Source organism: Pelomonas aquatica, assembly GCF_026712205.1.
Classification (GTDB): domain Bacteria; phylum Pseudomonadota; class Gammaproteobacteria; order Burkholderiales; family Burkholderiaceae_C; genus Pelomonas; species Pelomonas aquatica.
In genome coordinates this window covers 1-111,808 of sequence record NZ_JAPPUW010000004.1, presented here as the reverse complement: position 1 = coordinate 111,808, position 111,808 = coordinate 1, and the positions used below count along the sequence as shown (strand labels likewise).

Annotated in this window: 102 protein-coding genes, 3 tRNA genes, 1 pseudogene and 1 riboswitch (1 of these 107 cut by a window edge); of the genes and pseudogenes, 46 read left to right on the top strand and 60 right to left on the bottom strand. The window is 70.1% G+C overall.

Annotation, left to right across the window (positions count from 1 at the left end; genetic code table 11):
- The 11 genes from NYP07_RS05540 to NYP07_RS05490 all read left to right on the top strand — a co-directional run.
- Positions 1 to 66, top strand: the end of a protein-coding gene (locus tag NYP07_RS05540) for an LD-carboxypeptidase (protein WP_268148273.1). 909 nt of this gene lie to the left of the window's left edge; the window shows 66 of its 975 coding nt (coding positions 910–975); the start codon falls outside the window, past its left edge; the stop codon is at positions 64 to 66.
- A 150-nt stretch (positions 67 to 216) separates the two neighbouring features.
- Positions 217 to 2,418 (top strand): ABC transporter substrate-binding protein, encoded by a 2,202-nt coding sequence (locus tag NYP07_RS05535; RefSeq protein ID WP_268148271.1) that lies wholly within the window; start codon positions 217 to 219, stop codon positions 2,416 to 2,418.
- Positions 2,418 to 3,401, top strand: a complete 984-nt coding sequence (locus NYP07_RS05530; RefSeq protein ID WP_268148269.1) for an ABC transporter permease — start codon at positions 2,418 to 2,420, stop codon at positions 3,399 to 3,401. The genes NYP07_RS05535 and NYP07_RS05530 overlap by 1 nt, the downstream gene beginning before the upstream one ends.
- The gene (locus NYP07_RS05525; RefSeq protein WP_268148267.1) at positions 3,398 to 4,840 is read left to right on the top strand and encodes an ABC transporter permease; all 1,443 of its coding nucleotides are present in this window, start codon (positions 3,398 to 3,400) and stop codon (positions 4,838 to 4,840) included. Before NYP07_RS05530 ends, NYP07_RS05525 begins: the two co-directional genes overlap by 4 nt.
- Positions 4,833 to 6,665: an ABC transporter ATP-binding protein gene (locus NYP07_RS05520; RefSeq protein WP_268148265.1), complete on the top strand. Its 1,833-nt coding sequence runs from the start codon at positions 4,833 to 4,835 to the stop codon at positions 6,663 to 6,665. The genes NYP07_RS05525 and NYP07_RS05520 overlap by 8 nt, the downstream gene beginning before the upstream one ends.
- Positions 6,666 to 6,915: 250 nt before the next feature.
- Positions 6,916 to 9,750 carry a TonB-dependent receptor plug domain-containing protein gene (locus tag NYP07_RS05515; protein ID WP_268148263.1) on the top strand — a complete coding sequence of 945 codons (2,835 nt, stop codon included), beginning with the start codon at positions 6,916 to 6,918 and terminating at the stop codon, positions 9,748 to 9,750.
- A 436-nt stretch (positions 9,751 to 10,186) separates the two neighbouring features.
- Positions 10,187 to 10,825 (top strand): ABC transporter substrate-binding protein, encoded by a 639-nt coding sequence (locus tag NYP07_RS05510; RefSeq protein ID WP_268148261.1) that lies wholly within the window; start codon positions 10,187 to 10,189, stop codon positions 10,823 to 10,825.
- 81 nt (positions 10,826 to 10,906) lie between these two features.
- Positions 10,907 to 11,734 (top strand): MotA/TolQ/ExbB proton channel family protein, encoded by an 828-nt coding sequence (locus NYP07_RS05505; RefSeq protein WP_268148259.1) that lies wholly within the window; start codon positions 10,907 to 10,909, stop codon positions 11,732 to 11,734.
- Between the two features lie 31 nt (positions 11,735 to 11,765).
- The gene (locus NYP07_RS05500) at positions 11,766 to 12,194 is read left to right on the top strand and encodes an ExbD/TolR family protein (protein ID WP_268148258.1); all 429 of its coding nucleotides are present in this window, start codon (positions 11,766 to 11,768) and stop codon (positions 12,192 to 12,194) included.
- Between the two features lie 15 nt (positions 12,195 to 12,209).
- A complete protein-coding gene (locus NYP07_RS05495; RefSeq protein ID WP_268148256.1) occupies positions 12,210 to 12,647 on the top strand; it encodes an ExbD/TolR family protein in 438 nt (145 codons plus the stop codon).
- Between the two features lie 84 nt (positions 12,648 to 12,731).
- The gene (locus NYP07_RS05490) at positions 12,732 to 13,988 is read left to right on the top strand and encodes a hypothetical protein (protein WP_268148254.1); all 1,257 of its coding nucleotides are present in this window, start codon (positions 12,732 to 12,734) and stop codon (positions 13,986 to 13,988) included.
- Positions 13,989 to 14,054: 66 nt separating this feature from the next.
- On the opposite strand, the gene NYP07_RS05485 is transcribed toward NYP07_RS05490, so the two are convergent.
- The 7 genes from NYP07_RS05485 to NYP07_RS05455 form a co-directional block, all read right to left on the bottom strand.
- Entirely contained in the window at positions 14,055 to 14,813 is a 759-nt protein-coding gene (locus tag NYP07_RS05485; RefSeq protein WP_268148252.1) for a 3-hydroxyacyl-CoA dehydrogenase, read from the bottom strand.
- Positions 14,814 to 14,913: 100 nt separating this feature from the next.
- Positions 14,914 to 15,570, bottom strand: coding sequence for an adenylate kinase (gene adk, locus NYP07_RS05480; protein WP_268148250.1), 657 nt, complete (start codon positions 15,568 to 15,570; stop codon positions 14,914 to 14,916).
- 101 nt (positions 15,571 to 15,671) lie between these two features.
- Positions 15,672 to 16,409: a 3-deoxy-manno-octulosonate cytidylyltransferase gene (gene kdsB, locus NYP07_RS05475; protein WP_268148248.1), complete on the bottom strand. Its 738-nt coding sequence runs from the start codon at positions 16,407 to 16,409 to the stop codon at positions 15,672 to 15,674.
- The gene (locus NYP07_RS05470; protein WP_268148246.1) at positions 16,409 to 16,627 is read right to left on the bottom strand and encodes a Trm112 family protein; all 219 of its coding nucleotides are present in this window, start codon (positions 16,625 to 16,627) and stop codon (positions 16,409 to 16,411) included. The genes kdsB and NYP07_RS05470 overlap by 1 nt, the downstream gene beginning before the upstream one ends.
- 257 nt (positions 16,628 to 16,884) lie before the next feature.
- Complete coding sequence (lpxK, locus tag NYP07_RS05465; protein ID WP_268148244.1) at positions 16,885 to 17,880, bottom strand: tetraacyldisaccharide 4'-kinase; 996 nt, start codon at positions 17,878 to 17,880, stop codon at positions 16,885 to 16,887.
- Between the two features lie 19 nt (positions 17,881 to 17,899).
- Complete coding sequence (locus NYP07_RS05460) at positions 17,900 to 18,316, bottom strand: ExbD/TolR family protein (protein WP_268148242.1); 417 nt, start codon at positions 18,314 to 18,316, stop codon at positions 17,900 to 17,902.
- 174 nt (positions 18,317 to 18,490) lie between these two features.
- Complete coding sequence (locus tag NYP07_RS05455) at positions 18,491 to 19,108, bottom strand: MotA/TolQ/ExbB proton channel family protein (protein ID WP_268148240.1); 618 nt, start codon at positions 19,106 to 19,108, stop codon at positions 18,491 to 18,493.
- Positions 19,109 to 19,455: 347 nt separating this feature from the next.
- Here NYP07_RS05455 and xseA point away from each other — a divergent pair, with 347 nt between their 5' ends.
- Together xseA and NYP07_RS05445 are read left to right on the top strand one after the other, a co-directional pair.
- Positions 19,456 to 20,757, top strand: coding sequence for an exodeoxyribonuclease VII large subunit (xseA, locus tag NYP07_RS05450; RefSeq protein WP_268148238.1), 1,302 nt, complete (start codon positions 19,456 to 19,458; stop codon positions 20,755 to 20,757).
- A gap of 56 nt (positions 20,758 to 20,813) precedes the next feature.
- Positions 20,814 to 21,395, top strand: a complete 582-nt coding sequence (locus NYP07_RS05445) for a Fe-Mn family superoxide dismutase (RefSeq protein ID WP_268148236.1) — start codon at positions 20,814 to 20,816, stop codon at positions 21,393 to 21,395.
- Positions 21,396 to 21,456: 61 nt separating this feature from the next.
- Here the strand turns inward: NYP07_RS05445 and metE are convergent, their stop codons facing one another.
- Positions 21,457 to 23,778, bottom strand: a complete 2,322-nt coding sequence (metE, locus tag NYP07_RS05440; protein WP_268148234.1) for a 5-methyltetrahydropteroyltriglutamate--homocysteine S-methyltransferase — start codon at positions 23,776 to 23,778, stop codon at positions 21,457 to 21,459.
- A 96-nt stretch (positions 23,779 to 23,874) separates the two neighbouring features.
- Between metE and NYP07_RS05435 the strand changes: the two genes are divergently transcribed.
- Positions 23,875 to 24,798, top strand: a complete 924-nt coding sequence (locus NYP07_RS05435) for a LysR family transcriptional regulator (RefSeq protein ID WP_268148232.1) — start codon at positions 23,875 to 23,877, stop codon at positions 24,796 to 24,798.
- Here the strand turns inward: NYP07_RS05435 and NYP07_RS05430 are convergent.
- From NYP07_RS05430 to NYP07_RS05400, 7 genes are all read right to left on the bottom strand, one after another.
- Positions 24,793 to 25,365: a TMEM165/GDT1 family protein gene (locus NYP07_RS05430; RefSeq protein ID WP_268148230.1), complete on the bottom strand. Its 573-nt coding sequence runs from the start codon at positions 25,363 to 25,365 to the stop codon at positions 24,793 to 24,795. The two genes, NYP07_RS05435 and NYP07_RS05430, sit on opposite strands and share 6 nt — an antisense overlap.
- A 14-nt stretch (positions 25,366 to 25,379) precedes the next feature.
- A riboswitch (yybP-ykoY riboswitch) is annotated at positions 25,380 to 25,547 on the bottom strand.
- 392 nt (positions 25,548 to 25,939) lie between these two features.
- Entirely contained in the window at positions 25,940 to 26,458 is a 519-nt protein-coding gene (locus NYP07_RS05425; RefSeq protein ID WP_268148229.1) for a hypothetical protein, read from the bottom strand.
- A gap of 113 nt (positions 26,459 to 26,571) precedes the next feature.
- Entirely contained in the window at positions 26,572 to 27,009 is a 438-nt protein-coding gene (locus NYP07_RS05420) for a hypothetical protein (protein WP_268148227.1), read from the bottom strand.
- Between the two features lie 29 nt (positions 27,010 to 27,038).
- Positions 27,039 to 27,704: a hypothetical protein gene (locus tag NYP07_RS05415; protein ID WP_268148225.1), complete on the bottom strand. Its 666-nt coding sequence runs from the start codon at positions 27,702 to 27,704 to the stop codon at positions 27,039 to 27,041.
- 495 nt (positions 27,705 to 28,199) lie between these two features.
- Positions 28,200 to 28,757: a hypothetical protein gene (locus NYP07_RS05410; protein ID WP_268148223.1), complete on the bottom strand. Its 558-nt coding sequence runs from the start codon at positions 28,755 to 28,757 to the stop codon at positions 28,200 to 28,202.
- A 43-nt stretch (positions 28,758 to 28,800) separates the two neighbouring features.
- Entirely contained in the window at positions 28,801 to 29,793 is a 993-nt protein-coding gene (locus NYP07_RS05405; protein WP_268148221.1) for a KilA-N domain-containing protein, read from the bottom strand.
- A 27-nt stretch (positions 29,794 to 29,820) separates the two neighbouring features.
- A complete protein-coding gene (locus NYP07_RS05400) occupies positions 29,821 to 30,237 on the bottom strand; it encodes a Rha family transcriptional regulator (protein ID WP_268148219.1) in 417 nt (138 codons plus the stop codon).
- A 179-nt stretch (positions 30,238 to 30,416) separates the two neighbouring features.
- On the opposite strand from NYP07_RS05400, the gene NYP07_RS05395 reads away from it, so the two are divergent.
- Entirely contained in the window at positions 30,417 to 31,046 is a 630-nt protein-coding gene (locus NYP07_RS05395) for a recombinase family protein (RefSeq protein WP_268148217.1), read from the top strand.
- 160 nt (positions 31,047 to 31,206) lie between these two features.
- Here NYP07_RS05395 and NYP07_RS05390 read toward each other — a convergent pair whose 3' ends face one another.
- The 5 genes from NYP07_RS05390 to NYP07_RS05370 all read right to left on the bottom strand — a co-directional run bounded on the left by NYP07_RS05390 (position 31,207) and on the right by NYP07_RS05370 (position 34,996).
- Entirely contained in the window at positions 31,207 to 31,647 is a 441-nt protein-coding gene (locus NYP07_RS05390; protein ID WP_268148215.1) for a hypothetical protein, read from the bottom strand.
- 119 nt (positions 31,648 to 31,766) lie between these two features.
- The gene (locus NYP07_RS05385) at positions 31,767 to 32,024 is read right to left on the bottom strand and encodes a hypothetical protein (RefSeq protein WP_268148214.1); all 258 of its coding nucleotides are present in this window, start codon (positions 32,022 to 32,024) and stop codon (positions 31,767 to 31,769) included.
- A 334-nt stretch (positions 32,025 to 32,358) separates the two neighbouring features.
- Entirely contained in the window at positions 32,359 to 32,985 is a 627-nt protein-coding gene (locus NYP07_RS05380) for a DUF6680 family protein (protein WP_268148212.1), read from the bottom strand.
- A gap of 101 nt (positions 32,986 to 33,086) precedes the next feature.
- Positions 33,087 to 34,790 (bottom strand): DUF6538 domain-containing protein, encoded by a 1,704-nt coding sequence (locus NYP07_RS24025; RefSeq protein ID WP_268148210.1) that lies wholly within the window; start codon positions 34,788 to 34,790, stop codon positions 33,087 to 33,089.
- A gap of 130 nt (positions 34,791 to 34,920) precedes the next feature.
- Positions 34,921 to 34,996 (bottom strand) — tRNA-Ala (locus NYP07_RS05370).
- Positions 34,997 to 35,244: 248 nt separating this feature from the next.
- On the opposite strand from NYP07_RS05370, the gene NYP07_RS05365 reads away from it, so the two are divergent.
- Genes NYP07_RS05365 through NYP07_RS05355 form a run of 3 tightly spaced genes read left to right on the top strand, consistent with a single transcriptional unit; the run spans position 35,245 to position 37,641 of the window.
- Positions 35,245 to 35,664, top strand: coding sequence for a rubrerythrin family protein (locus NYP07_RS05365; RefSeq protein WP_132569926.1), 420 nt, complete (start codon positions 35,245 to 35,247; stop codon positions 35,662 to 35,664).
- Between the two features lie 40 nt (positions 35,665 to 35,704).
- Positions 35,705 to 37,054, top strand: a complete 1,350-nt coding sequence (locus tag NYP07_RS05360) for a (Fe-S)-binding protein (protein ID WP_268148206.1) — start codon at positions 35,705 to 35,707, stop codon at positions 37,052 to 37,054.
- The gene (locus NYP07_RS05355) at positions 37,051 to 37,641 is read left to right on the top strand and encodes a DUF3501 family protein (RefSeq protein ID WP_268148204.1); all 591 of its coding nucleotides are present in this window, start codon (positions 37,051 to 37,053) and stop codon (positions 37,639 to 37,641) included. Before NYP07_RS05360 ends, NYP07_RS05355 begins: the two co-directional genes overlap by 4 nt.
- Here the strand turns inward: NYP07_RS05355 and NYP07_RS05350 are convergent.
- The 11 genes from NYP07_RS05350 to NYP07_RS05300 form a co-directional block, all read right to left on the bottom strand.
- Entirely contained in the window at positions 37,626 to 38,249 is a 624-nt protein-coding gene (locus tag NYP07_RS05350; protein WP_268148202.1) for a YitT family protein, read from the bottom strand. The two genes, NYP07_RS05355 and NYP07_RS05350, sit on opposite strands and share 16 nt — an antisense overlap.
- Entirely contained in the window at positions 38,246 to 38,464 is a 219-nt protein-coding gene (locus NYP07_RS05345; RefSeq protein WP_268148200.1) for a DUF2788 domain-containing protein, read from the bottom strand. Before NYP07_RS05345 ends, NYP07_RS05350 begins: the two co-directional genes overlap by 4 nt.
- 80 nt (positions 38,465 to 38,544) lie before the next feature.
- A complete protein-coding gene (locus NYP07_RS05340; RefSeq protein WP_268148198.1) occupies positions 38,545 to 39,339 on the bottom strand; it encodes a DUF2189 domain-containing protein in 795 nt (264 codons plus the stop codon).
- 74 nt (positions 39,340 to 39,413) lie between these two features.
- Complete coding sequence (mnmH, locus tag NYP07_RS05335; protein ID WP_268148196.1) at positions 39,414 to 40,469, bottom strand: tRNA 2-selenouridine(34) synthase MnmH; 1,056 nt, start codon at positions 40,467 to 40,469, stop codon at positions 39,414 to 39,416.
- On the bottom strand, positions 40,466 to 43,063 hold the full coding sequence (locus NYP07_RS05330; protein WP_268148194.1) for a [protein-PII] uridylyltransferase: 2,598 nt from the start codon (positions 43,061 to 43,063) through the stop codon (positions 40,466 to 40,468). Before NYP07_RS05330 ends, mnmH begins: the two co-directional genes overlap by 4 nt.
- Positions 43,064 to 43,065: 2 nt before the next feature.
- Positions 43,066 to 43,929, bottom strand: coding sequence for a type I methionyl aminopeptidase (gene map / locus NYP07_RS05325; RefSeq protein ID WP_268148546.1), 864 nt, complete (start codon positions 43,927 to 43,929; stop codon positions 43,066 to 43,068).
- On the bottom strand, positions 43,898 to 45,358 hold the full coding sequence (locus NYP07_RS05320; protein ID WP_268148192.1) for an efflux transporter outer membrane subunit: 1,461 nt from the start codon (positions 45,356 to 45,358) through the stop codon (positions 43,898 to 43,900). Before NYP07_RS05320 ends, map begins: the two co-directional genes overlap by 32 nt.
- Positions 45,355 to 46,395 (bottom strand): HlyD family secretion protein, encoded by a 1,041-nt coding sequence (locus tag NYP07_RS05315; protein WP_268148190.1) that lies wholly within the window; start codon positions 46,393 to 46,395, stop codon positions 45,355 to 45,357. Before NYP07_RS05315 ends, NYP07_RS05320 begins: the two co-directional genes overlap by 4 nt.
- Complete coding sequence (locus tag NYP07_RS05310) at positions 46,392 to 46,601, bottom strand: DUF1656 domain-containing protein (protein WP_268148188.1); 210 nt, start codon at positions 46,599 to 46,601, stop codon at positions 46,392 to 46,394. Before NYP07_RS05310 ends, NYP07_RS05315 begins: the two co-directional genes overlap by 4 nt.
- On the bottom strand, positions 46,591 to 48,687 hold the full coding sequence (locus tag NYP07_RS05305; RefSeq protein WP_268148186.1) for an FUSC family protein: 2,097 nt from the start codon (positions 48,685 to 48,687) through the stop codon (positions 46,591 to 46,593). The genes NYP07_RS05310 and NYP07_RS05305 overlap by 11 nt, the downstream gene beginning before the upstream one ends.
- A 10-nt stretch (positions 48,688 to 48,697) precedes the next feature.
- Positions 48,698 to 49,633 carry a LysR family transcriptional regulator gene (locus NYP07_RS05300; protein WP_268148184.1) on the bottom strand — a complete coding sequence of 312 codons (936 nt, stop codon included), beginning with the start codon at positions 49,631 to 49,633 and terminating at the stop codon, positions 48,698 to 48,700.
- Positions 49,634 to 50,028: 395 nt separating this feature from the next.
- Here NYP07_RS05300 and NYP07_RS05295 point away from each other — a divergent pair, with 395 nt between their 5' ends.
- The gene (locus NYP07_RS05295) at positions 50,029 to 50,373 is read left to right on the top strand and encodes a hypothetical protein (protein WP_268148182.1); all 345 of its coding nucleotides are present in this window, start codon (positions 50,029 to 50,031) and stop codon (positions 50,371 to 50,373) included.
- 102 nt (positions 50,374 to 50,475) lie between these two features.
- Here NYP07_RS05295 and NYP07_RS05290 read toward each other — a convergent pair whose 3' ends face one another.
- Positions 50,476 to 51,300, bottom strand: coding sequence for an undecaprenyl-diphosphate phosphatase (locus NYP07_RS05290; RefSeq protein ID WP_268148544.1), 825 nt, complete (start codon positions 51,298 to 51,300; stop codon positions 50,476 to 50,478).
- Between the two features lie 121 nt (positions 51,301 to 51,421).
- Here NYP07_RS05290 and NYP07_RS05285 point away from each other — a divergent pair, with 121 nt between their 5' ends.
- The 3 genes from NYP07_RS05285 to NYP07_RS05275 all read left to right on the top strand — a co-directional run bounded on the left by NYP07_RS05285 (position 51,422) and on the right by NYP07_RS05275 (position 54,265).
- Entirely contained in the window at positions 51,422 to 52,057 is a 636-nt protein-coding gene (locus NYP07_RS05285; RefSeq protein ID WP_268148180.1) for a TetR/AcrR family transcriptional regulator, read from the top strand.
- Between the two features lie 59 nt (positions 52,058 to 52,116).
- On the top strand, positions 52,117 to 52,770 hold the full coding sequence (locus tag NYP07_RS05280; protein WP_268148178.1) for a protein-L-isoaspartate O-methyltransferase family protein: 654 nt from the start codon (positions 52,117 to 52,119) through the stop codon (positions 52,768 to 52,770).
- 145 nt (positions 52,771 to 52,915) lie between these two features.
- Positions 52,916 to 54,265 carry a TolC family outer membrane protein gene (locus NYP07_RS05275; protein WP_268148176.1) on the top strand — a complete coding sequence of 450 codons (1,350 nt, stop codon included), beginning with the start codon at positions 52,916 to 52,918 and terminating at the stop codon, positions 54,263 to 54,265.
- Positions 54,266 to 54,286: 21 nt separating this feature from the next.
- Here the strand turns inward: NYP07_RS05275 and NYP07_RS05270 are convergent, their stop codons facing one another.
- Positions 54,287 to 54,796, bottom strand: coding sequence for an Lrp/AsnC family transcriptional regulator (locus tag NYP07_RS05270; protein ID WP_268148174.1), 510 nt, complete (start codon positions 54,794 to 54,796; stop codon positions 54,287 to 54,289).
- Between the two features lie 108 nt (positions 54,797 to 54,904).
- Here NYP07_RS05270 and yedA point away from each other — a divergent pair, with 108 nt between their 5' ends.
- Complete coding sequence (yedA, locus tag NYP07_RS05265; RefSeq protein WP_268148173.1) at positions 54,905 to 55,813, top strand: drug/metabolite exporter YedA; 909 nt, start codon at positions 54,905 to 54,907, stop codon at positions 55,811 to 55,813.
- Here the strand turns inward: yedA and NYP07_RS05260 are convergent.
- Entirely contained in the window at positions 55,785 to 56,645 is an 861-nt protein-coding gene (locus NYP07_RS05260; RefSeq protein WP_268148171.1) for an MBL fold metallo-hydrolase, read from the bottom strand. The genes yedA and NYP07_RS05260 overlap by 29 nt on opposite strands.
- A 214-nt stretch (positions 56,646 to 56,859) precedes the next feature.
- On the opposite strand from NYP07_RS05260, the gene yaaA reads away from it, so the two are divergent.
- Together yaaA and NYP07_RS05250 are read left to right on the top strand one after the other, a co-directional pair.
- Positions 56,860 to 57,633, top strand: coding sequence for a peroxide stress protein YaaA (yaaA, locus tag NYP07_RS05255; RefSeq protein ID WP_268148169.1), 774 nt, complete (start codon positions 56,860 to 56,862; stop codon positions 57,631 to 57,633).
- A 270-nt stretch (positions 57,634 to 57,903) separates the two neighbouring features.
- Positions 57,904 to 58,746 carry a 2OG-Fe(II) oxygenase gene (locus NYP07_RS05250; RefSeq protein WP_268148167.1) on the top strand — a complete coding sequence of 281 codons (843 nt, stop codon included), beginning with the start codon at positions 57,904 to 57,906 and terminating at the stop codon, positions 58,744 to 58,746.
- Between the two features lie 13 nt (positions 58,747 to 58,759).
- Here the strand turns inward: NYP07_RS05250 and NYP07_RS05245 are convergent, their stop codons facing one another.
- Together NYP07_RS05245 and NYP07_RS05240 are read right to left on the bottom strand one after the other, a co-directional pair.
- Complete coding sequence (locus NYP07_RS05245; RefSeq protein ID WP_268148165.1) at positions 58,760 to 59,719, bottom strand: DUF3667 domain-containing protein; 960 nt, start codon at positions 59,717 to 59,719, stop codon at positions 58,760 to 58,762.
- Between the two features lie 70 nt (positions 59,720 to 59,789).
- A pseudogene (locus tag NYP07_RS05240) lies at positions 59,790 to 60,344 on the bottom strand (helix-turn-helix transcriptional regulator).
- An 84-nt stretch (positions 60,345 to 60,428) separates the two neighbouring features.
- On the opposite strand from NYP07_RS05240, the gene NYP07_RS05235 reads away from it, so the two are divergent.
- The 4 genes from NYP07_RS05235 to NYP07_RS05220 all read left to right on the top strand — a co-directional run bounded on the left by NYP07_RS05235 (position 60,429) and on the right by NYP07_RS05220 (position 64,957).
- Complete coding sequence (locus NYP07_RS05235) at positions 60,429 to 61,136, top strand: CoA transferase subunit A (RefSeq protein WP_268148163.1); 708 nt, start codon at positions 60,429 to 60,431, stop codon at positions 61,134 to 61,136.
- Between the two features lie 3 nt (positions 61,137 to 61,139).
- Positions 61,140 to 61,778 (top strand): 3-oxoacid CoA-transferase subunit B, encoded by a 639-nt coding sequence (locus NYP07_RS05230; protein ID WP_268148161.1) that lies wholly within the window; start codon positions 61,140 to 61,142, stop codon positions 61,776 to 61,778.
- Between the two features lie 105 nt (positions 61,779 to 61,883).
- A complete protein-coding gene (locus NYP07_RS05225) occupies positions 61,884 to 63,569 on the top strand; it encodes a DUF1800 domain-containing protein (protein WP_268148159.1) in 1,686 nt (561 codons plus the stop codon).
- A gap of 8 nt (positions 63,570 to 63,577) precedes the next feature.
- Positions 63,578 to 64,957, top strand: a complete 1,380-nt coding sequence (locus NYP07_RS05220; RefSeq protein WP_268148157.1) for a DUF1501 domain-containing protein — start codon at positions 63,578 to 63,580, stop codon at positions 64,955 to 64,957.
- Positions 64,958 to 64,973: 16 nt separating this feature from the next.
- On the opposite strand, the gene NYP07_RS05215 is transcribed toward NYP07_RS05220, so the two are convergent.
- On the bottom strand, positions 64,974 to 65,858 hold the full coding sequence (locus tag NYP07_RS05215) for an AEC family transporter (protein WP_268148155.1): 885 nt from the start codon (positions 65,856 to 65,858) through the stop codon (positions 64,974 to 64,976).
- Between the two features lie 99 nt (positions 65,859 to 65,957).
- Between NYP07_RS05215 and NYP07_RS05210 the strand changes: the two genes are divergently transcribed.
- Positions 65,958 to 67,721 carry a gamma-glutamyltransferase family protein gene (locus NYP07_RS05210; RefSeq protein ID WP_268148153.1) on the top strand — a complete coding sequence of 588 codons (1,764 nt, stop codon included), beginning with the start codon at positions 65,958 to 65,960 and terminating at the stop codon, positions 67,719 to 67,721.
- A 15-nt stretch (positions 67,722 to 67,736) separates the two neighbouring features.
- Here NYP07_RS05210 and NYP07_RS05205 read toward each other — a convergent pair whose 3' ends face one another.
- Both NYP07_RS05205 and NYP07_RS05200 read right to left on the bottom strand, forming a co-directional pair.
- Positions 67,737 to 68,228 carry a disulfide bond formation protein B gene (locus NYP07_RS05205; protein WP_268148151.1) on the bottom strand — a complete coding sequence of 164 codons (492 nt, stop codon included), beginning with the start codon at positions 68,226 to 68,228 and terminating at the stop codon, positions 67,737 to 67,739.
- Entirely contained in the window at positions 68,228 to 68,692 is a 465-nt protein-coding gene (locus NYP07_RS05200; protein ID WP_268148149.1) for a RidA family protein, read from the bottom strand. The genes NYP07_RS05205 and NYP07_RS05200 overlap by 1 nt, the downstream gene beginning before the upstream one ends.
- 100 nt (positions 68,693 to 68,792) lie before the next feature.
- Here NYP07_RS05200 and NYP07_RS05195 point away from each other — a divergent pair, with 100 nt between their 5' ends.
- On the top strand, positions 68,793 to 71,189 hold the full coding sequence (locus NYP07_RS05195; RefSeq protein ID WP_268148147.1) for a DNA internalization-related competence protein ComEC/Rec2: 2,397 nt from the start codon (positions 68,793 to 68,795) through the stop codon (positions 71,187 to 71,189).
- A gap of 317 nt (positions 71,190 to 71,506) precedes the next feature.
- Positions 71,507 to 72,082: a type 1 glutamine amidotransferase family protein gene (locus NYP07_RS05190; RefSeq protein ID WP_268148145.1), complete on the top strand. Its 576-nt coding sequence runs from the start codon at positions 71,507 to 71,509 to the stop codon at positions 72,080 to 72,082.
- An 81-nt stretch (positions 72,083 to 72,163) separates the two neighbouring features.
- Here NYP07_RS05190 and mltB read toward each other — a convergent pair whose 3' ends face one another.
- From mltB to NYP07_RS05170, 4 genes are all read right to left on the bottom strand, one after another.
- A complete protein-coding gene (mltB, locus tag NYP07_RS05185) occupies positions 72,164 to 73,258 on the bottom strand; it encodes a lytic murein transglycosylase B (protein WP_268148143.1) in 1,095 nt (364 codons plus the stop codon).
- Positions 73,255 to 75,276, bottom strand: a complete 2,022-nt coding sequence (locus tag NYP07_RS05180) for a transglutaminase TgpA family protein (RefSeq protein WP_268148141.1) — start codon at positions 75,274 to 75,276, stop codon at positions 73,255 to 73,257. The genes mltB and NYP07_RS05180 overlap by 4 nt, the downstream gene beginning before the upstream one ends.
- Positions 75,273 to 76,250: a DUF58 domain-containing protein gene (locus NYP07_RS05175; RefSeq protein WP_268148139.1), complete on the bottom strand. Its 978-nt coding sequence runs from the start codon at positions 76,248 to 76,250 to the stop codon at positions 75,273 to 75,275. Before NYP07_RS05175 ends, NYP07_RS05180 begins: the two co-directional genes overlap by 4 nt.
- A 103-nt stretch (positions 76,251 to 76,353) precedes the next feature.
- On the bottom strand, positions 76,354 to 77,286 hold the full coding sequence (locus NYP07_RS05170; protein ID WP_268148137.1) for an AAA family ATPase: 933 nt from the start codon (positions 77,284 to 77,286) through the stop codon (positions 76,354 to 76,356).
- 31 nt (positions 77,287 to 77,317) lie between these two features.
- Between NYP07_RS05170 and NYP07_RS05165 the strand changes: the two genes are divergently transcribed.
- Both NYP07_RS05165 and NYP07_RS05160 read left to right on the top strand, forming a co-directional pair.
- Positions 77,318 to 78,253 (top strand): histone deacetylase family protein, encoded by a 936-nt coding sequence (locus NYP07_RS05165; protein ID WP_268148135.1) that lies wholly within the window; start codon positions 77,318 to 77,320, stop codon positions 78,251 to 78,253.
- Between the two features lie 62 nt (positions 78,254 to 78,315).
- A complete protein-coding gene (locus NYP07_RS05160; RefSeq protein WP_268148133.1) occupies positions 78,316 to 79,593 on the top strand; it encodes a mechanosensitive ion channel family protein in 1,278 nt (425 codons plus the stop codon).
- A 112-nt stretch (positions 79,594 to 79,705) separates the two neighbouring features.
- Here NYP07_RS05160 and ahr read toward each other — a convergent pair whose 3' ends face one another.
- The 3 genes from ahr to NYP07_RS05145 are packed head-to-tail and all read right to left on the bottom strand — an operon-like array spanning position 79,706 to position 82,767.
- Positions 79,706 to 80,722 (bottom strand): NADPH-dependent aldehyde reductase Ahr, encoded by a 1,017-nt coding sequence (gene ahr / locus NYP07_RS05155; RefSeq protein WP_268148131.1) that lies wholly within the window; start codon positions 80,720 to 80,722, stop codon positions 79,706 to 79,708.
- A 10-nt stretch (positions 80,723 to 80,732) separates the two neighbouring features.
- Positions 80,733 to 81,188, bottom strand: coding sequence for a GNAT family N-acetyltransferase (locus tag NYP07_RS05150; RefSeq protein ID WP_268148129.1), 456 nt, complete (start codon positions 81,186 to 81,188; stop codon positions 80,733 to 80,735).
- Between the two features lie 37 nt (positions 81,189 to 81,225).
- The gene (locus NYP07_RS05145) at positions 81,226 to 82,767 is read right to left on the bottom strand and encodes a fumarate hydratase (RefSeq protein WP_268148127.1); all 1,542 of its coding nucleotides are present in this window, start codon (positions 82,765 to 82,767) and stop codon (positions 81,226 to 81,228) included.
- An 87-nt stretch (positions 82,768 to 82,854) separates the two neighbouring features.
- On the opposite strand from NYP07_RS05145, the gene fumC reads away from it, so the two are divergent.
- Positions 82,855 to 84,240, top strand: coding sequence for a class II fumarate hydratase (gene fumC / locus NYP07_RS05140; RefSeq protein ID WP_268148125.1), 1,386 nt, complete (start codon positions 82,855 to 82,857; stop codon positions 84,238 to 84,240).
- Here fumC and NYP07_RS05135 read toward each other — a convergent pair.
- On the bottom strand, positions 84,237 to 84,830 hold the full coding sequence (locus NYP07_RS05135) for a TIGR00645 family protein (RefSeq protein WP_268148123.1): 594 nt from the start codon (positions 84,828 to 84,830) through the stop codon (positions 84,237 to 84,239). The genes fumC and NYP07_RS05135 overlap by 4 nt on opposite strands.
- A gap of 121 nt (positions 84,831 to 84,951) precedes the next feature.
- Here NYP07_RS05135 and acs point away from each other — a divergent pair, with 121 nt between their 5' ends.
- Positions 84,952 to 86,913: an acetate--CoA ligase gene (gene acs / locus NYP07_RS05130; RefSeq protein ID WP_268148121.1), complete on the top strand. Its 1,962-nt coding sequence runs from the start codon at positions 84,952 to 84,954 to the stop codon at positions 86,911 to 86,913.
- A gap of 135 nt (positions 86,914 to 87,048) precedes the next feature.
- On the opposite strand, the gene NYP07_RS05125 is transcribed toward acs, so the two are convergent.
- Positions 87,049 to 87,345, bottom strand: a complete 297-nt coding sequence (locus NYP07_RS05125) for a c-type cytochrome (protein WP_268148119.1) — start codon at positions 87,343 to 87,345, stop codon at positions 87,049 to 87,051.
- A gap of 60 nt (positions 87,346 to 87,405) precedes the next feature.
- Between NYP07_RS05125 and NYP07_RS05120 the strand changes: the two genes are divergently transcribed.
- From NYP07_RS05120 to NYP07_RS05095, 6 genes are all read left to right on the top strand, one after another.
- Positions 87,406 to 87,666, top strand: coding sequence for a TIGR04438 family Trp-rich protein (locus NYP07_RS05120; RefSeq protein ID WP_268148117.1), 261 nt, complete (start codon positions 87,406 to 87,408; stop codon positions 87,664 to 87,666).
- A gap of 128 nt (positions 87,667 to 87,794) precedes the next feature.
- A complete protein-coding gene (locus NYP07_RS05115) occupies positions 87,795 to 88,772 on the top strand; it encodes a tetratricopeptide repeat protein (RefSeq protein ID WP_268148115.1) in 978 nt (325 codons plus the stop codon).
- A gap of 72 nt (positions 88,773 to 88,844) precedes the next feature.
- Complete coding sequence (lgt, locus tag NYP07_RS05110) at positions 88,845 to 89,651, top strand: prolipoprotein diacylglyceryl transferase (protein ID WP_268148113.1); 807 nt, start codon at positions 88,845 to 88,847, stop codon at positions 89,649 to 89,651.
- Positions 89,648 to 90,376: a DNA polymerase III subunit epsilon gene (gene dnaQ / locus NYP07_RS05105; RefSeq protein ID WP_268148111.1), complete on the top strand. Its 729-nt coding sequence runs from the start codon at positions 89,648 to 89,650 to the stop codon at positions 90,374 to 90,376. Before lgt ends, dnaQ begins: the two co-directional genes overlap by 4 nt.
- 59 nt (positions 90,377 to 90,435) lie before the next feature.
- Positions 90,436 to 90,510: transfer RNA gene (locus tag NYP07_RS05100), tRNA-Val, on the top strand.
- A 40-nt stretch (positions 90,511 to 90,550) separates the two neighbouring features.
- Positions 90,551 to 90,625 (top strand) — tRNA-Val (locus tag NYP07_RS05095).
- Between the two features lie 54 nt (positions 90,626 to 90,679).
- Here the strand turns inward: NYP07_RS05095 and NYP07_RS05090 are convergent.
- The 12 genes from NYP07_RS05090 to mutL all read right to left on the bottom strand — a co-directional run bounded on the left by NYP07_RS05090 (position 90,680) and on the right by mutL (position 105,292).
- Positions 90,680 to 91,258 carry a DUF4337 domain-containing protein gene (locus NYP07_RS05090; protein WP_268148109.1) on the bottom strand — a complete coding sequence of 193 codons (579 nt, stop codon included), beginning with the start codon at positions 91,256 to 91,258 and terminating at the stop codon, positions 90,680 to 90,682.
- Between the two features lie 5 nt (positions 91,259 to 91,263).
- Positions 91,264 to 91,758, bottom strand: a complete 495-nt coding sequence (locus NYP07_RS05085; RefSeq protein WP_268148107.1) for a dihydrofolate reductase — start codon at positions 91,756 to 91,758, stop codon at positions 91,264 to 91,266.
- Positions 91,755 to 92,570: a thymidylate synthase gene (locus tag NYP07_RS05080; RefSeq protein WP_268148105.1), complete on the bottom strand. Its 816-nt coding sequence runs from the start codon at positions 92,568 to 92,570 to the stop codon at positions 91,755 to 91,757. The genes NYP07_RS05085 and NYP07_RS05080 overlap by 4 nt, the downstream gene beginning before the upstream one ends.
- Before the next feature lie 94 nt (positions 92,571 to 92,664).
- Complete coding sequence (locus NYP07_RS05075; protein ID WP_268148103.1) at positions 92,665 to 94,464, bottom strand: ABC transporter transmembrane domain-containing protein; 1,800 nt, start codon at positions 94,462 to 94,464, stop codon at positions 92,665 to 92,667.
- Positions 94,461 to 95,618, bottom strand: a complete 1,158-nt coding sequence (locus NYP07_RS05070; protein ID WP_268148101.1) for a DegT/DnrJ/EryC1/StrS family aminotransferase — start codon at positions 95,616 to 95,618, stop codon at positions 94,461 to 94,463. The genes NYP07_RS05075 and NYP07_RS05070 overlap by 4 nt, the downstream gene beginning before the upstream one ends.
- Before the next feature lie 17 nt (positions 95,619 to 95,635).
- Entirely contained in the window at positions 95,636 to 96,676 is a 1,041-nt protein-coding gene (locus NYP07_RS05065) for a lipocalin-like domain-containing protein (protein ID WP_268148099.1), read from the bottom strand.
- The gene (locus tag NYP07_RS05060; RefSeq protein WP_268148097.1) at positions 96,676 to 99,234 is read right to left on the bottom strand and encodes an ABC transporter permease; all 2,559 of its coding nucleotides are present in this window, start codon (positions 99,232 to 99,234) and stop codon (positions 96,676 to 96,678) included. The genes NYP07_RS05065 and NYP07_RS05060 overlap by 1 nt, the downstream gene beginning before the upstream one ends.
- A 597-nt stretch (positions 99,235 to 99,831) precedes the next feature.
- On the bottom strand, positions 99,832 to 100,485 hold the full coding sequence (locus NYP07_RS05055) for an ABC transporter ATP-binding protein (RefSeq protein WP_268148095.1): 654 nt from the start codon (positions 100,483 to 100,485) through the stop codon (positions 99,832 to 99,834).
- Positions 100,482 to 101,411, bottom strand: coding sequence for a tRNA (adenosine(37)-N6)-dimethylallyltransferase MiaA (gene miaA, locus NYP07_RS05050; protein ID WP_268148093.1), 930 nt, complete (start codon positions 101,409 to 101,411; stop codon positions 100,482 to 100,484). Before miaA ends, NYP07_RS05055 begins: the two co-directional genes overlap by 4 nt.
- On the bottom strand, positions 101,396 to 102,592 hold the full coding sequence (locus NYP07_RS05045) for a pseudouridine synthase (RefSeq protein ID WP_268148091.1): 1,197 nt from the start codon (positions 102,590 to 102,592) through the stop codon (positions 101,396 to 101,398). The genes miaA and NYP07_RS05045 overlap by 16 nt, the downstream gene beginning before the upstream one ends.
- Before the next feature lie 35 nt (positions 102,593 to 102,627).
- Complete coding sequence (locus NYP07_RS05040; protein ID WP_268148089.1) at positions 102,628 to 103,428, bottom strand: substrate-binding periplasmic protein; 801 nt, start codon at positions 103,426 to 103,428, stop codon at positions 102,628 to 102,630.
- 10 nt (positions 103,429 to 103,438) lie between these two features.
- On the bottom strand, positions 103,439 to 105,292 hold the full coding sequence (mutL, locus tag NYP07_RS05035; protein ID WP_268148087.1) for a DNA mismatch repair endonuclease MutL: 1,854 nt from the start codon (positions 105,290 to 105,292) through the stop codon (positions 103,439 to 103,441).
- 58 nt (positions 105,293 to 105,350) lie between these two features.
- Between mutL and NYP07_RS05030 the strand changes: the two genes are divergently transcribed.
- The 4 genes from NYP07_RS05030 to NYP07_RS05015 all read left to right on the top strand — a co-directional run bounded on the left by NYP07_RS05030 (position 105,351) and on the right by NYP07_RS05015 (position 111,674).
- A complete protein-coding gene (locus NYP07_RS05030) occupies positions 105,351 to 105,998 on the top strand; it encodes a DedA family protein (RefSeq protein ID WP_268148085.1) in 648 nt (215 codons plus the stop codon).
- Between the two features lie 94 nt (positions 105,999 to 106,092).
- Positions 106,093 to 109,428: a S41 family peptidase gene (locus NYP07_RS05025; RefSeq protein ID WP_268148083.1), complete on the top strand. Its 3,336-nt coding sequence runs from the start codon at positions 106,093 to 106,095 to the stop codon at positions 109,426 to 109,428.
- Between the two features lie 20 nt (positions 109,429 to 109,448).
- Positions 109,449 to 110,861, top strand: coding sequence for a cache domain-containing protein (locus tag NYP07_RS05020; RefSeq protein WP_378989630.1), 1,413 nt, complete (start codon positions 109,449 to 109,451; stop codon positions 110,859 to 110,861).
- 195 nt (positions 110,862 to 111,056) lie between these two features.
- Positions 111,057 to 111,674: a response regulator gene (locus NYP07_RS05015; RefSeq protein ID WP_268148079.1), complete on the top strand. Its 618-nt coding sequence runs from the start codon at positions 111,057 to 111,059 to the stop codon at positions 111,672 to 111,674.
- Positions 111,675 to 111,808: the final 134 nt, after the last annotated feature.

The following is a 111,808-nucleotide window of genomic DNA, read 5'->3' as shown; positions in this document are numbered from 1 at the left end:
GGCTGGCAGTCCGACCCGCGGCTGGCGCATGGCGAGCATGGCCATCACGATCACCACCATCACTGAGGTCACCCCGGGTTTTCCGTAGCGGAACGCCGTGCTGCGGCGTCTTGTATAGACGGGTTGCCCATCTATGATCCCGCCCATCGCCCCGGCCCGCGCCGGGGCGTCGCATTTTGAGGGCGCGTCGTGGCTGGAAGCTGTGCTTGGATCAGGATGGGCCTGGGCGCGTTGGCGCTCGCGCTGCTCGCCGGCTGCAACAACAGCCCCTTCCCGCATGGCGCCGAGCGCGAGAACGCGCTCTATATGGCTTTTCGGGAGCGTTCGCCGCGCTATCTGGACCCGACCTCGTCCTACTCGGCGCCCGAGAGCAGCTTCGTCTACGAGATCAGCGAGCCTCTCTACGGCTACCACGCGCTGAAGCGACCCTATGCGCTGATCCCGCGTGCCGCGGCCGCCCTCGCCAAGCCCTACTACCTCGACGCCCAGGGCCAGCGCCTGCCCGACGACGCGCCCGATGAGCAGATCGCCGAGGCGGTCTACGACATCCCGCTGCGCCCCGACCTGAAGTGGTCGCCGCACCCGGCCTTCGCCAAGGATGCGGGGGGCAACCACCTCTACCACCACCTCAAACTCGGCGAGCTGGGCGACAAGCGCAGCCCCTTCGAGTTCAAGCAGCTGGCCACCCGCGCGGTCGTCGCCGAGGACTTCGTCTATGCGCTCAAGCGCCACGCCAGCCCGCGCATCGAGGCGCCGCTGGCGGCCGTGTTCTCGGAGCATGTGCTGGGGCTCAAGGACTACATGGCCCTGCTCAAGCGCGAGAGCGACAGGCAGTTGGCCGGCCTGCCCGGGAACCTGGCCGACAAGCCCTTCCTGGACCTGCGCCGCTGGCCGCTGGCCGGCGCCGAGGCCGTCAACGACCATCTGCTGCGCATCCGCCTGAAGGGCCGCTACCCGCAGTGGCAATACTGGCTGGCGACGAACTTCACGGCGGCCATCCCCTGGGAGGTGGACGCCTTCTACGCCCAGCCCGGCATGGCGGCCCACTCGCTGACCTGGAACCAGTGGCCCGTCGGCAGCGGCCCCTTCATGATGACCGAGTACGTGCAGGACCGCCGGCACGTGATGAGCCGCAACCCCAACTACCACGCCGACAGCTTCCCCTGCGATGGCAGCCCGGGCGATGCCGAGGCAGGGCTGCTGGCGGACTGCGGCCAGCGCCTGCCCTTCGTCGACAAGGTCGTGGCCATCAACGTGAAGGAGCAGGTGCCCATCAAGGAGCTCTTCAAGCAGGGCTATCTTGACCTGCCCGAGATGGACCGCGCCGACTGGGGCGTCAACCTCGCGGTGGACCGCGACGACTCGGACGAGGTCAGGCGCTTCTACGAGGAGCGCGGCTTCCGGCTGCCGATGATGGTGGACATCTCCAACTGGTACCTGGGCTTCAACTGGCTGGACCCGGTGGTCGGCCGGGGCGACACGCCGGAGCAGCAGAGGCGCAACCGCGCGCTGCGCCAGGCCATCTCCATTGCCATCGACTGGGAGGAGGGCTATGGCCGCATCTTCCGCGACAAGGGCGGCGACGCGGCCCATGGCCCCATCCCGCCGGGCGTGTTCGGCTCCCGGGAAGGCCAGCCCGGCGAATACAACCCGGTGACGCACCGGCTCGTGAACGGCAGGGTGGTGCGCCGGCCGCTGGAGGATGCCCTCGGGCTGATGGCCGAAGCCGGCTACCCCGGCGGCCGCGATGCGAAGACGGGCCGGCCGCTGGTGCTGAACTACGACTTCCAGCGCGTCGTCACGCCCGAACTGAAGGCCGAGAACGACTGGATGACGCGCCAGTTCGCCAAGCTCGGCATCCAGCTCGACATCCGCGCGACCGACTTCAACCAGTTCCAGGAAAAGATCCTGAAGGGCAAGCACCAGATCTTCTGGTGGGGCTGGTTTGCCGACTACCCCGATGCCGAGAACTTCCTCTTCCTGCTCTACGGCCCCAACAGCAAGAGCCTGCACGAGGGCGAGAACACGGCCAACTACGCCAACCCCGAGTTCGACCGGCTCTTCCGCCGGCTGCAGTCGCTGGAGGACGGCCCCGAGAAGGCCAGCCTCATGGCGCGGATGAACGACATCGTGCGCCAGGACGCGCCCTGGGCCTTCGGCTACTGGAGCTACTCGGCCGTGGCTTTCCAGCACTGGGTGCACAACGGCAAGCCCGGCGTCGTCGTGCGCGACCGGGCGCGCTATCTGCGTGTGGATGTCGATGAGCGTGCGCGCCGCATCGCCGAGTGGAACCGGCCGGTCTGGTGGCCGCTGCTGTTGCTGGCGGCGGGTGGGCTCGTGATCCTGGTCGCCACGCGCCGCGCCTGGCATGCGCGCGAGATGGCGACGGCCGTCGCCACCCGCGGGGAGGGTGCCTGATGCTGGGCTTCGTGCTGCGCCGCCTGGGCTATGGCCTGGCCATCCTGGTCGGCGTCAACCTCTTCACCTTCTTGCTGTTCTTCTCGGTCAACACGCCGGACGACATGGCGCGGCTGAACATCGGCGGCAAGCGCGTCACGCAGGAGCAGATCGAGAAATGGAAGACCGAGCGCGGCTATGACAGGCCGCTCTACTTCGATGCCAGCCGCTCCGGGGCGGAGCGCGTCACGCACACCATCCTGTGGGAACGCTCGGTGAGTCTCTTCGCGCTGGACTTCGGCAAGAGCGACGCCCGCCAGGCCATCAACATCGGCCACGAGGTCAAGGTGCGCATGGGCGTCAGCCTTCAGCTGGCACTACCCCTCTTCATCCTGCAGGTCATCGTCAGCGTGGCCTTCGCGCTGCTGCTGGTGTTCTTCCGGCACAGCCGCATCGACTTCTGGGGCGTCGTGCTCTGCGTGCTGATGCTGTCGATCTCCAGCCTGTTCTACATCATCGTCGGCCAGTTCCTGTTCGCGCGCGTGCTCAGGCTGGTGCCGATGAACGGCTTCGCGCCGGGGCTGGATGCGGCACGCTTCCTGGCCCTGCCCATCCTGCTGTCGCTGCTGAGCCGCCTGGGCGGCGAGGCGCGGCTCTACCGCGCGATGTTCCTGGAGGAACTGGGCAAGGACTATGTCCGCACCGCGCGCGCCAAGGGCCTGGGCGAGGGCAGGGTGCTGGGCCGCCACGTGCTGCGCAATGCGCTGATCCCCATCATCACCAGCGCCGGCAGCTATCTGCCCTATGTCTTCCTCGGCAGCCTCGTCTTCGAGAGCTTCTTCGGCATCCCGGGCCTGGGCGCCTTCGTCATCGAGGCCATCACGGGCCAGGACTTCGCCATCGTGCGCACCATGGTCTTCCTCGGCGCGCTGCTCTACATCGCGAGCAATGCGCTGATCGACATCGCCTACACCTGGGTGGACCCACGAGTACGACTGTCATGAAGTTCGTGCTGCTCTGGACCGACCTCGCGCTGTGGCTGATGGCCGCGGCCGGCCTGGCCTATGCGCTGCGCGTCAGTGCGCAGGCGCATCTGCGCACGACTTGGTGCCGCGTGCTGCGTGACCCGGTCGCGGCGAGCGCCGGCGTCGTCATGGCGCTCTTCCTGCTCGTCACGCTGGTCGACAGCATCCATCTGCGCCGGGCCCTGCCCACCGGTCCGGGCGAGGCCGCCGTCTACGACCCGCGCACGCTGTCGCTGCTGGACCTGCTGCTGGAGCGCCAGATCGACATGCGCGAGGTCAGCTATTCCGTGCCGCTGGGCACGCAGGGCTTCAAGCGGGAAAGCGTCGTCGATGCCCAGGGCGCGGTGCACCGCGACTACCCGCGGCTGCGCTTCGGCGGCGCCCACCTCGCCGATCCGGCCGCGCAATGGGCCGGCGACGTGGCCGCGCGTGCGGGCCTCGGCCTGGCCGTCGGCCTTGCCGTCGCGGCGTTTCTGGTCGCTTTGACCGCCGCCGCATTGGCCCGTCATCACGGGGGCTGGCGCCACGCGCTGGCCGACCTGGCCGCCGACCGCAGCTTCTACCCGCTGCGCGCCATCCTCGCCACGCTGGCCGCCGTGCTGCTGCTGGCAGGGCCCGTCATCGCGCTGATGCCGCACTACCACGTCTTCGGCACGGACCGCACCGGCAACGACGTGCTCGTGCAGGCGCTCAAGAGCGTGCGCACGGCCTTCGTCATCGGCGCGCTGTCCACGCTGGCGACGCTGCCCGTCGCGCTGCTGCTCGGCGTGCTGGCGGGCTACTACAAGGGCTGGGTCGACGAGGCCATCCAGTACGTCTACACGACGCTCAGCTCCGTGCCCAATGTGCTGCTGATCGCGGCCTGCGTGCTGATGGTGCAGGTCTTCTTCGACAAGAACCCCGAGCTCTTCGAGACCGCCGCCGAGCGTTCGGACCTGAAGATGCTGCTGCTCTGCGTCATCCTCGGCCTGACCGGCTGGGCCGGCCTGTGCCGCCTCGTGCGCGCCGAGACCCTGAAGCTGCGCGAGCTGGACTATGTGCAGGCGGCGACGGCCTTCGGCGTCGGTGACCTGCGCATCATGGCCCGGCACATCGTGCCCAATGTGATGCACCTGGTGCTGATCACCGTCGTGCTGAGCTTCTCCGAGCTGATCCTGTACGAGGCGGTGCTGACCTATGTCGGCGTCGGCGTCGACCCGGTCATGAACAGCTTCGGCAGCATGATCAACCTGGCCCGCGCCGAGATGTCGGCCGACCCCATCGTCTGGTGGAGCTTCGCGGCGGCCTTCGGCTTCATGGTCGGCCTGGTGCTGGCGGCCAACCTGTTCGCCGACGGCGTGCGCGACGCCTTCGACCCCAAGTCCCGCTCGGCGCGGCCGCGCGTCTTCCTGCGCTGGACGGAGGCGGGCGATGCTTGAGATCGACGACCTGCAGGTCGAGCTCGACGCCGACGCCGGCCTCGTGCGCGCCATCGCCGGCATGCGCCTCACGCTGACGCGCGGCGAGACCTTCGCACTCGTCGGCGAGAGCGGCTGCGGCAAGAGCATGGCGGCCCTGGCCCTGATGCGCCTGCTGCCCGAGAACGGCCGCATCGCCGCCGGCACCGTGCGCCTGGACGGCGAGGACCTGCTCGCGCTGCCCGAGAGCCGCATGCGCGACGTGCGCGGCGGCCGCGTGGCCATGATCTTCCAGGAGCCCGCGACCAGCCTGAACCCGGTCATGCGCGTGGGCGACCAGATCGTCGAGGCCATCGAGGCGCACACCGGGCTGCGCGGCAAGGCCGCCCGCGCCAGGGCCATCGACTGGCTGGCCCGCGTCGGCATCCCCGAGCCCGAGCGGCGCATCGACGACTATCCCTTCCGCCTGTCCGGCGGCCAGAAGCAGCGCGTGATGATCGCCATCGCGCTCGCCGCCGAGCCCGACTTCCTGGTCGCCGACGAGCCGACGACGGCCCTGGACGTGACCATCCAGGCGCAGATCCTCGACCTGATCCGCGACCTGCAGCGCGAGCGCCAGCTCGGCGTGCTGCTCATCACGCACGACCTCGCCGTCGTCAGCGGCATGGCCCATCACGTCGCGCTGATGTACGCCGGCCAGATCATCGAGGTCGCGCCGGCGGCGGAGTTCTTCGCCCATCCCAGGCACCCCTATGCGCGGCTGCTGCTGCAGGCCCTGCCCGACGCGGCCCGGCGCGGTGAGCCGCTGGCGGCGATTGCCGGCACCGTGCCGCCGCTGTGGCTGGACTTCGCCGGCTGCCGCTTCTGGCCGCGCTGCGACAAGGCCATGGGCCACTGCGCCAGCACGCTGCCGAGGCTCACGGAAGAGGGGCCGAAGCACCAGGTGCGCTGCCTGCTCTACAGCCAGCCGGGCGAGGCCTTGCCACGCGAGCCGGCCACCGCGAAGCGCCTGCCGCCCAGGCCGGCAGAGCAGGGCGCGCCGCTGCTGGACGTGCGCGACCTGCGGGTGCGTTTCGCGCTGAAGGCGCCGTTGTTTCATCGGGGCACACGCCATTTCGACGCGGTCGACGGTGTCAGCTACACGCTGCATGCCGGCCGCACGCTGGCCCTGGTGGGCGAGAGCGGCTGCGGCAAGACGACCTCGGGCAAGGCCATCGTCCAGCTGCTGCGCCGTCAGGCCCAGGTCAGCGGCCAGGCGCTGTTCGACGGCCAGGACCTGTTCCGGCTCCAGGGCCAGGCCCTCGTGCAGGCGCGGCGCCATGTGCAGATCATCTTCCAGGACCCCTTCGCGTCGCTGAACCCGCGCATGCGCGTCGCCGACGTGCTGGAGGAGGGCCTGATCGCGCTACGCCCCGAACTGGATGCCGGCCAGCGGCGCGAACGCCTGCTGACCCTGGTCGACCAGGTCGGCCTGCGCCGCGACGCGCTGCAGCGCTGGCCGCACGAGTTCTCAGGCGGCCAGCGCCAGCGCATCGCCATCGCCCGCGCACTGGCCGTCGAGCCCCGGCTCATCGTCTGCGACGAGCCGACCTCGGCACTGGACGTTTCGGTGCAGGCCCAGATCCTGAACCTGCTGCGCGAACTGCAGCGCGAGCAGGGGCTGGCCTATCTTTTCATCACGCACAACATCGGCGTGGTCGAGTACATCGCCGATGATGTCGTCGTCATGCGGGCGGGGCGGATCGTCGAGCAGGGGAACTGTTCGACGGTGCTCAGACAGCCTCGTGAAGGTTTCACGCAAGCGCTGCTGGCGGCCGTCCCGCGGCTGCTGCCGCCCAGCCCCTGAGCGCGTCGCGCGGGGACAACGCCAAGGGTTTCACTCTAGTGGTGGATGTGTTGAAGAATCCTTTTGAATCAATGACTTGCGTTGCGTGTCGATCGGTCTAGGGGCATTTCCGGGGGGCGGCGGCATGTTGTGCCCGCTCAAACTTTCGGCACTCCAAATCTGAGCCATTCGCTCAGGCCAAGGATTGACCCCATCCGGGTCAGCGCCGTCCCTTGATCGGGACGGCCCCCCAGTCTCATCAGGAGTCTCAATGTTCAAAATCACCACCATCACCAGTGCGATCCTCGCGTTGGCCGCGACGAGCGTGCTGGCCCAGGAAACCCAGAAGCTGGAGCGCATCGAGGTCACCGGCTCGAGCATCAAGCGCGTCTCGGCCGAAACCTCGCTGCCGATCTCGACCGTCACTAAGGAGGACATCGCGCGCAGCGGTGCGACGACGGTGCAGGATCTCGTCCAGAACATCGCGGCCAGCTTCGGCGGCAACGTGGTGGCCAACAACGTCGGCGCCACCGGCGGCGCCTCGACCGCCAACCTGCGCGGCCTCGGCTCCAAGTACACGCTGGTGTTGTTGAACGGCCGCCGCGTGGCCAACTTCGCGTTCGGCAACAGCCCGGTCGACCTGAACTCCATCCCGCTGGCCGCCGTCGAGCGCGTTGAAGTCGTGCGTGACGGCGCCTCATCCACCTATGGCGCCGATGCCGTGGCCGGTGTCATCAACTTCATCCTGAAGAAGGACTACCAGGGCGCCGAGGTGACCTGGACCGAGTACAAGTCCGACAAGACCGGCGGCAACGTCAGCAACATCAACGCGGCGGTGGGTTTCGGCGACCTGGCCAAGGATCGCTTCAACGTGATGATCACCGCGGGCAAGGAGGAAATCCAGGCGCTCAAGGCCAGGGATCGTCCCTTCGCCACGTCGGCCGTCGTGCCCGCCCTGGGCATCAACAAGGCCTCGCCGCGCGATGGCATCCCCAACCTGAACTTCACCGACACGCTGGGCAACAAGTACACCAACGTGAACCCGCTGCGCTACACCGGCTGCAACTCGCCCCAGTTCGCGCTGGTGGTGCTCGACGCCAAGCGCTGCGGCACCGACTATGTCAAGTTCATCGACCTGATCCCCCAGCAGTGGCGCGCCAATTTCTCGGCCCGCGGCGTCTTGCAGCTCGACTCGGACAATCAGCTGATCTTCGAGGCCATGCACAACCGCGACCGCGTGCAGTCCTACTACTCGCCGGCGCCCTATACCGATCCCAAGTTTGCGGTGCGCTACCCGACGAATGGCCGCTTCTATCCCAAGACCATCACTTTGCCCAAGGGCATGACGCTGACCGCGACGCCGGCGAAGCCCTACACCATGCCCGACGGCACGGTGCTGACCCAGGACACGGTGCTGGCCAACGATCTCGTGGTCACGCCCGCCAGCTCGATCGGCGGCAACTGGCGTACCGTCGCCGGCGGCGGCCGCTCCGACATCACCGAGACCCAGACCGACCGCGTCCTCGTTGGCGCCAAGGGCACGCTGGCCGGCTGGGACTACGACACGGCGGTGGTGTTCTCGCAGAACAAGGGCGAGATCTTCTTCGGCCCGGGCAAGTTCAGCTACGCCAAGCTGTTCCCCGCGCTGCAGTCCGGCGCCATCAACATCTTCGGCCCGCAGGATGCCACCAGCCAGGCCGTGCTTGACGGCACGCTGATCAAGGGGCGCCAGCAGGCCGCCAATTCGAAGTCCACCGAGTTCGACTTCAAGGTCTCGCGCGACATCGTCGAGCTGTCCACCGGCCCGGTGGCGATGGCGGTCGGCTTCAATGCGCGCAAGGAGAACCTGGAGCAGATTTCCGACGCGGTGCTGGCCAGCGGCGACGAAGTCGGCGGCGGCGGCTCGGTGCCCGGCGTGACCGGCGGCCGCAAGGTCTACGGTCTGTTCGGCGAGGTCAATGTGCCCATCCTGAAGGAGTTGGAGCTGAACCTGGCGGCCCGCTACGACAGCTACAAGAACGACTTCGGCACCAGCTTCAACAGCTTCAGCCCCAAGGCCAGCCTGCGCTACCAGCCGACGAAGGACCTGGTGCTGCGCGGCTCGATTGCCAAGGGCTATCGCGCGCCGACGCTGTACGAGAACCTGCGTCCGCTGACGACCGACAACAACACGGCGTCCAGCTACAACGATCCGATCCGCTGCCCGGCCGGCAAGGCCCTGCCCGATTCGACCTTCACGGACCCGGCCTACTACGTCGGCGCCCTGCAGGACGAGTGCAATGTGCAGTTCAATGCGGGCACGGCGGGCAACCCGAACCTGCGCCCCGAGAAGTCGCGCCAGTTCTCGCTTGGCATGGCGTTCTCGCCGCTGAAGGAACTGACGCTGGGCCTGGATTACTGGAACGTGTCGATTACGGACCCGATCCAACAGAAGTCCGAACTGCAGGTGATGAACGATCCGAACACCTACAAGGACTTCATCCTGCGCTACGACCCGCTGAACGACCCGAACCAGCTGAAGCCGATCCCGGGCAGCCAGGACAATCGCTTCCCGATCGCCTACGTGTTCCTGCCGTATGACAACACCGGCAAGTTCTACGCCTCCGGCCTGGACTTCAGTGCGCAGGCGCGCACCAAGCTGGCCGGTCTCGGCGCCTTCGGCCTGAGCTTCGACGGGACGATGTTCCTGACGCACGGCTACCAGTACTTTGCCACGCCCAAGGTCAGCGACCTGGGCCGCTTCAAGGATTTCGGTGCCGCGCCGCGCTGGCGCCATTCGCTGACCGGCACCTGGTCCAAGGGCATGTTCGACTTCTCGCTGACGAACAACTTCACGAACAGCTACGAGGACTTCACGGATCCGGATCTGGTGAATGGCACGACCTATCCGGCGTCGCGCCGCGTTGCGTCCTACTCGACCTGGGACACGCAGTTCGGCCTCAAGCCGACCAAGTCCCTGACGCTGAGCGTCGGTGTGAAGAACCTGTTCGACCGCGATCCGCCACTGTCTCGCAACACGCTGGCGTTCCAGACCGGTTACGACTCGACCTACACCAACCCGGTCGGTCGCCAGTTCTACGGTCGCATCAACTACAAGTTCTTCTGAGCCTGAAGTTGCCGAGCCGGAAGGCAGAGCCGCGCCGAGAGGCGCGGCTTTTTTGCTGCGTCATGACCCTGTAATCGGGCTGTTGCGCCTGCTGGGGTTAGCCCCAGGAAGTGGCCCCGGAACGCAGGGCTAAGATGCCCGCATGGCCAGGTTCTGGCCGGTGTGCAGTCGGTCTGCACTTGGTTCGTGGCGATGAAACGTATGCCCGACGGCTCCAGCCACCGGGCGTTTTTTTTTCCTCGAACCGGTGCAAAGAGACTTTACAAACCGGGCGGACTGCGTGTTTTCGACGAGTCGGAATCGAGCTCTCCGCGATCTAGAATCCATGCCCTTCAGGAGCTTGGCGAGCGCAGGAATGCAACGTCCGCCTCGCGTTCAGACGCTGTCCTGAGAAGAAGTCATTGACTGTGATTTGTAGTTGCAAGAAGGAGCGCGCATGAATTTTGCGCAGGAGAAGCAGGGCGCGTCCCGGTTCACGGGCCTCGGCGTCGTGGTCCTGATTCACGTCGTGGCCATTTATGCGCTGGCGAGTGGCCTGGCGCGAGACATCGTCAAGAAGGTCACCGGCCCCATCGAGACCAAGGTGATCGAGGAGAAGGTCAAGCCGCCGCCGCCGCCTGACAAGGTGGTGCCGCCGCCGCCGGATCTCAAGGCCCCGCCGCCGCCTTTCGTGCCGCCACCCGAGTTCCAGGTGACCGCACCGGCACCGCCGGCGCCGGCCATCCAGTCGACGCAGGTCGCGCCGCCCGCGGTCGCCGAAGTGCGCCCCGCACCGGCGGCACCCGTCGCGGCCCCGGCACCCAGGCCCGCCAAGATCACCGCCGGCATGGTCTGCACCAAGATGGGCAAGCCGGAGATGCCGTCAGTCAACTGGAGTGGCGAAGCCTTGTACAAGGCTGTCGCGACCGTCAAGGCCGGTCGCGTCACTGCCGTCGAAATCACGTCGTTGCGTGGCGGCGTGGACCGCAAGGCGCAACGTGCGCTGGTCCAGGCCATCGAGGCCACGCTGCGCGACACCTATGAGTGCCCGGGCGATCATGTGTTCGAGCAGGAGTTCCAGTTCAAGATCGAGTAATTAAGTTCCGCTTCGAATTCGGCGCCCGCCCGGCGCATTCAACCAAACACCAAACCAGAATTTTCCGTAGGAGTTGACTCCATGATCTCTCGCATTACCGGCTTCTTCGCCGCTATCGCTGTGGCCGCGACCCTGGCCGTTTCGCCCGCTCATGCCCAAGACCAGAAGCCGGCCGATGCCGCCTCGGCCGTGGTGGCGGACGCCGCTGCTCCTGCTGCTGCCCCGGCGCCCGCCGCCAAGCCCGAGAACCCCTACAGCCTGGCCAATATCGTTGCCCACGGCAACGTCGTCGACCAGGTCGTGCTGCTGATCCTGGGCATCATGTCCATGGGTTCGTGGTACATCCTGGTCGTGCGTCTGTGGGACACGAGCAAGCTGTCGTCCGAAGCCAAGGACGTCCGCACCAGCTTCTTCAAGAAGGCCAGCCTGAACGACGGCGTCAAGGGCCTGAAGGAAGAAAGCGCCTTCCGCTACATCGCCACCGCTGCCATCGAGGCTTCGGAGCACCATGAAGGCGCGCTGACCGAGAACATCGACCACAGCAGCTGGGTCACGATGAACGTCGACCGCGCCGTTGGCGACGTCAACACCAAGATCTCGTCGGGCCTGGGCTTCCTGGCAACCGTCGGCTCGACCGCTCCCTTCGTCGGCCTGTTCGGCACCGTGTGGGGCATCCTGAACGCGCTGACCGCCATCGGCGTCGCCGGCCAGGCTTCCATCGACAAGGTGGCCGGCCCCGTGGGCGCCGCGCTGATCATGACCGCCATCGGTCTGGTCGTCGCCGTGCCGGCCGTGCTGGGCTACAACTGGCTGGTCAATCGCAACAAGAGCGTGATGGGCCAGGTTCGCGCCTTCGCCGGCGACCTGCATGGCGTGCTGATGGGCAATCGCGCCGTCGCCAAGCGCTGATCCCCGAGCAGCTCGCACAGGAGCCAATGCCATGGGCATGAACGTCGGATCCTCTTCCGGCGATGACGATGTGGTCTCGTCCATCAACACCACGCCCCTCGTGGACGTGATGTTGGTGCTGTTGATCATCTTCCTCATCACCGTGCCGGTGGTGACGCAGTCGGTCGCGGTGAATCTCCCCAAGGAGACCAACATCGTCCGCGTCACCAAGCCGGAAAACATCGAAATCTCGGTCGCCAAGGATGGCGAGGTCTACTGGGCTACCAAGCTGGTTCCTGACATGGAGGAGCTGGTGCAGCGCCTCGGCAAGGAATCGGTCAAGAACCCGCAGCCCGAGGTGCACATCCGCGGCGACGACAAGTCCCGTTATGAATCGGTGGGCCGTGTGGTCTTCGCCTGCCAGCGTGCTGGCATCATGAAGATCAACTTCGTCACCGAGCCGCCCGCTCGCGGCGGTTGATCCCAGGAGTCGAATATGGGAATGAATGTTGGAAGTTCGTCGGGCAGCGGTGAACCCGAAGTCATGATGGACGTCAACACGACGCCGCTGATCGACGTGATGCTGGTGCTGCTGGTGATGCTGATCATCACCATCCCCATCCAGCTGCACACGATCAACCTGGACATGCCGCCGCCGAGCACGAACCCGCCCGACCACGATCCGGTCGTGCATACGGTCATGATCGACTTCGACGGCACGATCTACTGGGACGAGGCCGCGCTGCCGAGCATCGACGCCGTGAACGCCAAGATGCAGGAAGTCGGCGCGATGACCTTGACCGACCAGCCCGAAATCCACATCAAGCCGAACAAGCTGGTGGACTACGGTGCTGTCGCCGCGGTGATGGCCTCGGCCCAGCGCAACGGCGTCAAGAAGATGGGCATGGTCGGCAACGAGCAGTACGTCAAGTGACGTGAACTCGGGACAGCCGACGCCGACACTTTGAATGCGCGCTGCCCGAGAGGGCGGCGCGTTTTTGCTTTGCAGGAGAACAAGTTGAAGACTCTGAAAACCATGGTGGCCGTCGCCGTTGGCGCCCTGGCCCTGTCCCTGAACGGCGCGCCCGGCGCTGAATTCGGCGTCAGCCAGGCGTCGGCCCAGGAAAGCGTGCGCAAGGAGATCGGCACCCAGCTGACCGAAGCCAGCAAGCTGATCAAGGCGGGCAAGTACAAGGAAGCCCTGGGCAAGGTGCGCGACGCCGAGGCCGTCGGCGGCCGCACTCAGGCCGAGAACAACGCGATCGAAGGCATGCGCGTTGCCGCCGCCTCGGGCGCGGGCGATGCGGACTCCATGGTCAGGGGCTTCGAGACCCTGAAGGCCGCCGGCAAGCTCGGCCAGGCCCAGCAACTGCAGATGATGGAATCCATCGCCGGCACCTATCTGCGCAACAAGGACAACGCCAAGGCGCTGACCTGGGCGCAGCGCTACTTCAAGGAAGGCGGCAACAGCCCCGCGATGAAGCAGGTGCAGCAGAACGCGCAGTTCCTGTCGGGCGACATGGCCGGGACGATCAAGGACACGCTGGACGAGATCGCGGCCGACGAGCGCGCCGGCCGCGCGCCCTCGCGCGACAAGCTCAACCTGCTGCTGTTCGCGGCCCAGAAGAAGGGCGATGCGAGCGCCGAAGGCGTCGCGACCGAGAAGCTGCTGAACTACTACCCCGATCCCAGGCTCTGGGCCCAGATCCTGGGCAGCCTGCCGCAGAAGAAGAGCTTCGCGTCGGACCGCTACCAGCTCGACCTGTATCGCCTGCGCCTGGCGACCGGCAATATGCGCGAGGCCAACGACTACATGGAGATGGCGCAGCTCGCCGCCCAGGCCGGCTATCCCGACGAAGGCAAGCAGGTCGTCGACAAGGGCATGGCCGCCGGCGTGCTGGGCCAGGGCGCGGAGGGCGCACGCCACAAGCGCCTGGCCGACCTGATGATCAAGAAGATCGGTGAAGCCAAGGCAGGTGCCGCGGCCAACGAGAAGGCCGCCGAGGAAGCCAAGGACGGCAATGCCTTCGTGGCGCTCGGCCTCGCCAATGCTTTCGGTGGCGACGCCAAGAAGGGCGTGTCGCAGATCGAGCAGGGCATCGCCAAGGGCAATCTGAAGCGCCCCGAGGACGCCAAGCTCTACTTGGGCCTGGCCCATTACCTGGGCGGCGAGGCAGGCAAGGCCCAGGCGGCCTGGAAGACGGTCAAGGGCACGGACGGCGCCGCCGACCTTGCCCGCCTGTGGATCATCCAGTCGCGTTCGGCCAGGCACTGACCCGGCGTTCGCCAAACAAAAAGGGCCTGGTTCGCACCAGGCCCTTTTTTCATGTCGCCGCGGCGCTCACTTCGGCGCCAGGCGGATCGCGCCGTCCAGGCGGATGACCTCGCCGTTGAGCATGTCGTTCGTGATGATCTGGTGCACAAGCTTGGCGTAGTCCTCGGGCTTGCCCAGGCGGCTCGGGAAGGGGACGCTGGCGGCCAGCGCGTCCTGCACCTCCTGCGGCATGCCGAACAGCATCGGCGTGCCGAAGATGCCCGGGGCGATGGTCATGTTGCGGATGCCGTTGCGGGCCAGGTCGCGGGCGATGGGCAGGGTCATGCCGACGACGCCGCCCTTGGAGGCCGAATAGGCCGCCTGGCCGATCTGGCCGTCGTAGGCCGCGACCGAGGCCGTCGAGATCATCACGCCGCGTTCGCCGGTGGACTCGGGCTCGTTCTTCGCCATGGCCTCGGCGGCAAGGCGGATCATGTTGAAGCTGCCGATCAGGTTGACCGTGATGGTCCTCGTGAAGCTGGCCAGCGGATGGGCGCCGTCCTTGCCGACCGTCTTGATGGCCGGCGCGATGCCGGCGCAGTTCACGAGGCCCATCAGCTTGCCCAGGCCGGTGGCCGCGGCCACGACGGCCTGGCCGTCGGCCTCCTGGCTGACATCGCACTTGACGAAGACGCCGCCGAGCTCGGCCGCGATGGCCTGGCCGCGCTCGACCTGCAGGTCGGCGATGACGACCTTGGCGCCGTGGGCGGCCAGCATGCGGGCCGTGCCTTCGCCGAGGCCCGAGGCGCCGCCGGTGACGATGAACACCTTGCCTGCGATTTCCATGATGAGGATCTCCTGGGTTGATTGACGTAAACGTCAATTGTGGCCGACAAAAAAGCCGCTGGGCGCGAGGGCAGCGGCCTTTGTGGGCAGTGCGACGGCTTCAGCTGCTCAGCGCAGCAAGCGCGCGCCGCGTGATGTCGTCCACCGAGCCCATGCCTTCGATGCGGCGGTACCTGGGTGCCTTGGCGTCGCCGGTGGCGGCCCACTGCGAGTAGTAGTCGACCAGCGGGCGGGTTTGCGCGGAGTAGACGTCCAGGCGCTTCTTGACGGTCTCTTCCCTGTCGTCGTCGCGCTGCACCAGCGGCTCGCCGGTTTCGTCGTCCTTGCCTTCGACCTTGGGCGGGTTGAACTTGACGTGGTAGGTGCGGCCTGACGCCGGATGGGAGCGGCGGCCGCTCATGCGCTCGATGATGGCGTCGAAGGGCACGTCGATCTCGAGCACATAGTCCAGCTTGACGCCGGCCGCCTTCATCGCGTCCGCCTGGGGGATGGTGCGCGGGAAACCGTCGAACAGGAAGCCGGCGGCGCAGTCGGGCTGGTCGATGCGTTCCTTGACCAGCGCGATGATGAGGTCGTCGCTGACGAGGCCGCCGGACTTCATCACGGCGTCGGCCTGCTGGCCCAGCGGCGTGCCGGCCTTGACGGCGGCGCGCAGCATGTCGCCGGTGGAGATCTGCGGAATGCCGAATTGCTTGCAGATGAAGGCAGCTTGGGTGCCTTTGCCGGCGCCGGGGGCGCCCAGAAGAATCAGTCGCATGGGTCTCCTCTTTGTGTCAGGACCATGTGGAAGTCCTGCCTCAGCTCAGCGGTCGAGTATCGCATGTGGCCTTTCGAGGGCCTGACGCTCCAAACTGGTGCTTACGCCCGGATCAAGCGGCGAACACGTTCCAGATCCTCGGGCGTGTCGACGCCCGGGCCGGGCCGTTCCGGGCTGACGTGCACCGCGATGCGCTCGCCATGCCAGAGCACGCGCAACTGCTCCAGCGACTCGATCTGCTCCAGCGGGCTGACCGCCAGCGTCGGGAAGCGGCGCAGGAAGCCGGCGCGGTAGGCGTAGAGGCCGACATGGCGCAGCGCCTGCTTGGGCTGGCCGGCGCCGTCGCGCCACCAGGCGATGGGGGCGCGCGAGAAGTACAGCGCCCGCCCGGCCTTGTCGGTGACGAGCTTGACGACGTTCGGATTCGCGAACTCGGAAGCCTCGCTCAGTTCATGCGCGACGGTGGCCATCACGCAGTCGGGCTGGGCGGCCAGCGTCGCGGCGCAGGCGTCGATCATCGCCGGCGCGATCAGCGGCTCGTCGCCCTGCACGTTGACGACTGTCGCGTCGTCCGCCAGTCCGAGCTGCTCGACGGCCTCGGCGAGGCGGTCGCTGCCCGAGGGGTGGTCGGCACGCGTCATCAGCGCGCGCACGCCGTGGCCCGCGCAGGCGGCGGCCACCTCGGGCGCGTCCGTCGCGACGACGACCTGGCTCGCCCCCGACTCGGCCGCACGGCGCGCGACGCGCACGATCATCGGCAGGCCGGCGATGTCGGCCAGCGGCTTGTTCGGCAGGCGGGTCGACGCGAGGCGCGCCGGGATGATGACGGTGAAGCCCATCAATCGGCCGGCGCCAGCGGCACAGGGGCGCTGGCGGCCTCGGGGTCCCAGGGCTTGGCCTCGTTCTCCAGCATCAGCGGGATGCCGTCGCGGATCGGGAAGGCCAGGCGGTCGGCGCGGCAGGCCAGGGCCGGCAAGTCGGGCTCGGCGCCGCGCAGCAGCGTCAGCGGCCCTTTGCACAGCGGGCAGACCAGCATCTCGATCAGTCGTTGATCCATAGGGGACCTGTTAACAGGGTGGTAATGGGTCGCGAAGGCCCGCCGCCACGGGCCAATCTAGGCGCGGCACGCCGCCCGCACTCATGTGCGGGCAAGTGACGCAACGACGAGTGGCCCGTGGCGGCGGGCCTTCCCGAAGGGTTGTGATCAGAAAGGCCTCATTCGGCGTTGCAAATCCTCGCCGGGTACCCGACCCGGCTCCGGTTTGCGCCTTGCCTGAGGCCTTTCTGATCACAACGCGACCCATTACCACCCTGTTAACAGGTCCTACCAGGAAACAGGCGTTGAAGTTGGGTATCCAGCGCGGCCTCGAAGCCGGCGCCAAGGGCAAAGTCTAGCGTCACGACCCAGATCGGCGTGGGGCCAGCGCGCTCGGGCGGCAGCTTGACCGCGTCCTTCTCGGTCAGCAGCACGCCGGCCGCGTCCGCGGGCCAGGGGAGTGTGTGGAAGTCGGCATGGTCGGGCAGGGGCAGGGGCTCGAAGCTCAGGCCCAGGCCGGCCAGCATGTCGAAGAAGCGCTGCGGGCGCGCGAGTCCGGCGCAGGCCCGCAGGCCGGGCAGGGCGCGCAGCGCGAGCAGCGTGGCCATGTCCGCCGGCTCGCCGGCCCACCAGCCGGCCAGCGGCACGGCGCCCGCCAGGCGGCGCTCGGCGACGAAGCCGGGCAACGCGGTGCTGGCGCGGGCCGAGTTGTAGACGACGAGGTCGTCCGCGGCCAGCGGCGTGGGCGGCTGGCGCAGCGGGCCGGCAGGCAGCAGCCGGCCATTGCCGAGGCCCCGCTCGTCGAAGACCAGCAGGCTCAGCTCCCGCGGCAGCCGCCAGTGCTGCAGGCCGTCATCGCTGACCAGCAGGTCCAGGCCGGGATGGGCCACCAGCAGCGCCCTTGCCGCGGCGCCGCGGTCACTGCCGACGGCCACGGGCACGCGGCCGCGTCTGTGGATCAGCAGGGGTTCGTCGCCCAGTTCGCCTGCCGTCGAGGCAGGGCTGGCGACGCGCACGCCGTCACTCTCGCGGCCGTAGCCGCGCGACACCACGCCGGCCTTCAGGCCGCGTGCGCGCAGCAGCTCCAGCAGGGCCAGCGTCGTCGGCGTCTTGCCGGCGCCGCCGACGATCCAGTTGCCGACCACGATGACGGGCACGGGCAGCGCCTCGGTCCGTTTCAGGCCGATGCGGTAGGCCAGGCGGCGCAGTGCCAGCAGCCCGCGGTAGAGCCAGCTCAGCGGCAGCAGCGCGGCGGACAGCGGGCCGCCGCTCAACCACTCGCGCTGGAGCCGATCAGCGAGCGTCGGTCTGCGCGGCGAAGGTGACACGCGTCAGGCCGACGCGGCGCGCGGCGTCCATCACGTTGATGACGGCCTGGTGGGGCGTGGCCGCGTCGGCCGAGATGATCAGCGAAGCGTCCGCGTTGCCGCCCGAGGCCTGGCGCAGCGCGCCGATCAGGATGTCCACCGAGCGGCCTTCCACCGGCTGGCGGTTGATGACGAAGCGGCCGTCTGCCGCGATGCCGACGATGACCTCCTGCGGCCTGTCCTTGAGCTTCTCGGCGTCCGCCGAGGGCAGCGTGATCTGCAGTTCGGTGAACTTGGAATAGGTCGTCGACAGCATCAGGAAGATCAGGATCACCAGCAGCACGTCGATGAAGGGGATCAGGTTGATCTCCGGCGGCTCGCGGTGCGGGGAGCGGAATCTCATGTGTCAGTTCATCCGTTGTGTGCAGCAGGCTGCGGGTCGGTGCCGGGCCGCTCCCAAGCCGGCCCGCAGGCGATGTGCAAGCGGCTCAACGCCGCTTGCATCGCCGTCCCCTCGGGGGACCGGCTGGACGCGCCCGCGTTCAGCGCGGCGAGACCGGACGCGGGGCAGTTCATTTCAGGCCGTGTAGCGGCGCAGCTGGCCCAGCAGGCGGTCGGCGGCGGCTTCGAGTTCGAGCACGTACTCCTCGATCTTGCCGCGGAAGTAGCGGTAGAACATCAGCGACGGGATGGCGATCATCAGACCGAAGGCCGTGTTGTAGAGGGCGATGGAGATGCCGTGCGCCAACTGGGCCGGGTTGCCGCCGCCGGGCGTCTGGCTGCCGAAGATCTCGATCATGCCGACCACGGTGCCCATCAGGCCCAGCAGCGGTGCCGCGGTGGCGATGGTCCCCAGCGTGTTCATGTAGCGCTCGAGCTGGTGCACGGCGCGGCGGCCGGCGAACTCGAACACCAGGCGCAGCTTGCCCTCGGGCATCTGCGGCTCGGACGTGACGGCGCGCAGGCCGGCGGCCAGCACTTCGCCGAGCACGGAGTTCTCGGCCAGGCGGTCGACCATGTCGGGCGCCGGCAGCTGCTGGGCGCTGACGTTCATCACGTCGTCCAGCAGCCGCGCCGGCAGCACGCGGCTGGTGCGCAGGCTGGACAGGCGCTCGATGACCAGGGCCAGGGCCACCACGGAACACAGGAGCAAGGGCCAGATCGGCCAGCCGGCCGCTTGTATGATCGAAAACAAGGTCGTCCCCGTCGGAAGAACGGCCGCAGGGGCCGGATGAGTGCGCGGGATTATGACCCCAGCCCCGGCCCGCGAAGCCAGTCCCTGGCGGCCTGAAAAGCCTGCTCACAATCCACCGTCGCTGTGGATAACTTTGTGGGCAAACGCGGGGCGGAAGGCGGCAGGGGCCGTCAAATCAAGGCCTTGGACAACTTGCCTCAAGTTTGAGCAGCGGATTTCGAATTGAAAAACAAGGCCTTATATGCTCATGACGACGCCATGACGGCGCGCAGGGGCCGAAATCGCCCGCCAGCCCAGTGTTGGCGCGGCTGTGGACTTCCCGGCCCGCGCCGGCATTGGGTTTGCGCGTGATTGAAGGCCGCGAAGCCGCATCGGGCCGTCGTGTCTGGGGCGTGGCCGGCCTGGTCGACGCGATTGCACAGAGCCTGGCCGAGCGCTTCTCCGTCGTCGTGGTCGGCGGCGAGATCGCCGGCTTCACGCGCGCGGCCAGCGGCCACTGCTACTTCACGCTGAAGGACGCCGACGGCCTGGCCGCCAGCCTGCGCTGCGCGATGTTCCGGCGCGCGGCGGCGATGCTGGATTTTTCGCCGGCCGACGGCGCACTGGTCGAACTGCGCGGCCGCGTGGCCGTCTACGAGCCGCGCGGCGAACTGCAGTTCGTCGTCGAGGCCATGCGCCGTGCCGGCGCCGGCTCGCTGTACGAGCAGTTCCTGAAGCTGCGCGCGCGGCTCACGGCCGAGGGCCTCTTCGACGCCGAGGCCAAGCGCGCGCTGCCCAGCCACCCGCGGCGCATCGGCGTCGTCACGTCCACGGCCGGTGCGGCCCTGCACGACGTGCTGACCGCGCTGGCGCGCCGCGCGCCGCAGGTCGAGGTGGTCGTCTATCCCAGCCTCGTGCAGGGCGCCGAAGCGCCGCCGGCCCTGGTCAGCGCGCTGCGCACGGCCAATGCGCGCGCCGAGGTCGACCTGCTGCTGCTGGTGCGCGGCGGCGGCTCGCTGGAAGACCTGTGGGCCTTCAACGACGAGCGCGTCGTGCGCGCGGTTGCGGCGTCGGCCCTGCCCGTCGTCTGCGGTGTCGGCCACGAGACCGACGTGACGCTGTGCGACCTGGCGGCCGACTTGCGCGCGCCCACGCCCACGGCTGCCGCCGAGCTGGCGGCGCCGTCCCGCGAGGCGCTGCTGGCCGAACTCGCCAGCCTGGAGCGCGGCCTGGCGCTGCGCGTGGACCACCGGCTGCAGACCCTGGGCCAGCGTCTGGACCGCCTCGCGCTGCGCCTGGCCCGCCCCAGCGACGCGCTGGCCCGCCAGCGCCGCCTGCTGGAGCTGCTGGCTCAGCGCGCGACGGCGGCGCCGGGGCGGCGCGTCGAGCTGTTGCGCCAGCGCCTCGAGCACATCGCCCAGCGCCATGCGCGCGCGCAGCGCGACGCGCTGGCCCGCCAGGCCGCGCGGCTCGATGCACTGCAGGCCCGGCTGCAGGCCCTGGATCCCCAACATGTGCTGGCACGCGGCTATGCCTGGCTGGACGATGGGCAGGGCGGCGCGATCACGTCCGTGCAGGCGCTGCAGCCCGGTGCCGAGGTGCGCGCGGTGCTCGCCGACGGCAGCGCCGACTTGCAAATTCTCAGAGTACGGGCATCCCCGCAGGGGTGATCTGCCCTCCCTACAATCCGCCGCGTTTCCCTTCCCCCCAACATTCGAGGATCCTCATGGAACACACGCTGCCTCCGCTGCCCTATGCCATCGACGCCCTGGCCCCGCACTACAGCAAGGAAACGCTGGGGTTCCACCACGGCAAGCACCACAACGCCTATGTGGTCAACCTCAACAACCTGCAGAAGGGCACCGAGTTCGAAGCCATGACGCTCGAAGAGATCGTCAAGAAGAGCTCGGGCGGCATCTACAACAACGCCGCGCAGATCTGGAACCACAGCTTCTTCTGGAACTGCATGAAGCCGGCCGGCGGCGGCGAGCCCGGCGGCGCGCTGGCCGCGGCCATCGACGCCAAGTGGGGCAGCTATGCGGCCTTCAAGGAAGCCTTCGTGAAGAGCGCCGTCGGCAACTTCGGTTCCGGCTGGACCTGGCTCGTCAAGAAGGCCGACGGCTCGGTCGACATCGTCAACACCGGCGCCGCCGGCACGCCGCTGACCACCGCCGACAAGGCCCTGCTGACCGTCGACGTGTGGGAGCACGCCTACTACATCGACTACCGCAACCTGCGCCAGAAGTTCGTCGAGACCTTCCTGGGCCACCTCGTGAACTGGCAGTTCGCCGAAGCCAACTTCGCCTGAGGCGCTTCCCGCGCATCAACAGGGCCGGCGCATGCCGGCCTTTTTGCTGGGCGGGCGCCGTTCAGGCCCCCTCGCCGCGGAGTGCCCGGGCCGCGTCGACCATATGGCGCAGCGCCGCCTCGGTCTCGGGCCAGCCGCGCGTCTTCAGCCCGCAGTCGGGGTTGACCCAGAGCTGCCCGGCCGGGATGACCTCGGCGGCCTTGCGCAGCAGGCGCTGCATCTCGGCGGCCTCGGGCACGCGCGGCGAGTGGATGTCGTAGACGCCGGGCCCGATCTCGTTGGGGTAGCGGAAGTCGCCGAAGGCCCTCAGCAGCGCCATGCCGGAGCGGCTGGTCTCGAGGGTGATGACGTCGGCGTCCAGCGCGGCGATGTCCGGCAGGATGTCGTTGAACTCCGCGTAGCACATATGGGTGTGGATCTGCGTGTCGTCGCGCACGGGGCTGGCCGCCACGCGGAAGGCGCGGGTGGCCCAGGCGAGGTAGTCGGCCCGGGCGTCGCGGCGCAGCGGCAGGCCTTCGCGGAGGGCGGGTTCGTCGATCTGGATGACGGCGATGCCGGCGGTCTCCAGCTCGGCCACCTCGTCGCGGATGGCCAGCGCGATCTGCAGCGCGGTGTCGGCGCGCGGCTGGTCGTCGCGCACGAAGGACCACTGGAGGATGGTGATCGGGCCGGTCAGCATGCCCTTCATCGGCCGCGCGGTGAGGCTCTGCGCGAAGACGGTCCAGTCCACCGTCATGGCCTGGGGGCGCGACACGTCGCCGAACAGCACCGGCGGCTTCACGCAGCGCGAGCCATAGCTCTGCACCCAGCCGTTGGCCGTGAAGGCGAAGCCGGCGAGCTGTTCGCCGAAATACTCCACCATGTCGTTGCGCTCGGCCTCGCCATGCACGAGCACGTCCAGGCCGAGCGCCTCCTGCTTGCGCACCGCGAGCTCGATCTCCTGGCGCATGGCCTGCCGGTAGTCGGCCTGCGGCAGCTCGCCGCGCCGGAAGGCGGCGCGCGCGGCGCGGATCGCCGGCGTCTGCGGGAAGGAGCCGATGGTCGTCGTCGGGAAGGCCGGCAGGCGCAGGCGGCGGCGCTGGGCGGCCTGGCGCGCCGGGAACGGCGAATGGCGCCGGTCCGCGTCGGCCGGCAGCGCGGCCACGCGCGCGGCGACGGCGGCTTGGCGCACGCGCAGGCTGGCGGCCCGAGCGGCCCGCGCGGCGCGTGACTCGGCCAGTTCGCGCGCGACGCCCGCCTCGTCGCCCCACAGCGCGCGCCTGAGCACGCGCAGTTCGTCCAGCTTCTCGACGGCGCCGGCCAGCCAGGCCTGCAGCTCGGCGTCCAGCGCCCGATCCTGGCGCAGGCTGAAGGGCAGATGCAGCAGCGAGCAGGAGGCCGCCACCCACAGCCGCCCGCCGCGCAGCTCGCGCACTTCCCGCAGCCGCTGCAGCGCGGCCTCGAGGTCGCTGCGCCAGATGTTGCGGCCGTCGACGATGCCGACGGAGAGCTCGCGCTCCCGCGGCAGGCACCGGGCCACGGCCAGCAGTTCATCCGGGGCGCGCACCGCATCCACATGCAGGCCGGCCACGGGCAGCTCGCAGGCCAGGGCCAGGTTGCCGGCCAGCGGCGAGAAATAGCTGGCCAGCATCGGCAGCGGCAGCTCGGCCCTGGCCAGCCGCGCGTAGGCCTGGCGCAGCGCGGCCTGCCAGGCGGGGGCCAGGTCCAGGCCGAGGACGGGCTCGTCCAGTTGCACCCAGGTCACGCCGCGGGCGGCCAGGCGCGCCAGTAATTGCTCATAGGCCGGCAGCAGGCGCTCCAGCAGCGCGAGGCGGTCGAAGCCGTCCTCCCGGCTCTTGCCGAGGTGCAGGAAGCTGACCGGCCCGAGCAGCGCGACCTTGGGGCTGGCGGGCAGGGCGATGGCCTCGTCCACCTCGGCGAGCAGGCGCTCGGGGTGCAGGCTGAAGGCCGTGCCGGCATCGAACTCGGGCACGAGGTAGTGGTAGTTGGTGTCGAACCACTTGGTCATCTCCAGCGCGGCGGCAGCGTCGCCCGGGGCGGCGCCGCAGCCGCAGGCCTCGCTGTGCGCGTGCGCGGTGCTGCCGCGCGCCATCACGAAATAGCGCTGCAGCGGCGTCTCGCGGCCGCTGAAGCCGAAGCGCGCCGGCTCGCAGCCGAACAGCTGGATCAGGTTGGCGACATGGTCGTAGAGGGCGAAGTCGCCGACGGTGACATGGTCCAGCCCGGCGCGCTGCTGCAGGCGCCAGTGGCGGGCGCGCAGCTCGGCGGCCTGGGCCTCCAGCGCCTCGGCCGCCAGCTCGCCGCGCCAGTGGCGCTCCAGCGCCGTCTTCAGCTCGCGCTGCTCGCCGATGCGCGGAAAGCCGAGAATATGAGTCTTGATCATGTTGAATCGAAAAATACTGAAATCGATTCGTGATGATCGGCAATCCTTGGCTATGATTCAAACGAAACGTTTTCTGATTAATCACAAGTTTCATTCATGCAAACGCCGCTGGAACTACGCCATCTGCGCACCCTCGTCGCGCTGCGCGAGGCCGGCAACCTGTCGCGCGCGGCGCAGCTGCTGAACCTGACGCAGTCGGCCCTGTCCCATCAGCTCAAGGGACTGGAGGCGCATTACGGTGCCGAGCTGTTCGCCCGCAAGAGCCAGCCGCTGGCCTTTGGCGCCGCCGGCCAGCGCCTGCTGAAGCTGGCCGACCTGGTGCTGCCGCTGGCCGATGAGGCCGACCGCGACGTGCGCCGCCTGGCCGACGGTTCGGCCGGCCGGCTGCGCATCGCCGTCGAATGCCACACCTGCTTCGACTGGCTGATGCCGGCCATGGATGCCTTCCGCGAGCGCTGGCCGGAGGTGGAGCTGGACATCGTCTCCGGCTTCCAGGCCGATCCGGTCGGGCTGCTGCACCAGGACCGCGCCGAACTGGCCATCGTGTCGGACGTCGACGCCGAGGAAGCGGGCGTCGTCGTGCATCCTCTGTTCAGCTTCGAGATCGTCGCGCTGCTGCCCAAGGGCCATGCGCTGCTGGCCAAACCCTGGCTCGAGGCGGCGGATTTCGCCGCGCACACGCTCATCACCTATCCGGTCCCCGACGAGATGCTGGACCTCGTGCGCCGCGTGCTCAAGCCGGCAGGCGTGACGCCGCCGCGGCGCACCAGCGAGTTGACGGTGGCCATGCTGCAGCTCGTGGCCAGCGGCCGGGGCCTGGCGGCGCTGCCGCTGTGGGCGGTGGAGGGCTATCTGGCGCGTGGCTATGTCGCCCGCCAGCGCATCGGCGAGCCGGGCCTGACCGGTCGCCTCCATGCCGTCAGCAGCGAGGCGCTGGCGCCCCGGCCCTTCCTGGCCGACTTCGTGCGCATCATGCGCGAGACCTCGCTGCTGAACCTGGCCGGCGTGAGCCTGCTATAGCCAGCGGTCGACCTTCAGCAGCGCCAGCACGCCCATCAGGGCGAACATTGCCGCGGCGACGCCGTGGACGAGCTTCATCGGGATCTTCTTCGCGAAGCGGTCGCCCACGAAGACGGCGGGCACGTCCGCGATCAGCATGCCCAGCGTCGTGCCGGCCACGACCAACAGCGGCTGCGGGTAGTGAGCGGCCATCGCGACGGTCGCGATCTGCGTCTTGTCGCCCATCTCGGCCAGGAAGAAGGTGACCAGCGTCGTGCCGAACACGCCGAGCCGGCCGTTGATGCGGGTGTCCTCGTCGTCGAGCTTGTCGGGGACCAGCATCCAGGCCGCCATGCCGAGGAAGGACAGGCCGAGCGTCCAGCGCAGCACTTCGGGGCTCAGCACCGACGTGATCCAGGCGCCCAGCGCGCCCGCCGCGCCGTGGTTGACGATGGTCGCGGCGAGGATGCCGAGGATGATTGGGGCGGGCCGCTTGAAGCGGGCGGCCAGCACGAAGGCCAGGAGTTGGGTCTTGTCGCCGATCTCGGCCAGGGCCACCACGCCGGTGGACATCAGGAGTGCTTCCATGCTGCTGCGGATTCCTTGGCCGGATGAAGACGATCGACCACGCGCCTCCCCGGCCGAACCGGAGGCGCATGGTCAAAGGTCTTGCCAAGTCGTGCACCGCGCGCGCCATGGCCATGTGGCCAAGTGTGTTGACGCGAGCCACCGGACGACGTCCGGCGCGGCTACTCCCCAATGACGATGGTGGTGGAGAGGAGGAGGAACCTGAGGTTCATCCTTTGAAATTCTCCTAACCGATTGTCGGCGTTGAACTTTTCATCCTTGGCCGGCTTTGCTGAGCGTCCTGTGTGGGAAGCTCTGCGGAGCGCATTGTGGGAAAATCTTCAGCGCTCGTCAAGGCACAAAAGATATAGCTTCCAGGTTTGCCAGTGCCTTCTTGGTCCTGGCGTCGCACCAAGGCGCGGACGCTGTACGAAGCGGACTGTGCGGTCACAGACGTGGAGCCCGAGGCAGGCGTCGCTCAGGACCTGCCGCTGCATGCGCTGCGGCTGGCGACCGTCGCGCTCGTCGAATAGCGGGGCCGAGGGGAGGCGGCGGGTGGCCCAATCGCCTCCTGAGCCCCAGCATCCCGCCCGATTCAGCCCTCTCCAAGACGCCCAATCGCCCTTTGCGACGAACAACCATCTGTCGGCCACTGCTGACGCTGGCTTCCTTCTGGACTGTGCTTTGGACTCCCGTCGCTGCTCGCGGAGGACCTGCAAATGTTGGCCGTCTTCAACTCTGCTACGCGCGCCTTGAGGTAGTAGGCTTTCGCCCTGTCATGATCGCCTGCCGTATGCGCCAATGCCTTGGCATACAACCCCGGGCGGCGGTCCGGCCCGTCGAACTCGCTCACCGCCTGCGCCCACAAGGTCTCATCGGCTGCTGAAGGGGGCGCGAAGGGCGCTACCCGCTCCGCAACGACCGCCACCATGTTGCTGCCCAACTCGTCTACCTTTCCGCCTTTGCGAAACGCTCGGGCGCTGAACGAGGCCAGCATGAAGCACAGCACCAGCCAGCCAGGCCCCCTCGGAAGGACGCGCAGCTCCTCCGACATCCACCCCAGCAGGAAGATGGAAGCACCAAAGGTGAGAACGAACGCAACAACTGAACGCATATCGACACGTTACCAGCGACTGGCAACGGCATCTTGAAGTTTGGCACCGGGGTTTCACTCACTTGTCGCCTGCTCGGCCGCCTGGGTGGGATGGGCGCAGGGAGATGCCTGGATTAGTCCCAGGGCGCTGCGTCGTCCGCCAGGCTGGGGGAGCCTTCCCAGGGCGGTGGTTCCGCCGTGGCGGTGGCTTGCGGTTTGGCGGGTGCGGATGCGAGTCGGGCAGCTCGTGCTGCGGCACGGGCCCGAGCCTTACGCCGTTTCTCTGCCTCCAACTTCGCGGCTTGGCGTTCCTTGGCCTTGGCCTCCTTCTCGGCAGCCTTGGCCGCATCGCGGGCCTCTCGGTTCAGCTCGCGGAGGACCGTTTTGCGGGCGGAGGCCAGCACCTGGGTGCGGACCTTCTCGACCAGGGCTTTGTCCCGCTGCTTCTCGACCTCCTTGCAGCCGCAGCAGGCGCTGGTGTAGACAGTGCGCTGCCTCGACCCGCAGAGGTGGCAGGCCCGTTGCGCCGTGAAGGTCTTGAAGCCGGCCGCACGGGCCTCCTTGCGGGACATCGGCAGGGGGTGAATGGGCGGCTCGCTGGTCATCGCAGCGCGCCCACTGCATTGACCATCATTCGGGACTCCGTGGCCTCCAGCTTCGGCCGCGTCTTCGCGTGGTCCTTCAGCAGCATGCCGGCCTCGCCAAAGACAGCCCCGAGGTAGCCATGCAGGTAGACAACGACGCGGGGCGGGAGGTCGCGGTACACGTTGCGCATCGACCGGCGCTTGTGGTTCCAGGTCTTGCCGATAGCGAGGTGGTCGAGGCCCCGGACCTTGCGCACGAGTTGGAAGCGGAAGGCGTCGTCGCTCCTGAAGCGGTAGGGCTGGTCTGCCGCGTAGACGTACAGGGCCAGCGAGGTGGAGGCGAGGTCTTCGAAGGGGACGTTGCTGTCCAGGCGCAGCAGCTCCTCGGCAGCCCGGACCTCGTGCCGGTTACAGGCGACCCCACGGGCCTGCTCGCCGATGGCGGTCTTTGCATGGTCAAGGCAGCGGCCCCAACGGGCCTTCATGACGACCCACAGCGGGGAGGCATCGTTGGCCCTCCAGAGGCGCCGGATGGCCTCCCGGTAGGGGCCGAACTCGGTGACCTTGATGCCGGTCTGGAGCGGATGCCCGTGGCGGCGAAGGGCCAGGCGGTGGGCGTTGCACTTGTTCGACCGCCCCACAGTGGGCTGGTCGCAGTGGGGGACGGTGCAGAGGCGGTTCATGGTTGTTGGTCAGAAATGGATAGGCCAGCCGGGACACCTTGCGGGGCGGCTGTGGGGTGAAGTGGTGGAGCGGTCAGAAGGGGATGACCGAGCAGCAGGACAAGCTGCAGCGCGAGGACGGGATGCAGACCGCCAGGGGCCGGGCACACAGGCATGGAAATGCTTGGCTGTGCCGGCAGGACAGGCAGCCCACCCCAGGAGGGCCTGAAGGTTCCCTGCTATCGCAGATTGGCTTCAGCGGTCCCTGGGGCTGGGCTGCGGTGGGGAAGTAGCGAGGGTCCGACCTTGATTCCCTGGATCAATGATCCTCGGGGGTCGTCAGCGGCGCCAGCCGCATGATGGTCGGCCAGCAGGCGCGGTCAATGTTGACGGGCCGCTGCTGTGGCACCTCATCAAGAGCATGTCGGCGCCAGTCGATAAGCCGGCTGGGAATCATTGAAGGAAACAACTACGGGGAGACCTTCTTCTAGGTACTGCGTCGTTAAGGAGGGGCGGTCAGTGCGGGATGTCCGCCTCGACGATGTTCGGCGGCAGAGACCCAGAGCGGTCCTCGCCCTCGGTACGCCGGCACTGGGCATTCAGTGCCTCGGCTGGCTCATGTCTCGCAGGCGGACGCCGGTAGCAGTGCATGACCTGCACACGGCCCTGGCCGAGAACAACCTGCTTCCTGAAGGTGATGCTGGCCGCATCCATCTGGCTGAGGATGGTTCGCATGGTCCGCTCGGAGGCGAACTCGGTCCTCGTGTTCATCTCCAGCAGATAGCCGAACTGTTCGGCGTGGGCTTGGTTGCCCAGGACGATGCGCAATGCGCCGATGTAGTTCTGCGAGCAGCGGACGGCGGCGAGGGTGTCTCGGGCAATCTCGCGGAGCAACCCGTCGGAAGCCCTCGTCGTCAGGCCGGGACGGAGGCGGTGGCCCGCGCTGCCTCGGGAGCCCTTGGCGCGGCTGTCGCCTTCCCTCCGGATGAACTGCCAGGGCGGGAGCGCCAACATCGCGGCCTCAAGGTCGAACGTGTCGCGGGCACGCTGCCGTTCAGTGTCCGGCGGCCTCACGGTGCCCCCTGTAGGCGGTGCATCGCACGGAGCATGGCCGTGGTCATTGGCCTGGCTCCTTCCCGGACGTGCGCCGCCCGGCTGCGCGCATGTGCTGGGTCTTCTCCCGGGCGAGTTGCTTCAGGGTCTCCTCGACGCGGGCATCGAAGGCGGCCCAGTACGCGCCGCTATTGGGGCCGTGAAGGACTTCGGGGAAGGCCGGCATGTCGGGGCCGCCCTCCAGGGCCTCAAGGCGGGCGAAGGCTGCCGCCTGGTCGGCCTTGTCGGGGGCCAGGGAGGAGCAGCAGCGCCGCACCGCTCGGGCCTCGTCGGCAGGGTCGATGTCGGGATGGTTCAGGTGATGCATGTAGAGCTGTAGGGAGCGACGAATGACACCGGAGGCCATTGCATCGACTCCCGTTCTCGCGGGGCCGTCCCTGAGCCATCGGCGGGCGTAGGCAATGGAGAGCTTCGACGGGTGGTCGAGCTGTGCTTCGATGCGGGAGACGGTGCCCCTGAGGGCCAAGGTGCGGCGGGCGTACTGCGTTGTAGACATGGGCATGTGGACCCGTGCATCGGGCCGGGTGAGGTTGAAAAAAGGAGGGGTGCCTGGCAGCTGGGCCAGCTCCACGGCGCGGGGCTCCAGGATGTTGTTGAGCGTGCCGTGGCCTTCCACTGCCACCGACTTCAGGACCTCGGGCTCCTTGCGCGCGGCCCGGCCGGTCATGAGGGAGTCGTAGGCGCGGATGACCTGGATGTGGAACTTCGGGCTGATCCACATGGCGTAGGCGTAGACCAGCTCCTTCACCACGTAGGTGCCCGGCGTCTTGCCCCCGTTCTGGACGTTGAAGGGCGGGACCAGCATCAACCCACCTTGCGAATCTGCAATCTGGTGTTGAAGTTCCTCCACCAGGCCGTGGGTCTCCTTGCGGCGCATGAAGAAGGCCGGGAGGTCGTTGGGATTCCCGCCCGCCGCCTTGTGCAGGTCGTTGAGGCAGTAGCGGCCTGCGGCGTCTTGGCGGATGAGGCTGGAGGCGATGGTCAGTGCGGTGGTCATGATGACCACGCTGATTTCTTGGTTTAGCTATGGCCGGTGTTTAGAGCTGGGTGACGCCCCTGCCTGATGCTGAATCCCTGCCAAATCAACGAGTTGGCTAGCGATTTCCCAGAGTTCGGCAGTGGCAGCCTCCAGGCGCTCCTGGGTCTCCGCCGCCAGGCGCAGGGCGGCGGCGAAGGTCCTGGGGATGGCCGGCACGGACGCCTGAGCCTCCAGCTCCATCCAGCGGTCAACGATGCGCGCGCGAAGCTGCACGCTGTAGCCGCTGACCAGGATCAGCGACTCCCGCTTAGGAAGGGCGAACACTTTGGAGGGGCGCCCGCCCGTGGACGGTTCGACCTTTTCCTCAAAACTGAGGGAAAGTGCCTCGGCCATGAGCTTGATGTCCCGGCGGATGTTGTCGTGGTCCTTCCCGGTCAGCTCCGCAATCTCGCGGGAGGACATGGTGAGGGAGGTAGTGGTGGGGAACTGCCTGCCCGTCCGCTCTTTGCGAAGGTCGGGGTTTAGACCCATACCGAAACCTGCCGCCGAAATCGCGCCCTCGGCCCCAGGGAGCAGGTTCCGAATCTTGCGTATTCCAAAACCAGTTGCTTTCCGTATGGGTGACTGGCACGATGCCGACCATGACCAAGACCAAGAAGCCCCGCCGCGTTGCCCTGTACGCCCGCGTCAGCACCGACCAGCAGACCACCGACAACCAACTAGAGGCCCTGAGGGAGGCCGGCCAGCGGCTCGGCTGGGAGGTGGTCGGGGTGTACGTGGACGAAGGCGTCAGCGGCGCCAAGGGCCGCCAGGATCGCCCCCAGTTCGATGCGCTGCTGAAGGCCGTCACGCGGGGGGAATGTGACCTCGTGGCAGCCTGGGCCGTGGACCGCCTGGGGCGCTCATTGACGCACCTCCTGGGGTTCCTCGGGGAACTGCATGCGAAGGGCTGTGACCTCTACCTCCATCAGCAGGGCCTGGACACATCCACGCCGGCCGGGCGGGCCATGTTCCAGATGATGGGCGTCTTCGCCGAGTTCGAGCGCGGGATGATTCAGGAGCGCGTCAGGGCCGGCCTCGCCAGGGCCAAGGTCAACGGCACGAAGTCAGGGAAGGCCATCGGCCGGCCAGCGGTCGCGGCCAGCGTTGAGGCCCGCATCCGCGAGCTGCGGGCGGAAGGGCTCGACGGGAAGCCCATGGGCATGCTCAAGATTGCCAAGGCGGCCGGCTGTGGGGTGTCGGTGGTCCAGCGGGTGCTGGCGGACGCCTGACCCCAGAAAGAAAGAAGCCCCGGGGCCGGGAGGCCGAGGGCTGCAACCACTACGCTGTCTGCGCCGTGGCCTGCTCAGGGAGGAAAAGCAGGGGGCCGAAGCCCGAGGGAACTGTAAGCCCTGCCGCCTTGCTACGGGCTGACCGGCTGCGCTCCAGCTCTCAGGGCCAGGCAGACATGGGCAGGTTGGGTGTGCCGGCGAAGGCGGTCAGTGACACGCTGCGGTCCAGCTGCATCCTGTCCCACTCGTTCACGACCCGGGCCAGTATCTCGGCCTTGCCTCTGTCCATCTTGACGATGCAGTCCGCCCTGTTGACCCACACGCTGCGGAGCAGTGGCACCATCCCGGCCATCCGGTAGCGGGCCAGGAAGGGGCAGTCGCGGGCCTCGTCGCGGTCAGTGGTGTAGGACGGGCCGTCCTCGTTGAAGCCCTGGTAGCAGCCTCGCCAGGATTGAAACCATTCCGGCAGGGCACTCCACGCTCGGGACTCATGGCGCAGCATCATCGGGGCCCAGTCGTCGTAGGTCCGCATCAGCCTGACCAGCTCGCGTTTGTCGCCCTCGGTGGTGGTCCAGAACTCGCCGACCAGTCGGAGCCACATGGGACGCTCCATCTGGCCATGCAGGTTGACCAGCACAGCGGCCCGAGTGAAGGCCGTAGCGCCGAACGCCTGTAGCCTGGCGGCGGCGATGGTGGTCCTTGGGGCCTGGTGGGCGGTCATCATCCCTGAGGCTGCAGCGGGCGGTCCACCTGCAGCTCCACGCGGCCCATGCGGAGCATGAATGCGCCGGGCTCCACCCAGGCGTCCCAGAAGGAGCTGTGGTTCTGCCAGAAGAACAGGCCCGCCGAGCACTCGTGGCGACTTGCGACCACCAGTCCCGGGGCATCGCCGATGGCCTTGACTGCCAGGTCCAGCATCCACACGATGAGGCCCACGAAGTTGTCCCATTGGCCCCAGTCGTCACGCTTCAGTTTCATCATTCACTCCCTGCCGCTGTGCCCCGACAGAGGGCTCATTTCGGCGACAGGCAGGAGCACTTTGGCAAGACCTGGCCCCGCTGGATAGCCCGAGGAATCCGGGGCAGACGGGGTGCCGTATCATTGTCTGCGGCTGCTCCAGAGCGAATCGTCCCGCTTCTGGAACCGTCCCGAAAAGGGAACGATCCGGTCACATGGGCACGCATCCGGGACGACCGGCTCCGCTAGGTCATCGCGTTGGGAAACGAGTGGTGGCACGGGGGGAAGTGCGACCTCGGGCTCGTCCAGAACCCCCGGGAAAAAATTCTTCAAAATGTCCGCGCATGCCTGATGTTCAGGCGTCGTTCTCCGGCCCGCTAGCCCTGATTTTGGCTTGGCGCGCGTCCAATTCACTTTCCAACTTTTCTAAGACTCGGCCCCACCTTGCCGCGACCTCCGGGTCACCGGGAAGTTTCTCAACGACCATTGGGATGGCCTTCTCGCCACGGAAGACAGCCGCCATGCCTTCTCGAATCATGTCTTGTTCAGCCAGCACCTTTCCGTGCGCAATGGGCGTGTAGACGCCGTTCTCCAACTCAACAGGATCAAAGTGGTACCTCAGATGCGCCCCCATTTCCCGAAGTAGCGTAGTCAAAAGCTCGACTCGCTTTTCACCCCAACTTGCCGCCGTGGTGTCCTTCCCAAAATGGTTCATGTAGACCTTCCAGGCCTCCAGCACCTGCTCGGTGGCCCTGTCGGACTTGGGGAATTCCAATGGGACGGCGTTCAGAGCATTTACGTGATCGACATTTAGAGGCGTGCCGCGCGTGCGCATCAATGCATGGAAGAGTGCGCGGCGGCGCGCTCGCTGCTCCCTTCTGGCGTCCAAGAACTTCTGCACCTGAACCGCCAAAATTGGTCCCACCAGCGTCGCAAAAACGATGGCAAGGTCGGTGACCTTGATAGTCCAGTCCCATTGCACTGCCGCCTCCCTCCTCAAGTCGAAGCATTGTGCCAATAGGTTTTGAGTGAGCAACGAGCCCGGCACAGCCAGGGTCCGCGAGGCCGCCCCTTACAGCCCAGCTACTCGCGGCGCTCGGTCATGAGGACTGCAGCCACTGGCGCAGGGGCTGACCAACCCTCTGGCGGGAACACGCGGGGCAGCGCGATGCTGTCATGCTGGATCAGGCCGGCGACCTTCACCAAGTCCTCGGGGAACACCTTCGCGTAGGTCTTGCTGCCTTCGCCGCCGTCGTGCTGGTGGCCCACGTACTTGTCGATGTGCAGCGGGTACGCCTCAGCGCGTCGCAGCAGAGTCTCAACCGTGTGCCGGAAGGAGTGGAAGGTGGTGTCCAGACCCCACCCGCTGCTGGTCTTCAACTTGGAGAACCAGCTTGAGAAGGCACCTCCGGCGTTGTTGACCTCAGACACTGGCAGGACCGGGAACAGGCGTTTGTGTCCGGCCTTCTGCATGACTACGGCGTACTCGGGCAGGCCCAGCCGCACCAGTTCCACATGCAGCGGAATCGTGCGCTCGCTGGGCTTGTTCTTCACGGACTGCCACTCCTCGCTGGCGGCGATGGACAGGAACCACTGCTCACCGTCCTGCTTCAGGTCGGCCACAAGGAGCTGTGCCAGCTCGGTGATGCGGGCACCCGTGTACGCCCCCATGATGGGCAGCCAGTAGGCCGCGTCCTGGCCCGCGTTGCGAGCTCTGGGGAGCTTGTACGCCTGGAATAGCTCATGGCCGAACAGCTTGGTCATCTGCGCGGGGCTCACAGCCTGTCGCTCGATGACGGCCTCGGAGGAGCCCTCGACCTTGATGTTCGTCCACGGGTCGGACTCGATGCGCTGGCCCTCGGCCATCTCGTAACGCAGCAGTGTCGTCACCCAGCCGAGGCGGTCGCGGGCGGTGACTGGGGCCATGCCGGTGGACAGGAAGTGGTCCCGGAGCTGGAGGCCATGCTTGCGGGTCAGCTGCATCAACGGCGGGTCTCCACAGACCTCCTCGAAGATGTCCACCACACGCCCGGCCACGGACACGGACTTGGCTGACGGCTTCTTCGCCTTGTTGCACCAGAGCTGGTAGACATCACGGAGCTTCAGCGCGGACGCTGGCTTCTCGGCGGGCGGCAGTGTGGAACTGTCGGGGCCGGCGAGGGAGGAGGGCAGGCCGACCTCTGGGGGCGTATCGACGGGCTCGCCTTCGTCCCGCAGCTTCTGGCCCTTGCGCGCCTTCGCCATCGACATGGCGAACACGTAGAGCATGCGGCGGCGCGCTGGTGGGTCCTCGGGTAGGACGAGGCCATATGAGCCGAGCCAGCTTTCGGCCTGGATCGCCACGCCATCCATGCTGCGGCCCTTGATGGCATCAGGCAGCGCCACGTCAAGCTCCACCCCTGGCCCGAACTCCGGGCTACTGGAGGGCGCGGGAAGGCCCTCGACGCGCATCTCTTCGTCGGCCTCCAGCATTGACCGCCCGGCCATGGTGGCGAGGGCCTGGACCTCCTCAAGGGTCGCCACGCGGGGCGCAACGGCGGCCACAGCCTGTGGAGGCGGGGCAGGGGGGTGTGGGGCGAACCCGAGGGCGTGGCGCTCGCGCAGGAACCGGGCTTGCCAGTCCGCCCCGAGGCGGGCAGCCTGGACCTCAGCCTGGGCCTTGTTCAGGTCCCCGAGGGCCTCGGTGTGTTCCTTCTTCCCGATGGCCTCGCGCAGCTCATTCGGGACGCGGATTCGGAAGTAGTAACGGCTTCCTTTGGTGACAAGGTAGCTGGTTTTCTTGGGCACTTGGGGCACTTCCGCATTCTCCCACGGGGCCACTTTTCGGCTGGTTGTGGGAAGGATTGTGGGAAGACCAATGGGAAAAAGCCCTTTAACGACAAAGGCCCCAGAGGTTTCCCTCTGAGGCCGGCATCGGTGGTGGAGAGGAGGAGGATCGAACTCCCGACCTCCGCATTGCGAACGCGGCGCTCTCCCAGCTGAGCTACCCCCCCACGCAGAAAGAAAGTATAGCCTGAGCCTGGGGGCGCTATCGTCGGCGCCCCTCGTGGCTGCCGGCGTTCACCCGGCAAATCGGACGCCTCTTCCTGGGCGACCGCCACGGTCGTTCCCGTCGGCTGGCGCGTCAGCTGGCAGGCCGACGTTGGCATAGCGGGCTGCTATAGGGCGGATTGAAAGCTTGTATTGGCGGGGCGGCTCGCGTCGCGCTAGCGTGAGGCCCCACCCCCGACCGGAGACTGCCATGAGCCTGAAAGGAAGCAAGACCGAGCAGAACCTGAAGGACGCCTTCGCGGGCGAGTCGCAGGCCAACCGCCGCTATCTGTATTTCGCGAACAAGGCCGACATCGAGGGCCAGAACGATGTCGCCGCGCTGTTCCGCTCCACGGCCGAGGGCGAGACCGGCCATGCGCACGGCCACCTCGAGTTCCTGGAGGCCGTGGGCGACCCCGCCACCGGCCTGCCCATCGGCCCGACGCGCGACAACCTCAAGGCCGCCGTGGCCGGCGAGACGCACGAGTACACCGACATGTACCCCGGCATGGCCAAGACGGCGCGCGACGAGGGCTTCGACGAGATCGCCGACTGGTTCGAGACGCTGGCCAAGGCGGAGCGCTCGCACGCCAACCGCTACCAGAAGGCGCTGGACGCGCTGGTTGATTGAAAAATCTCCACGGGGCCGCTGAACGCGGCCTCTTTTCATCATGACCCGCGAAGGCAATCTCGAAGCGCCCACGAGGCACGCTCTCGACTGGAAGAACCCGCAGTTCCACGACGAGGAGAAATGCCTCCACGAGATGGAGCGCATCTTCGACATCTGCCACGGCTGCCGGCGCTGCGTGTCGCTGTGCCAGAGCTTCCCGACGCTGTTCGACCTCGTCGACGCGGGCAGGACCGGCGAGCTGGACGGCGTCGACAGGCGGGACTTCTGGAAGGTCGTCGACCAGTGCTATCTGTGCGACCTCTGCTACCTGACCAAATGCCCCTATGTGCCGCCGCATGCGTGGAACCTGGACTTCCCGCACACGATGCTGCGGGCCAAGGCCATCAAGTTCCGCAAGGGCCAGGTCGGCGCGGGCGAGCGCTTCCTCGCGTCGACCGACGTGCATGGCCAGTTCGCCGGCATTCCCGTCGTCGTGCAGGCCGTCAATGCGGTAAACCGCACCAGGCTCGCGCGCCGCGTGCTGGACGGCCAGCTTGGCGTGCACCCCGATGCCTGGCTGCCAGAGCTGGCGGCCAAGCGCTTCCGCTGGAGCGCGCCCAAGTCGCAGTCGCAGGTGGTCACCAACGGCGAGCGCACGCCGGGCAAGGTGGCCATCTTCTCGACCTGCTACGTCAACTACAACGAGCCGGGCATCGGCTTCGACCTGCTGAAGGTGCTGGAGCACAACGCCATCCCCTACGTCATCGTCGAGAAGGAGTCCTGCTGCGGCATGCCCAAGCTGGAGCTGGGCGACCTCGAGACGGTGGAGAAGCACAAGACGGCCAACATCGCCGTGCTGGCGCCCTATGCGCGGGACGGCTTCGCGATCCTGTCGGCCATCCCGAGCTGCACGCTGATGTTCAAGCAGGAGCTGCCGCTGATGTTCCCGGCCGAGGAGGCCGTCAAGCAGGTGCAGGACGCGATGTGGGATCCGTTCGAATACCTCGTCGCCCGCCACAAGGACGGCCTGCTGAGGACCGATTTCAAGCAGGCCCTGGGCAGGGTCAGCTACCACGTGCCCTGCCACGGCCGCGTGCAGAAGATCGGCCGCAAGACGGAGGAGATGTTCAAGCTCATCGGCCAGAGCGTGGAGGTCAGGCTCAACACCGTCGAGCGCTGCTCGGGCCACGCCGGCACCTATGGCGTGAAGACGCCCTACCACCCGGTGGCGATGAAGATCGGCAAGCCGGTGTTCAAGGCCATGGCCAAGGACGAGCCGGACTTCATCTGCAGTGACTGCGCGCTGGCCGGCCACCACATCGCGCAGGGCATGGCGGCAGCAGGCACGCCGGCCAAGGCCCTGGCCCATCCGCTCACGCTGCTGCGCACCGCCTACGGAATCGCGCCATGACGATCACCCGAGACAGCCTGATGACGCTGGAGGCCTATTCGCGTTTCCGCAAGACCGAGAAGGGATCGATAGTCGCCCACCGCCGCCTGCGCAGCGTGCGCCTGGGCGAGCACCTGAACCTGCAGTTCGAGGACGAGCGCACTATTCGGCACCAGATCCAGGAGATGCTGCGCATCGAGAAGATCTTCGAGGACGAGGGCATCCAGGCCGAGATCGACGCCTATGCGCCGCTGGTGCCCGACGGCAGGAACTGGAAGGCGACGCTGCTGATCGAATACCCCGACCCCAACGAGCGCCGCCGCGAGCTGGCGCGGCTGATCGGCGTGGAGGACCGCCTCTTCGTCGAGATCGAGGGCCAGGCGCGCGTCTACGCCATCGCCGACGAAGACCTGGACCGCGAGAACGACGAGAAGACCTCGGCCGTGCACTTCGTGCGCTTCGAGCTGAGCACGGCCATGCGCGAGGCCGTGAAGGCCGGTGCGGCCGTCAAGCTGGGCTGCGACCACACCCACTACCCGGCGCATCTGCAGATCGCGCCGGAGACGATGGCCAGCCTGGCCGGCGATCTGGCTCAGGTCGCCATGTAGCGGCCCGGCCGGTGGTTGATGGCCAGGGCCGCGTTGATGGCCGCCATGCCGAGCAGCGACAGCGCGACGCGCTGCCAGGGCACCCAGGGCAGGCCGGCGAGCAGGATGGCCGCGTCCAGGCCGGCCTGCAGATAGCCGGCGCGCCAGCCGCGCGTCTCCTGCAGCCACAGCACCAGCACGTTCAGCCCGCCGAGCGACGCGCGGTGGCGGAACAGGATCAGCATGCCGGCACCGATCAGCAGGCCGCCGGCCCCGGCCGCGAACAGCGGGTTCAGCGCCTGGATGCCGAGCCAGTGCGGCAGCGCCTCGGACAGCGCCGCCATCAGCGTGACGGCGATGACGGTCTTGACCGTGAAGGCCCGGCCCATGCGCTTCCAGGCCAGGCCGTAGAAGGGCAGGTTGATCGCGAAGAACAGCGCGCCGAAGGGCCAGCCGCTGGCGTAGTGGCCGAGGAAGGCGATGCCGACCGTGCCGCCGCTGAGCATGCCGGCCTGCTTGAACAGGGCCACGCCCAGCGCGGCGAACAGCGTGCCGGTCAGCAGGGCCTGGGCATCCTCCAGCCGGCTGTGGCGGAAGCTGCGGCTGATGCGGGCGGCGGCGTCCTTCATCCGATGTGGCCCGCGAGGAAGAACTTGATGACCCCCTTGGCCGCGAAGCCGACCAGGCCGAAGCCCAGGCCCAGCAGCAGCACGAAGGTGCCGAAGCGCCCCGCCTTGGACTCCCGCGCCAGCTGCAGGATGATGAAGACCATGTAGAGCATGAAGGCCGCGACCCCGAAGCTCAGGCCGAATTGCGCGATCTGCGCTTCCGTGTAGCCCCACATGTCAGCGCCGCCCGGCCGCCCGAAGGCGATGACGCGCCCCCCCGGGGGGCAGTGAACGAAGTGAACGTGGGGGCTTCATGTCAGTCCTGGCGACGCGTCACGAGGTCGCGGTAGGCATGCCAGCTGGCGTGGCCCAGCCAGGGCAGCACGACGACGAGGCCGAGCAGGGCCGAGGCCATGCCGGCGAGGGTCAGCAGCATCAGCAGCGCGGCCCACAGCGCGATGGGCGCCGGATGCTCCAGCACGACGCGCCAGCTCGTCAGCACGGCGCCGAAGACGCCGAGCTTGGTCTGCGGCTGGTCCAGCAGCGCCGGAATGGCGACGACGCTGGACGCGAACACCGGCGCCGCCAGCACGGCGCCCAGCGCGAGCCAGAGTTCGAACAGATGGGAGCTGTCGTTTATCACGATGAGGACGAGGAAGTCATGGGGCGTGCGCACGGGCGTGGGCGCGAAGCCGGCAATGAGGCTGGCCGAGCTCATCACCCAGCCGGTGCCGGCGAAGGCCAGCAGCACGCCGAAGACGACGAGGCGGCCGTCGCGCGGCCGCCAAGCCTCGCGCAGCGTGTGCCAGCCGGGCCGGCCGCCAAGGTCGAGCTCGCGGCTGCAGGCATAGAAGCCGGTGGCCAGCACCGGCGCGACGAGCAGGAAGCCGCTGAAGGCGCCCGACAGCAGCCAGAAGCGGTCGTGCGCGAACCACCACAGCAGCGCGCCGAACGCGGCCATCAGCGCGCCCTGGGAGAGCGAGAGCAGCGGCATCTGCCAGAGGTCCTGCCAGCCGCGCGCCAGCCAGCCCAGCGACCGCAGCAGCGGGATGGGCCGCACGCCGAAGGCCTGCGACTCGCGCAGCGCCTGTTCAGTGAAACGATGGGGCATAGCGCGCCAGTGTCACCGCAGTGCGGCGACGCGGGCTTGACGAGGCTCAAGCTCCCGCGTGGCGGCAGGGGCCATCAGGCCTGCAGCAGGGCCTGGGCGGCGGCTTTCAGCGTCCGGGCGTCGGCGGACGCGACGGGCAGCTGGCGTGCCTGCGCGAGGGCCGGGAAGTGGCCGCGCAGCGAGCGTTCGTAGCCGGGGTCGTAGTGCTCCCGCATCAGCGCGGCGAACACGCCGGCCCAGTCGCTTGCGCGGGCCTGGGCCTGCCAGGCCGCGACGCGGGCGTGGCCGCGCAGTTCGACGAGGCCGTCCAGCGCGCGGCAGAAGGTGTCGGGGTCGGCGCCGAAGTGGCCGTAGTCCTGCAGCAGCAGCTCGACGCGCGCGGCCTCGGGCATCTCGATCCAGATGCAGCCGCTGCGCTCGCCGCGCATGGCCGCCAGCAGCGCCTCGGGCACCGCGATGCGGCCGATCTTGCGGCTCTCGCTTTCGACGTAGACGGGCCGGGCCGGGTCCAGCGCGCGCAGCGCCGCCCACAGGCTGCTGTCGAAGGCCTTCTGGCTGGGCTGGGGTGCATCGGGCAGGGCGCCGAGCACGGAGCCGCGGTGGGCAGCCAGCGCCTCCAGGTCCAGCACCTGGGCGCCCTCGGCGGCCAGCGCGTGCAGCAGCCGCGTCTTGCCGCTGCCGGTGCGGCCGCACAGCACCTGCCAGCCGACGCGCGCGGGCAGCGTGGCCAGATCCTCGCGCACCTGGGCGCGATAGGCCTTGTAGCCGCCGGTGAGCTGGCGCGAGCGGAAGCCGATCTGGCCGAGGAACCAGTGCATGGACCCCGAGCGCTGGCCGCCGCGCCAGCAGTAGACCAGCGGCCGCCAGTTCTTGGGCAGGCCGCTGGTGCTGGTCTCCAGATGGCGGGCGATGTTGCGCGCGACCAGGGCCGCGCCCAGCTTGCGCGCCTCGAAGGGCGAGCTGGCGTAGAGCAGGCCCACGTCGTGGCGCTCGCGGTCGTCCAGCACCGGCCAGTTCAGCGCGCCGGGCATGTGGTCCTCGGCGAACTCGGCCGGCGAGCGCACGTCGATGATGGCGTCGTAGCGGTCCAGTTCGGCAACCGCCTCGGCGATGGTTGTGACGAAGCTCATGCGGGCAGGGAGACGGCGTCCAGCAGTTCGCTCTCGATCTGCAGCTGGGCCTTGTTCTGCTGCAGCGCCGGGCCGTCGAGCAGGAAGGTGTCCTCCACGCGCTCGCCCAGCGTCGAGATCTTGGCCAGCTGCAGGTTGATGCCGTGGCGCGCCAGCACGCGGGCGATGGCGTAGAGCAGGCCGGCGCGGTCGCTGGTGGAGATGGTCAGCAGCCAGGCGGTGGCGCGCTCGTCGGGGCGCAGCGAGATGCGCGGCGAATAGGGGAAGCTCTTGACGCGCCGCGACAGCCGCCCGCGCCTGGGCTCGGGCAGCGGTCCGCCGGCCTGCAGGGCCAGGGCCAGCTTCTGTTCCACCAGCGGCACGAGGTCGCGGTGGTGCACGTCGGCTTCGGGGCGGATGACCTGGAAGGTGTCCAGCGCATAGCCCTTGCGCGTGGTGTGCACCTTGGCGTCGAGGATGCTGAAGCCGGCGCCGTCGAAGTAGCCGCAGATGCGGGCGAACAGGTCCTGCTGGTCGGGCGCGTAGACCAGCACCTGCAGGCCTTCGCCGATGGGCGAGGGGCGGGCGCGCACGACGGGCACCTGGGTCTCGACGTGGCGCCACAGCGAGCGCGCATGCCAGGCCAGCTCGGCGCCGTCGTGGCGCGCGAAATAGCTGACGGCCAGCGTCTTCCACAGCGGCTCCTCGGTGCCGGGCAGCTGCGAGTGCAGGGCCAGGTCCTGGCGCGCCTCGGCCTTGCGGGCCTCGATCTCGGCGTCGAGGTTGATGCGGGCGCCGCCCAGGGCGCGCAGCGTGATGCGGTAGAGGTCTTCCAGCAGCTTGCCCTTCCAGGCGTTCCAGACCTTGGGGCTGGTGCCGCGGATGTCGGCCACGGTCAGCAGATACAGCGCCGCGAGGCGGCGCGCGTCGCCCACCTTGGCGGCGAAGGCGGCGATGACCTCGGGGTCGGCCAGGTCTTCCTTCTGGGCCACGCGCGACATCGTCAGGTGGTGCTCGACGAGGAAGACGCATAGCGCCGTGTCGTCGGCGCCCAGGCCGTGCTGGCGGCAGAAGCGGCGCACCTCGACGGCGCCGAGCTCGGAGTGGTCGCCGCCGCGGCCCTTGGCCACGTCGTGGAAGAGGGCGGCGACGTAGAGCAGCTCGGGCTGGTCGAACTGCGCGGCCACCTGCGAGCAGAACGGGTATTCGTGGGCGTGCTCGGGGATGAAGAAGCGCCGCACATTGCGCAGCACCATCAGGATGTGCTGATCCACGGTGTAGACGTGGAAGAGGTCGTGCTGCATCTGCCCGACGATGGACCTGAAGACCCACAGGTAGCGGCCCAGCACCGAGGTCTGGTTCATCAGCCGGAAGGCATGCGTCTGCCCCTCGTGCTGGCGCAGCATGGCCATGAAGGTTGCGCGGTTGGCCGGGTCGCGCCGCCAGGCGCCGTCCATCAGGCTGCGGGCGTTGTACAGCGCCCGCAGCGTGCGCGCCGACAGGCCCTTGATGCCGGGCGTCTGCTGGTAGACGAGGAAGGTGCGCAGGATCGCGTGCGGGTCGCGCTGGTAGAGGTCGTCACTGGCGACCTCCAGCATGCGGCCGCGGTCCAGGAACTCGGGGTGGCCGTCGAGCGGGTGCAGCAGGTCCTGCTGGGAGCCGTTGATCTGCTCCTCCAGGTTCAGCAGCAGGATCTGGTGCAGCTGCGTGACCGCCTTGGCGGCCCAGTAGTAGCGCCGCATCAGCAGCTCTGACGCGCGCACGGAGTCGGTCGCGGCGAAGCCGAAGCTCTGGGCCACGGCCGTCTGCAGGTCGAAGACGAGGCGGTCCTCGCGGCGCCCCGCGACCGCATGCAGGCGCGCGCGGATCAGCTTGAGCTGGCCCTCGTTGCGCTGCAGCTGGCGGCTCTCGAAGGGCGTGATGAGCCCGCCCTGGGCCAGCGCCTTCCAGGTCTTGCCCAGGCCTGCCGCGCGCGCGATCCAGACCAGCATCTGCAGGTCGCGCAGGCCGCCGGGGCTTTCCTTGCAGTTGGGCTCCAGCGCGTAGGGCGTGTCGTCGTACTTGGTGTGGCGCTGCACCGTCTCCAGCGTCTTGGCGCGGAAGAAGGCCCTGGCGTCCATGGCCTGCATGAAGCGCCTGGCCATCAGGCGGAACAGCTTGGCGTCGCCGGCCAGCGGGCGGGCTTCGAGCAGCGCCGTCTGCACGGTCACGTCGGCCTGCGATTCGCTCAGGCATTCGCCCAGCGTGCGCACCGAGGAGCCGATCTCCAGGCCGACGTCCCAGCAGGACGTGATGAAGCCCTCGATGGCGGCCTTGACCGGGCCGGGCACATGGGCCTCGACGCCGTCGGGCAGCAGCACGAGGACGTCGACGTCGGAATGCGGGAACAGCTCGCCGCGGCCATAGCCGCCGACGGCCGCGAGGCAGGCGCCCGCGGGCATGCCGGCCTGGGCCGACTGCAGCCACAGCGCGCGCAGCGTGTCGTCGACGTGGCGGGCCAGGTGGCGCAGCAGGGCCTGGGCGCCGGCCTGCGTGGGCCGCGCGGCCAGGAAGCCGTCGATCAGCGCCTGCTTGCCCGCCTTGAACTGCTGGCGGAGGTCGGCAAGGGTGGCCACGCTCAGACCGTTGCGGCGGCGCTGGCCTGCGTGATGAAGGCCGGCGGCGGCGGGCTGCCGGCGGACAGCGTCATGACCTCGTAGCCGGTCTCGGTGACGAGCAGCGTGTGCTCCCACTGGGCCGACAGCGAGCGGTCGCGGGTGACGATGGTCCAGCCGTCGCCCATTTCCTTGATCTCGCGGCGGCCGGCGTTGATCATGGGTTCGATCGTGAACATCATGCCGGGCACCAACTCGTCCAGCGTGCCGGGGCGGCCGTAGTGCAGCACCTGCGGCTCCTCGTGGAAGACGCGGCCGATGCCGTGGCCGCAGAACTCGCGCACGACGGAGAAGCCGGCGTTCTCGGCGAAGGTCTGGATGGCGTGGCCGATGTCGCCCAGGCGCGCGCCGGGCCTGACCTTGGCGATGCCCTTCCACATGGCCTCGTAGGTGAAGGCGCACAGCCGCCTGGCCGCGATCGACCCCTCGCCGACGACGAACATGCGGCTGGTGTCGCCGTGCCAGCCGTCTTTGATGACGGTGACGTCGATGTTGACGATGTCGCCGTTCTTCAGCGGCTTGTCGTTCGGGATGCCGTGGCAGACCTGCTGGTTCACGGACGTGCAGATCGACTTGGGATAGGGGATATAGCCCGGCGGGCAGTAGTTCAGCGGCGCGGGAATGCCCTGCTGCACGTTGACGATGTGGTCGTGGGCGAGCTTGTCCAGTTCGTTGGTCGTGACGCCCGGCTTGACGTGGGGCGTGAGCATGTCCAGCACCTCGGACGCCAGGCGCCCGGCGATGCGCATGCCCTCGACATCGGCGGCGGTCTTGATCGTGATGGCCATCGGCCGATTATCGTGGCTGCGCGTCGGGCGCCTGGGCAGTGCCGCTGGATTCCCACCCTCCGCCCAGGGCGAGGAAGACCTGCACCTGGTCCCGGGCGATTTCGGCTGCTTCCGCCGCCAAGGCGATGTCCGCGACGGCCAGCATCTGGCGCGATTCCAGCGCCGTCGCCAGCGGCCGGCGCCCCGCCTCGACGTAATGCTGCTGGTCCTGCGCCAACGCGGCGGCCTTGTCGCGTGCCTGCCGCAGCGCGGACAGCCGTTCCAGGTCGCGCCGGTAGCGGCTGAGCGCGGACTCGACCTCGGCGAGCGCCTGCAGCACCACGCCGTCGAAGCGGGCCAGCGCGGCCTGCTGGTCGGCCTCGGCCATGCGCACGCGTGCCCGCGAGCCGGCGTCCGGGATGCGCCAGCTCAGCAGCGGCCCGAGGCCGAAGGCCTGGGTCGCGGGTTCGCCGAGATGGCCGGCCAGCCCGAGCGCGCCCAGCGACGCACCGAAGCTGATGCTGGGATAGAGCTCGGCCGTGGCCACGCCGATGCGCGCCGTGGCCACGGCCAGCTCGCGCTCCGCCTGGCGCACGTCGGGGCGGCGCTTCAGCAGCGCGGCGCCGTCGCCGGCGGGAATGGCCTGGGCCAGCACGGGAGGCGCGGCGCAGGCGACCTGCTGCGGCGCCAGCTCCTGCGGCGTGTGCCCGAGCAGATAGGCCAGCCGGTACAGGCCCGCCTCGCGCTCCGCATCGAAGCGCGACAGCGCGGCGCGCTGGGTCTCGACGAGGCCCTGGGCCTGCAGCACGTCGGCACGCGCGGCGCGCCCTTCCGCTTCCAGGCGCTCGGCCAGGGCCAGGCTGCGTTCGCGCAGCGCCAGCGCGTCCGTGGCGGCGCTCCGCTGCGCCCGCGCATGGCAGACCTGCAGATAGGCCTGCGCCACCTGCGAGACGACGCTGATGCGCGCCAGGTCCCGGGCCGCCTCGACGGCCTGCAGGTTGGCCTCCGCCGCCTCCTCGCCGCGCCTGAGCTGGCCCCACAAGTCCAGCTGGTAGGAGGCACCGACCACCAGCTCACCCTCGTTCATGACGGGCAGTTGCTCCGGCAGCAGGAAGGCCTCGCCCGATTCCCGGGCGCGTTTGAGGCCGCCCTTGACGCCGCCGTGGGGCAGGTGCTCGGCGTCCACGGCGGCGACGAGGGCGGCGGCCCGGCGCAGGTGGGCCGTGGCCACCCGCAGCGAGGTGTTGGCCGCTAGCGCCTCCTCGACGAGGGCGTCCAGCTCGGCGCTGCGATAGAGCCTCCACCAGCCGTCCGGCAGCGGTGCCGCGTCGGCGGCGGGGGCGATGGCCTGGGCGAAGGCCGTCCCGGCCGCGGGCCGCCGGAGGGCGGCGGTCTCGGGCAGGTGGTAGTCGGGGCCGACCGTGGTGCAGGCGGCCAGCGCCGCGGCGGCGAGCAGCGGCAGGCGGCGCAGGAAGGAACTGCCGATCATGACTGGCCTTGCCGGGCGGCATGGCCCTGGGTAGGCGCGTCGTCGACCACCGACACCGTGGCGGTCCGGCCGATGACGGGGCGCTGGCTGGCGGGCCAGTCGTCGATGGCGATGCGCACCGGCACGCGCTGCGCGAGCCGGACCCAGTTGAAGCTCGGGTTCACGTTGGGCAGCAGGTTGGCGCCGCTGGAGCGGTCGCGGTCCTCGATGCCGGCGGCGATGCTCTCCACGCGGCCGCGCAGCAGCCGGCCCTCGCCCATGAGCTGCAGCGTGACGGCCTGGCCGGGGTGGATCTTCTGCAGCTTGGTCTCCTCGAAATAGCCGTCGGCGTAGACGCCGGCTGCATCGACCATGGACAGCACGTAGCGCCCGGCGCTGACGTAGTCACCGACGTGGGGGGCGTTGTCGTTGAGGTAGCCGTCGACGGGGCTGCGCACGGTCGTGCGTTCCAGGTTCAGCTGCGCCACGCGCACGGCGGCCTCGGCGGCGGCGCGCGAGGCGTCCGCGGCCGCATGCGCCGCCTCGGCCAGCGCGACGGCCGCCTCGGCCTGCTGGACCTTGACGTCGCCCTGTTCCAGCGTTTCCTGCGCCACCAGGCCGGACAGCCGGTGGCTGCGATCCGCCTCGCGGCGGGCCTGGGCGAGCTGGGCGTGCTGGTTGTCCAGCGCGGCCCGGGCCTGGGCCGCGCCGGCGCGCGACTGGGCCAGCGCGGCCCGGGCCTGCTCCAGCGCCAGCGCGAAGCGGGTCGTGTCGACCTGGAACAGCACGTCGCCGCGTGCGACGCGCTGGTTGTCGTGGACGCGCACCTCGGTCAGCGGCCCGGAGACGTCCGGTGCGACCTGCAGCACGGTGGCGCGCAGCCGCGCGTCGCGCGTCCAGGGCGCCTCGGCGTAGCGCTGCCAGACGTCCTTGAGCGCCACCAGCGCGACGAGGGAGATGCCGGCCGTGACGAGCACGGGGGCGGTGCGGCGCGCGAACTGGAGCGCCCGGCTGCGGGCGGCGTTGCGCAGCCGCGTGGCGGGGAGTTTTCTTGTCATTGGAACCATCCGGCCGTCCAGCGGACCGCGACCTGGAGTGCGATCATGAAGACGGAAACGTTGAAGAGGGCGCGGTGCCACACCCAGCGGTAGAAGGGCGTGCGGCTCAGCAGCGCCCGCAGGGCCGTCGAGGCCAGGTAGGCCATGGCCAGTGGCAGCGCCAGGGCCGGCAGGTAGATGCCGTAGAAGCTCAGGTCACCGATCATTCGTCGAGGGTTCCGGCAGGCGCGGTGGAGGGGTGGGAGGGAGCAGGGCCAGCTCGATTTCCATCAGCGCGTGCAGGGCTTCCTGCGGCGCGTCGGCCGCGTCGTGGCTGACGGCGCCGAGGGCGGCGGCCAGGCGGCGCGCCAGCGTCAGGCGCGTGGGCAGTGCGATGGAGACCGGCGTGCGCAGGCGACGGCGGTAGTGGATCTCCAGCGCGTCCAGGAGGCGCTGCACCGCCAGGCGTGCCGGCGCCCGCAGGCGGTGCCGCAGGCGCTGCAGCAGCGCCGCGCTGAGGCCGATCCGCAGCTCGGCCAGCCCTTCGGTCCCCTGCGCGCCGCTGCTGGCGGCCAGGCGCGGCATCATCTGCCCCAGCCGGTCGATCATGTGGGCGCGCAGGCGGTCGTCGTCGCCGCGGTGCCGGCCCGCCGCCGTGCGGGCCAGGTCGTTCCAGGCCGAGCGCAGCAGCCGGTGCGCGCTGAGCCGGGCGCCGAAGGGCCGCGCCAGCTGGGTCCAGACCAGCGCCCAGATGCTGCCGGCAATGCCTGCCACGCAGCCATTGGCCAGCGGCATGAAGTCCGGGTGGTAGGCGTCCGCGACGGCCAGGTTCAGCGTCACGGTGACGCTCAGGCCCAGCGCCAGCGCGGCGAAGGCGGGCCGCGCCAGATAGCTGCCGGCCACCAGGAAGAACGGCGCCAGCACGAGGGCCAGCGTGACGAACTCCTGCGCCGCCGGCAGCGCGCAGAACAGCAGCACCGCGCCGACGACCAGCCCCAGCGCGTTGGCGAGCACGAAGTTCAGCTGCATCGCCAGCGGCTCGTCCTGCAGCGCGAAGAAGCTGGCCGTGACGGCGCACATCACCACGGCGCTCGCGCCGTCGCTCCAACCGCTGAAGATCCAGAACAGGCAGGCCAGGAAGGTGGCGCTGCCGGCCGTGAACGCGGCGTAGGCCTGCAGGCCGCGATCGTGGTGATGGACCTGGTGGTGCCGGCGCCAGCGCGTGAAGGCCGGCTTCCAGCCGTCGGCCCAGCGGCCGTCGGACAGCATCTGCTGCAGCGAGCGGCAGTCCTGCCAGAGCTGCACGAGGCTTTCGAGGCGGCGCAGCACGTGGCGCAGCTGCAGGCCGCGTGGGTCGCCGCGGGCCTCGGCTTGGGCGAAGGCGTGCAGGCGCAGCAGCAGCGTCGCGCTGGCGCCGCCGGCTCCGGCCGGCAGCGGCGCGCGCATCCACGCGCAGACGTCGTCGAGCAGTGCGGCCACGAACGCGGGCTCGCCGGCCGGCGACCGGCGCAGCCCCGCGACCGCGTCGCGCAGCGAGCCGAGGATGGGCAGCAGCGAGGACAGGCGCAGCCGCAGTTCGCGGGCGATCCTGACGGCGTCGCGGTTGTCGCTGTCGTGCCGGAGGTGGTTGATGAGCTGGTCCAGCGCCAGCACGTCGCCGGCCAGGCGATGCACGCTGACGGCGCGCCGGGCGGCGGCCTCGCCCAGCAGCACGCCGGCCGTCCAGTCGGCCGCGTCGTCGAACCAGGCGGAGAACCGCCCTTCCAGGGCCGGCGCGGCCCGCCCCGGCAGCACGAGGGCCGAGACGAGCGCCGCGCAGGCCGTGCCCAGGAAGATTTCCTCGCAGCGCGCGACGGCGATTGCGAACACCTGCTCGGGCGCCTGGACCACGGGCAGCGCGATCATCGGCAGCGAGATGGCCGACAGCATGTAGACGTAGTTGCTGGGCATGCGGTCGCGGAACGACAGCTGCAGCAGCACGCCGACCCAGGTGGCGATGAACAGGCTCAGCAGCATCGGCGTGTCGACCAGCAGCGGCACGACGAGCACGGCGATGAAGGCGGCCAGCAGCGTCCCGATCAGGCGGTAGAGGCCCTTGGACTGCGTGGCCCCCGTCAGCGGGCTGGAGACGACGTAGGCCGTGGCCATGGCCCAGTAGGGGCGGGGCAGGCCGGCGGCCAGGGCCAGGTAGAGCGCCAGCATGGCGGCCGCGAAGGTCTTGGCCGACGTCAGCCACTCGTCCGCGGTGGGCAGCTGCGCCCGGAGGCGGTCGGGCACGAGGCGCCAGTGGTCGAGGAATGAGGCGGCTTCCATGGAAGCAGGCTCACTGCGCATCGGCCAGCGGCGCCCAGGGGTCGGTGGCGCCGCCGGGGAAGACTTCGAACAGATAGTCCAGGAAGGCCCGTGTCTTGGCCGGGACGTACTTGCGGGTGGGCATGGCCGCGTGCAGCGAGATGCGATAGAGCCGCCAGCCCGGCAGCACGCGCACCAGCCGCCCCTCGGCGAGCGGCTGGGCGGCCGCATAGCTGGGCAGCGGCACGATGCACAGGCCGGCCAGCGCGGAGGACAGCACGATGTCCATGCGTCCGGTCGTCAGCGGCGGGTCCTTGGGCGTGAAGCGGAAGCCCGTGGCGGCGGGATCCGACGCGTCGGGGTGAAGCACCATCTCCTCGCCGGGGTGGTTCGTGAGCAGTTCATGCTCCATCAGGTCGGCCGGCCGGGCGACGGGGCCGAAGCGGGCGATGTAGGCGGGCGCGGCGCAAAGGATGACGTCCGAGCAGGCCAGCTGCCGGGCCACGAACTCGCCGTCGCCGGGGGCGCCGCGCGAGGCGATCAGGCTGACGTCGAAGTTCGCGTCCAGCGACTCCACCAGGCCCGGCGACGACAGGCTGACCGTCAGCGCCGGATAGCGCCGCCGGAACTCCACCAGCAGCGGGGCGATCTGGCTGGTGGCGAAGGCCGATGGCGCGACCACCTTCAGCACGCCGTTGACGGCCAGGCTGCTGGAGCGCACGGAGGCGTCGGCCTCCTCCAGCTCCGACAGGATGCGCCGCACGCGCTCCAGGTAGGCCTCGCCCGCCTCGGTCAGCGCCATGCGCCGCGTCGTGCGGTTGATCAGGCGCACGCCGACGTGGGCCTCCAGCTCGTTGATCAGGCGCGTCACGGCCGAGGGGGCGAGCCCCATGTCGCGGGCCGCCGCGGCAAAGCCCTGCAGCTCGACGACGCGACAGAAAGCCTTCAATGAGTGCAGCCGGTTCAAGGTGGATCCTCTTTCTCGCCCGTGGGAGCAAGGCCACCGACGCCCGCCACTCGCACGCCTGGCAACGGTCCAGGACGGCGAGATGACTCTAGGTTCCGGGGCAGGGCAGGGCAATCGGCCGGGGCAGAACGAAGACTTCTGCAAATCGCAACAATCGCCGGCCGCCGGGGCGCCGGGTTGTTGCAGTAGTGACAACTGCGGCGCGGCGAACAATGCGCCGGCAACAGTGCGGACTCCGATATTTCTGCCGCTTGCAATGGTTCATTGCCTCGGGCGGCCTTTTTCGCGGGTGGACCGAAACCTACATTGACCTCGACGACAGCAATTGCCCGGACACGACAAGCGCTAGCGCCATTTCAAAGTCTGTTCAACCCACCACCGATCGAGGACCCATCATGCTCAAGCAAACCATCGCCGCCGCCACCCTGGCCGTCATCGCCACCGTCACGCTGGCCCAGGGTGACGCCCGCTTCACCCGCCAGGCCGCGCCCGAGGTCGCGGCGACCCGTGCGGAGGTCCTGGCGGATCTGGAGATCTACCGCCTGTCCGGCCTGGAGCGCTACGACCGCCTGGAAAGCCCGGATTTCGGTTCGCCCGCTTACCGCGCCGCGCTGAAGCGCTACCAGGATCTGCGCAACTCGCCCAAGTACGCCGAACTGGTCCGCACCAACGCCAGCCGCCTGGGCGAGCGCGTGGAACTGGCCGGGCAGGCCGCGCCGAGCGGCAGCGGCGGCCAGTAAGCCGGCGTCGTCGGCCCTGAAACGGCTGCTTCGGCCAGCCTGCGGTCGCTGAAGCAGCCGGGGTTCACGCCGCCTCCCAGCGGCCAGCCCTGAGGTCGACCTTCAGTCGGCCCAGACGACGGTGCCGGTCGCCCAGGTCGCCAGCACGACGATGCCGAAGGCGATGCGATACCAGGCGAACGGCACGAAGGTGTGGCTGGACACGTAGCGCAGCAGCCAGCGCACGCAGGCCCAGGCGGCCAGGAAGCTGACGACGAAGCCGACCGCGAACATCGGGAAGTCGGCCATCGACAGCGCATGGCGCTCCTTCCACAGGCTGTAGCCGCCGGCCGAGATCAGCGTCGGGATGGCGAGGAAGAAGGAGAAGTCGGTCGCCGCCTTGCGCGACAGGCCGAGCAGCATGCCGCCGATGATGGTGGCGCCCGAGCGGCTGGTGCCGGGGATCATGCCCAGGCACTGCACGAAGCCGACCTTGACCGCGTCCAGCGCCGTCATGTCGTCAACGCTCTGGATGCGGGGCCGCGGCTTGGCGACCTTCTCGACCCACAGGATGATGAAGGCGCCGACGATGAAGGCGCCGGCCACGACGGGGGCGTTGAACAGATGGGCCTTGATGGCCTTGTAGACGGTCAGGCCGACGATGGCTGCCGGCAGGAAGCCGAGAAATATGTTCAGCACGAAGCGGCGCTGCTTGTCGCTGCTCGCCAGGCCGGTCAGCGCCTCGCGGATGCGCGCCCAGTAGACGATGAAGACGGCCAGGATGGCGCCGCTCTGGATCGCGATGTCGAAGACCTTGGACTTGGCGTCGGTCAGCCCCAGCAGGCTGCCGGTCAGGATGAGGTGGCCGGTCGACGAGATCGGCAGGAACTCGGTCAGCCCCTCGACGATGCCCATGACGGCGGCTTTGATCAGCAGGATGACATCCACGTAAAGGCTCCAGGCGAACTCGATAAAGCGGCGCAGTGTAGCGAGCGCGTTTGTCATGGTCTTGCGGCTGGCTGGCGTGGCCGGATACATTACTGACCCTCCGGTCATTAACTCCGCCGCCTTGAGCACCGCCACCCCTCGCCAACGCCGCAAGGACGCCCGCCCGCAGGAGCTGCTGGCCGCGGCGCTGGACCTCTTCGTCGAGAAGGGGTTCGCGGCCACGCGCAGCGAGGAGGTGGCCGCGCGCGCCGGCGTCGCCAAGGGCACGCTCTACCGCTACTACCCGAGCAAGGAAGAGCTGTTCAAGGCCGTCGTGCGCGAGAACCTGGGCGTGCACATCGCCGAGTCGGCCGCGCTGGCCGCGCAGTACGAGGGCTCCATCGCCGAGCTGCTGGCGCAGATGATGCAGGCCTGGTGGGGCAAGGTCGGCGAGGGCAATGCCGGCGGCATCAACAAGATCATGCTGGTCGAGGCCAGGAACTTCCCCGAGCTGGCGCAGTTCTACGTGGACGAGGTCATCGCGCCGTCCAAGGCCCTGCTCGGCGGTCTGGTCGAGCGCGGCATCCGCGCCGGCGAGTTCCGCGACGTGGCCGTCGAGGCCACCGTGCACATGCTGATCGCACCCATGCTGCACCTGATGCTGCACGAGCATTCCTTCGGCGACTACGACGCCTGCGCGCCGTCCATGGGCGCGGCCGAAATGCTGGACGCGCAGATGTCGCTGCTGCTGCACGGCCTGCTCGCGCGGCCGGGCTGAGAGGGCCTGGCCTCTAGAATTTTGGTTTTCAGCCCGCCTACCGCGCCCCGGAGAACAAGATGAACCTCGAACAAGCCCGCTTCAACATGATCGAGCAGCAGATCCGCCCCTGGGACGTGCTCGACCCCGGCGTGCTGGAGCTGCTGCACTTCGTGCACCGCGAGGACTTCGTGCCCGAGGCACACCGGGCCCAGGCCTTCGTCGACACCGAGCTGCCGTTGAGCGCCACGCGCCGCATGCTGGCGCCCAAGGTCGAGGCCCGCCTGCTGCAGGAGCTCAAGCTGCAGCGCCACGAGAAGGTGCTGGAGATCGGCGCCGCCACCGGCCATCTCGCGGCCCTGCTCGGCCGCCAGGCCCAGCGCGTCATCGCGCTGGAGGCCGATGCCGGCCTGGCCACCCAGGCCGCGGCCAACCTCAGGCGTGCCGGCGCGCTGAACGTGACGGTGCTGAACCAGGATGGCGCCGCCGGCCTCGCGGCCGAGGAGCCCTTCGACGCGATCCTGCTGTCCGGCTCGGTCGCCGAGCTGCCACAGGCGCTGCTGAACCAGCTCAAGGTCGGCGGGCGCCTGATCGCCATCGTCGGCACCGGGCCGGTCATGCGTGCCGTGCTCGTCACGCGCACCGGCGCGGGCGAGTTCCGCCGCGTCGAGCTGTTCGACACGGTCGCCGGCCGCCTGCCGGGCTTCGCCGAGGCCCCGGCCTTCAGCTTCTGAGGACCTGCCGGCATGCAGCCCATCGCCCCAAAACGCCGATTGCCGGCCTCGGGGGCGCAGGTCGTCGCATGCCTTCGGTCACCGGAGCGCTTTGCGTCTATAACCCCGGCCGCTGCTTAAATCATTGCTCCAGCCAAGGAATTCCATGCCCTTCGTCCATGCCCGCCGCCCGACCCTGCAACCGCTGGCCATCGCCGCCGGCTTCCTGTTCGCCGGCGCGGCCCAGGCCCAGAGCCTGCAGGAGCTGTACGACGCCGCACGGGGCTATGACGCCACCTACCTGGCCGCCAAGGCCTCGGCCGATGCCGCGGCCGCGCGCTCGGCCCAGGCCGATGCGCTGCTGCGCCCGACGCTGGGCCTGTCGGCCACCGGCACGCAGGCGCGCACCGAGCCGCCCAGCGGCCCCTCGGGCGTCAACAGCACGACGCTGACGGCCGGACTGCAGGGCAAGTATTCGGTCTACAACGCCGCCAACACGCCGAGCATCGACAAGGCCCGGCGCGGCTATGCCGTGGCCCAGGCCGACCTGGAGACGGCCGAGCAGGACCTGATCGTGCGCCTGGCCACGGCCTATTTCGACGTGCTGGCCGCCAAGGACGCGCTGACCACCTCGCAGGCCAACAAGGCCGCGATCGCCGAGCAGCTCGCGTCGGCCAAGCGCAACTTCGAGGTCGGCACCGCCACCATCACCGACACGCGCGAGGCCCAGGCTCGCTACGACCTCGCCGTGGCCCAGGAACTGGCCGCCGACAACGACCTGCGCGTGAAGCGCGTGACGCTGGACCAGTTCGTCGGCCGCGTCGGCGTCCAGCCCAAGGGCCTGGCCACGCCGGTGGCCCTGCCGGCCCTGGCCAGCGACAACGTCGACACCTGGGTCGCCACGGCCGACGACCAGCACCCCGGCATCCGCAAGGCTCGCCTGGGCCTGGAGGTGGCCCAGCTCGACACGCAGATCGCCCGCGCCGCCGAGAAGCCCACGCTGGACGCGAGCGCGACGCTCGGCGGCCAGAACCTGCACAACAGCCTGAACGGCCCCGCCTCGGTCGCCTCGGGCGTCGGCACGACGAAGACGGCCAGCGTCGGCCTGACCTTCACCTACCCGATCTACACCGGTGGCCTGACGCAGAACCGCATCAAGGAGACCCTGGTGCTGGAAGACAAGGCGCGCAACGACCTCGACTTCGCGCGCCGCAGCGTCTCCGAGGCCACGCGCCGCGCCTTCTTCGGCGTGCAGTCGCTGAAGGCCCAGGTCAGCGCCTTCGAGGCGGCCGAATCGTCCACCAAGCTGGCGCTGGAGGCCACGCAGCTGGGCTACAAGGTCGGCGTGCGCGTCAACCTCGACGTGCTGAACGCGCAGACCCAGCTCTACACGACCCAGCGCGACCTGGCCAAGGCGCGCTACGACGTCGTCGTCAACAGCCTGAAGCTGCGCCAGGCCTCGGGCCAGCTGCGCGCCGAGGACGTCGGCGCCGTCAACACGCTGCTCGTGAAGTGAGCCGCCGCGCGGCGGCCGCGATCAGGCCCCGCCGCGGCGAGGTTTTTTCTTGGCGGCTGCGGGTTGAAGGGCCGGTGCCGTCGCTGCCGTGGCCAGCGGCTTCAGCGGCGCCTGCTCGCGCAGCACCCGCAGGATGATGGCCGTGGACGTCGGCGTCTGCCGGCAGAAGCGCGCCAGCAGCGCGCTCAGATGGGCCACGTCGCGCACGGCGATCTCGAGGATCCAGCTGTCCTCGCCGGTGACGCCGTAGGCCGTCAGCACCTCGGGGCTGGACGCCAGCGCGGCCAGCAGCGCCGGCTCGTCGGTGTTGCCGATGCGGATGACGGCACGGATGCCATAGCCCAGCCGGCCCGCGTCGACGACGGCGCGGTAGCCGCGGATGACGCCGCCGTCCTCCAGCTTGCGCACGCGCTCGGTCACGGCCGGCTGGCTCAGGTGCACGCGGCGGCCCAGTTCGGCCATCGTCAGCCGGGCGTCGGCCTGCAATTCGGCAAGGATGCGATGGTCGTGGCTGTCCAGCTCGATGGGCATGAAAATCTCCACAAACTGCCTTGATGTCCAGCAATCCTAAGGCGCTTCGGCATTGCAACCTTGAAGAGCCCATGTCGCGAACGGGCTGCAATTCCTACGATGCCGGCCATGAACACGACGACGCTGCCGCTCAAGACCGCCCCCATGCTCAGCACCCGGCTGCTGTTCTGCCTGGCCGCCACCTGGCTGGTCTGGGGCTCGACCTATCTCGCCATCAAGGTCGCGCTGGTCAGCCTGCCGCCCTTCCTGCAGATGGGCAGCCGCTTCCTCGTCGCCGGCGCGCTGCTGGCCACCTGGATGCGCTGGCGCGGCGCGCCCTGGCCCGGCCGCAGGCAGTGGCTGCATGCCCTCGTCATCGGCGGGCTGATGCTCGGCGGCGGCATGGGCGGCACGGCGACGGCCGAGCAGACCGTCGGTTCGGGCCTGGTCGTGGCCTTCATCGCGGTGATGCCGCTGATGATTGCCGGCCTCAACCTGCTGTGGGGCGAGAAGCCGTCGCGGCTGGAGTCCCTCGGCATCGCCTTCGGGCTGGTGGGCGTGCTGCTGCTGACCCAGGGTCAGGGCTTCGGCGCGTCGCCGACGGGGCTGGTGGCGATCAGCGTGGCCTGCGCCAGCTGGGCCGTGGGCAGCGTGCTGTCGCAGCGGGTCTGGCCGCTGGCGCCGGGCGCGATGGGCTTTGCCAGCGAGATGCTGGCCGGCGGCGTGGTGCTGATGGGCCTGAGCCTGCTGCACGGCGAGGCGTTGCCGGAACGCATCGAGCCGCAGGCGCTGTGGGCCTGGGCCTATCTGGTCGCGTTCGGCTCCCTCGTCGCCTTCAACGCCTATATGGTGCTGCTGGCCGAAGCCTCGGCGGGCCTGGCGTCGAGCTATTCCTTCGTGAATCCGGTCATCGCGATGCTGCTGGGCGTGATGCTGGCCGGCGAGCAGATCAGCGGCCACGAATGGCTGGCCGCCGGCGTCGTGCTCGTCGGCGTCGTGCTGCTGCTCATCAGGCGCGCCCGTTCGGCAGCGCGTTGAGCGGGATGCGCAGATAGGCGACGCCGTTGGCCTCGGCCGGCGGCAATTGGCCGGCGCGGATGTTCACCTGCAGGGCCGGCAGCATCAGTGCCGGCGCGCCCAGCGTCGCGTCGCGGGCGCGGCGCATCGTGACGAACTCGGCCTCGCCGACGCCGTCGCGCATATGGATGTTGGCGGCGCGCTGCGCGGCCACCGTCGTCTGCCAGCGCGCCTCGCGGCCGGCGGGGTAGTCGTGGCAGACGAACAGCCGCGTCTCGGGCGGCAGGGCCAGCAGGCGCTGCATCGAGCGGTAGAGCTGGCCCGCGTCGCCGCCGGGGAAGTCCGCGCGGGCGCTGCCGAGGTCGGGCATGAAGAGGGTGTCGCCGACGAAGACGGCGTCCTCGACCTGGTAGGCCAGGTCGGCCGGCGTGTGGCCGGGCACGAGCAGCGCGGTGGCCTCGATGCCGCCGATGTGGAAGCGCTCGCCGTCGCCCAGCAGGCGGTCGAAGCCGTCGTCGGCCACGGGCCGGTTGAAGAGTCGGCCGAAGGTGGCCTGCACGCCGCGGATGTGCTCGCCGATTGCGATCAGGCCGCCGGCCTGCTGCTTCAGATAGGGCGCGGCGGACAGATGGTCGGCATGGGCGTGCGTCTCCAGCACCCATTGCAGGTTCAGCTCGTGCGCGTGCAGATGCGCCAGCAGCGCGTCGGCCGAGCGTGTGGACGTGCGGCCGGCGGCGGCGTCGTAGTCCAGCACCGGGTCGATGACGGCGGCCCGACGGGTGGCCGGGTCGTGCACGACATAACTCACCGTGCCGGTGGCGGGGTCGTGGAAGGCTTGGATGGCGGCGGGCATGCGGCGGTCCTGAAGGTCGGGTGCTTTCATTATGTTGGCCGGGCCGAAATCGATGCCTTTCGATCCCGACGCGCGGCGCGACGGCAGGAGGATCGGGCGGGTGCGCGGGATCCGTCGCTCGCCCCCGTGATGGCCGCCATGGCGGGCATGGGGCTGTCCGAGTGGCTGGAGCGGCGGGCTGGCCGACACTGAGCCTGGGCCAAAATCCGCGCCCATGCTGTTGCTGCTCTCGCCCGCCAAGTCGCTCGACTACGACACCCCGACGCCGCCCGAACTGGCCGATGCGCTGACCCGGCCGCAGTTTCTCGACGACACCGCCGCGCTGATCGACCTCCTGCGCACGCGCAGCGTCGCCGACGTGCGGGCGCTGATGGACCTGTCCGAGCCGCTGGCCCGGCTCAACGTCGAGCGCTACGCCGCCTGGCGCCCGCGCTTCACCGACAGGAACAGCAAGCCGGCCGTGCTGGCCTTCAACGGCGACGTCTACGACGGCCTGGACGCGAAGACGCTGAGCGGCGACGACATCGCCTGGGCGCAGCGGCATCTGCGCATGCTGTCGGGCCTGTACGGCATCCTGCGCCCGCTGGACCGCATGCAGCCCTATCGCCTGGAGATGGGCACGCGGCTGGCCAACCCGCGCGGCGCCAGCCTCTACGACTACTGGGGCGACCGCCTGGCCCTGCACCTGAACAAGCTCGCCAGGGGCGAGCAGGCGCCGGTCATCGTCAACCTGGCGTCGCAGGAGTATTTCCGCGCCGCGGACCGCAAGGCCCTGAAGCCGAGGGTCGTCGACTGCCAGTTCGAGGACTGGAAGAACGGCGAGTACAAGATCATCAGCTTCTTCGCCAAGCGGGCCCGCGGGCTGATGGCGCGCTACGCGATCCAGCAACGCCTTGAAACGCCCGAAGGGCTCAAGGCCTTCGATCTGGACGGGTATCGTCTGGCCCCCGAGGTCTCCGCCGCCGACCGACTCGTCTTCCGTCGGTAGGAGGCTGTCGGGCTTGGGGTCGGGTGCGCGTTGGGCCTGCCAGGGGGCTGAGGCTAGGCGACGACGACGCTGCGGGCTCGCGCCCGCGAGGAGGAGCAACAACGCCTCAGCCCCCTGGCAGGCCCAACCCGAAGGGCCGAGGCGATTTGCGGGGCAATTCGTCGTTGCCGGCTCGTTGTTGGAGAGAATCCAACGCCTCGCCGGCGCCTGGCCTTGCCCCGCAACTCGCCTCGGCGCGCACCCGACCCCAAGCCCGACAGCCTCCTATCCATGAGCCAGCAAGTCATCACCCCCGAACTCTGTGAGTGGATCACCGAGCAGAGCCGCGTCGGCCATGCGTCCGAGAACATCCTGGCCGCGATGCTGGGCAGCGGCTGGGACGAGACCATCGCCCGTCAGGCGCTGGCGCGCACGCTGGGCCAGTCGGCCACGCTGACCGCGCCGCCGGACGCGACGCCGGGCCTGCCCGAGCCCGACCTGAGCCGCTTCGAGCCCGTCATCGATGCCGGCGACCGCCAGGTCAAGGTCGTCATGGCGCTGCGCCAGCCGCGCGTCATCGTCTTCGGCGACCTGCTGAGCGAGGAGGAATGCGACGGCATCGTCGCCCTCGCCGGCAGGCGCCTGGCGCGCTCCGAGACCGTGGCCACTGGCGCCGAGGGCAGCGAGGTGAACGCCGCGCGCACCAGCGACGGCATGTTCTTCGAGCGTGGCGAGACCGAGCTCATCCAGCGCGTCGAGGCCCGCATCGCGACGCTGCTGCGCTGGCCGCTCGAGAACGGCGAGGGCCTGCAGGTGCTGCGCTACCGCCCCGGGGCCGAATACCAGCCGCACTACGACTACTTCGACCCCGGCCACGTCGGCACGCCGGGCATCCTCAAGCGCGGCGGCCAGCGCGTCGGCACGCTGGTCGTCTACCTGAACACGCCGGTGGCCGGCGGCGCGACGATCTTCCCGGACATCGGCCTGGACGTCGCGCCGGTCAAGGGCAATGCGGTGTTCTTCAGCTACGACCGGCCGCACGCGTCCACGCAGACCCTGCACGGCGGCTCGCCCGTCATCGAGGGCGAGAAGTGGGTGGCGACCAAGTGGCTGCGCCAGGGCGTGTTCACCTGAGTACCGCGGCGGCTCAGGCCGTCATGGCGATGGTGGCCATCAGGCCCAGCGCGACGAGGCCCAGCAGCACGAAGTAGCCGACACTCAGCAGCAGGCCGCGCCAGATCGCGCCGAACCAGCCCAGGCCGTAGACGCGGCGCATCGCGAGCAGGCCATGGCCGAAGACGGCCAGGCTCATCAGGCCTTCGAGGTCGGTCACGGTGGCCACCAGCAGGGCCAGGAACCACAGGCTGTGGCTGTGCAGCGAGAAGACGAAGTGCTCGGCGTAGCGGCGCCCGCTGCCGGCAAACATCGCCAGCAGCAGGGCGGCGAACACCGGCTGCATGGCCAGCATGCCGTAGGGCGCCAAGGCCCGCATCCGCGTCATGAACTGCTCGCGCGTCATCGACTCCAGCCGGCCGATCAGGCGATTGAGCCAGCGTTCGCTGCGGGCGCAGTTTGCGGCCTGCGCCTGCGTGCAGCCTTCGATCCTGGCGCTCAGGGACGGCTTGTCGGCATCGGCCGCGCTGGCGCCGCGCGACAGCGCCTCGGCCATCGCAGCGGCCGAGGCCGGCGACATGTCGGGCCTGACCTTCACCCGCACCGCCTTGTCCGCCGCCGCCGGCTGCTGGACGGCGGCCTTGTCCGGCTCCGGTTCGGGCTCTTCGTGCGACAGCAGATGCGAGCCGACGAAGAACAGGAAGCTCGCACTCAGATAGACCCGCAGCGGCAGCACATAGCGGCGCCGCTGGCCGTGGAAATAGGCGTCCGTCAGCTGGCCGGGCAGGCAGACCAGGGCCCACAGCGTGCGCCACAGCGGGCCGTCGAAGGCGACGTAATGGCCCAGGTACTCGGTGAACATCTCGCGCAACGAGGGCGGATGCAGGTCGGTCTCCTGGCCGCAGTGGCCGCAGTAGACGGGCCGCGGCGTCGCCAGCGTGTAGTGGCAGTTGCGGCAGTAGGGCAGCTCGGGGGCGTGTGCGGCTTGGTTCATTGGTGCACCCTTCGCGCTACGCGCTGTCCCGCCAAGCGGGAATGAGCCGCTTCGGGCGGCCGTGCGTGGCTCATGCGCTCAACAGTTTGTGGATCAGCTCGGGCGTGCTGGCCGCCGCGTATTTCTTCATCAGCCGGCCGCGGTAGATGTCCACCGTGCGCGGGCTCACGCCCAGGCGCCGGCCGATGAGCTTGCTGGTCTGGCCCTCGACGAGCAGGGCGGCGATCTCGCGCTCGCGCGGCGTCAGGTCGGCCGTGATCTGGCGCCGGGCCGATAGGTCCTCGAAGCTCCAGATGCCGCGGGCATGCGGGTCGGCCGGGTCCAGCGCACGGCCGGTGACGTGGCACCAGAACGGCTCGCCGCTGCCGAGCCGCCGCATGACGCGGTCGTCGGCATAGTGGCCCAGGGTGTCCAGGCTGGCGACGATGCGCTCGCCGGTGCGTTCGAACTCGGCCGCGCTCGGGTACATGACGGCGAAGCTCTGGCCCACGAGCTGCTCGCGCGCCGCGCCGAAGATCTGCAGCACGCGCTCGTTGCAGTCGACGATCTGGCGATGCGCCTACAGCACCAGGCCGATCGGCGCCAGCTGGAAGGCGCTGCGGTAGTCGGGGGCGGCGGGTTCCACTTAGGCGATCTTGCGTAATCGACGGCTGAGGGCGGGCGATAGTACCCTTGCGGACGTTGTCAAAACTGCCAGGAGGCCAGTGGCATGAACAAGGTGTACCCGAGCGCCGAGGAGGCGTTGCGCGGCGTCGTGCAGGACGGGCAGATGCTGGCCGTCGGCGGCTTCGGCCTGTGCGGCATTCCCGAGGCGCTGATCGCCGCGCTGCGCGACAGCGGCGTCAAGGACCTGACGGTCATCTCCAACAACGCCGGCGTCGACGGCTTCGGCCTCGGCCAGCTGCTGACCACGCGCCAGATCCGCAAGATGATCTCCAGCTATGTCGGCGAGAACAAGGAGTTCGAGCGCCAATACCTGGCCGGCGAGCTGGAGCTGGAATTCACGCCCCAGGGCACGCTGGCCGAGAAGCTGCGTGCCGGCGGCGCCGGCATCCCGGCCTTCTTCGTGCGCACCGGCGTCGGCACGCTGATCGCCGAGGGCAAGGAGGCGCGCGAGTTCGACGGCCACACCTACATCCTCGAGAAGGCGTTGGTGCCCGACGTGGCGCTGGTCAAGGCCTACAAGGCCGACAAGAGCGGCAACCTCGTGTTCCGCCGCACGGCGCGCAACTTCAACCCGGCCGCGGCGATGGCCGGCAGGCTGACCGTCGTCGAGGTCGAGCAGCTCGTCGAGACCGGCGACATCGACCCGGACGCCGTCCACCTGCCGGGCATCTATGTGCACCGCATCGTCGTCAATGCGCATCCCGAGAAGCGCATCGAGAAAATCACCCTCTCTTCGAAGAAGGAGGCCTGAGCCATGGCCTGGACCCAAGACCAGATGGCCGCGCGCGCGGCCCGGGAGCTGGAGGACGGCTTCTACGTGAACCTCGGCATCGGCATCCCGACGCTGGTGGCCAACCATGTGCCGGCGGACAAGGAGGTCTGGCTGCAGAGCGAGAACGGCATGCTCGGCATCGGCCCCTTCCCGACCGAGGACGAGGTCGACGCCGACCTCATCAACGCCGGCAAGCAGACGGTCACGACGCTGCCCGGTTCCAGCATCTTCGGCAGCCACGACAGCTTCGCGATGATCCGCGCCGGCAAGATCAACCTCAGCATCCTCGGCGCGATGCAGGTCAGCGCCCAGGGCGACCTGGCCAACTGGATGATCCCGGGCAAGATGGTCAAGGGCATGGGTGGCGCGATGGACCTCGTCGCCGGCGTCAAGCGCGTCATCGTGCTGATGGAGCATGTCGCCAGGAAGAAGGACGGCAGCGAGGACCTGAAGATCATCCCCAGCTGCACGCTGCCGCTGACCGGCGTCGGCGTGGTCGACCGCATCATCACGGACCTGGGCGTCTTCGACGTGGTGCCGGAAGGCATCAAGCTCGTCGAGCTGGCCGAGGGCGTCACGCGCGAACAGGCGCAGAGCAAGACCGGCGTTCCTTTGCTCTGAGGTAAAGCTCACGGCTTCCCCCCAATTCTTGGACCTCGACGGGTCGGCGCAAGCCGGCCCGTTTGCGTTAGGCGACGATCACGCCCACAACGAGCGAGGATCCCCATGCGCACACCGCCACCGCCCGAAGTCGAAACCATCGCCGCGGCTCCCGCGGCAGACCCCGGCCTGAGCTCCGGCCCGCTTGCGGCGGCCGCAGCCACCGCGCTGCTGGCGGCCTGCGGCGGCGGCGGGAGCGCCGGCACGCCGACGCCTTCGCCGCCACCGCCGCCCGCCATCGGCGATGCCGATGCGTCGCGTTTCCTCGCCCAGGCCGGCTTCTCGGCCAGCAGCGCCGACATCGCCACCGTCAAGGCCAATGGCTATTCGGCCTGGCTGGACGCGCAGTTCGCGCTGCCGGTCGCCAACGGCCACTTCGACTGGATGGTGGCCAACGGCTATGCCGTCGACACCCACCGCAACGACTTCGGCGGCGCCGACAACACGCTGTGGCGCAAGCTGATGTCGTCGCCCGACCCGCTGCGCCAGCGCGTCGTGCTCGCGCTCAGCGAGATCTTCGTCATCTCGATGGCCGGCCTGCCGGTGTCCTGGCGCGGCTTCGCGGTGGCGGCCTACGTGGACATGCTGGAGCAGCGCGCCTTCGGCAACTACCGCGACCTGCTGGAGGCGGTCTCGCTGTCCTGTGGCATGGGCGTCTACCTGAGCATGCGCGGCAACCAGAAGGGCGACCCCAAGACGGGCCGCCAGCCCGACGAGAACTACGCCCGCGAGGTCATGCAACTGCTCAGCATCGGCCTGTATCAGCTGAATGCCGATGGCAGCCCCAAGCTCGACGCCAACGGCAAGCCGCAGGAAACCTACGGCCAGACCGACATCACCAACCTGGCCCAGATCCTGACGGGCTGGGATTTTGACGGCGCCAGCACGACCGACCCGAGCTTCATGAAGAAGCCCATGGTCAACAACGCGGCGCGCTTCACGCCCGGCCCGAAGAAGGTGCTGAACGTCGACGTGCCGGCCAGCGCCGACGGCCCGGGCGCGCTGAAGATCGTGCTGGACACGCTGGCCGGGCACCCCAACGTCGGGCCCTTCCTGAGCCGCCAGCTCATCCAGCGCCTCGTCGCCAGCAACCCGAGCCCCGCCTATGTGGCCCGCGTCGCCGCGGTCTGGGCCGACAACGGCGCCGGCGTGCGCGGCGACCTGAAGGCCGTCATCCGCGCCATCCTGCTCGACGCCGAGGCGCGCAGCGCCTCCGGCGCGCCCGGAGCCGGCAAGCTGCGCGAGCCGCTGCAGCGCTTCATCCAGTGGGGCCGGACCTTCGGCGTCGCGTCGCCGAGCGGGCAATGGGCCATCGGCGACACGACCAACCCGGCCACCCGCCTCGGCCAGAGCCCGCTGCGCAGCCCCTCGGTCTTCAACTTCTTCCGCCCCGGCTATGTGCCGCCCAACTCGGTGCTCGGCACGAACTCGGTCACGGCGCCCGAGTTCCAGCTCTGCAACGAGAGCACGGTGGCCGGCTACCTGAACTTCCTGCAGACCGCGATCGCCGGCGGCATCGGCGACCTCAAGGCCGCCTACACGGCCGAACTCGCGCTGTCGTCCGACGCGGTCGCTCTGGTCGCCGACCTGGCGCTGCGCCTCGGCGGCGGCGGCATCTCGGCCGCGACGCAGGCGACGATCTCGACCGCCGTCGCGACGATCTCGGCGTCCACGGACGCCGGCAAGCTCAACCGCGTGCAGGCCGCCATCCTGATGCTGATGGCCTGCCCCGAATACCAAGTGCAGAAATGAGGCCGGCGATGAAGCTCAATCGACTCCCCGAACTGCAGCGCCGCGAATTCCTGCGCCGCACCTCGGCCCTCGGCCTGGCCGGCACGGCCGCGCCCTGGGCGCTGTCGCTGGCCGGCATCGGCGAGGCCGCCGCGGCCGCGGCGCCGACCGACTACAAGGCCCTGGTCTGCGTCTTCCTCTACGGCGGCAACGACTACGGCAACACGCTGGTGCCCTACGACCAGCCCAGCTACGACGCCTACGCCGCGATCCGCCAGGCGCTGGCCACGCCGCGCGACCAGCTCGCCGCGACGGCGCTCGGCCTCAGCGTCGGCGCCCGGCAGATGGCGCTCGCGCCCCAGCTCGGCAAGCTCAAGGGCCTGTGGGACGCTGGTCAGCTCGGCGTCCAGCTCAATGTCGGCACGCTGGTCCAGCCGACGACGCTGGCCCAGTACAAGGCCCAGAGCGTGCCGCTGCCGCCCAAGCTGTTCTCGCACAACGACCAGCAGTCCGTCTGGCAGAGCAGCTCGCCCGAGGGCGCGACGACGGGCTGGGGCGGCCGCATGGGCGACCTCTTCCTCGGCAGCAACGGCACGTCCACCTTCACCTGCATCAACGCCTCGGGCAATGCCGTTTTCATGTCCGGCAAGCAGGCGGTGCAGTACCAGGTGTCCACCGCCGGCGCGGTGCCCATCAACGCCGTCACGAAGCCGCTGTACGGCTCGCAGGCCTGCGCCGACGCGCTGCGCGGCCTCATCACGGCCCAGCGCAGCCACTGGATGGAGTCCGAGCTCAACCGCGTCGTGTCCCGCTCGATCGACGCGCAGAGCGTCCTCGGCGCGGCCCTCGCGTCGCTGCCGGCGCTGCAGACCCCGTTCGACGCGGCGAGCAGCCTGTCCAAACAGCTGCAGATAGTGGCCAAGCTCATCGCCGCGCGCCAGGCGCTCGGCGCGACGCGCCAGGTCTTCTTCGTGTCGATCGGCGGCTTCGACCTGCACGACTTCCTCGTCACCCAGCACCCGGGCCTGCTGACGGCCGTCAACGACGCGCTGGCCAGCTTCTACGCGGCCACCGTCGAGCTCGGCGTCGCCAACCAGGTCACGACCTTCACCGCCAGCGACTTCGGCCGCACGCTGGCGAGCAACGGCGACGGCTCCGACCACGGCTGGGGCAGCCACCATTTCGTGCTCGGCGGCGCCGTGAAGGGCGGCAAGTTCTGGGGCACGCTGCCCTCGGTCAGCGTCAACGGCCCCGACGACGTCGGCCAAGGCCGGCTGCTGCCGACGACGGGCGTCGACCAGCTCGGCGCGACGCTCGCGACCTGGATGGGCGTCGGCGCGACCGACCTGCCCGGCGTCTTGCCGCAGATCGTCAACTACACGCAGCGCAACATGGGCTACTTCGGCTGAGACCTTGAACAGGTTCTCAAGCCGGCGCACGCAGCCACAGCAGCGCCGTCGCGAACACCGCGATGGCGGCCAAGCTGAGGCCGGTGCCCGCGGCGATGGCCGACGCCGAGCGGCCGGTGCGCAGGTAGTGCGTTTCCAGCACGACGATGTTGGCCGCGGGCGGCAGCAGCGCCATCAGGTAGAGCGCATCGCGGTTCTGCACCACCAGCGCCAGCTCCTGCAGCCGCGCGAAGGCGACGAAGGCGGTGACGCTCAGGGCCACGGCCGCTGCACGCGTGGCCATGGTGACCAGCGCGTCGCGCAGGTCCCGCGCGCGCAAGGGTGTCTGCGCCAGCCAGATGCCCAGGATGGCCATGCCCAGGAAGCTCATCAGGAACTTGGCCGCCCCATACACCGGCTGCAGCGGCGGCGTCAGCATGGCTGCGAACGGGTGCAGCGCCAGCCCCAGCAGCAGTGCCCACACGGGCGGCGCCTTCAGCATCTGGCGCCATGGCGCGGGGCCGGTGCCGCTCATCAGGCCTGCGCCTATAGAGTTGCCGAACAGTGAGCTGCCGACGTAGGCCGCGACGAACACCGTGGCCGCCCCGTCGCCGAACAGGCTGCTGGCCACCGGCAGGCCGAGCCAGCCGATGTTCAGGTAGCAGAAGCACAGGTTGCGCACCGGGTCGCGCGTGAAGCTTCGCGACAGCGCGAGCAGCGCCGCCATCGTTGCGGCCACCCAGGCGATGACGGCGAACAGGTCGGCCCGCGCGGTGGCGATGTTGTAGACGATGACGAACGGGATCACGACCCTCGCCAGCAGCGCAGATGCGCGGCCCTTGACGTCGATGGGAGAACGGCCCAGTGCCAGGCCGGTGCCCAGGTAGAGAAGCGGTGCGAACAGCGACAAGGACAGGGGCATCGGGGCGTTACTTCGCGGGCAGACGGCGCGCAGTATGGCTGCGTGCCGCGACCGGCTCGCGGCCGGTGCCGCGGCGGTACCGGCTTATAAGATGAAGCGATGCATTCTCGTTTCCCTGCCCTCCCGCTGCTGCTCGCACTGGCCGCGCCCGCGCTTGCCCTGGACCAGCCCGAGGCCGCCACGTCGCGCACCGCCAAGCCGGCGGGGCTGACGCAGCCGGCCCGGCGCTTCGCCGCCACGGCGGCCAACCCGCTGGCCGTGGATGCGGGCGTCGAGATGCTGCGCGCGGGGGGCTCGGCCGTCGACGCCACCATCGCGATGCAGGCCGTGCTCGGCCTCGTCGAGCCTCAGTCCAGCGGCATCGCCGGCGGCGCCTTCCTGATGCACTGGGATGGCCGCCAGGTGCAGGCCTTCGATGGCCGCGAGACCGCGCCCGCGGCGGCCACGCCCGGGATGTTCCTGAAGCCCGACGGCCAGCCGCTGGGCATGCGCGAGGCCATCCAGAGCGGCCTGTCCACCGGCACGCCCGGCGTGCTGGCCATGCTGGCCGAGGCGCAGCGCCAGCACGGCCGGCTGGCCTGGGCGCGGCTGTTCGAGCCGGCCATCCGCCTGGCCGAGCGGGGCTTCGCGATCAGCCCGCGGCTGCACGAGCTGGTCGGCGGCGAGCCCGCGCTGCGCGACGACCCGCAGGCCCGCGCCTATTTCTTCGACGCCGCGGGCCGGCCCAAGGCCGTCGGCGCCGTGCTGAAGAACCCGGCCTATGCCGCCGTGCTGCGCGGCATCGCGCGCCAGGGCACCAAGGCCTTCTACGAGGGCCCCGTGGCCGAGGACATCGTGCGCCGCGTGCAGGGCCATGCCCGGTCCGGCCTGCTGACGACGGCCGACCTGGCCGGCTACAAGCCCGCCTTGCGCCCGCCGCTGTGCGCCGGCTGGCGTAGTTATCGAGTCTGCGGCTTCGGCCCGCCCAGCTCGGGCCAACTGACGCTGATGCAGATCCTCGGCCTGCTCGACACCCAGCCCGCCGCCGTCGCGGCCAAGGGCATCACGGCCGACTGGATGCATGCCTACTCCGAAGCATCCAAGCTCGCCTTCGCCGACCGCGCCCAGTTCATTGGCGACCCGGCCTTCGTCACGGCGCCCGGCGGCGACTGGCAGAGCCTGCTCGCGCCGGCCTATCTGAAGCAGCGCGGCGCGCTGATCGGCGACCAGGCCATGGCCGCGGCCACGGCGGGCCGTCCCGGCGTCGTCACGCAGGCGCTGGCACCGCAGGCCGAACAGCCCGAGCACGGCACCAGCCAGGTCAGCGTCGTCGACGCCCGGGGCCATGCGGTGTCGATGACGACCAGCATCGAGTCCGCCTTCGGCAGCAAGACGATGAGCGACGGCGGCACCGGGCTGGCCGGCGGTTTCATGCTGAACAACCAGCTGACCGACTTCTCGCTGCGGCCGCTCGGCGCCGACGGCAAGCCCGTGGCCAACCGCGTCGAGCCCGGCAAACGCCCGCGCTCCAGCATGGCGCCCACGCTGGTGTTCGACGCGCAGGGCAAGCTGCTGCTGGTGGGCGGCTCGCCGGGCGGGCCGGTCATCATCCATTACGTCGCCAAGCTGCTGACCGGCACGCTGGCCTGGGGCCTGCCGGTGCAGCAGGCGGTGGACCTGCCCAATTTCGGCGACTTCAACTCGGGCCGGCTGTTCGTCGAGCCGGGCGCGCTGACGGCCGGGCAGGCGGCCGAGCTGCGCGCGCGCGGCCACCAGATCGAGGACACCGAGCTGACCAGCGGCCTGCAGGTGCTGATGCGCGTGCCGGGCGGCTGGGTCGGCGGGACCGACCCGCGCCGGGAAGGCGTCGTCAGGGGCGAGTGAGGGCGGCCGTTGCGTTCAGCGCTTGCCCAGCACCAGCAGGCCCAGCCCACCGAGCCCGACGAACAGCAGGCCGCTCCAGATCTCGTAGGGCAGGCCGATGAAGCGGTAGGCCGCGGCCTCGGAGCAGTTGGCCGTGACCATGAAGACCGAGGGCCAGAGGTCCTCGAGGTTCAGCGCCGTGATGATCTTGTCGGCCAGGCCCATCGCGCAGCTGGCGGTCTGGGACGCCACCTCGTGCTGGAAGACCGCCGCCGTCAGGCCCGCGGCGCACAGCATCAGCACGACGACCAGCGCCGCCTGGCGCAGCGAGCGTCGGGCCTGCACCAGCCAGCCCAGCAGCGAGAACGTGCCGATGGCCAGGAAGATGAGCCGTTGCAGCACGCACCAGGGGCAGGGCTTGACGCCGAACTGGTGCTGGGCCACGAGGGCCACGCCGACGGCGGCGAAGCTCGCCACGGCCATGCCCGCCAGCGCGCGGGCCGGCAGCTTGGAAGGCTGGATGAACATCAGTCGACGATTTCGGCGATCAACTCGATCTCGACGCAGGCGCCCAGCGGGATCTGCGCCACGCCGAAGGCGCTGCGGGCATGCTTGCCGGCGTCGCCCAGCACCTCGGCCAGCAGCTCGGAGCAGCCGTTGGTGACGAGGTGCTGCTCGGTGAAGTCGGGCGTGCTGTTCACGAGGCTCATGACCTTGACGATGCGCACCTTGCCGAGGTCGCCGGCGGCGGCCTGCAGCGTGCCCAGCAGGTCGATGGCGACCGCGCGGGCGGCCTGCTGGCCGGTGGCAGTGTCGACGTTCCTGCCGAGCTGGCCGACCCAGGGCTTGCCGTCCTTCTTGGCGATGTGGCCGGACAGGAACAGCAGCTTGCCCGTGCGCGTGAAGGGCAGGTAGGCGGCGGCGGGGATGGCCAGTGGCGGCAGCGTGATGCCGAGTTCGGCGAGCTTGGCTTGGATGGCGGAGGAGCTCATGGGGGAAGCGCGGTGGCGCGAGAAAAAAACGGCGGCATGCTACACCCCGGGCCCCGACGACGCGGGGCGGGGAGGGACATTGGCGGAGCGGCCCTGGGGCATGCGAGAACTGGTGGCGGCGGGGCTGGCCTGGCTGGCCGGCCTGGCGCTGCTGCACCGCTGCGAGCGTTTGCCCACGGCGGCCGAGTACGCGGCGCTGGCCGCGCTGCTGCTGCTGCTGGGGTTGCTGCGCCGCCGCCACTGGCTGCTGCTGTCGGCCTGCGTCGCCGTGCTGGCCTTCACGCAGGGCGCGCTGCGGGCCGACCTGCGCATGCGGCCGGAACTGCATCCGGCCTGGGAGGCGCGCGACCTCGTGCTCAGCGGCCGGGTCGATTCCCTGCCCATCGCGATCACCGGCCAGGGCGGCGTGCCGGGATGGCGTTTCGAGTTCGCCGTCGAGTCCGTCGGCCCCACCGGCGCGGCCCTGCCGCCCGAGGTGCCGCGCCGGCTGATGCTGCTCGCCTATGACGCGCCGCCCATCACCGCCGGCGAGCGCTGGCGCTTCACGACGCGGCTGAAGCGCGCCCATGGCCTGGCCAACCCCGGCGGCTTCGACGCCGAGCTGTGGCTGTTCGAGCTGGGCCTGCGCGCCAGCGGCACGGTGCGGCCCGGCGGCAGCGAGCGGCTGCAGGCGGCGCCGTGGTGGGAGATCGACGCCGCGCGCCAGCGCCTGCGCACGGCCATCCGCGCGCATGTGGCCGACCCCGGCATGGCCGGCGTGCTGGCCGCGCTGAGCCTGGGCGACCAGAACGCCATCACCCATGCCGACTGGGCGCTGTTCCGCGACACCGCCGTGGCCCATTTGCTGAGCGTGTCGGGCACCCACGTGGCGATGTTCGCGTGGCTGGCCGCCGCCGTCATCGGGCCGCTGTGGCGCCGCAGCCGCCGGCTATGCCTGCGCCTGCCGGCGCCGCTGGCCGCGCGCTGGATCGGCGTCGCCGCGGCGCTGGGCTATGCGCTGTTCTCGGGCTGGGGCGTGCCGGCCCAGCGCACGGTCTGGATGCTGGCGGCCGTGGCCGGCCTGCGGACGCTGGGCCTGCGCTGGCCCTGGCCGCTGGTGCTGCTGGGCGCGGCCGTCGTCGTCACGGCCGTGGACCCCTGGGCGCTGATGCAGCCGGGCTTCTGGCTGTCCTTCGGCGCCGTGGGCCTGCTGATGGCGGCGGGCGGCGAGCGGGCGGCCGGCTGGCGCGAGCACCTGCAGGCCGCGCTGCGCACCCAGGCCATCGCCACGGTGGGCCTGGCGCCGCTGAGCCTGATCTGCTTTGCGCAGCTGTCCGTCGTCGGCCTGCTGGCCAACCTCGTCGCCATCCCGCTCATCAGTTTTGTCATCACGCCGCTGGCCCTGCTCGGCGGCCTGTTCGCGCCGCTGTGGGCGCTGGCCGCGCTGGCGATGCAGGGCCTGATGGCCTGGCTGAAGCTGCTGGTCGCCTGGCCGGCGGCCGTCTGGTGGCTGCCGGCGGCGCCGCTGTGGGCGCAGGGGCTGGCGCTGCTGGGCGCCGTCCTCGTCGTCATGCGCCTGCCGTGGCGGCTGCGCGGGGCCGGCCTCGCGATGATGCTGCCGCTGCTGTGGCCCGCCGTGGCCCGGCCGCCGGCCGGCGAGTTCGAGCTGCTGGCGCCCGACATTGGCCAGGGCAATGCGGTGCTCGTCCGCACCGCGGGCCATGCGCTGCTGTTCGACACCGGCCCGGCCTATTCGCCCGGCGCGGATGCCGGCGAGCGCGTGCTGCTGCCGCTGCTGCGTTCCCTGGGCGTGCAGCGGCTGGACCTGCTGATGCTCAGCCATCGCGACGGCGACCATGTCGGCGGCGCGGCGACGCTGATGCAGGCCCTGCCGGTGGCCGAACTGCGCAGCTCACTGGAGCCCGGGCATGCGCTGCGGCATGCCGGCCCGCCCGCGACGCGCTGCGAGGCCGGCCAGGGCTGGAGCTGGGACGGCGTGCGCTTCGACGTGCTGCACCCCGGGCCGGCCCACTATGCCGCGGCGCTCAGGTCCAACGACCTGTCCTGCGTGCTGCGCATCACGGCGGCCTCGGGGCGGCGCGCGCTGCTGGCGGGCGACCTGGAGGCCGGCCAGGAAAGGCTGCTCGCGCAGCGCGAGCCCGACCTGCACGCCGACGTCTTGCTGGTGCCCCACCACGGCAGCAAGACCTCGTCGAGCGCCGAGTTGCTGGCTGCCGTGCGGCCCGTGACGGGCCTGGTGCAGGCCGGCTACCGCAGCCGCTTCGGCCACCCGGCCCCGCCGGTGCTGGCGCGCTACCAGGCCGCCGGCATCGCGGTGGTGGCCAGCCCGTCCTGCGGCGCCTGGCGCTGGCAGAGCGATGCAGCGCCGCTGGACGCGGTCTGCGAGCGCGACCGCGAGAGGCGCTACTGGCGCGATCGCGGCCTTCCCGTCGACGGGCTTGCGGGGCCGCCGGAGCCCGAGGACCGTCCCGTGGTCGAGGGACTGCCGCCGTTCTGAGGCCGTCCTAAACTGCTCCGGCCCGCTTCGCCCATGCTGGTGCTGATGGGCGGCGGCACCGATGTCGACGATGCCTTCAAGGCGATGATCGCCAAGGCCCGCGGCGGCACGGCGTCCACGGTCGACGTCGTCATCCTGCGCACCTCGGGCTCCGACGGCTACAACGCCTGCCTGATGGCGATGAACGGCGTCGACTCGGTCGAATCCATCGTCATCAAGACCCGCGCCGGCGCCAGCGCCCCGGAGGTGCTGGGCCTGGTCAACCGCGCCGACGTGCTCTTCATCGCCGGCGGCGACCAGTCCACCTACATCGCCGAATGGGCCGGCACGCCGCCGTCGCGCGCAACGTGCCCTTTGGCGGCACCAGCGCGGGCCTGGCGGTGCTGGGCCAGTTCGACTACGCGGCGTTCTACGAGTCCGTCACGTCCACCGACGCGATGGCCAATCCCTACGACCGCAACGTCACGCTGGACCGCAGCCTGCTGAACGCGCTGCCCAATATGGCCGGCGTCATCACCGACACCCATCTCGTCACGCGCGACCGCATGGGGCGGCTCGTGACCTTCATGGGCCGCCTCGTGGCCGACGGTTGGGCGTCCAACGCGGCCGTGCGCGGCATCGGCCTGAACGAGCAGACGGCCGTCGTCATCGAAAACGGCGTCGGCACCGTGGTGGGCAACCCGGACGGTGCCGGCGGCCGCACCGGCCAGGCCTATTTCCTGCAGTCGCCCGTGGCTCCCATCGCCGTGAAGAGCAAGACGCCGTTGACCTATCGCGGCCTGCAGGTCGAGAAGCGCGTGGCCGGCGGCAGCTACGACCTCGTTCATTGGCCGACCATTGCGCCCTATTCGATTTCGGTCGAGTCGGGCGTGCTGACGTCCAACCCCTATTGATACGGCTTCGCAATCAAAGCGCTAACTGCGTTGCTTCGCCTTGCCGTGCCAGAGCACTGTCTGCGGCTTCGCGCCTTGTTATCACTTTGATTGCAAACCCGTATGAGGCGCCGACGCGGCCCGTGTGGCAGCGCGGGCGCGGGCAACGGCCTGCCCCAGCTCGATGACGGCCATCGCGTAATAGGCCGACCAGTTGTAGCGCGTGACGACCCAGAAGTTCCCGGTGCCCAGCAGCACCGTGGGCGGCTTCTGCGGGCCGTTCTGCAGCTCGATGACGGCCAGCTTGCCCGCGTACTCGCGGGCCGCCTCCGAGGGCTCGGCGCCGGCCTCGACCAGCTCGGCCGCCGTGAAATGGGGCTTGATGTCGGGCGCCAGCAGCCGGCGGCGCGTGATCGGGTCGGCCGGCAGCCTGACGCTGTAGTGCGTGGTCTCGCCGGGCTTCCAGCCGTACTCGGACAGGTAGTGGGCGACGCTGCCGATGGCGTCCACCGGGCTGTTGATGAGGTCGATGCGGCCGTCGCCGTCGAAATCCACCGCATGCTGGCGCCAGCTGCCGGGCATGAACTGCGGCCAGCCCAGCGCGCCCGCATAGCTGCCGCGCACCTCGCCAGCATCCAGGCCGTTCTCGCGGCAGAGCTTCAGGAATTCGGCCAGCTCGTTGCGGAAGAAGGCCTGGCGCTCGGCCGCGCGCGGGTGCTCGGCGGGGAAGTCGAAGGCCAGCGTGGCCAGCGCGTCCAGCACCTTGAAGCCGCCGGTGATGCGGCCGTAGAAGGTCTCCACGCCGAGGATGCCGACGACGATCTCGGCCGGCACGCCGTACTGGCTCTCGGCGCGCGCCAGCGCCGCCTCGTTGCCGGCCCAGAAGGCCAGGCCGGCGTCCAGCCGCTTCGGCTCGATGAAGCGCTCGCGGTAGGCGGCCCAGTTCTTGGCCGTGCCCACGGCCGCGGGCAGGATCAACTGGCGGACCTTGGGCAGGTCCAGCGCGCCGCCCAGTTGCTCGCGCAGCGCGGCGGCGTCCCAGCCCTGGGCGGCGGCGAGTTCGTCGGCGAAGGCGACGACGGCGGGGCGCAGGCCCAGCGGCCGGGGCGGTGGTTCGGGCCTGGCGTGGCGGGGCTTGGCCTGGACGGCGGTGGCCAGCAGCAGGCCGGCGAGCAGGAGCAGGGAGCGGGACTTCACGCCCGCAGCATACGGGCCGCGGCGACGAAGTCGCGCCAGGCGGGCGCCGCGGCATCGGCCGCATAACGCGAGCGCTCCAGCCTCTCCAGCCATTGCGCGGCGGGCTCGGCCTGCGGGCCGAGCTGCCGGCGCAGCGCGCGCGCCCAGGCGGCCGGGCTCTCGTGGGCGGGCGCGCTGGCGCCGGCGCGGGCCAGCAGCGCGGCGATGCGCGCGCGCTGGCGGCTCCAGGCGTCGTGCGGGCGGCTGCTCCAGCGTATCCAGGCGCCCGAGGCCAGGGCCAGCACGAGGATGACGCCGGCCAGGGCCTGGCCGAGGGCGGCCCAGTCGGGCTGCTCGAAGCCCAGCTTCCTCAGCAGGTCGAACTGGTTGCTGCGCGAGTAGTTCAGCACCAGCTGCTGCCAGCGGTTGTTGACGGCCTCCCAGCCGTTGCGCATCGCGCGCCACAGCGTCGGGTTCAATTGGCCGATGACGCCCGGCTGCGGCTGCAGCGCCAGGCCCTGGATGACGCGGTTGGGCGCGACCGCGGCCGTGGGGTCGCTGCGCAGCCAGCCGCGGCCTTCGGCCCAGAACTCGGCCCAGGCGTGGGCGTTGGCGTTGCGCACGACGAAGTAGCCGTCCTGGGGCTCGGCGTCCCAGCCCTGGAAGCCGGTGACGATGCGCGCCGGCACGCCCATGGCGCGCATGACGACGACGAAGGCCGATGCGAAGTGCTCGCAGAAGCCCAGGCGCCGGTCCAGCCAGAACTCGTCGATGACGTCGGGCGACTGCTCGCCATAGCGGCCGGGCGACAGCGTGTAGAGGTAGTCGTTGCCGCGCACATGGTCGAGCACGGCGGCGGCCAGGGCCTCGGCGCGCGGGCCGGGCGCCAGGCCGGCGAAGCGCGGCTGCGCGGCCAGCTCGTGCGCCCAGGCGAGGGTGCGCGGGTTGCGGCCGGGCGGCAGCTCGGTGTCCAGCGCCAGCTGCAGCCGGTTGCGCTGCAGGCCGGCCTGCCAGCTCGCAAACGCCGTGGCCGGCAGCCGCAGCCTTTCGGTGACGGGGCGGGGCGACTGCCATTGCAGCTCAGGGCCGCGCGTGACGCTCAGGTCCGTCAGCGCCAGCTCGGTGCCGACGGCGCCGGGGCTCATCTCCAGCAGCGGCAGCACGGAAATGCGCAGCGGCTCCAGCGTCATCTCGTAGCGCAGCAGGGGGCCGGTGGCGGCGATGTCGTCGCGGCCGCGCAGCCAGCTCTGGGTGCCGCGCGGGTCGGGCGTGCGCCAGGTCTTGCCGTCGAAGCGGGTCAGCACCGGGCCGCGGAAATAGCGCCGGTCGGGCGGCGGCGGCGCACCGTCGAACTTCAGCCGCATCGCGATGCCGTCGTCGTCGGCGATCTCGTTCATCGCGCCGAACTCCAGCTGGTTGGAAAGGCCGGTGCGGCCGATGGCCTCGGTCGGCACGCCCCACAGCGGCGCGATGCGCGGGAACAGCACGAAGAGCAGCACCATGACCGGCAGGCCCAGGGCCGTCGTGCCGGCCGCGCGCCGGGCGGCGATGGCGATGCTCGGGAGGCCCGAGGGCATCTGCGCCAGCACGACGGCCGCGAGCAGGCCCCACAGCGCGAGCAGCGACCAGGCCGCCGTCAGCAGCGACTGCGAGTACAGGAACTGCGTCAGCACCAGGAAGAAGCCGAGGAAGAACACGACGAAGGCGTCGCGGCGCGCACGCAGCTCCAGCGTCTTCAGCGCCATCAGCACGGTCAGCAGCGTGATGCCGGCCTCGCGGCCGATCAGCGTGCGAAAGCTCAGCCAGGTCAGCGTTGCGCAGGCCGCGACGACGACGAGCAGCCACCAGCGGCTGGGCAGCGGGCGCTGGCGCCAGGCGAGCTGGCCGCGCCACAGCAGCATCAGGCCGGCCAGGGCCGTGGCCCAGGGCGGCAGATGGCCGGCATGCGGCAGCAGCACGGCGGCGATGACGCCGAGCAGGAAGAAGCTGTCGCGCGCGTCGCGCGGCAGGCGGCTCCACCAGGCCGACAGCGCGGTCATCCGCCGAACCCCGCGAGCAGTTCCAGGCAGGACTGCCGGTGGGCCGCGCCCAGCGACGGCGCGAGCTCGCGGCCGGCCAGGCGCAGGCCATAGGGCTGGCCCAGGCGCTCGGCGGCCAGCACCCAGGCGGCCAGGCGCGACAGCCGGGCCTCGACGTCGCGGCCGGCGGTGTCGCGCCAGTCCAGCCACAGCTCGCGCGCCAGCGGCGCCTCGGTCTCGCGCACCCACAGCGGCAGGCCCTGGTCCAGCGCGAGGGCGGACTTGCGCCACAGGATCTGCTTCACGGCATCGCCGCGGCGGTAGCTGCGCACGCCGGAGAAGTCGGTGCCGCTCGGGGTCTGGCGCGTTGATGCGGCCTCGCCGCCGCCGGCCTCGGCCTGGGCGGGGAAGGGCGCCGGCACGTCCTCGGCGCGCGGGTAGACCCAGACCCGGCTCGCCGGCCGCCAGTAGCTCCAGGCGCGGAAGAAGCCGAGCGGGAAGCGCGTCGTGACGATGAGGCGGGGCAGCTCGCGCAGGCCGCGCCGGTTCGCCGGCAGGCGCAGGCCCAGCACCGCATGGCCGAGGGCCGGCACGTCGACCCAGGCCGGCTCGGTGAGGCCATCGTCGAGCTGGGCGCTGACGGCGATGCCGAAGCGCGCGCTGCCCGGGTTGTGCAGGCGCAGCTCCAGCGCGTACTCCTGGCCCAGGTGCACGCCCTCGGGCGCGCGCAGGTCCATCTGCAGGCCGCGCAGGTTGGCATGCGTCGTGTGCATGGAGGCCAGGCCCGCACCGGTCAGCGCGAAGGTCAGCGCATAGCCCAGGCTGAGCTGCTCGTTGATGGAGGCCAGCAGCAGCACGCCCAGCGTGCCGCAGAAGGCCATGCCGGCCAGCGTGGGCACGATGTACACATTGCGCTGCGTCGTGCGGTGGGTGTCGGCCCGCGGCTGGCGGGCCTGCCACCAGGCCTGCCAGCGGGCGCGTATGAAGGAACTCACCGCAGAGGCCAAAGAAATGCAACCACAGAGGCACGGAGGCACAGAGACGCCGCCAACTGAATTTCCTCCGTGTCTCCGTGCCTCTGTGTTTGCATTTTTTCTTTCATGGCAGCGGTATCGCCTCGATCATCGCCCGCACCTGCTCGCGCGCGCCGCGGCCGGCGCCGGCGCGGGGCTGCAGGCGGTGGGCGATGGTCTGCGGCAGGATGGCCTGCAGGTCGTCGGGGGAAACGTAGTCGCGCCCCTGCAGCAGGGCCCGCGCGCGCGACGCCCGCAGCACGGCCAGGCCGGCGCGCGGCGACAGGCCCTCGACGAACCACTGCCCCGAGCGCGTCGCGGCGATCAGGGCCTGCAGATAGTCCAGCAGCGGCGGCGCGGCGTGGATGGCGCGCGCGGCGGCCTGGGCGGCGATCAGCTCGGCCGGCGTCATCAGCGGCTGCAGCGCGCGCAGCAGCTCGCGGCTGTCCTGGCCCATCAGCAGCTCGCGCTCGGCGGCGGCATCGGGGTAGCCCAGCGAGATGCACATCAGGAAGCGGTCCAGCTGCGACTCGGGCAGCGGGAAGGTGCCGAGCTGCTCGCTGGGGTTCTGCGTCGCGATGACGAAGAAGGGCTCGGGCAGCGGGTGGCTGACGCCCTCGATGCTGACCTGGTGCTCCTCCATCGCCTCCAGCAGCGCGCTCTGCGTCTTGGGGCCGGCGCGGTTGATCTCGTCGGCCAGCAGCACCTGCGCGAACACCGGGCCGGGGTGGAAGGCGAAGCCCTGGCGTTCGCGCTCGTAGACGGACACGCCGAGCAGGTCGCTGGGCAGCAGGTCGGCCGTGAACTGCAGGCGCGAGAACTTCAGGCCGAGGGAGATGGCCAGCGCATGGGCCAGCGTGGTCTTGCCGACGCCGGGCAGGTCCTCGATCAGCAGGTGGCCGCCGGCCATCAGGCAGGCCAGGGAATCGGCGATCTGTGCCGGCTTGCCCTTGATGACCGTGCTAATCTGGTTTTGCAGCGCCAGCAGTTGCGTTGTCAGCGTTCGTGGTTGCGTCATGAGGCTGGACCATAGCAAGAGACAACGGCAGATGCCCACCGCGTACTTCAACCCCCCCGCCTGCCGCCGCCACGACATGGGCGATGGCCATCCCGAGTGCCCCGAGCGGCTCGCCGCCATCGACGACTGGCTGATCGCCTCGGGGCTGGGCCAGGCCCTCGAACATTTCGACGCCGGCCCGGTGGACCTGAAGGATGTCGAGCTCGCCCACACCCACGGCTATGTCGCCGAGATCGGCGCGCGGCTGCGCGAATGCGCCGAGACCGGCGGGCGCTGCGCGGTGGACCCGGACACCTCGGCCAATGCCCACACCTGGGCCGCGGCGCTGGCCGCCGCGGGCGCGGCCGTGCGTGCGACCGACGTCGTCATCGACGGCCGCGCCGACAACGCCTTCTGCGCGGTGCGCCCGCCCGGCCACCATGCCACGCGCGACCAGAGCATGGGCTTCTGCTTCTTCAACAACGTGGCCATCGCGGCCCGGCATGCGCTGGACGTGCGCGGCCTCAAGCGCGTCGCCATTGCCGACTTCGACGTCCACCACGGCAACGGCACCGAGGACATCATCGCGGGCGACGACCGCGTGCTGATGGTCAGCCTGTTCCAGGACCCGCTGTACCCCTACTGCGGCGCCGTGCCCAAGGGCACCAACATGGTCAACGTGCCCGTGCCGCCCTACACGCGCGGCGGCGACGTGCGCGAGATCGTCGAGGCCATGTGGCTGCCGGCGCTGGAGCGCTTCCAGCCGCAGATGATCTTCGTCTCCGCCGGCTTCGACGCGCACCGCGACGACGATCTCGGCCAGCTCGGCCTCGTCGAGGCCGACTACGAATGGATCACGCTCAGGCTCAAGGCCGTGGCCGAACGCTATGCGCACGGCCGCATCGTGTCGGTGCTTGAGGGTGGCTATAACCTGCATGCGCTGTCGCGCAGCGTGGCCGTCCACCTGCGCGCCCTTGCCGATTTGTGACCTTTGCGGGACAGACCGCCCGAACGAAGCGAGCAGCTCTGTCCCCAACTGACTAGAACTCCATGCACCAACCTCTGAGCCTGAACGAACTGCAGGCCCTGCTCGGCCGCGCCTTCAGCGTGGCTGCGCTGGGCGAATGGATGCTGCTGCTGGCCAGCCTGCTGCTGGCCGGCCTGGTCAGCGCCGTGCTGTCCCGCGCGAGCGAGCGCCGCCACCTGAGCGTGCTGTTCGGCGCGCGCATCATCGACGGCGCGCTGTTCCCGCTGCTGGCGCTCGCCTTCGCGATGGCCGCGCGCGGGCTGCTGCCGCTGTGGAATCTGCCGCCGGCGCTGTTCCGGCTGGCGCTGCCGCTGCTGGTGTCGCTGGCGGCCATCCGCCTCGTCGCCCGCGTGCTGGCCGCCGCCTGGCCCAGCTCGACCTTCATCAAGGGCGTCGAGAGGCTGGGCTCCTGGCTGGTCTGGATCGGCGCCGTGCTGTGGATCACCGGCCTGTGGCCGGTGATGATGGACGCGCTGGACGACATCGGCTGGAAGGTCGGCAACGTCCACCTGACGCTGCGCAACATGATCGAAGGCGGCCTCACCGCCGCCCTCGTGCTGGTGCTGGCCTTGTGGGCCTCGTCCGCCATCGAGGCCCAGCTGCTGCGGCGCGAGTCGCTGGACCTGTCCATGCGCAAGATCGCGGCCAACGCGATCCGCGCGCTGCTGCTCTTCATCGGCCTGCTGTTCGCGCTGTCGGCGGCGGGCATCGACCTGACGGCCCTGGGCGTGCTGGGCGGCGCGCTCGGCGTGGGCCTGGGCTTCGGCCTGCAGAAGCTGGCGGCCAACTATGTGTCGGGCTTCGTCATCCTGGCCGAGCGCTCGCTGCGCATCGGCGACATGGTCAAGGTGGACGGCTTCGAGGGCCGCGTCACCGACATCAAGACGCGCTACACGGTGATCCGCTCGCTGGGCGGCAAGGAGGCCATCGTCCCCAACGAGAACCTGATCACGCAGCGCGTCGAGAACTCATCTCTGGCCGACCCGCGGGTGCTGCTCTCCACCCTCGTGCAGGTCAGCTACGGCTGCGACGTGGACGCCGTCATCGCCGCGCTGGCAGCTGCCACCAAGGATGTGCCGCGCGTGCTCGCCGACCCGGGGCCGTCCGTGCAGCTCAGCCAGTTCGCCGCCGACGGGCTGGAGCTGACCGTCTACTTCTGGATCTCGGACCCCGAGAACGGCAGCGGCGGCGTGCGCTCGGACGTCAACCTGGCCATCCTGCGCACGCTGAAGGGCCTGGGTGTGGAGATTCCCTACCCGCAGCGGGTCGTGCATCACGCCGGGCCGCCGTCGGCAGCCTGAGCCGGCACATACGGGTTCGCAATCGAAGTGATCACGAGGCGCGAAGCCGCAGACAGTGCTTGAGCACGGCAAGGCGAAGCAACGCAGTGAGCGCTTTGATTGCGAAGCCGTATCAGAAATCCGCGTCCAGCACGACGCGGTAGCGCGCCTTGCCCGAGCGCAGGTGGTCCAGCGCGTCGTTGACGCGGCCCATCGCGAAGCGCTCCACCTGCGGCAGGATCTGGTGGCGGGCCGCGAAGTCCAGCATGGTCCTCAACACCGCAGGTGGCGGCGTGGGCGAGGCGGACAGGCTTTTCTGCCAGCCCAGCAGCCCGCCGCTCTTCAGGCTCAACGCGTCGGTGACGACGCCGACGAGGTGCATGCGGCCCTTGGGCGCCAACGTGGCCAGCAGCGCATCCCAGTTCAGCGTGCTGCCTACGGTGATGAGCAGGAAGTCCAGGCTGGCGGCGGCGGCCTTCAGCTCGGCCTTGTCGACGCTGGACACGGTCCGGTGCGCGCCCAGTGCCAGCGCCTCGTCGCGCTTCGACGGCGAGGACGTGAAGGCCGTGACCTCGCAGCCCCAGGCGCGCGCGAACTTGACGGCCATGTGGCCGAGGCCGCCGATGCCGACGACGCCGACGCGGTCGGTCGGCTTGATGGCATGCAGCACGAAGGGCAGGAAGACCGTGCCGCCGCCGCACATCAGCGGACCGGCCGCGGCCGGGTCGAGGGACTCGGGCAGCGGGATGGCCCAGGACCAATGTGCGCGCAGCCGGTCCGCAAAGCCGCCGTGGCGGCCGATCAGCGTCGCCTGGCGCTTGGCGCAGAGATGCTGCTCGCCGCCGAGGCAGAAGTTGCAGTGCGTGCAGCTGCCGGCATGCCAGCCCACGCCGACGCGCTGGCCGATGCGGCGGCCCTTGGCATGCGGGCCCAGGGCCGTGATGCGGCCGACGACCTCGTGGCCGGGCACGACGGGGTAGCTGGCCGGGAACCACTCGCTGTCGATCATGGCGAGGTCGGAGTGGCAGATGCCGCAGTGCTCGACCGTGATCTCGACATCCTCGTCGCCCAGCGGGCCGGGGTCGTAGTCGAAGCGCTGCAGCGGGCCGCCGGCCGTGTGGGCGGCGTAGGCGCGGATGTTGTTGCTCATGGTCGTTTCCTCAGACGTCGTGGCCGTAGACGATGAAGCCGCGGTGCTCGGCCAGCTTGTCGTAGAGGGCGCGGCCGGCGGCGTTGGTCGTGTGGGTCTGCCAGTAGACCCGCTTCACGTCGGCCTCGCGGGCCGCGGCGTACACGCCCTCGATCAGCGCGCGGCCGACGCCGCGGCCGCGGGCCTCCGGAGCGGTGAACAGGTCCTGCAGATAGCAGGTCGGCTCGATGCGCGTCGTGCTGCGGTGGTAGAGGTAGTGCACGAGGCCGAGCAGCGCGCCGTGTTCATCCACGGCGACCAGGGCGTACACCGGTTCGGCGGCGTCGAAGAAGCGCGCCCAGGTCGTCTCGGTGACGGGGACGGGCAGGGCGGCCTCGCCGGCGCGGCCGTAGAAGGCGTTGTAGCCGTCCCAGAGCGGCTGCCAGGCGGCGCGGTCGGTGGGCTGGATAGCGCGGATGTGGATCATGTCGGGCGGTCGTTGTGGCCGCCCGATTGTGGCGGCGTCAGGCGACGGCGACCGGGATGCCGACGGCCTTGCCCGAGGCGATGCGCTGCTGCCAGTCCGCCGGGCCGGTGACGTGGGCGCTGGTGCCGCTGGCGTCCACGGCCACGGTGACCGGCATATCGGCCACGTCGAACTCGTAGATGGCTTCCATGCCCAGGTCGGCGAAGCCGACGACCTTGGCGCCCTTGATGGCCTTGCTGACGAGGTAGGCCGCGCCGCCCACCGCCATCAGGTAGGCGCTCCTGTGGTTCTTGATCGACTCGATGGCGACCGGGCCGCGCTCGGCCTTGCCGACCATCGCGATGAGGCCGGTCTTGGCCAGCATCATGTCGGTGAACTTGTCCATGCGCGTGGCCGTGGTGGGGCCGGCCGGGCCGACGACCTCGTCGCGCACCGGGTCCACGGGGCCGACGTAGTAGATGACGCGGTTGGTGAAGTCCACCGGCAGCGGTTCGCCCTTGGCCAGCATGTCCTGGATGCGCTTGTGGGCGGCATCGCGGCCGGTCAGCATCTTGCCGTTCAGCAGCAGCGTGTCGCCGGGCTTCCAGCTCGCGACCTCGGCCGGCGTCAGCGCGTTCAGGTCGATGCGCTTGCTCTTGTTGTAGTCGGGCGCCCAGTGCACGTCGGGCCAGAGGTCCAGGCTCGGCGCTTCGAGGAAGCTCGGGCCGCTGCCGTCCAGCACGAAGTGGGCGTGGCGCGTGGCCGCGCAGTTCGGGATCATCGCGATGGGCTTGCTGGCCGCGTGGGTCGGGAAGGTCTTGATCTTCACGTCCAGCACGGTGGTCAGGCCGCCCAGGCCCTGGGCGCCGATGCCGAGCGCATTGACCTTCTCGTAGAGCTCGATGCGCAGCTCTTCCAGCTTGTTCTGCGGGCCGCGCTGCAGCAGCTCGTACATGTCGATGTCTTCCATCAGCGCCTGCTTGGCCAGCAGGGCCGCCTTCTCGGCCGTGCCGCCGACGCCGATGCCCAGCATGCCCGGCGGGCACCAGCCGGCGCCCATGGTCGGCACGGTCTTCAGCACCCAGTCGACGATGTCGTCGCTGGGGTTGAGCATATAGACCTTGCTCTTGTTCTCCGAGCCACCGCCCTTGGCCGCGACGATGACGTCCACCGTGTTGCCGGGCACCACCTCCATCTGCACGACGGCAGGCGTGTTGTCCCTGGTGTTCTTGCGCGCAAAGATGGGGTCGTCCAGCACGCTCGCGCGCAGCTTGTTCTCGGGGTTGAGGTAGCCCTGGCGCACGCCTTCGTTGACGGCGTCCTCGATGCTGCCGGCGAAGCCTTCCCAGCGCACGTCCATGCCGATCTTCAGGAAGACGTTGACGATGCCGGTGTCCTGGCAGATCGGGCGACGGCCCTCGGCGCACATGCGGCTGTTGGTGAGGATCTGCGCGATGGCGTCCTTGGCCGCCGGCGAGGCCTCGCTCTCGTAGGCGCGGGCCAGGTGGGCGATGTAGTCGGCCGGGTGGTAGTACGAGATGTACTGCAGGGCGGCAGCAACGCTGTCGATGAGGTCTTGCTGGCGGATCGTGGCGGTCATGGCGGAGTCGGGTGAGGATGGACTGCGACCGGGATTATCCGGCGCCCTGCCCACAATCCGGCTTACAGCCTGCCAGGAGACCCTCGGATGAACACCCGCATCGAACGCGACACCTTCGGCCCCATCGAGGTGCCGGCCGACCGGCTGTGGGGCGCGCAGACGCAGCGCTCGCTGCAGAACTTCGACATCTCCGGCGAGCGCCAGGCGCCGGAGCTGATCCGGGCACTGGCCCAGGTCAAGCGCGCGTCGGCCGTCGTCAACCAGGCGCTGGGCCTGCAGGATGCGGCCAAGACCGAGGCCATCGTGAAGGCGGCCGACGAGGTCATCGCCGGCCGGCACGCCGGCGAGTTCCCGCTGGTGGTCTGGCAGACGGGCTCGGGCACGCAGACCAATATGAACGTCAACGAGGTGCTGGCCAACCGCGCCAGCGAGCTGCTGGGCGGCGTGCGCGGGGAGGGCCGCCTCGTGCATCCCAACGACGACGTCAACCGCAGCCAGAGCAGCAACGACGTCTTCCCGACCGCCATGCATGTCGCGGCCGTGCAGGCACTGACGCAGCGCCTGCTGCCGCCGCTGCGCGCGCTGCGGGCCACGCTGCAGGCCAAGGCCGAGGCCTTCGACGGCATCGTCAAGATCGGCCGCACCCATCTGCAGGACGCCACGCCGCTGACGCTGGGGCAGGAGGTCTCGGGCTGGGTCGCCCAACTGGCCCACGGCGAGCGCCATCTGCTGGCTGCGCTGCCGCATCTCCACGAACTGGCGCTGGGCGGCACGGCCGTCGGCACGGGGCTGAATGCGCCCCCGGGCTATGCCGAAGCGGTCGCGGCGGAGCTGGCGCGGCTGACGGGCCAGCCCTTCGTCACGGCGCCGAACAAGTTCGAGGCCATGGCCTCCTGCGATGCCCTGGTCCATGCCCACGGCGCGCTGAAGACGCTGGCCGCCAGCCTGAACAAGATTGCCAACGACGTGCGCTGGCTGGCCAGCGGCCCGCGCAGCGGCATCGGCGAGATCCGCATCCCGGAGAACGAGCCGGGCTCGTCCATCATGCCGGGCAAGGTCAACCCGACGCAGAGCGAGGCGGTGACGATGCTGGCCGCCCAGGTCATGGGCAACGACGTGGCCATCAACATCGGCGGCATGTCGGGCAATTTCGAGCTGAACGTGTTCCGGCCCATGGTCATCCACAACTTCCTGCAGAGCGTGCGCCTGCTGGCGGACGGCATGGCCAGCTTCGACAGGCACTGCGCCGTCGGCATCGCGCCCGACGAGGCACGCATCGCCGAACTGGTGGAGCGCTCGCTGATGCTGGTGACGGCGCTCAACACCCATATCGGCTACGACAAGGCGGCCCAGATCGCGAAGAAGGCGCACCAGGACGGCAGCAGCCTGCGCGAGGCCGCGCTGGCGCTGGGGCACGTGACGGCCGAGCAGTTCGACGCCTGGGTCGTGCCGGGGCAGATGGTCGGGCGTTAGTGGTCTGCGCCGTCTTGGTGGACCGGCTTCGGCAGCAGCCGGTCCGTCGCGGCGATGGCCATGGCCGACAGCAGGAAGGCGACGTGGATGATGGTCTGCCACATCAGCTGCTTTTCCTCGTAGGCGCCGGCGTTGATGAAGGTCTTGAGCAGATGGATGGAGCTGATGCCGATGATGGCCGTGGCGAGCTTGACCTTGAGCACCGACGCGTTCACATGGCTCAGCCACTCGGGCTGGTCGGGGTGGCTCTCCAGGTTCATGCGCGACACGAAGGTCTCGTAGCCGCCGACGATGACCATGATGAGCAGGTTGGAGATCATCACGACGTCGATGAGGCCCAGCACGACCAGCATCAGCAGCGTCTCGGTCAGCCGGCCGGGCACCGCGCCGTTCGCGCCGACGCTGCCGGCCAGCAGCTCCAGCGCATGCTCGTTGCCGAAGGCGGCCTCGATCAGGTGCACCAGTTCGGTCCAGAACTGCCACACATAGATGGCCTGGGCCGCGATGAGGCCGACGTAGAGAGGCAGCTGCAGCCAGCGGCTGGCGAAGATCAGGCGGGGCAGGGGGCGCAACTGAGGGGCGGGGCGCATGGTCTTGGGGGCCGGGCAACAATGGCGCGCGATTCTAGGTGGCGTGACGGTTGTCACGTCGTCAGGGCATCGTCAGTCGCCCCACGCACAGTCCGCGCCAGCCACTTCCAGGAGACAGACCATGAGCACGCTGAATACCTATCCTCCCGGTGCCGACTGGGTCGCCAACGCCCACGTCAGGGGCGAGGCCGGCTATGCGGCGCTGGTGGCCGAGGCCGAAAGGGACTACGCCGGCTACTGGGCCCGCCTGGCCCGCGAGCTGCTGAGCTGGCAGACGCCGTTCACGAAGACGCTGGACGAGAGCCATGCGCCCTTCTTCAAGTGGTTCGAGGACGGCCGGCTGAACGTCTCCTACAACTGCCTGGACCGCCACGTCGAGGCCGGCAAGGGCGCCAAGACGGCGCTGATCTTCGAGGCCGACGACGGCAGCGTCACCCACGTGAGCTATGCGGAGCTGCTGGCCAGGACCAGCCAGCTGGCCAATGCACTGAAGGCCCGCGGCATCCAGAAGGGCGACCGCGTCGTCATCTACATGCCGATGTCGGTCGAGGGCGTCGTCGCGATGCAGGCCTGCGCGCGCATCGGCGCGACCCACTCGGTCGTGTTCGGCGGCTTCTCGGCGCAATCGCTGCGCGACCGCATTCAGGACGCCGGCGCGGTGGCGCTGATCTGTGCCGACGAGCAGATGCGCGGCGGCAAGTCCCTGCCGCTGAAGGCCATCGTCGACGAGGCGCTGGAGGGCGGCGCCTGCCCCACGCTGCGCGACGTCATCGTCTACCGGCGCAGCGGCGGCAGGATCGGCTGGGTCGAGGGCCGCGACATGTGGCTGCACGACCTGATGAATGCCGAGTCCACGACCTGCGCGCCCGAGTGGGTCGAGGCCGAGCACCCGCTGTTCCTGCTCTACACCTCGGGCTCCACCGGCAAGCCAAAGGGCGTGCAGCACAGCAGCGGCGGCTATCTGCTGCATGCGGCCCTGACGACGAAGTGGACCTTCGACCTGAAGGACGACGACGTCTTCTGGTGCACGGCCGACATCGGCTGGGTCACCGGCCACAGCTACATCACCTACGGCCCGCTGGCCCTGGGCGGCACCGAGATCGTCTTCGAGGGTGTGCCCACCTTCCCGGACGCCGGCCGCTTCTGGCAGATGATCCAGAAGCACAGGGTCAGCATCTTCTACACGGCGCCCACGGCCATCCGCTCGCTGATCAAGGCGGCCGAGACCAATGAGGCCGTGCACCCGAAGAACTACGACCTGTCGTCGCTGCGCCTGCTGGGCTCGGTGGGCGAGCCCATCAACCCGGCCGCCTGGGAGTGGTACCACGAGCATGTCGGCGGCCGTCGCTGCCCCATCGTCGACACCTTCTGGCAGACCGAGACCGGCGGCCACATGATCACGCCGCTGCCCGGCGTGACGACGCTGGTGCCGGGCTCCTGCACGCTGCCCTTCCCCGGCATCACCGCGGCCATCGTCGACGAGATGGGCAACGACGTGCCCAACGGCCAGGGCGGCATCCTGGTCGTCAAGAAGCCCTGGCCGGCCATGATCCGCACGATCTGGGGCGACCCCGAGCGCTTCAGGAAGAGCTACTACCCGCCCGAGCTCAAGGGCTACTACCTGGCCGGCGACGGCGCGATCCGCGACGAGAAGACCGGCTATTTCACGATCACCGGCCGCATCGACGACGTGCTCAACGTGTCCGGCCACCGCATGGGCACGATGGAGATCGAGTCGGCCCTGGTCAGCTGCACCGAGCTGGTGGCCGAGGCGGCCGTTGTGGGCCGCCCGGACGACACGACCGGCGAGGCCATCTGCGCCTTCGTCGTGCTGAAGCGCCCGCGCCCCAGCGGCGACGAGGCCAAGGCCATCGCCAAGCAGCTGCGCGACCACGTCGCCAAGGAGATCGGCCCGATCGCCAAGCCCAAGGACATCCGCTTCGGCGACAACCTGCCCAAGACCCGCTCCGGCAAGATCATGCGCCGCCTGCTGCGCTCGGTGGCCAAGGGCGAGAGCGTCACGCAGGACACCTCCACGCTGGAAAATCCCGCGATCCTTGAGCAACTGGGTCAGGCTTACTGACCTCCCGCGCTCTCCCGCAAACGCAAAGGCCCGCATTCGCGGGCCTTTGTACTTCCAGCGACTGCCGCGGAACCGGCTTTGGCTTCGCCGAAGCGCCAGCGCTTTGCCGGGCCGCAGGTTCGCTGCGGCAGGGGCTTACTTGATGGTCAAGACCCACTTGGCCAGCGTCTCGGCCTCGGCCGCGCTGACCTGCGGGTTGGCGGGCATGGGCACGGGGCCCCAGACGCCGGAGCCGCCCTTCTGGATCTTCTCGGCCAGCTTCTTGTAGGCATCCTTGTCCTTGGCGTATTTGGCGGCCACGTCCTTGTAGGCGGGGCCGACGAGCTTGGTCTCCAGCGCATGGCAGGCCAGGCAGTTTTTCGCCTTGGCCAGATCCTGGCTGGCGAAGGCGGCGGGAGCGACGAGGGCGAGACTGAGGATCAGGACTTTCACGGGGAACCTTTCCGGACGTTGGACTACAGTGGTTGCAAAGATAACTGAAGGAGATGCCGCATGGCATTCGTGTTGATCGGCGTGCTCTTCATTGTGCTGCGTCTGGGCGGCTGGGTGCAGTTTCACAGCGATGATTTCTGGGCGTGGGTGATCGTACTGTCGCCATTCGCGCTGGCCCTGGCCTGGTGGGCCTGGGCGGATGCGACGGGTTTGACGCAGCGCAAAGCAATGGATTCTTTGAACGCCAGGAAGGCCGCCCGCCGCGAGCAGCAGATGGAGGCCCTCGGGCAGTTCAAGCCGGGCGCGAAGAAGAAGCGCTGAGCGCTCGACGCGGCCCGGCGTCACTGCGCCGAGTGCCGAGGCGCCGTGCCTGAAGTCACATCGAGAAAACCCGGGCATCGCCAGGTCCTGGCCGCGCGTTCAATGTGCGTCACCCAGGAGAGCCGTGCATGACCCTTCGCCTCGTTCCCCTCGCGCTGGCCTTGCTGGCCGGCGTCGCGTCCGCCGATGTCCTCAAGGATCCGCAATGGCAGGCCTGGCTGGATGCCGGCAAGTCCGCCGAGCTGGCCCGCGCGGCCCAGGCCCGCGTCAAGGCCCAGCCCGACGATGACCAGGCCGCCATCGCGCTGGGCCTGGCCGCCGCCGACGACAACGACGCCGAGCGCCTGGAGGCCAGCCTGCCGGCGCTGCAGGCCTGCGCCGACAGGCGTGCGTCCTGCGCCTATGCGCTGGGCCGCGTCTACGGCCAGCAGGCCATGACGGCCAGCGTCTTCAGGATGCCCGGCCTGGCGGCCAAGACCAAGGCCCAGTTCGTCAAGGCCGTGGAGCTGGACCCGCTGCTGTTCGAGGCGCGCAGCGGCCTGACGCAGTTCTATCTGATGGCCCCCGGCTTCGCCGGCGGCAGCACCACCAAGGCCAGGGAACTGGCCGACCAGGCCCAGCCCCGCCAGCCCGAGCATGCCAAGCTGCTGCGCTCGCTGCTGGCGATGAACGACAAGGACTGGACCGGCGCCGAGCGCGAGCTGGCGAGCGTGAAGCCGGGCGACGACCACACCGTGGCGCGCGAGCTGCGCGGCAACTGGTCGCGGCTGGGCTTCGAGTTCATGGAGCAGAAGAACCTGCCCAAGGCGCGCGGCATCTTCGAGGCCTTGCAGCGCGACTACCCCGGCCAGGCCGCCGGCTTCTACGGCCTGGGCCGCGTGCAGACCGCGATGGGCCAGGCCGACGAGGCCGTCAAGTCGCTGGAGCGCGCCCGCGCGCTGGAGGGCGCCGAGCGCCTGCCCATCGACCACCGCCTCGGCGAGGCGCTGCTGGCCAAGGGCGACAAGGCCGGCGCGAAGGCGGCACTGGAGCGCTTCGTGCAGAACAGGCGCGCCAACCCGCGCAACGTCGAGGACGCGAAGAAGCTGCTGGCCGGGCTGGCCTGAGCGGGGCGGCCCAAGGGCGCAGGGCAGGGCGCTGGCTATGATGCCGGCCGCTTCCTGCTTCCCGGATTGAGCATGCTGGTTCACCCCCAGTTCGACCCCATCGCCATCCGCATCGGCCCGCTGGCCGTGCACTGGTACGGCATCACCTACCTCGTCGCCTTCGGCCTCTTCCTGTGGCTGGCCAGCCGCCGTGCGCGCATGCCGCAGCACGCCGCCGTGGGCTGGACCAGGCAGGACGTGGACGACGTGCTCTTCTACGGCGTGCTCGGCGTCGTGCTGGGCGGGCGGCTGGGCTACTGCCTGTTCTACAAGCCCGACTACTACGTCGACCATCTGCTGGAGGTGTTCGCGGTCTGGAAGGGCGGCATGTCCTTCCACGGCGGGCTGCTGGGCGTGCTGATCGGCCTGTGGTGGTTCGGCCGGCGCCGCGGCCGCGGCTTCTTCGAGGTGGCCGACCTGATCGCCCCCTGCGTGCCCACGGGCCTGGCGGCCGGGCGCATGGGCAACTTCATCAACGGCGAGCTGTGGGGCCGGCCCGCGCCGGCCGACCTGCCCTGGGCCATGGTGTTCCCGCAGGCCAACGACGGCATCGCGCGCCACCCGTCGCAGATCTACCAGTTCCTCGGCGAGGGCGTGCTGCTCTTCGTGCTGCTGTGGGCCTATGCGCGCAAGCCGCGCGCGACCGGGCAGATCTCGGGCGTGTTCCTGACGGGCTATGGCGTGCTGCGCTTCGTGGCCGAATACTTCCGCGAGCCCGACGACTTCCTCGGCCTGCGCGCGCTGAACTGGAGCCAGGGCCAGTGGCTGTCGCTGCCGATGATCGTCGCCGGCATCGCCATCTTTGTGTGGGCCACGCGGCGCAACGAGAGGCCGGCATGAGGCAGGTCTTCTTCGACACGGAAACCACCGGCCTGGAGGCCGACAAGGGCGACCGCATCATCGAGATCGGCTGCGTCGAGATGGTCGATCGGCAGCTGACCGGCAACAACCTGCATCTCTACATCAACCCCGAGCGCGCCAGCCACGAGGACGCGCTGCGGGTGCATGGCTTGACCGAGGCCTTCCTGTCGGACAAGCCCAAGTTCGCCGAGATCGTCGACCCGCTGCTGGCCTTCCTGGCCGGTGCCGAGCTCGTCATCCACAACGCGCCCTTCGACATCGGCTTCGTCAACGCCGAGCTGCGCCGCCTCAAGCGTGGCGTGCTGACCGACCATGTCGGCGGCGTGCGCGACACGCTGCTGATGGCGCGCGACCTCTTCCCCGGCAAGGCCAACTCGCTGGACGCGCTGTGCCGCCGCCTCGAGGTCGACAACACCAAGCGTGTGCTGCACGGCGCGCTGCTGGACGCCGAACTGCTGGCCGACGTCTACATCCGCCTGACGCGCGGCCAGGACGCGCTGTTGATGGACGACCACGGCGACGCCGGCGGCGGCGATGGGCATGCGGCCTTCGAGGCCGTGGACCTGAGCCGTTTCGAGCTGCCGGTGCTGCGCGCCGACGCGACCGAGGCCGAGGCCCACGCCAGGCTGCTCGCCGACCTCGACAAGGCCGCCGGCGGCGCCTGCAAGTGGCGCGCGCTGGAGCCTGCTCAACCCGTGGCATAATCGTTGGCTTCCCGGAAGCGCGGGCATCCTGATGCCGGCGCCAAGCCCAGCGGTTTTCAGGGCGGTTAGCTCAGCGGTAGAGCACTGCCTTCACACGGCAGGGGTCGCAGGTTCGAACCCTGCACCGCCCACCACCCCTTCAAGGGTGACCTGAAAACGCGGCGCCAACATTCCGGGCGGTTAGCTCAGCGGTAGAGCACTGCCTTCACACGGCAGGGGTCGCAGGTTCGAACCCTGCACCGCCCACCAAGAAACAACCCCCTCGGCCTTGCGGCGAGGGGGTTTTGTTTTGAGGGCCGCGGGTCAGAGATGGAGCCAGGCCGCCCCGCCCAGCACGACGCCGATGCCGCCGACGACCACGGTGGCGCCTTCCATCCAGCGCTTGCGGGTCAGCAGCGCGATGGCGGCCAGCGCGATCGACACCTGCAGCGCCGTCGTCGCCTGCGCCCAGCGGTGATGCGTGTGCATCTGCGCCTCGCTCTGCTCGTCAAAGTGTCTGGACTGTTCTTCCAGCTTCTCGGCCGCGGCCTTGATGTCGGCCTTTTCCTTCTCGTAGCGGGCCGCCTTGTCGCGGTACTTGGCCTTCTGCTCCTCGCCGGGCGCCAGCTCGGAGGCCAGCTCGGCCAGGGCCTGCTTGCTGCTCTTGGACTGGTAGTAGTTCCACTGGTCGCCGGCCTCGGTCTTCTTGATGGCCGCGTCGTTCTTCAGGATGCCCGCATTGGCCTGCGTGGCGCCGCCCATGTAGGAGAAGAAGGCGCCCACCGTGGCGAGAATGGCGGTGATGACGGCCAGCTGGCCGGCGAAGCCCCTGGGCTCGTGCTGGGCCGCGTGTTCCAGCTCGTGGTCGTGCGGGCCGTGGACGTGAAAGCCATTTTCGGACATGGTGATTACTCCTTGCGTAGATAGTCGACGAAGTCGAAGCGCAGGCCGTTCGCGCTCCGGTGCGCTTCGCGCCGGGCTTCGATGAATTGATCGCGCGGCCAGGCCGGGAAATGCCGGTCCGCATCCGGAAAGTCGACATCCACCTCGGTCAGCGCCAGCTTATCGACATGCGGCAAGGCCAGCGCGTAGATCTCGCTGCCGCCGATGACGCAGGTCTCAGGTTCGGCGGCGCAGGCGGCCAGCGCGGCGTGCAGGCTTGCGAACACCTCGGCACCCGGCAGCGTGTTCACGCTGCGGCTGACGACCAGGTTGCGCCGCCCCGGCAGCGGGCGGAACTTGGCCGGCAGCGAATCCCAGGTGCGCCGTCCCATGACGACGGGCTTGGCCGTGGTCAGCGCCTTGAAGCGAGCCATGTCTTCGGGCAGATGCCAGAGCAGCGCGTTGTCGCGCCCGATGGCGCCGTCGCGGGCGACGATCGCCACCAGTGTGATGCGCGTCATACCGCCACCGGCGCCTTGATCGCCGGATGCGGGTCGTAGCCGCTCAGATCGAAGTCCTCGAACTCGTAGTCGAAGATGCTGGCCGGCCGGTGCTTGATCGTCATCGTCGGGTAGGGCCTCGGCTCGCGTGCGAGCTGGGTCTGCACCTGCTCGACATGGTTGTCGTAGATGTGGCAGTCGCCGCCGGTCCAGATGAAGTCGCCGAGCTGCAGCTCGCATTGCTGGGCCAGCATCATCGTCAGCAGCGCGTAGGAGGCGATGTTGAAGGGCACGCCGAGGAAGATGTCGGCACTGCGCTGGTAGAGCTGGCAGCTTAAGCGGCCGTCGGCCACGTAGAACTGGAAGAAGGCGTGGCAGGGCATCAGCGCCATCTTCGGCAGGTCGGCCACGTTCCAGGCGCTGACGATGATGCGGCGGCTGTCGGGGTTGGCCTTGAGCGTCTTCACGACGTCGGCGATCTGGTCGATGTGGCCGCCGCCGGGCGTGGGCCAGGAGCGCCACTGCACGCCGTAGACGGGGCCGAGGTCGCCGTCCTCGCGCGCCCACTCGTCCCAGATCGTCACGCCGCGCTCCTGCAGCCACTTGACGTTGCCGTCGCCGCGCAGGAACCACAGCAGCTCCAGCACGATGGACTTCAGGTGCACCTTCTTGGTCGTGACCAGCGGGAAGCCGGCGGCCAGGTCGAAGCGCATCTGGTGGCCGAACACGCTGCGCGTGCCGGTGCCGGTGCGGTCGCTCTTGCGCACGCCATGCTCGAACACATGGCGCATGAAGTCTTCGTACTGCTGCGGAGGGCGGGGCGGGCTGCTCATGTGCCCATTGTCTCCGCTACGGCGCGAGCAGCTGCAGCACGCGCCGCATGACGGGCGCAAGCGCCGCCGCCTGCCGTGCCACCCGTGGCTGCGTTCAGCCCTGGTCGAGTGCCTCCAACCCAAACTGCATCGCCGCCAACTTCGCATACAGCCCACCGCGCGCGATCAGCTCGTCGTGGCGGCCGATGTCGACGATGCGCCCCGCGTCCAGCACGACGATGCGGTCGGCCTTCTGGATCGTCGCCAGCCGGTGCGCGATGACCAGCGTCGTGCGGTGCTGCATGGCGGCTTCCAATGCCGCCTGAACAACGCGTTCGCTTTCGGCATCGAGGGCACTCGTCGCCTCATCCAAAAGCAGCAGCGGCGGGTTCTTCAGCATCGCGCGGGCGATGCTGATGCGCTGGCGCTGGCCGCCGGACAGGCGCACGCCGCGCTCGCCCAGGAAGCTCTGGTAGCCCTCGGGCAGCGCGCGGATGAAGTCGTCGGCAAAGGCCGCCTTGGCGGCGGCCATGACCTCTTCGTCGCTGGCGCTGGGCCGGCCGTAGCGGATGTTCTCTATCGCCGTGGTCGAGAAGATGACGCTGTCCTGCGGCACGAGGCCGACGCTGGCGCGCAGGTCGGCCAGGCTGAGCTCGCGCGTCGGCACGCCGTTGAGGCGGATGGTGCCGCCCTGCGGGTCGTAGAAGCGCAGCAGCAGCTGGAAGACCGTCGTCTTGCCGGCGCCGCTGGGGCCGACGAGGGCGACAGTCTCGCCGGGCTGCACGGCCAGCGACAGGCCGTCCAGCGCGGCCGTCTGCGGGCGCGAGGGGTAGTGGAACTGGATCGCGTCGAACTCGACGCGGCTGCCGCCGCTGGCGGGCGTCAGCGGGCGCGGGGCGGGCGGGTCGGCCACGGGGGAGCGGGCCTCAATCAGCTCGACGAGGCGCTCCGTCGCGCCGGCCGCGCGCAGCACGTCGCCCCAGACCTCGGCTAGCACGGCCACCGAGCTGACGAGCAGCGTCACATAGACCACCGTCTGCCCGAGGTGGCCGGCCGTGATGCGGCCGGCGATGACGGCCTGGGTGCCCTGGTAGAGGCCCCAGAGCATCGCGCCGAAGACGGCCGTGATGATGAAGGCCACCATGAAGCTGCGCACCTTGGTGCGCTTGCGCGCGGTGTCGAAGGCGGCCTCGCTGGCGGCGTCGAAGCGCCGGCTCTCGGCGGCCTCCTGCGTGTAGCTCTGCACGACGGTGACCGCGTTCAGCACCTCGGCGGCGATGGCCGAGGTGTCGGCCACGCGGTCCTGGCTGGCGCGCGACAGCTTGCGCACGCGGCGGCCGAAGTACAGCGCCGGCGCGACGATGAGCAGCAGGATGCCCAGCACCTGGCCCATCACATAGGGGTTGGTGACGACCAGCATGAGCAGCGCGCCGATGCCCATGACGGTGTTGCGCAGGCCCATGGAGAGGCTGGAACCGACGACCGTCTGCACGACGGTGGTGTCCGTCGTGATGCGCGACAGCACCTCGCCGGTCTGCGTGGTCTCGAAGAACTCGGGGCTCTGGCGCAGCACATGGCGGTAGACGGCGTTGCGCAGGTCGGCCGTCACGCGCTCGCCCAGCCAGGTGACCATGTAGAAGCGCGAGGCCGAGAACACGCCCAGCGCCGCGCCCACGGCGAACATCGCGAGGAAGTGCTCGCGCAGGGCCATCAGCCGCTCGCCCGGGCTGCTGGCGCCGAAGCCGGCGTCGATGAGGCCGCGCAGCGCGATGGGGAAGGCGAGGGTCGCCAGCGCGGCCAGCACCAGCAGCAGCAGGGCCAGCGCGATGCGGCCGCGGTAGGGGCGCAGGAAGGGCGCGAGGCCGCTGAGCGAGCGGGCCTGCTTGGAGGCGGGGCGTTCGGTGGTGGAACTCATTGAGGAAGTTTGGCGAGGGTGTGTGTCAGCACGTCGCAGGTGCGGGCGAGCATGGCTTCGGTCAAGTCTTGGTGGCAGAGCAGCTGCAGCAGTTGGTGGCGCCAGAGCGCGCCGTGGTCGTCGGGGAAGTGCGGCACGCCGGGCCAGGCGCGGTCCCAGCGGAACACGGCGCAGCCGGCGGCGCGCAGCGCGGCGTAGGCGTGTTCCGCGGTCTCGGGCTCGTCCACCCACAACGGCATCACATAGGGCGCGGCCTGGGCGGGCAGGGGGCCCCACAGCGGCCGGGCGCCGCGCAGCCGCTGCGTCAGCCGGTACAGGGTGTCGTAGTGGGCGCGGCGGCGCTCGACGATGCGTGCGCGCGGCAGGCCGAGCAGGCGGCGCGTCAGCGCGGGGGGCGCGTCCTCGCTGCGGGCGAGGTCGCAGTCGGCCATCATCGCGGCCTCGTCCATGTCTTGCGGCAGGCCGCCGGCGCCGGGCGCGCGCGGCGGGCCGTTCTTCAGGCGGAACAGCGCGCGCAGGCCGGTGTTCAGCCCGGTCAGCCGATCCTGTTCGGCGGCGCGCTCCAGCAGGTCCACCCAGGCCTTGATCTGCGGCTTGGCGCCGGCCGGCCGCAGGGCTTGCGCGGGCAGGGGCGCGGCGCTGCACAGCAGGCCGCCCTCGGCCACCGGGAAGAACTTGGACAGGCTGGCCGTGGCCAGGTCGCCCCAGCGGCCCACGGCGCGTTCGCCGGCCTGGCCGAAGAAGCTGTGCGCGCAGTCCTCCACCAGCGCGATGCCGCGCGCATCGCACCAGGCCCGCACGGCCGCCAGCGAGCGCGGCAGGCCGAAGAGCTGGGCGACGACGATGGCCTTGGTGCCCGGCGCAGGCGTGATGGCGTCCAGAGCCGGCAGGCCGTCCGGCCCCAGCGGGTAGAGCTGGACCCCGGCGCCGGCCAGGCGCAGCGGCGCGACCAGGGTGGGGCAGTGGTAGCTCGGCGCCAGCACCGTGTCGCCGGGCCGCACGCCCAGGGCCTTCATCGCGGCGAACAGGGCCGCGCGCCCGCTGGTCAGCAGCCGCGTATGGGCCAGGTCGTCGACGGCGGGCAGGCCGGCGGCGCGCTCGCCTTGGAGGTTGTCCCAGCCGAAGGTCGGGCGCGTGGGTTGGCGTGGTGTCATCGGGCGCGGATTTTGGGTCAGATGAGAGGCGGACGTCCCGCGTAGCCGGTCAGCTCCAGATAGCCCGCGCCCAACGGTCGTTTTTGCGTGTCGAACAGCCGGGCCGCGCCTTCCCAGTAGACCAGCCCGCTGGTCCGGCGCGCGTCGATCTCCTGGGCGTCGAAGGCGGCGGCCAGCAGCATCTCGCCAGCGGGGCATTTGAGCCGCCACTCGACCGGCCAGCGCGTGCCGGTGGCGGGGCTGGTCCAGTGCCGCGTGGGCCGCATGTCGACCTCGTCGGGGCCGAAGCTGCGGTCGGCCTGGCCCGGCGTGCGCAGGCTGCCGCCGGTCCAGTCCCGGCTGCCGTCCTTGCGGCGCAGCTGGAACAGCGTCAGCGCGCGGCCGTCGTCGAGGTTGATGCCCAGCCAGTCCCAGCCCTGCGATTCGCCGAGCACGCTGTCGCTCCACTCATGGTCCAGCCAGGCGCGGCCGGCCAGCGGCAGGCGGCGGCCGTCCAGCACCAGCGTGGCGCGGGTGTCGAGCTGGGGGCGGGAGTAGTAATGGCTGAACTGGGCGGGGTCGGCGCCCTTGCGCGAGAGGCCGCCATCGCCCTGCAGCAGCGGCGGCTCGGCCGTCGACAGCTGCAGTTCGAGCGCGAAGCCCGGCCCGTTGAAGCTGGCCTGGTAGCCGTTGCCGCTGCGCTTCAGTGTCCAGTCGCGCAGCCTGACGTCGCAGTCGCCGACCCTGCTGTAGGCCGCGCCCGGCAGCGCGCGCAGCAGGCGCTGGGCATGCCGCTGCTGCTGCGCGCCCAGGTCGGACAGGGCCACATGGCCGAGCAGCAGCTGCCGGGCCGCGAGGGCGCTGGGGTGGTCGGCCGGCGCGGGGCCGGGCAGGCGGAAGAAGGTCAGCTGGTAGCCGAAGCGCGGCGGCGCGCCGGCAGCGTCGCCCAGCAGGCCGGTGAGGTACCACCACTCGATGCCCTGGCGTGGATGCGCGCCGAAGTCGGCCGGGAAATTCATCGCGGCCGCGTGTGCCGGCCAGGGCAGTGCGGCCAGCAGCAGGGTGCGGCGCGTCGTCATCAGGCGTCCTCTCTCACGGCGCGCACGGCGTCCTGGCCCAGCGCCCGCCGGCCGGCCAGCAGCGAGGCGCCCACGGCTGCCGCAAAGGCCAGGCCGACGAGGGCAGCAAGCCTGCCCAGTGGCAGGTGCATCTCCATGCTCCAGTGAAAGCTCTGCGGGTTGACGACGTAGACCAGCACGGCGCTCAGCCCCAGGCCCAGGGCCAGCCCGGCCAGCGCGCCGGCGCCGCCGGTCAGGCCCGCCTCGATCAGCAGCAGCCGCATCAGCGCGCGGCGCGACAGGCCCAGGTGGCGCAGCAGGCCGAACTCGCGGCGGCGCGCCAGCGCCTGGGCCGACTGGCTGGCGACGACGCCGAACAGCCCCACGGCGAGCGCCACGGCCTGCAGCCAGACGGTGATGGCGAAGCTGCGGTCGAAGATGCGCAGCGACATCGCGCGCAGCTCGCCGGCCGCGGCCAGCTCGGCGTCGTCGCCGGCCAGCCGGCGCACGGCGGCGCGGGCGGCGTCCAGCGGCTGGCCGGCCGGCAGCCACAGCGCGAGCTCGGTCGTGCCCGGGTCGTCGCTGGCGCGGCGGTAGTCGGCCAGGCGCATCCACAGCGCCGTGCTCTGGCGCGAGTAGTCGCGCCAGACGCCGGCCACTTGCAGCGGCAGCCGCCGGCCACTGTCCACCAGCTCGGCCGTGAAGACGCGGCCGGGCCGCAGCTCGTCGCGGTCGCGCGCGGCTTCGTTGACCCAGACGGCGATGGCGCCCGGCGCCGGCGCGCCCGTCCAGCGCTCGACGAGGGGCAGGCTGCCGGTGTCGATGTCGCGCGCCGTCAGCGCGACCGGGTCGGCGCCCGGCGCCAGGCGCAGCCGCGTGCTGCGCTGTGGCGCGGCCTGCGCGATCTCGGGCAGCCGGCCCAGGCCCTCGACCAGCGCGGGCGGCAGCGGCGCGGGCAGGCCGTCGGTGCCGCGCAGCGCGGAGCGGACGTAGAGGTCGGCCGGCAGCGCGTGGTCGAGCCAGCGCAGCAGCGACTCGCGGAAGCTGCCGATCATCACCGTCATCGCGACGGCCAGCGCCAGCGCGACGAGCACGCCGGCCAGCGAGCGGCGTGCCTCGGTGGCCTGGTCACGGCTGCGCTCGCGGGCGAGCAGCAGCAGCAGGCCCGCCGGCAGCCGGGCCAGCGCGGCCGTCATGCCGCGCACCAGCGCCGGCACCAGGGCCAGGCCGCCCAGCAGCAGGCAGAGCATGGCCAGATAGGCCGCCACCGGCGTGTCGCCCCCGTTTTGAAGTTTCAGCGGCGGCAGCCAGGCCAGGGCCGCGCCGGCGGCCAGCAGGGCCAGACCCACCGGCGCCGGCAGCGCCCGCCCGGCCGGCAGGCCCAGGCCCTTGAGCACCAGGGCCGGCGCGATGCGGCGCACGGTCAGGGCCGGCGCCAGCGCCGCCAGCAGGGCCGCGGCCAGGCCGAGGGCGCCATAGGCGAGGGCGGGCAGGGCCAGCGGCTGGTTGAACAGCAGGCCGGCCGACGAGCCGTTGGCGCCGTGCAGGCCGAGGTCGCTGCCCAGCAGCTTGAGCGCACCCGCCGCGAGGCCCAGGCCGAGGGCCAGGCCCAGCGCCGTGCCGGCGCTGCCGATGACCAGGCCCTCCATCAGGATCAGCCGCCAGCGCATGCGCGCCGACACGCCGAGCACGCCCACCAGCGCCCATTGCGGCAGGCGCTGGGCCGTGGCCAGCGACAGCACGGCATAGACGAGGAAGCTGCCGGTGAACAGCGCCATCAGCGCGAGCAGGCCGAGGTTGATGCGGTAGGCGCGGGTCAGGTCGGCCAGCCGCGCGCCTTCGTCCTCGGGCGGGCTGGCCTGCCAGCGCCGCGGCAGCGAGGCGGCGAAGGCCGTGGCATCCACGCCGGGCGCGAGCTGCAGGTCGATGCGGTCCAGCGCGCCCAGGCGGCCGAACAGGGCCTGGGCGTCGGCGATGTCCAGCACGCCCAGCGGCGTGTTGCCGGCCGCCACGCGCCCGCCGATGTCGAGCTCGATGTCGCGTGGCGTGCTGGCGCCGGGGATGGGCAGGCGCAGCTTCAGCGTCGTCGCGCCGGCGGGCAGGCGGGCGCGCGCGGCGGCGTTCAGGTGCACGGTGTGGGCGGCCAGCAGTTCGGCGGGGCCGCCTTCGACCTGGGGCACGAGCTCGGGCGCCAGCGGGCGCGCACCGGCAGCGGAGGCCAGCAGCGCGAGCGGGTCCAGGCCGATCAGGCGGATGGACAGCGAGCGGCCTTCCGGGCCCGTCTGGCCGGGCCACAGGGCCTGGGCCTCGAGCACGGGGTTGGCGGCGGCGACCTCGCTGCGGTTCAGCAGCTCGGCGAGATCGGCGTCGGTCAGCGAGCCGGCGCGGTCGCGGACGACGAGGTCGGGCTGGCCGTCGATGCTGCGCGCGGCGCGCGCGAACTCGGCGAGGGCGGCGCCGTTGAGCAGGTGCACGCCGAAGGCGAGGGCGACGCCCAGCATCACGGCGACGACGGCCAGGACCACGCGGCCGGGGTGGTCGCGCCAGGCGGGCCAGCAGAGGTGGCGCCAGAGGGTCATGGCTGCGCTTCTTCGCTGCTTCGGCTTGGTGCCGAGGCCCAGCCGGGAGTTCGCCCCGGCGGGCGACCTTCTTTTTGAGCGACCAAAAAGAAGGCAAAAAGTCGCCCCCGAACCGCCCGGCCCTTTGCTTCGCAGCGGGCTGCCCTGCGGTACTCAAGCCTTGAGGCCTCGCGCATAACTCGCTTCGCTACGCTGCGCTCAGACAACTGCGCGAAGTCAGAGCTTGAAGCTCGCTGCGCGCGCGGCCTCAAGGCTTTCCGTTCCTCGGCGGGCTCAAAGGGGGGGTGAAGGAACAGCCGGCGCCATCCGGCTTTCGGGCTTGGCTGTTGGCTGTTTTGGGTCTCCCCTTCTAAACCGCCGAGAAGCGCAGAAGACCGGGGCGCGTGCGCAGCACGCATCAACATCTGACTCCGCGCAACTGTTTGACCGGAGCGTAGCGAAGGGAGTTTTGCGCGGGCCCCGGGCTTCGAGCATCGCAGGGAACCCCGAAGGGGCGGTTTTGCAGGGGTCGTTTCTTTGCCTACTTTCTTGTCGACACAAGAAAGTAGGTCGCCCGCGGGGGCGAACTCCCCGCTGGGCCTTGCCAAAAAAACAGCATCACGCAGCATGCAACCCAGCGGCATCCAGCCGCAGCCGCCGATCCGCCGCCTGCGCCGCCACCTCCGAGTGCGTGACCAGCAAACACGCCGCCCCCGCCTCATGCGTGCACTGCCTCAGCAATTCCAGCACCTCGGCCGCATGCCTTGCATCCAGATTGCCGGTCGGCTCATCCGCCAGCACCAGCCGCGGCCGGTGCACCAGCGCCCGCGCAATCGCGACGCGCTGCAACTGCCCGCCCGACAGCTGCCGCGGCATGCGCGGCGCCAGCGCGCCGAGGTTCACCGCCTCCAGCATCCGCGCCACGCGGCCGTCATCCTTCAGCCCCAACAGCCGCAAGGGCAGCGCCACGTTGTCCGCCACGCTCAGATGCGGCAGCAGGTGGAAGGCCTGGAAGATGAAGCCGAGCGCCTGGCGCCGCAGCGCGGACCGCGCCTCGTCGTCCAGCGCCCGCAGGTCCTGGCCCGCCAGCGTGATCGAGCCGGCATCGGCCTCGTCCAGCCCGGCCAGGCAGTTCAGCAGCGTCGACTTGCCGCTGCCGGACTCGCCGAGCAGCGCGACGATCTCGCCGGGCGCCAGGTCCAGGTCAATGCCGGTGAAAACCGGCGTGTCGGCATAGCTCTTTGCGAGCCCGCGGGCGCGGAGAACGGTCATGCGTCCAGCAACCTCTGCAAGCCCGCCAGCAACTCGGGAATCGGCTGCGGCCCATCGCAGGCGATGACGCGGCGCCTGGGCATGCCACGCAGCCAGGTCAGCTGCCGCTTGGCCAACTGGCGCGTCGCCGCGATGCCGCGTTCGCGCAGGTCCGAGAAGTCGTTGGCGTCCAGCGCCTCCCAGACCTGGCGGTAGCCGACGCAGCGCATCGACGGCAGCGCGAGGCTCAGGTCGCCCCGCGCGCGCAACGCCTTGACCTCATCGACGAGGCCTTGTTCGAACATCGCATCGAAGCGCTGCGCCAGGCGCTCGTGCAGCCAGGTGCGGTCCGTCGGTTCGAGCGAGAACAGCGGCCAGTCCACACCCTCGTCGCGCGACGCGGCATGCAGCGCGCTCAAGGGCTGGCCGGTCAGGCGGATGACTTCCAGCGCGCGCTGGATGCGCTGGCTGTCGTTGGGCGCCAGCCGGGCGCCGGTCTCGGGGTCCAGCCGCGCCAGTTCGGCGTGCAGCACCGGCCAGCCGCGCTCCAGCGCCTCGGCGTCGATGGCGGCGCGCAGTTCGGCGTCGGCCTGGGGCAGGGCCGAGAGGCCGTCGAACAGCGCCTTGAAGTAGAGCATCGTGCCGCCCACCAGCAGCGGCAGCCGGCCGCGCGCGGCGATCTCGGCGGCCAGGCGCTTGGCGTCGCGCACGAACTCGGCGGCCGAATAGCTTTCCAGCGGGTCGAGGATGTCGATCAGGTGATGCGGCACCGCCGCCTGCTCGGCCGCCGTGGGCTTGGCGGTGCCGACGTCCATGCCGCGGTAGACCAGCGCCGAGTCGACGCTGATGATCTCGGCGGGCAGCACCTCGGCAATGGTCAGGGCCGCCGCCGTCTTGCCGCAGCCGGTAGGCCCTGCGAGGCAGATCGGGTTCAGAAGCGTTCCCATGGCGCCAGGTAGCGCCACTGCCCGACCGGCAGATGGCCCAGCGGGATGCGGCCGATGCGCACGCGCTTCAGGCCGACGACCTTGAGGCCGACCAGCTCGCACATGCGGCGGATCTGGCGCTTCTTGCCCTCGCGCAAAACAAAGCGCAGCTGCTGCTCGTTCTGCCAGCTGACCTTGGCGGGCTTGAGTGCCTCGCCGTCCAGCTCCAGGCCGTGGTTCAGCAAGGCCAGCTTGTCGGGCGCCAGCGCCGCATTGGGCAGCGTGCCCTCGGGCAGCTCGTGCGCGACGAATTCGACGCGGACGAGGTATTCCTTCTCGATGTCGGAGTCGTCGCCGATCAGCGCCTTGGCGACGCGGCCGTCCTGCGTCAGCACGAGCAGGCCGGTGGAGTCGATGTCCAGCCGGCCGGCGGGCGCGAGGTGGCGGTGGTGGTTGGGGTGGGGCTTGATGCCGGAGGGGTCGTCCTTCCAGCGGTTCTCGGGTTGGAACAGCACGACGGCGGGCTCGTAGCCGTCCTCGGCCTGGCCGGAGACATAGCCGATGGGCTTGTGCAGCAGCACGGTCACGAGCTGGGACTGGGCCTGGCGGGCGGCGGGGTCGATGGCTATCTGCACGTCGCCGACGACGCGCTGGCCCAGCACGGCGACCTTGCCGTCGACGCGCACCCAGCCGGCGGCGATCCATTCGTCGGCCTCGCGGCGCGACGCGAGCTTGAGCTCGCTCATGCGCTTGGACAGGCGCTCGCCGGCCTCGGGGTCGACCTCGCGGGCCGGGTTGTTGCGGCGTTGCGGGCGCTGCGGCGGTTCGAAGCCGGGGCCGCGGTTGGACACGCGGCGCTGGTCGACGCGGGGTGGCCGGGCCTCCGCGGGGCGTTCGTCCGGCCGTGCGCGCGGGCCGCGTTCGGCGCGCGGTGGTGCGTCGCCGCGGGGCTGCGCCGGCCGCTCGGGCTTGAAGGCGCTGCCGGTCTTGGGGCGGGGCGGGCGTTCGTCGCGCGATGGCGCCGGTCGCTCGGCGCGCTGCTGGGCCTTCTTCTCGAACTGTTCCTGGCGTTCGGCGCGCTCGGCCTGGACCTTGGCCAGCGTGGGGCGTGGCTTGGACACGCCCTTGCCGCGCAGCGGCGCGCGGCGTTCGCCGCCGGGCGCCGCGGGCGACTTCTTCTTGTTCAGCTTGAGCGTGCTCATCGCGCTTTCGGGGCTGGGTGGTGTGGAGGATGGGGTCAGCCGGCCTTGGCCGGGCCGGGCGGCAGCCAGTTGCGGCGCCGGTATTCGTCTTCGACGGCGGCGATGCTGCCGTCGCGCCACATGCGGGCGAGCTGTTCGTCCAGGCGCCGCCGCACGTCCGCCAGGCCGGGCTTGCGGGCCAGCGCGACGTAGAAGGGCTGCCGGTACAGCGGCGGCGACAGCGCCGCCACGCGGCCCGACAGGCCCTCGCTGGCGACGATCTGCAGGCCGGCCAGCCGCGGCACGGCGGCAAAGTCCACGCGGCCCGCATCGACCATGCGCAGCGCCGCGGAGAAGCTGTTGGCCTCCTCGCAGTGCAGCCGGCCTTCGCGCACGGCCTCGTCGAACTCGGGCGCGAACAGCGCGCCGCGCAGCCGCACGAAGCGTCGCTCCGCCAGCTCGCCGAGCTGGCCGCTGAAGGCCGGCAGCCGGTCGGCGCGGCCGAACAGCGACATGTCGGAGCGGTAGACCGGCTCGCCCGGGAAATCGAACAGCGCCTCGCGCTCCGCGGAGCGGATGGTCGGGATCAGGCCGTCGCACTGGCCGCTCTTCAGCGCATTGACGCCGCGCGCCCAGGGCACGACCTCGACCTCGGCGTCCAGGCCGGCACGGCGGCAGGCGCGCAGCGTGATCTCGGTGACGATGCCCGTCACGCCATAGGGCGTGGCCATGATGAGGGGCGGCAGCTCGACGCCATAGATGCGCAGGGGGCCGGGCCCGGCGGCCTGGGCCAGGCCAGCGGCGGCGGCGGCGGCCGAGGCGGCCATGAATTGCCGGCGGGAGAGAGTGTCAGGCATGCGGCCCTCCTCAACGGCCCCGCAGGAACAGCGCGTCCAGCTCGCGCATGTCGAGCTGGCGCCAGGTGGGGCGGCCGTGGTTGCACTGGTCGGCGCGCTCGGTGGCTTCCATGTCGCGCAGCAGCGCGTTCATCTCGTCGACGGTGAGCTGGCGATTGGCGCGCACGGCGCCGTGGCAGGCCATCGTGGCCAGGATCTCGTGCTGGGCGCGCTCCAGCACCGAGCTGGCGTCGAACTGGGCCATCTCGGCCAGCAGCTCGCGCGTCAGCGCGACGAGGTCGCTCGCGGCCAGCAGGGCCGGCCGCGAGCGCACGGCCAGCGTGCGGGTGGACAGCGGGGATACGTCCAGGCCCAGCCTGGCCAGCGTGTCGGCATGCTGCTCGGCCGCGGCGACTTCCTCGGCCGTGGCCGCGAAGCTGACCGGGATCAGCAGCGGCTGGCTCTCGATGGTCGTCGAGCCCAGCCTGGCCTTGAGCCGCTCGTAGACGACGCGCTCGTGGGCCGCATGCATGTCGACGATGACCAGGCCCTGCCGGTTCTCGGCCAGGATGTAGACGCCCTGGATCTGCGCGATGGCCCGGCCCAGCGGCCAGTCGTCCTTTGCCGGCAGCTCGGAGAGGGGCTGCCTGGGTGCGGGTGTCGGGTCCGGCAGCGAGGTGGACACGACCGGCTTGGCCGGCTCCCACAGCGCCTCGTGCTGGGCCAGCGACAGCCGCACCTGCTCGGCCGTGGGCGGCACCGGCGGCGTGAAGGCCTGGTAGGTGGAGCGCGGCTCGGCGACGTAGAGCGTGGCCGCCGTGGTCGGCTCGAAGGCCAGCGGCGCCATCGCGGACTCGATGCCGGCGGCCTCGGCGCTGCGCGACTGGGCCAGCGCGTCGATGAAGGCGCGGCGCACGCTCTGGTGGATGGCGCGGCCGTCACGGAAGCGCACCTCGATCTTGGTCGGGTGCACGTTCACGTCCACCAGCTCGGGTGCGATCTCGATGAAGAGCACATAGCTGGGCTGGCGCTGGCCGTGCAGCACGTCTTCGTAGGCCGAGCGGATGGCGTGGCTGATGAGCTTGTCGCGCACATGGCGGCCGTTGACCCAGACGTATTGCTGGTCGGCCCGCGAGCGGGCGGCCTCGGGCAGGCCGGCGCGGCCGGTCAGCGCGAGTGGCCCGGCGCTGTGCTCGAAGGCGCGGCTCTCGGCGACGAAGTCCTCGCCGAGCACGTCGGCGATGCGCTGCTCGCTGGACGCGGCCCGCCACTGGTCGACGAGCTTGCCCTCATGCCAGATCGCGAAGCCGACGTCGGGCCGCGCCAGCGCGTGGCGGCGCACGGCCTCCACGCAATGGGCCAGTTCGGTCGCATCGGTCTTCAGGAACTTGCGGCGGGCGGGCGTCGAGAAGAACAGCTCGCGCACCTCGATGCTGGTGCCGCGCGCGCGGGCGGCCGGCTGCAGCTCGCCGCTGCGCGCGTCCAGCCGGTGGGCATGGGCGTCGGCGGCCGTGCGGCTGGCGATGGCCATGTCCGACACCGACGAGATGGCGGCCAGCGCCTCACCGCGAAAGCCCATGGTCGCGACCGATTCGAGGTCGTGCAGGTTGGCGATCTTGCTGGTCGCGTGGCGCTTGAGGGCCAGCGGCAGCTGGGCCACCGGGATGCCGCAGCCGTCGTCCTCGACGACGATGGCGCGCACGCCGCCGGCCATCAGCTTGACCTGGATGTTCTTCGCGCCGGCGTCCAGCGCGTTGTCCACCAGCTCGCGCACGACCGAGGCCGGGCGCTCGACGACCTCGCCGGCGGCGATCTGGCTGATCAGCTCGTCGGGCAGCTCGCGGATGAGGCGGGGGGCGGGGACTTCGGGCAGGGACAACTCCATCCGCGGGATTATCGCGGCGGGGCAGGCGTCACGAAGCCATCGGGATAATGCGCGCCCCATGGATCTGCTGCACTTCCTCCTCGACTTCATCCTGCACGTCGACGTGCACCTCAAGGACTTCGTCCTGACCTACGGCGTCTGGGTCTATGCCCTGCTGTTCCTGATCATCTTCGTGGAGACGGGCGTCGTGGTCATGCCCTTCCTGCCGGGTGACTCGCTGCTCTTCGTCGTCGGTGCCATGTGCGGCCTGGGCCTGATGGACCTGTGGGCGTCCATGGGTCTGCTGACGCTGGCAGCCATCCTCGGCAACCAGAGCAACTACACCATCGGCCGTCATTTCGGACCACGCGTCTTCCAGTGGGAGCAGTCGCGCTTCTTCAACAAGGCAGCCTTCATGAAGGCGCACGAGTTCTACGAGAAGTACGGCGGCATCACCATCGTCGCGGCGCGCTTCATGCCCTTCCTGCGCACCTTCGCGCCCTTCGTGGCCGGCGTGGCGCAGATGACGCGGCGCAAGTTCACGCTCTACGATGTGGGCGGCGGCGCGCTGTGGGTCTGCGGTGTGACGACCATCGGCTATCTGTTCGGCAACGTGCCCTGGGTCAAGCAGCACCTTGACAAGATCATCTGGGCCATGATCTTCATCCCCGGTCTGCTCGTCATCGGTGGCAGCCTGCGCGGCAAGCTCAAGCGCCAGCCGAACTGACTTTCGGCGGGCCCTGCGGCTGGCCCTAGAGTCCGAGGTTTTGCGCTGGCGACCGGCTGGCGCGGACAACGTCATCCAAACCCTGGAGACCTCGATGCTCAATTCCCGTACCGTCATCGCCGCGGCCGCGCTGCTGGCCACGCTGGGCCTGGCCCAGGCTGCCGAGCCGACGCTGATGCTGCGCCAGCCCGCCATCTCGAAGAACCACCTGGCCTTCGTCTACGCCGGCGACCTGTGGCTGGCCGACCGCAACGGCGGTAACGCGCGGCGCCTGACCAGCCACGCCGCATCCGAGTTCGCGCCGCGCTTCTCGCCGGACGGCCAGCGCATCGCCTTCTCGGCCAGCTATGACGGCAACACCGATGTCTACGTCATCGGCCTGGACGGCGGTCAGCCCAGGCGCCTGACCTGGCACCCCAGCGCCGACGTCGTCAGCGGCTGGAGCCCGGATGGCAAGCGGGTGCTGTTCGCGTCGCCGCGCGAGGTGCTGAACAACCGCAGCAACCAGCTCTACGAGGTCAGCGTGGACGGCGGCTACGAGCGCCAGGTCATGAAGGCCGTGGCCTACGAGGGCGCCTGGTCGGCGGACGGCAAGCGGCTGGCCTACCGGCCCTACAACGCCGCCAATGCCGGCGCCAGCGGCTGGCGCCAGAGCCGCGGCGGCACGACGCCGCCGGTCTGGATCATGGACATGGCCAGCCAGGCCTGGGAGCAGATCCCCCACGTCAACGCCAGCGACTCGGCGCCGGTCTGGGCCGGCGGCGAGGTCGTCTTCATCTCCGACCGGGCCGACGGCGCGGCCAATCTCTTCGCCTTCAACCCGGCGAGCAGGCAATTGCGCCAGCTGACTCACGAGACCCAGTGGGACGTGCGCAGCGTGGACGCCAACGGCACGACGCTGGTCTACGAGTCGGGTGGCCGCATCAAGCAGATCGAGCTCGCCGGCGGCACGCCCCGGGTGCTGGACATCGCACTCGCCAGCATCGCGCCCCAGGCCCGCCCGCAGTGGAAGGACGCCGGCAAGACGCTGACCTCGGCGCGGCTGTCGGCCACCGGCAAGCGCGTCGTCGTCAGCGCGCGCGGCGAGGTCTTCACGGTGCCGGTGAAGGACGGCAGCGTGCGCAACCTGACCGAGACCTCCGGCGTGCGCGAGAAGGACGCGCTGTGGAGCCCCGACGGCCAGCGCGTCGCCTATATCTCCGACGCGCCCGGCATGCGCCACGAGCTGGTGCTGCAGGCGCAGACGGGCCTGGGCGCCAAGGAGCGCTTCCTGCTGCCCAAGGACGGCTATTTCACGCTGGCCGACTGGTCGCCCGACGGCCACACGCTGGTGCTGCAGGACAACCACCTCAACCTCTACAAGCTCGGCCTGGCCGCAGGCGCGCAGCGCGGCCAGCTCGTCAAGATCGCCAGCGACCAGCGCCGCGGCGGGCTGGACGTCGCCTTCTCGCCGGACAGCCGCTGGCTGGCCTACACGGCCTCGGGCGAAAACTATTTCGGCCGCGTCTGGCTGCACGACCTGACGACCGGCCGCAACCATGCGGTGACCGACGGCCTCTCGCATGCCGGCAGCCCGGTGTTCTCGGCCAAGGGCGACTACTTGTTCTTGACCGCCTCCATCAACTCCGGCCCCAGGCAGGTCGGGCTGGACCTGTCCACGCAGGAGCGGCCGCTGCGCGTCGGCCTCTATGCGCTGGTGCTGGTCGCGGACGGCAAGTCGCCGCTGGCGCCCAAGGCGGGTGACGAGGACGACAAGAAGGACGAAAAGAAGGAAGAGAAAAAGGACGACAAGAAGGCCGACGCCAAGGCCGACGCGAAGAAGGACGAGGGCAAGAAGGATGACAAGAAGGACGACAAGCCCAAGGCCGTCCGCATCGACTTCGACGGCCTGGCCGAACGCCTCGTCGCGTTGCCGGTGGCGGAGCGCAACTACGACGGCCTGCTCGCCGCGGCGGACGGCGCGCTGCTCTATCTGCAGCATCCCCAGCCCGGCGCCAGCTCCGAGCCGCCGCAGGCCGAGCAGCGCGCGACGGCCGAGCTGTGGCGCTTCGACTTCGAGGAACGCAAGGCCAAGATGCTGAAGACAGGCGTCGCGAACTTCTCGCTCAGCGAGGACCACAAGAAGCTGCTGCTGACCGTGGCCGGCGGCGGGCTCGAGGTGGGCGATGCCAACGACAAGGCCGAGACCAAGGCGCTGGACCTGAGCGGCCTGCGCGCCCGCATCGACCCGCGCGCCGAGTGGAAGCAGATCTTCGACGAGGCCTGGTGGATGGAGAAGGACTACTTCTACGACCCCGCCCTGCACGGCCTGGACTGGCAGGCCGTCTACGACCGCTACCTGCCCCAGCTCGCCCATGTGCAACGCCGCGAGGACCTGAGCGACCTGCTCGTGCAGATGATTGCCGAGCTGCAGGTGGGCCACAACCGCAGCGGCGGCGGCGACGTCTACCAGGAGGCGAAGGTCGCCGTCGGCCTGCTGGGCGCGGACTTCCAGCTGCAGCAGGGCCGCTATCGCATCGCCAGGCTTTATGCCGGCGACCGCCTCAACCCCAACCTGCGCTCGCCGCTGGCCGTGCCGGGCCTGGGCGTGAAGGAGGGCGATTTCATCCTCGCCATCGGCGGCCATGAGCTGGACGACAAGACCAATCTCTACGCGCTGCTGGAGAACACGGTCGGCAAGCAGGTCGCCATCGCCGTCGCGCAGGACGCCGCCGGCAAGGGCCGCCGCGAGATCACCGTCGAGCCCATTGCGAGCGAAGCGCTGCTGCGCCGCTGGGCCTGGATCGAAGGCAACCGCAAGAAGGTGCAGGACAAGAGCGGTGGCCGCATCGCCTACGTCTACATGCCCGACACCGCCGGCCAGGGCTTCGAGCACTTCAACCGCATGTTCTTCGCGCAGGTCGACAAGCAGGCTCTGATCGTCGACGACCGCCGCAACGGCGGCGGCCAGGCGGCCAACTACGTGACCGAACTGCTCAGCCGCGCCTACCTCGGCGGCTGGAAGGACCGCGACGGCCTGGTCTTCGAGACGCCGGGGGGTGCCATCTACGGCCCCAAGGCCATGCTGATCGACCAGGACGCAGGCTCGGGCGGCGACTTCATGCCCTATGCCTTCAAGCGCGTGGGCCTGGGGCCGCTGATCGGCAAGCGCACCTGGGGCGGGCTGATCGGCATCTCGGTCAACCCCAACCTGATCGACGGCGCCTTCCTGACCGTGCCCTTCTTCCGTTTCTACACGCCGGACGGCGAGTGGCGCATCGAGAACGAGGGCGTGGCGCCGGACATCGACGTCGAACTCGACCCGGCCGCCGTCAACCGCGGCGAGGACACGCAACTCGACGCGGCGATTGCCGACGTGCTGAAGCGGCTGGAGAGCTGGAAGCCGATCCAGCGCAAGACGGCGCCGGCACCGGCGACGCTGGGCCGTTGACCATGAAGTCCTGGGCGTCCCTGTCCCTGCGGGGGCGCCTCTTCCTGCTGGCCCTGCTGCCGCTGCTGGCCTCGCTGGCCCTCATTGCCTTCGCCGTGCGCCAGCAGGAGCGCGAACTGGCCGCGCGCGAGCAGGCCCTGGTGCGGGCCAGCTATATGGACGCGCGGCGCACCGAGCTCAGGCATTACGTCGACCTCGCCGTCAGCACCCTCAAGCCGCTGCTCGGCCAGCCCGGCGGGCCCCAGCGGGCGCTGCAGCTGCTGTCCTCGCTGGACTACGGCCCCGACGGCTATTTCTTCGTCTACGACCTGCAGGGCCGCGTGCTGATGCATTCGCGCCAGGCCGAGCTGGTCGGCCAGAACCTGTGGGAGCTGCGCGACCCGCAGGGACGACCCACCATCCAGCAGCTCATCGCCAAGGCCAAGGCCGGCGGCGGCTATGTCGAGTACCTGTGGCGCAAGCCGTCGAGCAATCTGCTCGCGCCCAAGCTGGGCTATGTCGTGGCCGTGCCCGAGTGGAACTGGATGCTGGGCACGGGCCTCTACCTCGACGGCATCGAGGCGACCATGGCCGAGCTGGAGCGCGGCGCGCGCCAGAACATCACGACGACGCTGCTGTGGGTGGGCGCGGTCGCGGTCTTCGGCGTGGCGCTGATCAGCGCCGGCGCGCTGGCCCTCAACCTCAGCGAACACCGCAGCGCCGAGGCCAAGCTGCGCGCGCTGGCCCGCGAGGTCGTGCAGAGCCAGGAGGACGAGCGCGCCCGCCTGGCCCGCGAGCTGCACGACGGCGTCAGCCAGGCACTGGTGGCGACAAAGCTGCTGATCGAGTCCGCCCAGCACGAGCCCGGGGGCGCCGGGCGGCTGCAGGCGCTGGCGCTGAAGCAGCTCAATGGCACGCTGGCCGAGGTCAGGCATATCTCCCACGCGCTGCGGCCGGCCCTGCTGGACACGCTCGGCCTTCCGGCCGCACTGCAGCACCTGGCCGGCGAGTTCGACGCGGCCGGTGGCGCGCATTTCGAGGCCGGCATCGAAGGCGAGGAGGCGGAGCTGCCCGAGGCGGTCAAGACGGCGCTGTTCCGCATCGCCCAGGAGGCGCTGAACAACGCGGCCCGCCATGCCCGGGCCACGGCCGTGCGGGTCGCGCTGCGTTTCGAGCCGCGCGGCGGCCTGGTGCTGGAGGTGGCCGACGACGGCCGCGGCTTCGACGCCGACGCGGCCCAGGCCGTGGCCGACCGCGGCCTGGGCCTGCGCAGCATGCGCGAGCGGGCGGACGCGCTGGGCGCGCGGCTGAGCCTGGCGACCGCGCCGGGCCAGGGGTGTCGGCTCGCGGTGAAACTAGGGCCTGCTGAAGCCATGACAATGGGTCGCGAAGGCCTGCAGCCAGGGGCCAATCAAGGCGCGGCACGCCGCCCGCACTCGCGTGCGGGCAAGTGACGCAACGCCGAGTGGCCCCTGGCTGCTGGCCTTCCCGAAGGGTTGTGCCCAGTCAGGCCGCGCGCTGCGTTGCAAATCCTCGCCGGGTACCCAACCCGGCTGCGGTTTGCGCCTTGCTCGCAGCCCGACTGGGCACAACGCGACCCATTGCCATGGCTTCAGCAGGCCCCCCACCGACCTCGCCCGTGCCCTCGCATGACCCCCATCCGCATCCTGCTCGTCGATGACCACCCGATGGTGCGCGAGGGCCTGGTCGCGCGGCTGCAGGCGGTGCCGCGCTTCGAGGTGGTCGGCGAAGCGGGCGGCCGCGCGGATGCGCTCGCGCTGCTGGCCAGCGCGCGGCCCGATGTCGTGCTGATGGACGTGGGGCTGAAGGACGGCAACGGCATCGCGCTGGGCGCCGAGATGCTGGCCGCTCAGCCGGCCATCCGGCTGCTGATGTTCAGCATGTACGACAACCCCGAGTACGTGCAGCGCGCGCTGCAGGCCGGCGCGCGCGGCTATGTGCTGAAGGACGCGCCGGCGACGGAGATCGTGTCGGCCATCGACGCGGTGGCGGCCGGCGGCACCTTCCTCAGCGCGGCCGTGTCCGGGCGGCTATTCCGCGGCCAGGCCCCGAAGCCGGTGCTGACGCCGCGCGAGAGCGAGATCCTGGCCAAGCTGGGGCAGGGCGCCTCCAGCAAGCAGATCGCCCGCGAGCTGGACCTGAGCGTGCGCACCGTGGAAGCGCACAGGCAGAGCATCAAGCGCAAGCTGGAGCTCGAGGGCCAGGCGGAGCTGATCCGCTATGCCGTGGAGCACGCACAGCGCTGATGCGGTGCGCGCTCATACCAATTCGCGTTCAATATATTAGATACAATTTCCATCCACGCAACATCCGGAGGCGTGGATGAAGAGTCTGATCGTCAGCGACAAGGCCACCATCAGCCGACTGGCCGAGCGGCTCA

Bases quoted from the DNA above. Each gene is read 5' to 3' on its own strand.
- NYP07_RS05220 (WP_268148157.1), top strand. From the start codon at position 63,578: ATGAAGCTCAATCGACTCCCCGAACTGCAGCGCCGCGAATTCCTGCGC.
- NYP07_RS05170 (WP_268148137.1), bottom strand. From the start codon at position 77,286: ATGACGCAACCACGAACGCTGACAACGCAACTGCTGGCGCTGCAAAAC.
- NYP07_RS05360 (WP_268148206.1), top strand. From the start codon at position 35,705: ATGACCCGCGAAGGCAATCTCGAAGCGCCCACGAGGCACGCTCTCGAC.
- NYP07_RS05400 (WP_268148219.1), bottom strand. From the start codon at position 30,237: ATGTCCTCCCGCGAGATTGCGGAGCTGACCGGGAAGGACCACGACAAC.
- NYP07_RS05250 (WP_268148167.1), top strand. From the start codon at position 57,904: ATGAGCCAGCAAGTCATCACCCCCGAACTCTGTGAGTGGATCACCGAG.
- yaaA (WP_268148169.1), top strand. From the start codon at position 56,860: ATGCTGTTGCTGCTCTCGCCCGCCAAGTCGCTCGACTACGACACCCCG.
- NYP07_RS05115 (WP_268148115.1), top strand. From the start codon at position 87,795: ATGACCCTTCGCCTCGTTCCCCTCGCGCTGGCCTTGCTGGCCGGCGTC.
- NYP07_RS05160 (WP_268148133.1), top strand. From the start codon at position 78,316: ATGCACCAACCTCTGAGCCTGAACGAACTGCAGGCCCTGCTCGGCCGC.
- NYP07_RS05350 (WP_268148202.1), bottom strand. From the start codon at position 38,249: ATGAAGGACGCCGCCGCCCGCATCAGCCGCAGCTTCCGCCACAGCCGG.
- NYP07_RS05310 (WP_268148188.1), bottom strand. From the start codon at position 46,601: ATGATCGGTGACCTGAGCTTCTACGGCATCTACCTGCCGGCCCTGGCG.
- fumC (WP_268148125.1), top strand. From the start codon at position 82,855: ATGAACACCCGCATCGAACGCGACACCTTCGGCCCCATCGAGGTGCCG.
- NYP07_RS05470 (WP_268148246.1), bottom strand. From the start codon at position 16,627: ATGGATCAACGACTGATCGAGATGCTGGTCTGCCCGCTGTGCAAAGGG.
- NYP07_RS05525 (WP_268148267.1), top strand. From the start codon at position 3,398: ATGAAGTTCGTGCTGCTCTGGACCGACCTCGCGCTGTGGCTGATGGCC.
- NYP07_RS05390 (WP_268148215.1), bottom strand. From the start codon at position 31,647: ATGTGGCTCCGACTGGTCGGCGAGTTCTGGACCACCACCGAGGGCGAC.
- NYP07_RS05510 (WP_268148261.1), top strand. From the start codon at position 10,187: ATGAATTTTGCGCAGGAGAAGCAGGGCGCGTCCCGGTTCACGGGCCTC.
- NYP07_RS05145 (WP_268148127.1), bottom strand. From the start codon at position 82,767: ATGACCGCCACGATCCGCCAGCAAGACCTCATCGACAGCGTTGCTGCC.
- NYP07_RS05090 (WP_268148109.1), bottom strand. From the start codon at position 91,258: ATGTCCGAAAATGGCTTTCACGTCCACGGCCCGCACGACCACGAGCTG.
- NYP07_RS05305 (WP_268148186.1), bottom strand. From the start codon at position 48,687: ATGGAAGCCGCCTCATTCCTCGACCACTGGCGCCTCGTGCCCGACCGC.
- NYP07_RS05215 (WP_268148155.1), bottom strand. From the start codon at position 65,858: ATGCCCCTGTCCTTGTCGCTGTTCGCACCGCTTCTCTACCTGGGCACC.
- NYP07_RS05040 (WP_268148089.1), bottom strand. From the start codon at position 103,428: ATGCCTGACACTCTCTCCCGCCGGCAATTCATGGCCGCCTCGGCCGCC.
- NYP07_RS05535 (WP_268148271.1), top strand. From the start codon at position 217: ATGGGCCTGGGCGCGTTGGCGCTCGCGCTGCTCGCCGGCTGCAACAAC.
- lgt (WP_268148113.1), top strand. From the start codon at position 88,845: ATGCTGGTTCACCCCCAGTTCGACCCCATCGCCATCCGCATCGGCCCG.
- NYP07_RS05505 (WP_268148259.1), top strand. From the start codon at position 10,907: ATGATCTCTCGCATTACCGGCTTCTTCGCCGCTATCGCTGTGGCCGCG.
- NYP07_RS05235 (WP_268148163.1), top strand. From the start codon at position 60,429: ATGAACAAGGTGTACCCGAGCGCCGAGGAGGCGTTGCGCGGCGTCGTG.
- NYP07_RS05190 (WP_268148145.1), top strand. From the start codon at position 71,507: ATGGGCCGGCACGCCGCCGTCGCGCGCAACGTGCCCTTTGGCGGCACC.
- NYP07_RS05150 (WP_268148129.1), bottom strand. From the start codon at position 81,188: ATGATCCACATCCGCGCTATCCAGCCCACCGACCGCGCCGCCTGGCAG.
- NYP07_RS05070 (WP_268148101.1), bottom strand. From the start codon at position 95,618: ATGACACCACGCCAACCCACGCGCCCGACCTTCGGCTGGGACAACCTC.
- NYP07_RS05180 (WP_268148141.1), bottom strand. From the start codon at position 75,276: ATGACCGCGCTGTCGGCCTGGTGGAGCCGCCTGCCGCGCGACGCGCGC.
- NYP07_RS05165 (WP_268148135.1), top strand. From the start codon at position 77,318: ATGCCCACCGCGTACTTCAACCCCCCCGCCTGCCGCCGCCACGACATG.
- NYP07_RS05320 (WP_268148192.1), bottom strand. From the start codon at position 45,358: ATGATCGGCAGTTCCTTCCTGCGCCGCCTGCCGCTGCTCGCCGCCGCG.
- NYP07_RS05200 (WP_268148149.1), bottom strand. From the start codon at position 68,692: ATGAGCTCCTCCGCCATCCAAGCCAAGCTCGCCGAACTCGGCATCACG.
- NYP07_RS05520 (WP_268148265.1), top strand. From the start codon at position 4,833: ATGCTTGAGATCGACGACCTGCAGGTCGAGCTCGACGCCGACGCCGGC.
- NYP07_RS05315 (WP_268148190.1), bottom strand. From the start codon at position 46,395: ATGACAAGAAAACTCCCCGCCACGCGGCTGCGCAACGCCGCCCGCAGC.
- NYP07_RS05230 (WP_268148161.1), top strand. From the start codon at position 61,140: ATGGCCTGGACCCAAGACCAGATGGCCGCGCGCGCGGCCCGGGAGCTG.
- NYP07_RS05060 (WP_268148097.1), bottom strand. From the start codon at position 99,234: ATGACCCTCTGGCGCCACCTCTGCTGGCCCGCCTGGCGCGACCACCCC.
- NYP07_RS05245 (WP_268148165.1), bottom strand. From the start codon at position 59,719: ATGAACCAAGCCGCACACGCCCCCGAGCTGCCCTACTGCCGCAACTGC.
- NYP07_RS05345 (WP_268148200.1), bottom strand. From the start codon at position 38,464: ATGTGGGGCTACACGGAAGCGCAGATCGCGCAATTCGGCCTGAGCTTC.
- NYP07_RS05435 (WP_268148232.1), top strand. From the start codon at position 23,875: ATGCAAACGCCGCTGGAACTACGCCATCTGCGCACCCTCGTCGCGCTG.
- NYP07_RS05025 (WP_268148083.1), top strand. From the start codon at position 106,093: ATGCTCAATTCCCGTACCGTCATCGCCGCGGCCGCGCTGCTGGCCACG.
- NYP07_RS05395 (WP_268148217.1), top strand. From the start codon at position 30,417: ATGACCAAGACCAAGAAGCCCCGCCGCGTTGCCCTGTACGCCCGCGTC.
- NYP07_RS05340 (WP_268148198.1), bottom strand. From the start codon at position 39,339: ATGCCCCATCGTTTCACTGAACAGGCGCTGCGCGAGTCGCAGGCCTTC.
- NYP07_RS05385 (WP_268148214.1), bottom strand. From the start codon at position 32,024: ATGAAACTGAAGCGTGACGACTGGGGCCAATGGGACAACTTCGTGGGC.
- NYP07_RS05085 (WP_268148107.1), bottom strand. From the start codon at position 91,758: ATGACGCGCATCACACTGGTGGCGATCGTCGCCCGCGACGGCGCCATC.
- dnaQ (WP_268148111.1), top strand. From the start codon at position 89,648: ATGAGGCAGGTCTTCTTCGACACGGAAACCACCGGCCTGGAGGCCGAC.
- NYP07_RS05260 (WP_268148171.1), bottom strand. From the start codon at position 56,645: ATGCCCGCCGCCATCCAAGCCTTCCACGACCCCGCCACCGGCACGGTG.
- NYP07_RS05295 (WP_268148182.1), top strand. From the start codon at position 50,029: ATGCTCAAGCAAACCATCGCCGCCGCCACCCTGGCCGTCATCGCCACC.
- NYP07_RS05055 (WP_268148095.1), bottom strand. From the start codon at position 100,485: ATGACCGTTCTCCGCGCCCGCGGGCTCGCAAAGAGCTATGCCGACACG.
- NYP07_RS05405 (WP_268148221.1), bottom strand. From the start codon at position 29,793: ATGACCACCGCACTGACCATCGCCTCCAGCCTCATCCGCCAAGACGCC.
- ahr (WP_268148131.1), bottom strand. From the start codon at position 80,722: ATGAGCAACAACATCCGCGCCTACGCCGCCCACACGGCCGGCGGCCCG.
- adk (WP_268148250.1), bottom strand. From the start codon at position 15,570: ATGCGACTGATTCTTCTGGGCGCCCCCGGCGCCGGCAAAGGCACCCAA.
- NYP07_RS05045 (WP_268148091.1), bottom strand. From the start codon at position 102,592: ATGAGCACGCTCAAGCTGAACAAGAAGAAGTCGCCCGCGGCGCCCGGC.
- NYP07_RS05355 (WP_268148204.1), top strand. From the start codon at position 37,051: ATGACGATCACCCGAGACAGCCTGATGACGCTGGAGGCCTATTCGCGT.
- NYP07_RS05365 (WP_132569926.1), top strand. From the start codon at position 35,245: ATGAGCCTGAAAGGAAGCAAGACCGAGCAGAACCTGAAGGACGCCTTC.
- mutL (WP_268148087.1), bottom strand. From the start codon at position 105,292: ATGGAGTTGTCCCTGCCCGAAGTCCCCGCCCCCCGCCTCATCCGCGAG.
- NYP07_RS05445 (WP_268148236.1), top strand. From the start codon at position 20,814: ATGGAACACACGCTGCCTCCGCTGCCCTATGCCATCGACGCCCTGGCC.
- miaA (WP_268148093.1), bottom strand. From the start codon at position 101,411: ATGGGAACGCTTCTGAACCCGATCTGCCTCGCAGGGCCTACCGGCTGC.
- NYP07_RS05015 (WP_268148079.1), top strand. From the start codon at position 111,057: ATGACCCCCATCCGCATCCTGCTCGTCGATGACCACCCGATGGTGCGC.
- NYP07_RS05030 (WP_268148085.1), top strand. From the start codon at position 105,351: ATGGATCTGCTGCACTTCCTCCTCGACTTCATCCTGCACGTCGACGTG.
- NYP07_RS05195 (WP_268148147.1), top strand. From the start codon at position 68,793: ATGCGAGAACTGGTGGCGGCGGGGCTGGCCTGGCTGGCCGGCCTGGCG.
- NYP07_RS05485 (WP_268148252.1), bottom strand. From the start codon at position 14,813: ATGGAAATCGCAGGCAAGGTGTTCATCGTCACCGGCGGCGCCTCGGGC.
- NYP07_RS05210 (WP_268148153.1), top strand. From the start codon at position 65,958: ATGCATTCTCGTTTCCCTGCCCTCCCGCTGCTGCTCGCACTGGCCGCG.
- NYP07_RS05270 (WP_268148174.1), bottom strand. From the start codon at position 54,796: ATGCCCATCGAGCTGGACAGCCACGACCATCGCATCCTTGCCGAATTG.
- NYP07_RS05515 (WP_268148263.1), top strand. From the start codon at position 6,916: ATGTTCAAAATCACCACCATCACCAGTGCGATCCTCGCGTTGGCCGCG.
- NYP07_RS05075 (WP_268148103.1), bottom strand. From the start codon at position 94,464: ATGAGTTCCACCACCGAACGCCCCGCCTCCAAGCAGGCCCGCTCGCTC.
- acs (WP_268148121.1), top strand. From the start codon at position 84,952: ATGAGCACGCTGAATACCTATCCTCCCGGTGCCGACTGGGTCGCCAAC.
- NYP07_RS05430 (WP_268148230.1), bottom strand. From the start codon at position 25,365: ATGGAAGCACTCCTGATGTCCACCGGCGTGGTGGCCCTGGCCGAGATC.
- NYP07_RS05225 (WP_268148159.1), top strand. From the start codon at position 61,884: ATGCGCACACCGCCACCGCCCGAAGTCGAAACCATCGCCGCGGCTCCC.
- NYP07_RS05065 (WP_268148099.1), bottom strand. From the start codon at position 96,676: ATGACGACGCGCCGCACCCTGCTGCTGGCCGCACTGCCCTGGCCGGCA.
- mnmH (WP_268148196.1), bottom strand. From the start codon at position 40,469: ATGAGCTTCGTCACAACCATCGCCGAGGCGGTTGCCGAACTGGACCGC.
- NYP07_RS05275 (WP_268148176.1), top strand. From the start codon at position 52,916: ATGCCCTTCGTCCATGCCCGCCGCCCGACCCTGCAACCGCTGGCCATC.
- NYP07_RS05080 (WP_268148105.1), bottom strand. From the start codon at position 92,570: ATGAGCAGCCCGCCCCGCCCTCCGCAGCAGTACGAAGACTTCATGCGC.
- NYP07_RS05495 (WP_268148256.1), top strand. From the start codon at position 12,210: ATGGGAATGAATGTTGGAAGTTCGTCGGGCAGCGGTGAACCCGAAGTC.
- NYP07_RS05415 (WP_268148225.1), bottom strand. From the start codon at position 27,704: ATGAACCGCCTCTGCACCGTCCCCCACTGCGACCAGCCCACTGTGGGG.
- NYP07_RS05120 (WP_268148117.1), top strand. From the start codon at position 87,406: ATGGCATTCGTGTTGATCGGCGTGCTCTTCATTGTGCTGCGTCTGGGC.
- kdsB (WP_268148248.1), bottom strand. From the start codon at position 16,409: ATGGGCTTCACCGTCATCATCCCGGCGCGCCTCGCGTCGACCCGCCTG.
- NYP07_RS05420 (WP_268148227.1), bottom strand. From the start codon at position 27,009: ATGTCCCGCAAGGAGGCCCGTGCGGCCGGCTTCAAGACCTTCACGGCG.
- metE (WP_268148234.1), bottom strand. From the start codon at position 23,778: ATGATCAAGACTCATATTCTCGGCTTTCCGCGCATCGGCGAGCAGCGC.
- NYP07_RS05530 (WP_268148269.1), top strand. From the start codon at position 2,418: ATGCTGGGCTTCGTGCTGCGCCGCCTGGGCTATGGCCTGGCCATCCTG.
- yedA (WP_268148173.1), top strand. From the start codon at position 54,905: ATGAACACGACGACGCTGCCGCTCAAGACCGCCCCCATGCTCAGCACC.
- NYP07_RS05500 (WP_268148258.1), top strand. From the start codon at position 11,766: ATGGGCATGAACGTCGGATCCTCTTCCGGCGATGACGATGTGGTCTCG.
- NYP07_RS05425 (WP_268148229.1), bottom strand. From the start codon at position 26,458: ATGCGTTCAGTTGTTGCGTTCGTTCTCACCTTTGGTGCTTCCATCTTC.
- NYP07_RS05280 (WP_268148178.1), top strand. From the start codon at position 52,117: ATGAACCTCGAACAAGCCCGCTTCAACATGATCGAGCAGCAGATCCGC.
- NYP07_RS05460 (WP_268148242.1), bottom strand. From the start codon at position 18,316: ATGAGATTCCGCTCCCCGCACCGCGAGCCGCCGGAGATCAACCTGATC.
- NYP07_RS05205 (WP_268148151.1), bottom strand. From the start codon at position 68,228: ATGTTCATCCAGCCTTCCAAGCTGCCGGCCCGCGCGCTGGCGGGCATG.
- NYP07_RS05135 (WP_268148123.1), bottom strand. From the start codon at position 84,830: ATGCGCCCCGCCCCTCAGTTGCGCCCCCTGCCCCGCCTGATCTTCGCC.